The sequence below is a fragment of the Glutamicibacter sp. BW80 genome, assembly GCF_002332385.1.
GTDB lineage: Bacteria > Actinomycetota > Actinomycetes > Actinomycetales > Micrococcaceae > Glutamicibacter.
Genome location: NZ_NRGV01000050.1, coordinates 1 through 115,343, shown reverse-complemented (window position 1 = coordinate 115,343; position 115,343 = coordinate 1). Strand labels below are relative to the sequence as shown.

At 61.1% G+C, this 115,343-nt stretch carries 110 protein-coding genes, 3 tRNA genes and 1 pseudogene (1 of these 114 running past the window's edge); 67 read left to right on the top strand and 47 right to left on the bottom strand.

The window, feature by feature from the left end:
* The 3 genes in view from CIK76_RS13825 to CIK76_RS13815 are tightly spaced (at most 57 nt apart) and all read left to right on the top strand, a layout consistent with a single transcriptional unit that may run on beyond the window.
* On the top strand, positions 1-714 hold the 3' portion of the coding sequence (locus CIK76_RS13825; RefSeq protein ID WP_096287437.1) for a sensor histidine kinase. 813 nt of this gene lie to the left of the window's left edge; only the last 714 of its 1,527 coding nucleotides appear in the window; its start codon lies beyond the left edge, outside the window; it ends in the stop codon at positions 712-714.
* Positions 711-2,270: an SLC13 family permease gene (locus CIK76_RS13820; RefSeq protein ID WP_096287435.1), complete on the top strand. Its 1,560-nt coding sequence runs from the start codon at positions 711-713 to the stop codon at positions 2,268-2,270. The genes CIK76_RS13825 and CIK76_RS13820 overlap by 4 nt, the downstream gene beginning before the upstream one ends.
* Before the next feature lie 57 nt (positions 2,271-2,327).
* Entirely contained in the window at positions 2,328-3,554 is a 1,227-nt protein-coding gene (locus CIK76_RS13815; protein ID WP_096287433.1) for a glycerate kinase, read from the top strand.
* Positions 3,555-3,582: 28 nt separating this feature from the next.
* Here CIK76_RS13815 and CIK76_RS13810 read toward each other — a convergent pair whose 3' ends face one another.
* From CIK76_RS13810 to CIK76_RS13795, 4 genes are all read right to left on the bottom strand, one after another.
* Positions 3,583-4,137 carry a TetR/AcrR family transcriptional regulator gene (locus tag CIK76_RS13810; protein WP_096287431.1) on the bottom strand — a complete coding sequence of 185 codons (555 nt, stop codon included), beginning with the start codon at positions 4,135-4,137 and terminating at the stop codon, positions 3,583-3,585.
* Positions 4,134-6,047 (bottom strand): MFS transporter, encoded by a 1,914-nt coding sequence (locus CIK76_RS13805; RefSeq protein WP_255248479.1) that lies wholly within the window; start codon positions 6,045-6,047, stop codon positions 4,134-4,136. The genes CIK76_RS13810 and CIK76_RS13805 overlap by 4 nt, the downstream gene beginning before the upstream one ends.
* A 262-nt stretch (positions 6,048-6,309) precedes the next feature.
* Complete coding sequence (locus CIK76_RS13800; RefSeq protein WP_096287429.1) at positions 6,310-6,684, bottom strand: PH domain-containing protein; 375 nt, start codon at positions 6,682-6,684, stop codon at positions 6,310-6,312.
* 289 nt (positions 6,685-6,973) lie between these two features.
* Complete coding sequence (locus CIK76_RS13795; RefSeq protein ID WP_343252142.1) at positions 6,974-7,429, bottom strand: 6,7-dimethyl-8-ribityllumazine synthase; 456 nt, start codon at positions 7,427-7,429, stop codon at positions 6,974-6,976.
* A 366-nt stretch (positions 7,430-7,795) separates the two neighbouring features.
* Between CIK76_RS13795 and CIK76_RS13790 the strand changes: the two genes are divergently transcribed.
* On the top strand, positions 7,796-8,425 hold the full coding sequence (locus CIK76_RS13790) for a maleylpyruvate isomerase family mycothiol-dependent enzyme (RefSeq protein ID WP_096287425.1): 630 nt from the start codon (positions 7,796-7,798) through the stop codon (positions 8,423-8,425).
* Positions 8,426-8,474: 49 nt separating this feature from the next.
* On the opposite strand, the gene CIK76_RS13785 is transcribed toward CIK76_RS13790, so the two are convergent.
* A complete protein-coding gene (locus CIK76_RS13785; RefSeq protein WP_096287423.1) occupies positions 8,475-9,497 on the bottom strand; it encodes an LLM class flavin-dependent oxidoreductase in 1,023 nt (340 codons plus the stop codon).
* A 297-nt stretch (positions 9,498-9,794) separates the two neighbouring features.
* Here CIK76_RS13785 and phnD point away from each other — a divergent pair, with 297 nt between their 5' ends.
* The 5 genes from phnD to CIK76_RS13760 are packed head-to-tail and all read left to right on the top strand — an operon-like array spanning position 9,795 to position 13,763.
* Positions 9,795-10,703 (top strand): phosphate/phosphite/phosphonate ABC transporter substrate-binding protein, encoded by a 909-nt coding sequence (gene phnD, locus CIK76_RS13780; protein WP_096287421.1) that lies wholly within the window; start codon positions 9,795-9,797, stop codon positions 10,701-10,703.
* A complete protein-coding gene (locus tag CIK76_RS13775; RefSeq protein WP_096287419.1) occupies positions 10,703-11,545 on the top strand; it encodes a phosphonate ABC transporter ATP-binding protein in 843 nt (280 codons plus the stop codon). Before phnD ends, CIK76_RS13775 begins: the two co-directional genes overlap by 1 nt.
* Positions 11,535-12,386 (top strand): phosphonate ABC transporter, permease protein PhnE, encoded by an 852-nt coding sequence (gene phnE / locus CIK76_RS13770; RefSeq protein ID WP_096287417.1) that lies wholly within the window; start codon positions 11,535-11,537, stop codon positions 12,384-12,386. Before CIK76_RS13775 ends, phnE begins: the two co-directional genes overlap by 11 nt.
* Positions 12,383-13,141, top strand: coding sequence for a tyrosine-protein phosphatase (locus tag CIK76_RS13765; RefSeq protein ID WP_096287415.1), 759 nt, complete (start codon positions 12,383-12,385; stop codon positions 13,139-13,141). The genes phnE and CIK76_RS13765 overlap by 4 nt, the downstream gene beginning before the upstream one ends.
* Positions 13,110-13,763, top strand: coding sequence for a TetR/AcrR family transcriptional regulator (locus CIK76_RS13760; RefSeq protein WP_255248477.1), 654 nt, complete (start codon positions 13,110-13,112; stop codon positions 13,761-13,763). Before CIK76_RS13765 ends, CIK76_RS13760 begins: the two co-directional genes overlap by 32 nt.
* A 144-nt stretch (positions 13,764-13,907) precedes the next feature.
* Here CIK76_RS13760 and bioD read toward each other — a convergent pair whose 3' ends face one another.
* From bioD to CIK76_RS13720, 8 genes are all read right to left on the bottom strand, one after another.
* The gene (gene bioD, locus CIK76_RS13755) at positions 13,908-14,618 is read right to left on the bottom strand and encodes a dethiobiotin synthase (protein ID WP_096287412.1); all 711 of its coding nucleotides are present in this window, start codon (positions 14,616-14,618) and stop codon (positions 13,908-13,910) included.
* Complete coding sequence (locus CIK76_RS13750) at positions 14,615-15,793, bottom strand: cytochrome P450 (RefSeq protein WP_096287410.1); 1,179 nt, start codon at positions 15,791-15,793, stop codon at positions 14,615-14,617. Before CIK76_RS13750 ends, bioD begins: the two co-directional genes overlap by 4 nt.
* Positions 15,790-16,965, bottom strand: coding sequence for an aminotransferase class I/II-fold pyridoxal phosphate-dependent enzyme (locus tag CIK76_RS13745; protein ID WP_096287408.1), 1,176 nt, complete (start codon positions 16,963-16,965; stop codon positions 15,790-15,792). The genes CIK76_RS13750 and CIK76_RS13745 overlap by 4 nt, the downstream gene beginning before the upstream one ends.
* Positions 16,958-18,316, bottom strand: a complete 1,359-nt coding sequence (locus CIK76_RS13740) for an adenosylmethionine--8-amino-7-oxononanoate transaminase (protein WP_096287406.1) — start codon at positions 18,314-18,316, stop codon at positions 16,958-16,960. Before CIK76_RS13740 ends, CIK76_RS13745 begins: the two co-directional genes overlap by 8 nt.
* The gene (gene bioB / locus CIK76_RS13735; protein ID WP_096287404.1) at positions 18,316-19,551 is read right to left on the bottom strand and encodes a biotin synthase BioB; all 1,236 of its coding nucleotides are present in this window, start codon (positions 19,549-19,551) and stop codon (positions 18,316-18,318) included. Before bioB ends, CIK76_RS13740 begins: the two co-directional genes overlap by 1 nt.
* Before the next feature lie 160 nt (positions 19,552-19,711).
* Positions 19,712-22,063, bottom strand: coding sequence for a GNAT family N-acetyltransferase (locus tag CIK76_RS13730; protein ID WP_096287402.1), 2,352 nt, complete (start codon positions 22,061-22,063; stop codon positions 19,712-19,714).
* Between the two features lie 7 nt (positions 22,064-22,070).
* Positions 22,071-23,426, bottom strand: coding sequence for a SidA/IucD/PvdA family monooxygenase (locus CIK76_RS13725; RefSeq protein ID WP_096287400.1), 1,356 nt, complete (start codon positions 23,424-23,426; stop codon positions 22,071-22,073).
* A complete protein-coding gene (locus CIK76_RS13720) occupies positions 23,423-24,931 on the bottom strand; it encodes an aspartate aminotransferase family protein (protein WP_176484220.1) in 1,509 nt (502 codons plus the stop codon). Before CIK76_RS13720 ends, CIK76_RS13725 begins: the two co-directional genes overlap by 4 nt.
* Before the next feature lie 330 nt (positions 24,932-25,261).
* On the opposite strand from CIK76_RS13720, the gene CIK76_RS13715 reads away from it, so the two are divergent.
* The 3 genes from CIK76_RS13715 to CIK76_RS13705 all read left to right on the top strand — a co-directional run bounded on the left by CIK76_RS13715 (position 25,262) and on the right by CIK76_RS13705 (position 27,869).
* Complete coding sequence (locus CIK76_RS13715) at positions 25,262-26,530, top strand: MFS transporter (protein ID WP_096287396.1); 1,269 nt, start codon at positions 25,262-25,264, stop codon at positions 26,528-26,530.
* A gap of 53 nt (positions 26,531-26,583) precedes the next feature.
* Positions 26,584-27,669, top strand: coding sequence for a glycosyltransferase family 1 protein (locus CIK76_RS13710; protein WP_096287394.1), 1,086 nt, complete (start codon positions 26,584-26,586; stop codon positions 27,667-27,669).
* Positions 27,670-27,793: 124 nt separating this feature from the next.
* Positions 27,794-27,869, top strand: a tRNA-Asn gene (locus CIK76_RS13705).
* Here CIK76_RS13705 and CIK76_RS13700 read toward each other — a convergent pair.
* Together CIK76_RS13700 and CIK76_RS13695 are read right to left on the bottom strand one after the other, a co-directional pair.
* Positions 27,840-28,064, bottom strand: coding sequence for a hypothetical protein (locus tag CIK76_RS13700; protein ID WP_096287392.1), 225 nt, complete (start codon positions 28,062-28,064; stop codon positions 27,840-27,842). The two genes, CIK76_RS13705 and CIK76_RS13700, sit on opposite strands and share 30 nt — an antisense overlap.
* A 92-nt stretch (positions 28,065-28,156) precedes the next feature.
* On the bottom strand, positions 28,157-29,191 hold the full coding sequence (locus tag CIK76_RS13695; RefSeq protein WP_096287390.1) for a DMT family transporter: 1,035 nt from the start codon (positions 29,189-29,191) through the stop codon (positions 28,157-28,159).
* 589 nt (positions 29,192-29,780) lie between these two features.
* Here CIK76_RS13695 and CIK76_RS13685 point away from each other — a divergent pair.
* On the top strand, positions 29,781-31,169 hold the full coding sequence (locus tag CIK76_RS13685; RefSeq protein WP_096287386.1) for an MFS transporter: 1,389 nt from the start codon (positions 29,781-29,783) through the stop codon (positions 31,167-31,169).
* Positions 31,170-31,984: 815 nt separating this feature from the next.
* Here the strand turns inward: CIK76_RS13685 and CIK76_RS13680 are convergent.
* The gene (locus CIK76_RS13680; RefSeq protein ID WP_217990394.1) at positions 31,985-32,833 is read right to left on the bottom strand and encodes a MurR/RpiR family transcriptional regulator; all 849 of its coding nucleotides are present in this window, start codon (positions 32,831-32,833) and stop codon (positions 31,985-31,987) included.
* 148 nt (positions 32,834-32,981) lie between these two features.
* Here CIK76_RS13680 and CIK76_RS13675 point away from each other — a divergent pair, with 148 nt between their 5' ends.
* From CIK76_RS13675 to CIK76_RS13625, 11 genes are all read left to right on the top strand, one after another.
* Positions 32,982-34,157 carry a C45 family peptidase gene (locus CIK76_RS13675; RefSeq protein ID WP_096287382.1) on the top strand — a complete coding sequence of 392 codons (1,176 nt, stop codon included), beginning with the start codon at positions 32,982-32,984 and terminating at the stop codon, positions 34,155-34,157.
* Positions 34,154-35,806 carry an ABC transporter substrate-binding protein gene (locus tag CIK76_RS13670; RefSeq protein WP_096287380.1) on the top strand — a complete coding sequence of 551 codons (1,653 nt, stop codon included), beginning with the start codon at positions 34,154-34,156 and terminating at the stop codon, positions 35,804-35,806. The genes CIK76_RS13675 and CIK76_RS13670 overlap by 4 nt, the downstream gene beginning before the upstream one ends.
* 6 nt (positions 35,807-35,812) lie before the next feature.
* The gene (locus CIK76_RS13665) at positions 35,813-36,763 is read left to right on the top strand and encodes an ABC transporter permease (RefSeq protein ID WP_096287378.1); all 951 of its coding nucleotides are present in this window, start codon (positions 35,813-35,815) and stop codon (positions 36,761-36,763) included.
* A complete protein-coding gene (locus CIK76_RS13660; protein ID WP_096287376.1) occupies positions 36,760-37,614 on the top strand; it encodes an ABC transporter permease in 855 nt (284 codons plus the stop codon). The genes CIK76_RS13665 and CIK76_RS13660 overlap by 4 nt, the downstream gene beginning before the upstream one ends.
* Positions 37,615-37,622: 8 nt before the next feature.
* Positions 37,623-38,414 carry an ABC transporter ATP-binding protein gene (locus CIK76_RS13655; RefSeq protein ID WP_096287374.1) on the top strand — a complete coding sequence of 264 codons (792 nt, stop codon included), beginning with the start codon at positions 37,623-37,625 and terminating at the stop codon, positions 38,412-38,414.
* Positions 38,411-39,244, top strand: coding sequence for an ATP-binding cassette domain-containing protein (locus CIK76_RS13650; protein WP_255248476.1), 834 nt, complete (start codon positions 38,411-38,413; stop codon positions 39,242-39,244). Before CIK76_RS13655 ends, CIK76_RS13650 begins: the two co-directional genes overlap by 4 nt.
* Positions 39,245-39,426: 182 nt before the next feature.
* Positions 39,427-39,499: transfer RNA gene (locus tag CIK76_RS13645), tRNA-Asn, on the top strand.
* Between the two features lie 516 nt (positions 39,500-40,015).
* Positions 40,016-40,855: a phage holin family protein gene (locus tag CIK76_RS13640; RefSeq protein WP_096287370.1), complete on the top strand. Its 840-nt coding sequence runs from the start codon at positions 40,016-40,018 to the stop codon at positions 40,853-40,855.
* A 91-nt stretch (positions 40,856-40,946) separates the two neighbouring features.
* The gene (locus CIK76_RS13635; protein ID WP_096287368.1) at positions 40,947-41,861 is read left to right on the top strand and encodes a DMT family transporter; all 915 of its coding nucleotides are present in this window, start codon (positions 40,947-40,949) and stop codon (positions 41,859-41,861) included.
* A 29-nt stretch (positions 41,862-41,890) separates the two neighbouring features.
* The gene (locus tag CIK76_RS13630) at positions 41,891-43,096 is read left to right on the top strand and encodes a glycosyltransferase (protein ID WP_096287366.1); all 1,206 of its coding nucleotides are present in this window, start codon (positions 41,891-41,893) and stop codon (positions 43,094-43,096) included.
* A 99-nt stretch (positions 43,097-43,195) separates the two neighbouring features.
* Positions 43,196-43,269, top strand: a tRNA-Ile gene (locus tag CIK76_RS13625).
* A 92-nt stretch (positions 43,270-43,361) separates the two neighbouring features.
* Here CIK76_RS13625 and CIK76_RS13620 read toward each other — a convergent pair.
* On the bottom strand, positions 43,362-43,883 hold the full coding sequence (locus CIK76_RS13620) for a peptidoglycan DD-metalloendopeptidase family protein (protein ID WP_096287364.1): 522 nt from the start codon (positions 43,881-43,883) through the stop codon (positions 43,362-43,364).
* A 406-nt stretch (positions 43,884-44,289) separates the two neighbouring features.
* On the opposite strand from CIK76_RS13620, the gene rpsB reads away from it, so the two are divergent.
* From rpsB to CIK76_RS13590, 6 genes are all read left to right on the top strand, one after another.
* Entirely contained in the window at positions 44,290-45,174 is an 885-nt protein-coding gene (gene rpsB, locus CIK76_RS13615; RefSeq protein WP_096287362.1) for a 30S ribosomal protein S2, read from the top strand.
* Between the two features lie 143 nt (positions 45,175-45,317).
* A complete protein-coding gene (gene tsf, locus CIK76_RS13610; RefSeq protein WP_096287773.1) occupies positions 45,318-46,154 on the top strand; it encodes a translation elongation factor Ts in 837 nt (278 codons plus the stop codon).
* 167 nt (positions 46,155-46,321) lie between these two features.
* Positions 46,322-47,044: a UMP kinase gene (pyrH, locus tag CIK76_RS13605; protein WP_096287360.1), complete on the top strand. Its 723-nt coding sequence runs from the start codon at positions 46,322-46,324 to the stop codon at positions 47,042-47,044.
* A 107-nt stretch (positions 47,045-47,151) separates the two neighbouring features.
* Positions 47,152-47,709, top strand: coding sequence for a ribosome recycling factor (gene frr, locus CIK76_RS13600; RefSeq protein WP_096287358.1), 558 nt, complete (start codon positions 47,152-47,154; stop codon positions 47,707-47,709).
* Positions 47,709-49,280, top strand: coding sequence for a phosphatidate cytidylyltransferase (locus CIK76_RS19870; protein ID WP_255248475.1), 1,572 nt, complete (start codon positions 47,709-47,711; stop codon positions 49,278-49,280). The genes frr and CIK76_RS19870 overlap by 1 nt, the downstream gene beginning before the upstream one ends.
* Before the next feature lie 137 nt (positions 49,281-49,417).
* Entirely contained in the window at positions 49,418-49,996 is a 579-nt protein-coding gene (locus tag CIK76_RS13590) for a DivIVA domain-containing protein (protein ID WP_096287356.1), read from the top strand.
* 108 nt (positions 49,997-50,104) lie between these two features.
* Here CIK76_RS13590 and CIK76_RS13585 read toward each other — a convergent pair whose 3' ends face one another.
* The 4 genes from CIK76_RS13585 to CIK76_RS13570 are packed head-to-tail and all read right to left on the bottom strand — an operon-like array spanning position 50,105 to position 53,899.
* Positions 50,105-51,610, bottom strand: coding sequence for a cation acetate symporter (locus CIK76_RS13585; RefSeq protein WP_096287354.1), 1,506 nt, complete (start codon positions 51,608-51,610; stop codon positions 50,105-50,107).
* The gene (locus CIK76_RS13580; RefSeq protein WP_255248474.1) at positions 51,607-51,978 is read right to left on the bottom strand and encodes a hypothetical protein; all 372 of its coding nucleotides are present in this window, start codon (positions 51,976-51,978) and stop codon (positions 51,607-51,609) included. Before CIK76_RS13580 ends, CIK76_RS13585 begins: the two co-directional genes overlap by 4 nt.
* Positions 51,975-52,691 (bottom strand): LytTR family DNA-binding domain-containing protein, encoded by a 717-nt coding sequence (locus tag CIK76_RS13575; protein ID WP_096287350.1) that lies wholly within the window; start codon positions 52,689-52,691, stop codon positions 51,975-51,977. The genes CIK76_RS13580 and CIK76_RS13575 overlap by 4 nt, the downstream gene beginning before the upstream one ends.
* Before the next feature lie 20 nt (positions 52,692-52,711).
* The gene (locus CIK76_RS13570) at positions 52,712-53,899 is read right to left on the bottom strand and encodes a histidine kinase (RefSeq protein ID WP_096287348.1); all 1,188 of its coding nucleotides are present in this window, start codon (positions 53,897-53,899) and stop codon (positions 52,712-52,714) included.
* 200 nt (positions 53,900-54,099) lie between these two features.
* Here CIK76_RS13570 and CIK76_RS13565 point away from each other — a divergent pair, with 200 nt between their 5' ends.
* Positions 54,100-54,444, top strand: a complete 345-nt coding sequence (locus CIK76_RS13565; protein WP_096287346.1) for a DUF485 domain-containing protein — start codon at positions 54,100-54,102, stop codon at positions 54,442-54,444.
* Positions 54,444-56,066, top strand: coding sequence for a sodium/solute symporter (locus CIK76_RS13560; RefSeq protein ID WP_096287344.1), 1,623 nt, complete (start codon positions 54,444-54,446; stop codon positions 56,064-56,066). The genes CIK76_RS13565 and CIK76_RS13560 overlap by 1 nt, the downstream gene beginning before the upstream one ends.
* Positions 56,067-56,171: 105 nt before the next feature.
* On the opposite strand, the gene CIK76_RS13555 is transcribed toward CIK76_RS13560, so the two are convergent.
* Both CIK76_RS13555 and CIK76_RS13550 read right to left on the bottom strand, forming a co-directional pair.
* Positions 56,172-57,215, bottom strand: coding sequence for an LLM class flavin-dependent oxidoreductase (locus tag CIK76_RS13555; RefSeq protein ID WP_096287342.1), 1,044 nt, complete (start codon positions 57,213-57,215; stop codon positions 56,172-56,174).
* Positions 57,216-57,250: 35 nt separating this feature from the next.
* The gene (locus CIK76_RS13550; RefSeq protein ID WP_255248473.1) at positions 57,251-57,922 is read right to left on the bottom strand and encodes an NAD(P)-binding domain-containing protein; all 672 of its coding nucleotides are present in this window, start codon (positions 57,920-57,922) and stop codon (positions 57,251-57,253) included.
* Between the two features lie 93 nt (positions 57,923-58,015).
* Here CIK76_RS13550 and CIK76_RS13545 point away from each other — a divergent pair, with 93 nt between their 5' ends.
* On the top strand, positions 58,016-58,531 hold the full coding sequence (locus CIK76_RS13545; RefSeq protein ID WP_176484219.1) for a MarR family transcriptional regulator: 516 nt from the start codon (positions 58,016-58,018) through the stop codon (positions 58,529-58,531).
* A gap of 103 nt (positions 58,532-58,634) precedes the next feature.
* Here the strand turns inward: CIK76_RS13545 and CIK76_RS13540 are convergent, their stop codons facing one another.
* Complete coding sequence (locus tag CIK76_RS13540) at positions 58,635-59,123, bottom strand: Lrp/AsnC family transcriptional regulator (RefSeq protein WP_096287769.1); 489 nt, start codon at positions 59,121-59,123, stop codon at positions 58,635-58,637.
* A gap of 152 nt (positions 59,124-59,275) precedes the next feature.
* Between CIK76_RS13540 and pdhA the strand changes: the two genes are divergently transcribed.
* The 9 genes from pdhA to CIK76_RS13500 all read left to right on the top strand — a co-directional run bounded on the left by pdhA (position 59,276) and on the right by CIK76_RS13500 (position 70,152).
* Entirely contained in the window at positions 59,276-60,394 is a 1,119-nt protein-coding gene (gene pdhA, locus CIK76_RS13535) for a pyruvate dehydrogenase (acetyl-transferring) E1 component subunit alpha (protein ID WP_096287336.1), read from the top strand.
* On the top strand, positions 60,391-61,392 hold the full coding sequence (locus CIK76_RS13530) for an alpha-ketoacid dehydrogenase subunit beta (RefSeq protein WP_096287334.1): 1,002 nt from the start codon (positions 60,391-60,393) through the stop codon (positions 61,390-61,392). The genes pdhA and CIK76_RS13530 overlap by 4 nt, the downstream gene beginning before the upstream one ends.
* Positions 61,392-62,741 (top strand): dihydrolipoamide acetyltransferase family protein, encoded by a 1,350-nt coding sequence (locus tag CIK76_RS13525; RefSeq protein WP_096287332.1) that lies wholly within the window; start codon positions 61,392-61,394, stop codon positions 62,739-62,741. Before CIK76_RS13530 ends, CIK76_RS13525 begins: the two co-directional genes overlap by 1 nt.
* Before the next feature lie 336 nt (positions 62,742-63,077).
* Complete coding sequence (locus tag CIK76_RS19985; RefSeq protein ID WP_176484218.1) at positions 63,078-63,215, top strand: hypothetical protein; 138 nt, start codon at positions 63,078-63,080, stop codon at positions 63,213-63,215.
* Positions 63,216-63,654: 439 nt separating this feature from the next.
* Positions 63,655-65,460: an ABC transporter family substrate-binding protein gene (locus CIK76_RS13520; protein ID WP_096287330.1), complete on the top strand. Its 1,806-nt coding sequence runs from the start codon at positions 63,655-63,657 to the stop codon at positions 65,458-65,460.
* A 165-nt stretch (positions 65,461-65,625) separates the two neighbouring features.
* Positions 65,626-67,143: an ABC transporter permease gene (locus CIK76_RS13515; protein WP_096287328.1), complete on the top strand. Its 1,518-nt coding sequence runs from the start codon at positions 65,626-65,628 to the stop codon at positions 67,141-67,143.
* A gap of 50 nt (positions 67,144-67,193) precedes the next feature.
* Positions 67,194-68,249: an ABC transporter permease gene (locus CIK76_RS13510; protein WP_096287326.1), complete on the top strand. Its 1,056-nt coding sequence runs from the start codon at positions 67,194-67,196 to the stop codon at positions 68,247-68,249.
* Positions 68,246-69,922, top strand: coding sequence for an ABC transporter ATP-binding protein (locus CIK76_RS13505; protein WP_096287324.1), 1,677 nt, complete (start codon positions 68,246-68,248; stop codon positions 69,920-69,922). Before CIK76_RS13510 ends, CIK76_RS13505 begins: the two co-directional genes overlap by 4 nt.
* A 41-nt stretch (positions 69,923-69,963) precedes the next feature.
* On the top strand, positions 69,964-70,152 hold the full coding sequence (locus CIK76_RS13500; RefSeq protein ID WP_096287322.1) for a hypothetical protein: 189 nt from the start codon (positions 69,964-69,966) through the stop codon (positions 70,150-70,152).
* Between the two features lie 83 nt (positions 70,153-70,235).
* Here CIK76_RS13500 and CIK76_RS13495 read toward each other — a convergent pair whose 3' ends face one another.
* Together CIK76_RS13495 and CIK76_RS13490 are read right to left on the bottom strand one after the other, a co-directional pair.
* A complete protein-coding gene (locus tag CIK76_RS13495; RefSeq protein ID WP_096287320.1) occupies positions 70,236-70,700 on the bottom strand; it encodes a GNAT family N-acetyltransferase in 465 nt (154 codons plus the stop codon).
* A 71-nt stretch (positions 70,701-70,771) separates the two neighbouring features.
* Positions 70,772-71,386: a TetR/AcrR family transcriptional regulator gene (locus tag CIK76_RS13490; RefSeq protein WP_096287318.1), complete on the bottom strand. Its 615-nt coding sequence runs from the start codon at positions 71,384-71,386 to the stop codon at positions 70,772-70,774.
* 220 nt (positions 71,387-71,606) lie between these two features.
* Between CIK76_RS13490 and CIK76_RS13485 the strand changes: the two genes are divergently transcribed.
* The 13 genes from CIK76_RS13485 to CIK76_RS13425 all read left to right on the top strand — a co-directional run bounded on the left by CIK76_RS13485 (position 71,607) and on the right by CIK76_RS13425 (position 84,875).
* Entirely contained in the window at positions 71,607-72,761 is a 1,155-nt protein-coding gene (locus tag CIK76_RS13485; protein WP_096287316.1) for an acyl-CoA dehydrogenase family protein, read from the top strand.
* Between the two features lie 123 nt (positions 72,762-72,884).
* Positions 72,885-74,108: a 1-deoxy-D-xylulose-5-phosphate reductoisomerase gene (dxr, locus tag CIK76_RS13480; protein ID WP_096287314.1), complete on the top strand. Its 1,224-nt coding sequence runs from the start codon at positions 72,885-72,887 to the stop codon at positions 74,106-74,108.
* A complete protein-coding gene (locus CIK76_RS13475) occupies positions 74,105-75,454 on the top strand; it encodes a site-2 protease family protein (RefSeq protein ID WP_096287312.1) in 1,350 nt (449 codons plus the stop codon). The genes dxr and CIK76_RS13475 overlap by 4 nt, the downstream gene beginning before the upstream one ends.
* Positions 75,455-75,477: 23 nt before the next feature.
* Positions 75,478-75,777, top strand: coding sequence for a YciI family protein (locus tag CIK76_RS13470; RefSeq protein WP_096287310.1), 300 nt, complete (start codon positions 75,478-75,480; stop codon positions 75,775-75,777).
* Between the two features lie 533 nt (positions 75,778-76,310).
* Positions 76,311-76,865, top strand: coding sequence for an NADPH-dependent FMN reductase (locus CIK76_RS13465; protein ID WP_096287308.1), 555 nt, complete (start codon positions 76,311-76,313; stop codon positions 76,863-76,865).
* Between the two features lie 130 nt (positions 76,866-76,995).
* Positions 76,996-78,162 (top strand): flavodoxin-dependent (E)-4-hydroxy-3-methylbut-2-enyl-diphosphate synthase, encoded by a 1,167-nt coding sequence (ispG, locus tag CIK76_RS13460; protein WP_096287306.1) that lies wholly within the window; start codon positions 76,996-76,998, stop codon positions 78,160-78,162.
* 61 nt (positions 78,163-78,223) lie between these two features.
* A complete protein-coding gene (locus tag CIK76_RS13455) occupies positions 78,224-79,003 on the top strand; it encodes a DUF4081 domain-containing GNAT family N-acetyltransferase (protein WP_255248472.1) in 780 nt (259 codons plus the stop codon).
* A gap of 194 nt (positions 79,004-79,197) precedes the next feature.
* The gene (locus CIK76_RS13450) at positions 79,198-79,899 is read left to right on the top strand and encodes a hypothetical protein (RefSeq protein ID WP_141393562.1); all 702 of its coding nucleotides are present in this window, start codon (positions 79,198-79,200) and stop codon (positions 79,897-79,899) included.
* A gap of 71 nt (positions 79,900-79,970) precedes the next feature.
* Entirely contained in the window at positions 79,971-80,705 is a 735-nt protein-coding gene (locus CIK76_RS13445; RefSeq protein WP_096287302.1) for a hypothetical protein, read from the top strand.
* Between the two features lie 76 nt (positions 80,706-80,781).
* On the top strand, positions 80,782-81,516 hold the full coding sequence (locus CIK76_RS13440; RefSeq protein ID WP_096287300.1) for a hypothetical protein: 735 nt from the start codon (positions 80,782-80,784) through the stop codon (positions 81,514-81,516).
* Between the two features lie 123 nt (positions 81,517-81,639).
* Entirely contained in the window at positions 81,640-82,050 is a 411-nt protein-coding gene (locus tag CIK76_RS13435) for a hypothetical protein (protein ID WP_096287298.1), read from the top strand.
* A 182-nt stretch (positions 82,051-82,232) separates the two neighbouring features.
* Positions 82,233-84,020: a proline--tRNA ligase gene (locus tag CIK76_RS13430; RefSeq protein ID WP_096287296.1), complete on the top strand. Its 1,788-nt coding sequence runs from the start codon at positions 82,233-82,235 to the stop codon at positions 84,018-84,020.
* A gap of 48 nt (positions 84,021-84,068) precedes the next feature.
* Positions 84,069-84,875, top strand: coding sequence for a TSUP family transporter (locus CIK76_RS13425; protein WP_096287294.1), 807 nt, complete (start codon positions 84,069-84,071; stop codon positions 84,873-84,875).
* On the opposite strand, the gene CIK76_RS19625 is transcribed toward CIK76_RS13425, so the two are convergent.
* From CIK76_RS19625 to CIK76_RS13410, 4 genes are all read right to left on the bottom strand, one after another.
* Positions 84,872-85,021: a hypothetical protein gene (locus tag CIK76_RS19625; RefSeq protein ID WP_217990393.1), complete on the bottom strand. Its 150-nt coding sequence runs from the start codon at positions 85,019-85,021 to the stop codon at positions 84,872-84,874. The genes CIK76_RS13425 and CIK76_RS19625 overlap by 4 nt on opposite strands.
* A 343-nt stretch (positions 85,022-85,364) precedes the next feature.
* Entirely contained in the window at positions 85,365-86,093 is a 729-nt protein-coding gene (locus CIK76_RS13420) for a response regulator transcription factor (RefSeq protein WP_096287292.1), read from the bottom strand.
* A gap of 16 nt (positions 86,094-86,109) precedes the next feature.
* Positions 86,110-87,360 carry a histidine kinase gene (locus CIK76_RS13415; RefSeq protein WP_096287290.1) on the bottom strand — a complete coding sequence of 417 codons (1,251 nt, stop codon included), beginning with the start codon at positions 87,358-87,360 and terminating at the stop codon, positions 86,110-86,112.
* Between the two features lie 339 nt (positions 87,361-87,699).
* Positions 87,700-88,761, bottom strand: a complete 1,062-nt coding sequence (locus CIK76_RS13410) for a hypothetical protein (protein WP_141393561.1) — start codon at positions 88,759-88,761, stop codon at positions 87,700-87,702.
* Positions 88,762-88,925: 164 nt separating this feature from the next.
* Here CIK76_RS13410 and CIK76_RS13405 point away from each other — a divergent pair, with 164 nt between their 5' ends.
* The 4 genes from CIK76_RS13405 to rbfA all read left to right on the top strand — a co-directional run bounded on the left by CIK76_RS13405 (position 88,926) and on the right by rbfA (position 94,667).
* Positions 88,926-89,492, top strand: a complete 567-nt coding sequence (locus CIK76_RS13405) for a ribosome maturation factor RimP (RefSeq protein ID WP_096287286.1) — start codon at positions 88,926-88,928, stop codon at positions 89,490-89,492.
* Positions 89,493-89,494: 2 nt separating this feature from the next.
* Complete coding sequence (gene nusA / locus CIK76_RS13400; protein ID WP_096287284.1) at positions 89,495-90,478, top strand: transcription termination factor NusA; 984 nt, start codon at positions 89,495-89,497, stop codon at positions 90,476-90,478.
* Positions 90,479-91,138: 660 nt separating this feature from the next.
* Complete coding sequence (infB, locus tag CIK76_RS13390) at positions 91,139-94,138, top strand: translation initiation factor IF-2 (protein ID WP_096287280.1); 3,000 nt, start codon at positions 91,139-91,141, stop codon at positions 94,136-94,138.
* 94 nt (positions 94,139-94,232) lie between these two features.
* On the top strand, positions 94,233-94,667 hold the full coding sequence (gene rbfA, locus CIK76_RS13385) for a 30S ribosome-binding factor RbfA (protein ID WP_096287278.1): 435 nt from the start codon (positions 94,233-94,235) through the stop codon (positions 94,665-94,667).
* A gap of 111 nt (positions 94,668-94,778) precedes the next feature.
* Here rbfA and CIK76_RS13380 read toward each other — a convergent pair whose 3' ends face one another.
* Positions 94,779-95,219 carry a hypothetical protein gene (locus CIK76_RS13380; RefSeq protein WP_096287276.1) on the bottom strand — a complete coding sequence of 147 codons (441 nt, stop codon included), beginning with the start codon at positions 95,217-95,219 and terminating at the stop codon, positions 94,779-94,781.
* A gap of 257 nt (positions 95,220-95,476) precedes the next feature.
* On the opposite strand from CIK76_RS13380, the gene CIK76_RS13375 reads away from it, so the two are divergent.
* Positions 95,477-95,923 (top strand): YdeI/OmpD-associated family protein, encoded by a 447-nt coding sequence (locus CIK76_RS13375; RefSeq protein WP_096287274.1) that lies wholly within the window; start codon positions 95,477-95,479, stop codon positions 95,921-95,923.
* Between the two features lie 107 nt (positions 95,924-96,030).
* A complete protein-coding gene (locus tag CIK76_RS13370; protein ID WP_096287272.1) occupies positions 96,031-96,519 on the top strand; it encodes a GNAT family N-acetyltransferase in 489 nt (162 codons plus the stop codon).
* 61 nt (positions 96,520-96,580) lie between these two features.
* Here CIK76_RS13370 and CIK76_RS19860 read toward each other — a convergent pair whose 3' ends face one another.
* The 3 genes from CIK76_RS19860 to CIK76_RS13355 form a co-directional block, all read right to left on the bottom strand.
* A complete protein-coding gene (locus CIK76_RS19860; RefSeq protein WP_255248471.1) occupies positions 96,581-98,269 on the bottom strand; it encodes a cytochrome b/b6 domain-containing protein in 1,689 nt (562 codons plus the stop codon).
* Positions 98,270-98,347: 78 nt separating this feature from the next.
* Positions 98,348-99,340 (bottom strand): electron transfer flavoprotein subunit alpha/FixB family protein, encoded by a 993-nt coding sequence (locus tag CIK76_RS13360; RefSeq protein WP_096287270.1) that lies wholly within the window; start codon positions 99,338-99,340, stop codon positions 98,348-98,350.
* Positions 99,341-99,404: 64 nt separating this feature from the next.
* Entirely contained in the window at positions 99,405-100,184 is a 780-nt protein-coding gene (locus tag CIK76_RS13355) for an electron transfer flavoprotein subunit beta/FixA family protein (RefSeq protein ID WP_176484216.1), read from the bottom strand.
* A gap of 406 nt (positions 100,185-100,590) precedes the next feature.
* Between CIK76_RS13355 and CIK76_RS13350 the strand changes: the two genes are divergently transcribed.
* Entirely contained in the window at positions 100,591-101,187 is a 597-nt protein-coding gene (locus CIK76_RS13350) for a class I SAM-dependent methyltransferase (protein ID WP_096287268.1), read from the top strand.
* A gap of 142 nt (positions 101,188-101,329) precedes the next feature.
* Positions 101,330-102,223: an alpha/beta fold hydrolase gene (locus tag CIK76_RS13345; protein WP_255248470.1), complete on the top strand. Its 894-nt coding sequence runs from the start codon at positions 101,330-101,332 to the stop codon at positions 102,221-102,223.
* A 38-nt stretch (positions 102,224-102,261) separates the two neighbouring features.
* Here the strand turns inward: CIK76_RS13345 and CIK76_RS13340 are convergent, their stop codons facing one another.
* The 11 genes and pseudogenes from CIK76_RS13340 to CIK76_RS13300 form a co-directional block, all read right to left on the bottom strand.
* Positions 102,262-103,074: an AAA family ATPase gene (locus tag CIK76_RS13340; RefSeq protein ID WP_096287266.1), complete on the bottom strand. Its 813-nt coding sequence runs from the start codon at positions 103,072-103,074 to the stop codon at positions 102,262-102,264.
* On the bottom strand, positions 103,074-103,607 hold the full coding sequence (locus CIK76_RS19855; RefSeq protein ID WP_255248492.1) for a Mu transposase C-terminal domain-containing protein: 534 nt from the start codon (positions 103,605-103,607) through the stop codon (positions 103,074-103,076). Before CIK76_RS19855 ends, CIK76_RS13340 begins: the two co-directional genes overlap by 1 nt.
* Before the next feature lie 135 nt (positions 103,608-103,742).
* Positions 103,743-104,057: pseudogene (locus CIK76_RS19850) on the bottom strand (transposase family protein); the annotation flags it as partial.
* A gap of 24 nt (positions 104,058-104,081) precedes the next feature.
* Positions 104,082-104,582 (bottom strand): helix-turn-helix domain-containing protein, encoded by a 501-nt coding sequence (locus CIK76_RS19845; protein WP_255248469.1) that lies wholly within the window; start codon positions 104,580-104,582, stop codon positions 104,082-104,084.
* Positions 104,583-104,588: 6 nt separating this feature from the next.
* Positions 104,589-105,182: a recombinase family protein gene (locus CIK76_RS13330; protein ID WP_096287264.1), complete on the bottom strand. Its 594-nt coding sequence runs from the start codon at positions 105,180-105,182 to the stop codon at positions 104,589-104,591.
* Between the two features lie 397 nt (positions 105,183-105,579).
* Positions 105,580-105,999, bottom strand: coding sequence for a DUF302 domain-containing protein (locus tag CIK76_RS13325; protein WP_022876883.1), 420 nt, complete (start codon positions 105,997-105,999; stop codon positions 105,580-105,582).
* 88 nt (positions 106,000-106,087) lie between these two features.
* Positions 106,088-107,416 (bottom strand): MFS transporter, encoded by a 1,329-nt coding sequence (locus tag CIK76_RS13320; protein WP_096287262.1) that lies wholly within the window; start codon positions 107,414-107,416, stop codon positions 106,088-106,090.
* Positions 107,417-107,470: 54 nt separating this feature from the next.
* Positions 107,471-108,367 carry a sulfite exporter TauE/SafE family protein gene (locus CIK76_RS13315; RefSeq protein WP_096287260.1) on the bottom strand — a complete coding sequence of 299 codons (897 nt, stop codon included), beginning with the start codon at positions 108,365-108,367 and terminating at the stop codon, positions 107,471-107,473.
* A gap of 65 nt (positions 108,368-108,432) precedes the next feature.
* Positions 108,433-108,729, bottom strand: a complete 297-nt coding sequence (locus CIK76_RS13310; RefSeq protein WP_096287258.1) for a rhodanese-like domain-containing protein — start codon at positions 108,727-108,729, stop codon at positions 108,433-108,435.
* A gap of 120 nt (positions 108,730-108,849) precedes the next feature.
* Positions 108,850-109,434, bottom strand: a complete 585-nt coding sequence (locus CIK76_RS13305; RefSeq protein ID WP_022876879.1) for a rhodanese-like domain-containing protein — start codon at positions 109,432-109,434, stop codon at positions 108,850-108,852.
* Positions 109,435-109,548: 114 nt separating this feature from the next.
* Positions 109,549-110,946, bottom strand: a complete 1,398-nt coding sequence (locus CIK76_RS13300; protein WP_096287254.1) for an MBL fold metallo-hydrolase — start codon at positions 110,944-110,946, stop codon at positions 109,549-109,551.
* Between the two features lie 517 nt (positions 110,947-111,463).
* Between CIK76_RS13300 and CIK76_RS13295 the strand changes: the two genes are divergently transcribed.
* Positions 111,464-111,721: a metal-sensitive transcriptional regulator gene (locus CIK76_RS13295; protein WP_022876876.1), complete on the top strand. Its 258-nt coding sequence runs from the start codon at positions 111,464-111,466 to the stop codon at positions 111,719-111,721.
* Between the two features lie 213 nt (positions 111,722-111,934).
* Entirely contained in the window at positions 111,935-112,495 is a 561-nt protein-coding gene (locus CIK76_RS13290) for a TIGR02391 family protein (protein ID WP_096287252.1), read from the top strand.
* 272 nt (positions 112,496-112,767) lie between these two features.
* On the opposite strand, the gene CIK76_RS13285 is transcribed toward CIK76_RS13290, so the two are convergent.
* Together CIK76_RS13285 and CIK76_RS13280 are read right to left on the bottom strand one after the other, a co-directional pair.
* Complete coding sequence (locus tag CIK76_RS13285; protein ID WP_096287250.1) at positions 112,768-113,148, bottom strand: hypothetical protein; 381 nt, start codon at positions 113,146-113,148, stop codon at positions 112,768-112,770.
* A gap of 259 nt (positions 113,149-113,407) precedes the next feature.
* Positions 113,408-113,866, bottom strand: a complete 459-nt coding sequence (locus CIK76_RS13280; protein ID WP_141393560.1) for a hypothetical protein — start codon at positions 113,864-113,866, stop codon at positions 113,408-113,410.
* 509 nt (positions 113,867-114,375) lie between these two features.
* Here CIK76_RS13280 and CIK76_RS13275 point away from each other — a divergent pair.
* Entirely contained in the window at positions 114,376-114,777 is a 402-nt protein-coding gene (locus CIK76_RS13275) for a hypothetical protein (protein WP_105554767.1), read from the top strand.
* A gap of 219 nt (positions 114,778-114,996) precedes the next feature.
* A partial coding sequence (locus tag CIK76_RS13270; RefSeq protein WP_176484215.1) for a transposase occupies positions 114,997-115,343 on the top strand: 347 nt, incomplete at its 3' end.

The following is a 115,343-nucleotide window of genomic DNA, read 5'->3' as shown; positions in this document are numbered from 1 at the left end:
GCGCGCGAGCATCTCAACGAACCGCAACGTCGGCTCGCGGCGACGCTGCACGAACTGGTCCGTGAAGACCTGCCCGCGGTGCAACGCGCCGACATCGCTTGCGGGGCGCAGGAGCTCATCTCGCAGATGGGTCAAACCCTCGCCGACCTCGACGTACTTGCACACAGCGGCCACCCGGATTTCGTCAGGCCGCGGCTGGTGGCCGTGGGCGAGGTCACCGCGGATATTGCCGCCGAGGCAGCGCAATCGGACACCTACCTGCAACGGCATTTCCGCATCGAGCAGTCGGCTCGCGCCGAGGCGTGGCTTGACCCGGAGCGCATCACCGATGCCTTGCGCCAACTGATCCAGAACGCCGTCGCGCACACGGACCACGGGGACACCATTCGACTGGGCTCCGCCGCCGATGAACAGTCAGTCAGCTTCTGGGTGGCCAATGACGGCCCGGGCTTGGATTCCGAGGTGGCCCGCGCATTGCTTGATACCTATCGCAGCGGGGGCACCGGCACTGACCAGGAACCGGGCATGGGCCTTGGGTTGGCCGTGGTCAAGGCGGTAGCCCAAGCGCATCGGGGGACCGCGTGGGTCGAATCCGGCCCAGGCGCCGGAGCCCGCTTCGGCCTCTCACTTCCGCGACTGGCTTTGGCTTCGGAAGCAGGCTCCGAGGAGAACTTCGCCGAGCGCATGGCGAGCACTCTGGGAGCCGAGTCATGAGCACGAGACAACACACTACGGATACCGGATTCCGCTACAGCACCGACGCACCGCAGCCGGCGGCTGCCGTTGGACCGGCACAACGCGCCCCGCGGCGGCGCTGGAACCGCCGACGCGCCAGCGGATTGCTGGCCGCGATGCTGCTCGCCGCCTTTCTGGTCTGGTGCGCCTTCGGGGCTTTTGGCTCCGCGGCGGGAACGGCGACCGCGCTGCCGTCCCAGGGCGCACTGACCCTGGCGGTCTTCGCCGTCGCGATCTGGCTATGGGTCTTCTCCCCGGTCGGGGACACCTATGTCGCTCTCGGCGCGGCCTTGGTGCTGGTGCTCATGGGCGTGCTGCCCGAGGACGTGCTCTTCGCGTCGCTGGGTGAAGACACCATCTGGCTGCTGTTGGCCGCGTTCGTGATTGCCGCCGGAATCACGGCAACTGGTTTGGCCACCCGCGCCGCCGCCTGGATCGCCGTCGGAGCCCGCAACCCGAGACAGTTGATGCACCTGACCACCGGTGCACTGGTGGCCACCGCATTCGCGGTGCCTTCCACCTCGGGCCGGGCGGCGCTGGCAATTCCCGTCTTCATTGCCTTGGCCAAGGTGCTTGCCGCCCGCCCGAGGGTTGTCCTGGCCCTGTCGCTGCTCTTCCCCTCGGTCATCCTGCTTTCTGCGGTCGCCTCGTATTTGGGGGCCGGGGCGCATCTGATCACCAGCCAGATCCTCGCCACCTCCGGCTATGAGGGCTTCTCATTCGCAGGCTGGCTGCTCTACGGGCTGCCGCTGTCCTTCGTCTCCTCGCATCTGTGCGCGGAACTGGTGCTATGGCTCTTCACCCGCGGCTCGGATCGCCGCCAAGCGCTGGAGGTGAGCATTGGGCAGCTCCAAGAGCATTCTCCGGTTCCGCTGACCGGACCGCTGAGCGTCGGGCAATCCCGCGCCGCCTTGCTGGTATCCGCGGTGGTGGTGCTCTGGTGCACCGAACCATTGCACCACTTGCACCCGGCCGTTGTGGCTCTGCTCGGATCCTTGCTCGTGGCCAGTCCGGGCTTCGGCTCGGTGGGCCTGGCCAAGGCGCTGAAGGCGGTGCCGTGGTCAATGCTGATCTTCATGGCCGCCACGCTGACCCTGGGCACCGCGCTGGCCCGCACCGGCGCCGCCGACTGGCTGGCACGCCGTGTGCTTGGACCGGTCGAGGGGCTGGGAGCCGTCGCCCCGTGGGTGTTCACCGTCGTGGTGGTGGTCGTATCCGCCGCGGCCCACCTGGTGATCCAGTCCCGTTCGGCGCGCTCGGCGGTGCTGATTCCGCTGGTCGTTTCGCTTGCCCCGGGTGTGGGGGTGGACGCGGTGGCTATCGCTTTCGCATCCACTGCCGCCGCAGGTTTCTGCCACACGCTCACCAGCAGCGCGAAGCCCGTCAACTTGTTCTCCGATATCGAAGGTGTGGACAGCTATCAACCCGCGGACCTGCTTCGGCTCAGCGCGGTGCTGGGACCGGTCATGGTCGCCCTGATCCTAGTGTTCTCCTTCTGGATCTGGCCGGCCATGGGCCTGCCGCTGTTCACCTGAGATCGCTGACCCAACAACCATTGCCTACACCAACCACATTAAAAAGGACTCATCATCATGGTTCATGCATTGCCGCAACGCATCCTGGTCGCCCCCTCCGGATTCAAAGAATCCCTCGACGCCTCGGCCGTCGCCGCCGCGATCGGTGCCGGCGTGCGCCGCGCCTTGCCCGGAGCAGTGGTCAAGGCCGTCCCGATCGCCGATGGCGGGGAAGGGACCGCCGAAACCCTCGCCCGCGCCACCGGCGGCCATCTCGTCCCAGCGGTCGTCACCGGACCGGTAGGGCAAAAGGTCGGCTCCCACTATGCGATGCTCGGCGGAGAATCCGCCGGCACCGCCGTCGTGGAGATGGCCGCCGCGGCCGGTCTGCGGCTCGTTCCCCGGGACCAACGCGACCCGGGAACCACCACCAGCTACGGCGTCGGCGAACTGATCGCCGCGGCGATCGACGCGGGCGCGACCAAGGTGCTCGTCGGATGCGGGGACTCCGGAACCTCCGACGGCGGCATGGGGGCGCTGCAGGCGCTCGGGGCACGGATCCTGGACGGCAGGGGCCGGGAGCTCACCGCCGGAGGAAACCAGCTCGGACGCATCGACCGGCTTGAGTTAGCCGGGCTGCACCCGGCGCTCGCGGACGGAACCGTGCAGATCACGCTTGCGCTGAATCAGCACAACGTCCTGACCGGGCCGCGCGGCGTGGCCCGAGTCTTCGGCCCGCAAAAGGGCGCGACGCCTCAGCAGGTCGAGGCGATGTCCACTGGCTTTGAGCGCTGGGCCGCGGTGCTGCGCCGCGATGCGCTTGCCTCGGCGCGTGAGACCGACTTCGCGACCGCGCCGGGCACCGGGGCCTCGGGAGGGCTGGGCGCCGGACTCGCCGCGGTGGGAGCGGTGCTGCTGCCCCGCTTCGAAGCGATCCTCGACTCCGGGCTGGCCGGAATCGACCTCGATTCGATGCTGCGCGGAGCGGACCTGGTGATCACCGCCGAGGGCGCCATCGATTTTCAGACGCCCAAGGGCAAGGTTCCCGCGGAGGTCGCGCGCCGTGCCGCCCTGCAAGGAGTGCCGGTGGTGGCTCTCGCCGGAACGCTGGGGCGCGGCTGCCGCGACGTCCACGACATCGGCATCGATGCGATTGCCTCGATCGTGCCGATCCCGATGACCCTGCAAGAAGCGGTGGATGACGGGGAACGGCTGCTCATCGAGGCCGCCGAGCGCTTCATGCGCACCATCATCCTCGGCGTCTCGATGGCAGCCAGCAAACTGAGCCCGCACGAGGCCTGGTGAGCGGACGCCGGTGAGAGTCAAGGGTGCGCTAGCCGGAGGCGCCAGCCCGGTCGATGTGCAGTTGGACCGCCGCCGCATACTGCTCGACGACCTCGTCTGCATCAAAATCTTCGGCCGCGAAATAGCCCAGGACTCGAATGCCCTCGGCCAGGCCCAGCAGCTGGCAGGCCACGGCCGAGGCGTGGCGGCGGTCGGCGGTGGTATCTGCGATGGTCCTTGCCAACCCGGCCAGATAGGTCTCGCGCAGCTCGCGCTGGGTTACCTCCGGTGTGGGCGATTGCCTGATCCGCGGGACCAGGGTCTCCCAGGGATCAACCACCGCGGCATCACGCCGGTTGAGGATCTGCTGCACCAGCGCCCGGCCCAGGCGTTCGCGGGGCAGGTCCAGGTCTGCCAGCGGAACGGTGATGGTGCTGGCCACGGTGTACAGCTCGGCCTTGGAGCCGAAGAGCTTGATCACCAAGGCGGGGGAGACCTGGGCGGCCTCGGCGATCTCGCGCACCGTAACATCATGAAATCCGCGCTCGCCGAACAAGGCCGACGCCGCTTGCCGGATGCGTCCCCGGCCATCGATGGCGCTCATGCGGGCAACTCGATATCCACACGCTCGGTCCGCGCCCGCAGAATGAGCTTGACCGAAGTGGCGGTGTCACTGTGCGGTGACGCGGCGGTTAAAACGTAGGTTCCCACCGGAGGCAGATCCAAGGTGTAACTCCCGCGCCCGTCGGTGTGGGTCGCGGCGATGAAGTCGCCGGCTCCGGCACTCAGGCTGACCAGGGCCCCGGTCACGGCCATATTGCCGGTAGCCACCACGCCACTGAGCGAAAGCGTATCGTGCAGTTCCACATTGTGCTCCGTGGTTCCGCCGGAGAAGGTCACCAGCTGGGAATTTGGCACCCAGCCTGCGGCGTTGGCGACCACGAGATAGCGTCCTGGTCCGGGCAGCGCCGCGGTGAAAAGCCCCTCATGGTCGGTGCGCGCCCAGTCACCGGGGACGCCGTCCTGGCGCACAAAGGTCACAATGGCCGGACGCTGGGTACCGCCGGCAGCGGACATGATGACCCGGCCATGCACCATGGTCTCTTCGACGTTGTTGTCTGCCTTCGGCGTGCGCCCGCCGCTGGGGATGAACAAGGCAATGGCGATGCCGATGGCCGCGGCCAGCGCCGCGAGCCAGAACGCCAAATGCAGCGCATCGATCGAGGGCAGCACGGTGCCGTTGTGCTCGACGACCAGCGTGGCGAGGATCAGGCCGGTCAGTGCGCTGGCCACGCTGGTGCCCAGCGAACGGATCAGCGCATTGACCCCGTTGGCCGAGGCGGTTTCGGTAATCGGCACCGCGCTCATGATCAGCGTCGGCATCGCGGCGTAGGAGAAGGCGACTCCGACGTTGACCAGGGTTGCCCCGACGATCACCTGCCACACAGCGTCATCCAGGAAGACCCGGCCCACGTAGGTGAGGGCCATAATCGCCGCGCCGAAGATCATCGTCGGTTTGCCTCCCCAGCGATTGAGCATCGCGCCGGCAACCGGGGACAAGAAGACCATGGCCAGCCCCGAAGGCACCATGGCGAGCCCGGCGACCAGCACCGACAAGCCAAAACCATAGCCGGTCTGCGTGGGGATCTGCAGCTGTTGGGTGGTGATGAGCATGTTGACGAACATCGCCACGCAGAGGAAGAACGAGGCGACGTTGGTCAGAAGCACCGGCCGCTTCACCGCGGTGCGCAGGTCCACCATCGGCTGGTTGACGCGCAGCTGCAGCGGGATCCAACCGGCAAGCAGCGCGAGTGCCAGAGCAAATAGGCCGAGTGTGAGCGGACTGTTCCAGCCCCAACTGGCACCCTTGGTGACGGCCAATAGGGCGGCGGTGAGTATTACGGAGAGGACCAGCGCCCCGGAGATGTCGAAGCGGCCGGGGGTGGTGATCGTCGATTCCTTGACCAGCAGCAGCACGCCTACGAGGAATACCAGGCCCAGGCCTGCGGAAACCCAGAACAGTGATTCCCAGCCATAGGCGTTGTAGAGCAGTCCGGACATCGGCATGCCCAGCGCCGAGCCGATGCCCAAGGTTGCGCTCATCAGCGCGACGGCCGAGGCCACCTTTTCCTTGGGCAATTCGTCGCGAAGTACCGAGATTCCCACCGGGATCAGCGAGGAGGCGAAGCCCTGCATGGCCCGCCCGGCGATCAGTGCGCCAAAGGATCCGCCGAGGGCGGCAACAAGCGAGCCGAGGGTCATCACGGCCAAAGCGAGCAGCAGCATTTTGCGCTTGCCGTACATGTCGGCCATGCGGGAAATGACCGGGGTGAAAATCGCCGCGCTGAGCAGCGTGGCGGTGACCAGCCAGGAGGAATCTTCGGCCGAGACGTCGAGGATCACCGGAAAATCAGGCAATAGTGGGACAACGAGGGTCTGCTGGAGCGCGACCACCATCCCGCATAAGGCGAGGATGGCGGTGGTAGCCCACGCGGGAACGGAACGAATCGGCACGACGGTGGCCTTCGGATAAAAGATGACGCAAACGGGGTGAACGGCTGTTTACCCTTTCTAAGAACACACCGCCGTCCGGTGTACTGTCAAGTAGGTTCCGGTGCGGAAGGAGACGAATAGTCTGTCGGAATCGGACTATTGGATCCTCAGTGGGCATGGCAGTCGGGCGTTCCGTGCCCCTTCGGTTGCTTGAATTTCAACTAGCAATTGTGGATCCGAAATTGTTCATCCCGGACAATTTTCCCAAAGCGCCAACGTACTTCTACAGAACGTAGCCGGCGATGACTTGGGAAAGGGCTCGGATGTCCACCTTGCCCTTGAAATCCAGGCTCACCTTTCCAAGACCGCTAAACCACAGCTCCAATTCCGCGTCGAGATCAAAAGTTCCGGCCGTTTCGACGGAGAAGGCTTGGATACGTGCGTAGGGCAGCGAGGTATAGTCGCGTTTCTTGCCCGTCAGGCCTTGGACATTAACCGCGATGAGCCGCTTATTGGTGAAGACTACATAGTCACGTGCACCCTTGAACGCGGCGAGCAGCTCTTCCGCTGGGACGAGCATGGGGGTTATCTCCGGTGCTACCTCGGCCAGGTTCCATGGGCCGAGTTTGAACACTGAGGAGTTATTAAAATCGATCATGCCTTGATCCTAGGCATGACTAGGGACAATTTGGAGCGCATTTCTCGGTGGGCGAGTCCGTGCGGAGGTGGCGAGGCATGAGGCGCTGCTCATCTATTTCTCGGACGGCGCTGGAGACATCGTTCCCGATGCAACACTCGACGAGGCGTAGCGAGCTGAATGACGAGCATCCCGCTTAACTCCGCAAATTCCCGCCCACGGGCCAAGAATGTCGTACGAAAAAATGCGTGACGGTCGGTCCGGACGGTTCTCGGAGCGACCATCACGCATTGCGTATTAGAAGCGAAGGCTACTCGCCGAGCGTTGCGATCGTACGCACCGCGCGTGCGGCTTCGGCACCCTTCTTGACGAAGTGTTCGAAGTAGAACTTTTCGTGTTCTTCGCTCGAGTGGAAGTGGTGTGGGGTTAGGCTCACAGAGAAAGTCGGCACATTCGTGTCCAGCTGCACGCGCATCAGCCCATCGACAACCGCCTGAGCGACAAAATCATGGCGGTAGATTCCGCCGTCGACTACTAGCGCCGCAGCCACCACGGCATCATACTTTTCGGTCTGTGCTAGCCGTTTGGCCTGTAATGGCATCTCGTAGGCACCAGGCACGGTGACCACATCGATGCCGTATTCAACGCCGGAAGCATCCATATCTGCTTTGAATCCGGCCAAGGCCTGATCAACGATATCTGCATGCCAGCTGGCCTTGATGAATGCGATATTTAGTGGCTTGCTCATGTAATTCTCCTGTGTCAGTTTTCTTGTGTTAGGCAAAATCTAGTAGGAGCCATTCGAACTGCTCAATGGCTCGGGCTGTATGAAAACCAAGCTCTCCCGCTCCAGCCTAGTGTCCTACATCTCATTCGCTTCAATGGCGGCGAGAAATCTTGTAACGATTGTCCTCCGCCGAGCTCCTGCCCCGTAGCGGCGCCATCTGCGCGAACCTCGAATCGATGGCTGGCACGTTGTAATTGACTCCTGACTGGATCGGGGCAACCGGGCTATTTTCCTGCGGCGCGCTGCACTAGGCTGAACAAGCCTCGGGAGCTTGCCCACCCGATGCGCAGTGGAGTGCCATCAGGCGGGACCTGCCCCGACAAGATCAAACCGGACGGAAACGTGATGTACGAGAATGACTTCTGGGATGCAATCCATGCCGAACGGCACCGGCTTCTCGAAATGCTGTCGGGACTGGATGATGCGGCTTGGCAAGCTCCCACGTTGTGCAGCGATTGGTCGGTCTCCCAGGTTGTCGCCCATCTGACCGCCGCCGCAAACACCGGCACGATGTCGTGGCTGCGCAGCATCGTGTTGGCAGGCTTCAACTCCACTCTGCATAACGAGCGTAGGCTGCGCAGATATTTGGGGGACACTCCTGCCCAGACGCTCGCGAACCTTCGTGCATCCGCCGAGAACAAGGTCGCCCCGACCATGGACTATGCGGCGATGCTCGGGGAAGTGATTGTCCACGGCCAGGACATCGCCCGGCCGCTTGCCCTCGATCTGGTCCCTGATCCGGATGCGGTGCACGAAGTTGCCAAATTCTTTTCCGAGCGGGATTTCGCGGTGAACAGCAAGCGCCTCGTCACCGGTCTCACCCTGGAAGCCTTAGATTCTTCCTTCTCGGCGGGAGACGGGCCACCGGTCAAGGGCAAGCAACTCGATCTTGTCATGATCATGGCGGGGCGACCTGCCTACCTGGCGTCTCTTCGCGGCGCGGGCGTAGAAGCGCTCGCGCAGCGCCTCGCCTAGGTAAACCCGTGAGGTTGCCTAACCGGCAACCATTCGCTCGGCGTTCTCCCTAGCGCCAGCCCAGCAGCGGGGCCACATGTTTGAGCACCGATTCGATGACGTGTGCGTTGTACTCGACGCCCAGCTGGTTAGGGACGGTCAGCAGCAAGGTATCCGCCGCGGCAATGGCCTCATCTTCGGCCAAGGTCTTGGCCAGTTCATCGGGTTCCCCGGCGTAGGACTTGCCAAAGATCGCGCGGGTTTTGGCATCGATGTTGCCGACCTGGTCGGAGCTGTAGCGGTCGCGTCCGAAGTACTGCCAGTCCCGCTCATCGGTCAGGGCGAAGATGCTGCGGCTCACCGAGACCCGTGGCTCGCGATCATGGCCCGCGTCTTTCCACGCCTGGCGGTAAAGCTCAATTTGCTCGGCCTGCTGCACATGGAACGGCTTGCCGGATTCATCGTCTTTCAGCGTGGAGCTTTGCAGATTCATGCCAAGTTTCGCCGCCCACACGGCGGTGGCGTTCGAGCCCGAGCCCCACCAGATACGCTCGCGCAAACCCTCCGAGTGAGGTTCTATGCGCAAGAGCCCCGGGGGATTGGGAAACATCGGCTTGGGGCTGGGCTGGGCGAAGCCTTCTCCAGAAAGCACTTCGAGCAAACGCTCGGTATGCCGGCGTCCCATCTCGGCGTCGGTCTCGCCCTCATGCGGTTCGAAACCAAAATGGCGCCACCCGTCGATGACCTGTTCCGGTGATCCACGGCTGATGCCCAACTGCAGGCGACGGTTGGAGATGAGGTCGGCGGATCCGGCATCCTCGGCCATGTACAACGGGTTTTCGTAGCGCATGTCTATGACGCCCGTGCCGATTTCGATGCGGCTGGTGCGTGCACCGATGGCGGCGAGCAGCGGGAACGGGGAAGCATACTGCTGGGCGAAGTGGTGCACCCGGAAGTATGCGCCGTCGGCGCCGAGCTCCTCGGCCGCAACTGCCAGGTCGATTGCTTGCAATAGCGCATCCGAGGCGCTGCGGGTTCCGGATTGCGGGTGGTCGGTCCAGTGGCCGAAGGACAAAAATCCGATGTTCTTCATACTTGTGCCCAACGTACTTTGTCGTGTCGATATTCCTCGCCAGAGGCAACCCGAAACCCAAACCGGCGGGCCGGGGAGTGGGCATCCGGTTTTTGGTGGTGCCAGCACCGCGGCGGCCCAGCGGAGCAGCCGCCGGAGCTTCGCGCAGGAGGAGAGTTACCTGGCAATTCCAATTGTTCACCTGCTGTTTGTTACGAGTCTGAGAGTCTCGTAATTGCGTGTTGCCCCGGGCGAGTTAGCTAGTGGCATACGGTCCACGAACGACCTGAACCTACTACCGAAAGGCACTCGATCCCCATGAACACTCGCAGCATTCTGGGCGTTGGAGCCCTGTCCTTGGCTAGCCTTCTGGCGATCACCGGTTGTTCCGGCAGCGCATCCGCCGACAGCGCCGAAGCCGACGTGATCCGCATCGCCACACTGCCGGCGGGAGATGACCCCACCGCCGTTAACCCAATCGTGGCACTTGGCGAACTCATCACCGCGGAGACCGGCCTGAGAGTCGAAATCACCGATGCCCCCGATTATCTCGGTGTGGTGGAGGCGGTGCGCGCCGATCACGTCGACATCGCCCTGATGAGCGCCTTCCCAAGTGCACTGGCCGTGAACACCGGTGAGGTGGACGCGCTCATGACCTGGCCCGGTTCCCCCGACCCGGTCTCGAAGTGCTACGTGCTGGCCGATTCTCCCATTCAGTCGGTCGAAGAGCTCAAGGGCAAGACCGTCGCTTTTGCCGACCCCGGCTCGAGCTCGGGTTTCTTCATGCCAGTGCACCTGCTCGACAGTGTTGGCCTGGAACGCGATGTCGATTACGACGCCATGTTCACCGGCGGGCACGATCGAAGTGCCATCGCCGTCAAGGAAGGCCAGGTTGACGCGGCCTGCACCGCTACCATGCTCACGCAGATGACCGGCACCGACTACTTCCCCTTCGAAGAGGGCGATGTGCGCTTCATCGGAGAGAGCCTGCCGATGGATGTCAGCATGGCCGTCATAGCCAGCCAGGGCATGAACGATGCGAAACGCCAGGCGCTTCTTTCGGGACTTCCCACGGTCTTTGCCGAAGAAAACGCCGAGGCGCTGGGCGTCTACGCCGAAGCCGGGATCGTTGGCGTCGACCCGATCCTCGAGCCCGGCAGGGAAGCCTTCCAGCCCCTTGTTGATGTTGCCGCGGTGGCCGGCGTAGACATTTCGGATCTGAAGTGATGACCGAGTCCATCACCCGCGCGGCCGCGCATGAAGCGCCGCAAACGCCGGTGCCGGCGGATGGCAAGGAGCGCGTGCTCCTGCCTCGCGTGATGGTGCGTGACCTGGCCGTTGCGTACAACGCAGCCGATGGGCTCGTGCTCGACGGGGTGAACCTGGAGCTTTTCCCCGGTGAGATGGTCGCGTTGCTGGGGTCCTCAGGATCGGGCAAATCGACTCTCATGAAAAGCCTCACGGGATTCGCTCCGATTACCAGTGGAGCGGTGCGGGTTGCGGGCTACGACGTCGCGAATCTTCGGCGGGGGCAAATCCGCGATCTGCGCGCTAGCACCGGCCAGGTCTTCCAGCAGTTCAACCTGATCGGGCGCTTGAGCGTCCTCACCAACGTGCTCACCGGTGGGCTGCACCAAGCCGGCCCGCTCAATCTCGTCGGGGGCTTCGGCAACCAGCAGCGCAAGCGGGCCCTGGATCTCCTGGATCGGGTGGGCATCGCGCACAAGGCGAAGGATCCGGCGCGCTCGCTCAGCGGCGGCCAGCAGCAGCGCGTGGCGGTGGCCCGGGCGCTCATGCAGGATCCGCAGCTGATCCTTGCCGATGAACCAGTTGCGTCGCTGGACCCGAAGCTCTCGGATTCCGTGCTCGAGCTGCTGCGCAGCATCGCGCGTGAAGACGGCATCCCGGTGCTCGTGAGTTTGCATGTGCTCCCGCTCGCGCTGCGCCATAGCGACCGCGTAGTCGGGTTGAAGCACGGCAAGCTGCTGGTTTCGGCACCGACCGCTCAGCTCGACGCCGCGCGGCTCGAAGCGCTCTATGACGGAGAGGAACTATCCGATGACCAGTGACACCGAGCAGTGGAAGCCGACGAAAACCGCCGGCAAAGGCAAGCAGCTGGACCCGGTGGAGCGCGCCCGCCTCGAACGGGCCATGAACCTCCCCCGCACTCGATCTGTCGTCGGCGTGGCCGCAGGCCTGATCTTCCTGCTCTGGTCGTTCCGCGGAGTCGGCTTCGACTTCCAGAAGCTCGGGGAAGGCACGATCAACATGGGCGAGTTTCTCGCCCGGCTCTTCCCGCCGGACTTCTCGAAGCTCGGGCTCATCGTCGAGTTGCTCATCGAGACGGTGCAGATGGCCATCGTGGCCACGGTACTCGGCGCGGTGCTCTCGCTGTTCGTGGCCCTGGCCGCGGCATCGAATCTCGCGCCGAAGTGGGTGTACTTCCCGGCCCGCTGGATCATGAACGTGATTCGCGCGGTGCCCGACCTGGTCTTCGCGCTGATGTTCGTCTCGGCCGTGGGTCTTGGCCCGTTTGCCGGCATCCTCGCGATGACACTGGGATCCATCGGTTCGATCGGCAAGATCTACGCCGAGGCCATGGAATCCGTTGACCAGGGCCCGATGATCGCGATGAAGTCGGTGGGGGCCTCGCACCGCCAGGTGATCCAGTACGGAGTGCTGCCGCAGGCGGCCCCGCTGCTGGTCTCCTACACGCTGCTGCTGTTCGAAGGCAGCGTGCGCGGCGCGACGATCCTCGGCCTCGTGGGTGCCGGAGGCATCGGCCTCGAGCTCACCACCGCAATGCGCATGTACGACTACGGACACCTGGGCGCGATCGTCATCTGCATCATCATCGTAGTCACGGTGATTGATCAGGCGAGCGCCTTTATCAGAAGGAGAATCACATGACCGAAGTACTTGAAATCCAGCTCAGCAAACCAGTGAACCTGCGGGATCTGGGCGGGTTGCCCGTCGCAGGCGGCCTGATCAATCCCGGCTTCGCTATCCGTGCCGATGACCTGTCGACGATTCCGCCGGAGTCGGCCCAGGCGCTCGTGGACGGCGGCTTGCGGGCAGTCATCGACCTGCGCAGCCGCGGCGAGGTGCAGGCAACGGGGCGCGGCCCGCTGATGGAGCAAGCGGTGATGTACCACCACGTGCCGTTCGTAGCGGACCTCGGCGACGCCATGCCCACGAAGCTGGAGCCCGGGAAGATGCCGGAGATGGCATCGTTCTACCAGGCCTTGTTTGCCTCGGCAGCGCCGCAAATCGTGACGGCGCTGGCCATCATGGCGCACGCGCCGGGTGCTGTGGCATTTCACTGCGCGGCTGGTAGGGACCGCACCGGTGTCTTGGCCGCCTCGCTGCTGCTCGCGCTCGGCGCCGAGGATGAGGTCATCATCGCCGACTACGAGCTGACCCACCCCAATACGGCCGCCATCATGGAACGCACCCGGCCGAATCTGCAACGGGTGATGAAGGCTGCGGGATACGATCTCGATGCCTCGGCAAAGCTTGCGGTGAAGGATCCCGGCGCGGATGATGCCATGCGTCTCACCTTGCGCGCTTTGCGTGAGCGGCATGGTGATCCGCTGGCCCCGCTGAAGGCCGCGGGCCTCAACGGCGCGCTGATTGGCAGACTGCGTGAGCGGGCCGGGCTCTAGGATGGCCGGCGGACACCTGGCGCTAATGGCCCGCCGACCTGGTCGTCCGCGGGACACCGAACTGCAAGAACGTGTGCTCGTCGCGGTCAATGAGCTAATCGACGAGGCGGCGACGATCACCGTGAGCGCAGTTGTCGAGCGCAGCGGGGTGAGCCGTGCAGCGATCTACCGCCGTTGGGAAACCCTGGACAAGCTCACCGCCGCCGCGCTCGATGTCGGACGCATGGTGGTCCGCCCGCCCGAGGGATTGCCGGTGCGCGAGGCGCTCAAGTACGGGTTCCCGACGCCGGGCAAGGGACGCGTGGGCGCTTTTCCCGAAGACCGGCTGCGCCAGCGTCTGCTTCTCGCCCTTGCCGACATAGATCTCCAGCGTGAATACTGGCGCGGGCACGTTTCGCAGCGGCGCGTACCGCTTCTCGAGCTCCTCGAGCGCGGCCGCGAGCAAGGGGAGATCCGCGCTGATGCCGATCTGGAGGCGGCACTCGACCTGCTCTCCGGGGTGTTTTACTACCAGATAGTGGTGCGCGGCGAAAGTCTCGCAAACCCGGAGACCCTGGAACGGTGCAACGCCGCAATGGACATTATCTGGAGCGGCATATCGGTTGCGGCTGCTGATAGGTGAGATGCGAGGATCAACCCGGGAGCGGGGTGAAAACTTGGCGGCAGGGAGTTCCGCTACCCGCCTCGGCGCCGGGGATACAGGCTAACTCTGGTGCGGAGTTGGCTCACAGGCGGCTCGTGGCTACCGCGGAAGCGACCAGCGCGGCTAGGCCGGAGTCGGAGCCAGGGCATGGGCCGCTGCGGCCAGCGCCTCCGGGCGGCGTGCCGGATCGCGGACCAGGTTTGCGGGCAGTCTTCCGGCGAAGCTCCACCCGTAACGGGTCGCCAATGTCCGCAGACCCGCCAGATTGCATTCGGCAAGCTGCGTGGGACGGTCCGGGTAGCTGCCCAGCACCAGCGTGCCGCGGGAGAAGCCGCGCACCGCACAGGCCTCCAAGGTCAGCGCGGTGTGGTTCAGGGTTCCCAGTTCCGGCCGGGTGACCACCACAAGCTCCGCCGAGAGGGCCGCGGCCAGATCCGCGATGGTCTCTCCCGCGGAAGTCAGCTCGACCAAGAGCCCGCCGGCGCCCTCGACAAGTACCTCGTCATAGGCAGCTGCCAGCTCGCGGATCCGCCGCACGTGCTCGGCCAGGGGAGGCAGGACCTCGGCGGGGTCGGCGAATCCCGCGCACCGGGCCGCATCCAGCGGTGCCATCGGCTCACGCAGCCGCACCCCCTCGGCGGTGCCCAGCCGCTCCGGGTGGCCAAGCCAGCCGGCCGCGTCCTGCACGTCCCCGGGCTGTCCGGGAAGCACCCCGGTCTGCGCCGGCTTGTAGATCGCCACCCGGGTCCCGCGGGCCAGGGCCCGGGCGGCGAGCACGGCGGTGGTCACCGTCTTGCCCACCTCGGTGTCGGTTCCGGTGATGGCCTGGATCATCTGTCGGTCCTTTCGAAGGGGAACCTAGTCGGCACCGCAACCGGCGCCTGGAAGGAGAGCAGGTGGGCGAAGCGCGGGGCCGCGCCGGCGGCTTCGAGGTCCGGAAGGCAACGGGCCGTTTCGGCGAGCACCAGCTCGGCCTCCATCCGGGCCAGGCCCGCCCCCAAGCAGCGGTGGATCCCATGGCCGAAGGCCAGCGAATCGTCGCCGCTGGCGCCGAGAATTCCGCCGGACAGGCGCAGCACCAGTTCCTCACCGGCGGCGAATTCATGCTCGCCGACGCGGGCGTCCACGGCGGCAATGCGACGCCAGGTTGGCACCGAGGAGGCGACGGCCAGCACCTCGCGCACCACGGCTTGGGCCGCGGCCGGCCCGGTGTCCGGGTCGGCGCAGGCAGCCCAGTGGCCATCGCGCAGCGCCGCGTGCAGGGTGCTCTGGATGAGCATCGCGGTGGTCTCCTGTCCGGCGATCCCCAGGAAGTAGGCCAGCGAGCGGATCTGGCGTTCGGGAACTCCCGATCGATGCAGCGCGGCATAGAGGTTCGGCTCCTCGCTTCTGACCGCCCCGTGAACCGTCTGATCCAGCCAGGCATAGAATTCGGCGGCGCTGGCGGCGAGCACCAGCTGCCGGTCCTCCGCGGGCCACCCCCAGAACAATTCCAGCGAATCCTGGCTCCAGCGTTTGAGGTTTTCGGCCGGAGGCACGCGCACCCCGGTCAGCACCGCCATGATTTCGACGGGGATCACCGCGGCCAGCTCCGCGGCCAAATCGAGGACCTCCCCGTTGCGGTAGCGCGGTTCGAGCCGGGCGCAAATTTCCCGCACTCGTTCGGTGATCGGCCGCCGCTGCCACTGGATCTTGGCGGGGCTGAAGAATCCGGCGACGAGCCGGCGCACGGCGAGGTGTTCGCTGCCCGAGGCGCTGGAAAGCGCCGGTGGCAGCGCGAATTTCACCGCGGCCAGGATCCGCAACGCGGCCGGGGCGAGGTTGATGGCGGTGCGCAGCGCGTTGGCCGTGGTGAATTCCCCGGGGCGGCGCAAGATGCCGCGCACAGTGTCCGGATCTTCGATGCTGCGGTAGCGCCGGTTGATGGCTTCGGGAAAGGCCGCGGGCAGCGGGCCGGCCAGCGGGGCGTCGGCCAAGCTGCCGGTGGTGGGTGCGTAGGGGCAATTCATGATTCCTCCTCGATGGCCGTCCTGGCCACCTTCCGGATGGCCGCGGACAGTTCGGCCGGTTGCTGGTGGGCGTGGGCGGTCAGCCGGATGCGGGAGATTCCGTCGGGAACGCTGGGCGGGCGGAAGCAGGCCACCGCGATGCCCTGCGCGGCCAGTGCGGCGGCGGCCCGCACGGCGGCCGCGGCGCTGGGCATCTTCACCGAGTGGATCGGCCCGGCCCCGGCTTCCACCCGCCCGGCCAATTCCGGGTACTCCGCCAGGAGGCCGCGGATCAACCGCTGGTTCCGGGCCAGCGCGGCAAGCCGGGCCCGGTCCGCCAAGCGCAGGGCGGCCAGGGCACCGCCGGCGGCGGCGGGGGCCAGCGCGGTGTCGAAGATGAAGGTGCGGGCGGTATTGAGCAGATGTTCGCGCAGCGCTGCGGCCTCCGGGCCGCCGAAAAGCACCGCCCCGCCCTGGGCGCCCAGCGACTTGGACAGGGTTGCGGTGCTGATCACCTGGCCGCAACCTTCGAGGCCGGCGGCGCGGAGCGCCGACCCGGATTCGCTGGCGGCCAGCGAGTGGGCCTCATCCACCAGCAGCAGCGCGCCGAACTCCCGGCACAATGCGTCCAGCCCGGGCAGCGGCGCGGCGTCGCCGAAGACCGAGTAAACCGATTCGACGGCCAACAGCACCCGGGGCTTGGGTTGGGTGCTGCTGCGGTTGGCTTTCAACAGGCGCGTGAAATCCTTCAGGTCGTTGTGCCTGGCGGTGGCCACAGTCGCGCCGGAGAGCCTGGCCCCGTCGACCAGGCTGGCATGGGCATGTTCGTCCAGGATGAACAGGCTGCCCGGACCGCCCAGGGAGCCGAGCACCCCGAGGTTTGCGGTGTACCCGCTGGAGAAGACCAAGGCGGCATCCCGGTGCGTATACCGGCACAGCGCAGCCTCCAGCTCCCGGTGCACGGACAGAGTTCCGCCGGCCATTCGGCTTGCACAGGCCCCGGCGCCGGAGCTTCGCAGGGTTTCGGCGGCGGCCCGGAGCACCTCGGGATGATGCGATAGGCCCAGGTAGTCGTTGGAGGCCAAATCGATGGATCCGGCCCGCGGGGGATCGCTGCGGCGTAGGCCGCGGCGTTCGCGCACGGTGGCTCGGGCGGACAACCAGCGCTCCCAGCCGGGGGTGGTCTCAGCCATGGACCTGCTCCACCGCAGCCAGCAGTCCGCGGCCGAGCACGGCGAGCTCTTCGGGGGTGCTGATATAGGGAGGCATGACGTAGACCAGATCGCGGAACGGGCGCACCCAGACCCCGTGCGCTACCGCCGCCCGAGTCACCGCGGGTACGTCAACCGGGGCGCGAAGTTGGACGACTCCCACCCCGCCGAGCACCCGCACATCCTTGACTGATTCCAGCCCGGCCGCCGGTGCGAGCCCGGCGCGCAGTCCGGATTCCAGCGCGGCGACCTGGGCCCGCCACGGAGCGTCTTTTAGCGCGGTGCCCGGTGCCCCGGCGAGCAGGTCGAGCGAGGCGCAGGCCACCGCGCAGGCCAGCGGGTTGCCCATAAAGGTCGGCCCATGCAGCAGTGCGGACCCGGCGGAGCCGGCACCGGTGGCAAGCGCGGAGGCGATTTTGCTGCTGCAAAGCAACGCGGCCAGGGTGAGATAACCTCCGGTCAGCGCCTTGCCCAAGCACATGATGTCCGGGACGATGCCGGCATGGTCCACCGCGAACAGCTCGCCGGTGCGCCCGAATCCGGTGGCGATTTCATCGGCAATCAGCGGCAGGTCGTGTTCGTCGGCGAGCTCGCGCAGGATGCCGAGCACCGCCGGCGGGTAGATGTGCATGCCTCCGGCACCCTGGAGCACCGGTTCGCACACGATCCCGGCCAGCTGCGCGGAGTTCGTGGAGACCAACGCGCGCACCGTGCTTTCCCAGTCGGCCAGCTCGGACGCGAGGTATTCCCAGTGCCCCGGTGCGGTGCGGCGTGCGCTCGGGGGCTTGGGCAGGAAGAGTTCGGCGGAGGAGCGCCGGGTGAAAGCCGCATGCATTCCGTCCTGCGGGTCGCAGATGCCCATGGTGGCGAAGGTGTCCCCGTGGTAGCCGCCGCGCAGGGCCGCGAACCGGTGGCGCGTGGTGCGGCCCTTTGCCTCCTGGTATTGGAGGGCGAGCTTCAGCGCCACCTCGACGCTGATTGACCCGGAATCGGCCAGGAACACGTGGCGCAGGTCGCCCGGTGCCAGGGCCACCAGACGCTCGGCCAGCTCGATGGCCGGTTGGTGGGTCAGTCCGCCGAACATCACATGGCTGAACTTCTCCAGTTGTCCGCGCGCCGCGGCATCCAGCGCCGGGTTGCGGTAGCCGTGCACCGACGACCACCACGAGGACATCCCGTCGATGACCTCGCGGAGGGTGCCGGTTTCGTCTTCGAGGACCAGCCGGGCGCCGCGTGCTTCGGTGACCGCGTAGCCTGCCCCCGCATCAAGTGCGGCGTAGGGGTGCCAGAGCAACCCTGCGTCGCGGGAGAGCAAGCTCGCATCGGTGGCCATCACGCGTTCGGGTTCTCTGCGGTCCCGGCGCCGCGGCGGCGCAGCACCGGTTCCGTCTCGCCGGCGCCGCCACCGGAGGCCGCTTGGCCGCAGGCCGCTGAGGCCGCGGAGGAGCAGCAGGATCCGGCGCACCCGGCCGCGGCGGCATTGCCTGCATCCGCTGGCTGGCGGGCGGCGTGGGCGGCGGCTGCGTGCAGGGTCTCGGCGATCTGCGCGGTGTTTTTGCCCTCCTGGCCCAGCACCACGAATCCGGCGTCGGCGATCATCGCCAGATCGGCGCGCGCATCCTGGCCTTCACTGGTCAGGTAGTCGCCCAGGAAGAGCGAATTGGCCACTTCCAGCGCGGTGGACTGCAGGGAGCGCAGGTGCATTTCTCGGCCGGCGGCGATACGCAGTTCCTTGTCTGGACAGGCCAGACGAACCAGTGCGAGGATGCGCAGGCAAGCCAGCGGGGTGAGGTTCCAAGTTCCTTCCAGCGGAGTGCCGTCAAAGGGCATCAGGAAATTGACCGGAATTGAGTCGGTATCCAACGCACGCAGCGCGAAGACCGCTTCGATGAGCTGGTCGGTGCTTTCGCCCATGCCGACAATGAGTCCAGAACAGGGGGAGAGGCCTGCCCCCTTGGCCTGTTCGACGGTGGCTATGCGCTCCTGGTAGCTGTGTGTGCTGCAGATTTCCGGGTAGAGGGATTCTGCGGTGTTGAGATTGTGGTTGTAGGCATCGGCGCCGGCCGTCTTGAGCTGTTCGGCCTGTCCGCCTTTGAGGATGCCCAGGCAAGCGCAGACCTCTACCTGCGGATGTTCTTCTTTGAGCTGGTCAATCATGGTGCTTACGCGATTGACATCCCGGTCGGTGGGTCCTTTGCCCGAAGCCACCAAGCAGACTCGCGAGGCACCTGCGGCAATGCCAAGTCCGGCCTGGCGGACCGCTTCGTCTGGTTTGAGCCAGGTGTATTTCAGGATTTCTGCCTTGGATCCCAGGCGTTGCGAGCAGTAGGTGCAGTCTTCCGGGCACAATCCAGATTTGAGGTTCACCAAATAGTTCACCTTCACGGTGTTGGAGAAGTGCTTCCTGCGCAGCCGGCCGGCTGCCGTAACGAGCGTTAGTGTCTGCTCATCAGATGTGGCCAGGATAGCGCGGGCCTCGGCCACGGTCAGGCGATGCCCTTCGCTGATCCGTGCGGCGAGGGCAAAGGGGTCAAGCGCGATGCGCTTCGGGCCGGTTAGTGTTGTCATCAAAAATCTCCTGTTGAACAGTGTTCAATATTGTTTGAATTCACTGTACAGCGGATTTCCGAATCATTGAACACTGTTCAGGTTTTTGGCTCGAAGATTAAATGAAGCAGCTCGCGTCGTTCGATGCCAACCAAACGACGCGAGCTGCGAGAAGCTATCGCTAAACCGGAGAGACCACCCGAACCAAGGGGTTGTCCAAATCGCCGGCATAGAGCAGCCCGCCGGATTGATCCGAAAGATCCAGCATCTGCTGGTTATTTCGCAATTGCAGCCGGTTCAGGCAAGAGAGCGGGAAGCTGTCGGCAAACAGGCCCAATGCCTCGAAGCGGTCTGCAAAATCAGGATGCTGTTCCCGGTAGTTCAACAGGTTTTCGGTGACGACCTGCCAGAATTCGGTTTCCGGGAGCAAGGATTCGGCATCCAATAACGGGGCGAGGAAGCGGAAGAAGGAATCAAAAACATCGGTGAAAATCGAAAGCACCGGGTCGCCTCCGGTGCGCACCCGACGAATTGTTTCCGGAAGTTCCACGCGGTCCGAGAGCACCGCAATTTCTTCGCCCAGGTCCTTGAGCAGCACCCGCTGCACCGCCCCGTCGCGCAGGACCAGGATGATGTTCTCGCCGTGCGGCATGAACACCAGATCATAGGCCGCGAGGCAATGCACCAGCGGAGCCAGATAGGCCTCCAGGTACTGGTTGAGCCACACCTTCGGTTCAAGTCCGCTCCGGCGGATCAGCGCCGCGGCATAACTCTTGCCGTGGGCATCGACATGGAGCAAACTGGCCATCGTGGCAAGGGTTTCGCCCGGTCCCAGCATGTCGATGGGCGACTCGCGCCAGAGCGCGGCAAGCATCTTGCGCTGTGGTGCGCTGGGCGTCGTGGCCGCCTCGAACTGCTGGTTTCGATAACCAACGGCCGCGACCTCGCGCAGCAACGCCACCGGTTGCGAGGCGAGTACCGGATCCGAGGCGAAGAGCTCATAAAGCCACTGATTGATGGCCGGAGTGACCTTCATATAGTCCGCGCTGAGTCCGCGCATGAACCCCATGTTAAGAATCGACATCGCGGTCTTGACATAGTGCTTGCTCGGTGAGGTGACATTGAAGAATGTGCGAATCGACTGTTGCGCCTGGTACTCGTCCGCGGAATATCCCAGCCAAATCAACTGGCCACGAGCAATGTCGTTGGCAAAGGTGGTGGACAGCCGGTTCTCCCATTGCCAGGGGTGGACCGGAAGATAAATGTATTGCGCAGGATCAAGTCCGGTACCGGCCAGACGCCGGGAGAGGTGCCGATCCAATTGCGCTTTGGCCTCACCGTCCAGTTCTTGTTCAAGCAACGACTGGTAGTCCAGCCCGTCGATGGAGTCGAATGAAGCCTGCGAAATATGCGCGGCAACCCAACCGAGCCGGATAGCGGACCCGGTTTCCGGCGCATAACGCAGGTAGTCTAAGCTTCCCACCCCAATGCGCCCATTGTTGGCCACGAAGCACGGATGCCCCTCGGTCATGGAGGATTCGATGCGTTGGAAGGATTCTGCCGGGCTGCCGGCGGCTTCGGCAAGCTGCGTGCTGTCGTGCAGCGCGTGCGCCTGCTTGTAGCAATGGCTGCCTAGCGTGCTGTTTAGCTCCTCTAGATAAGTGGGGAGCTGTGCTTCGCTGAGCGTGAGTTCGGTGGCGAAAAGGGTGACAAAATCCAAGACGTCTACGTCGCTGCCGTCCCAGCCCTCCGCGCCCTGGACTAGATGTTCAACCGATGACTGCGAGATCTGCCAGTGATTCAGCGCGTAGCGTTGGGCGGTAAATACATAGCGGTGTCCCTGCTTTTCGACCCGGTAACGGTCCTTTCCCAGGGGGAGCGGCTCCAGCAGGCGCTCGTGGCTGAATTCGCCTAGGGCCTTGGCCAGAACATGCCGATTCGCCCGTTCCCAGCGAGCCGGGCTTAGATGGTTGGCGCCGGCTGATATCCCGGTGGTGCGCTCAAAATCCTCGCGGGTGCAAATTGAAAGCAACGCCGCCTTGGGGCCTTGTGGCTCATCAAGCGTGACTTCTTTCAGCGGCTGGAAGCCGACGCGCGAGTTGAGCGCTTGAATCGCCTTGTTCCGCACATCAGGTTCAACCACCACCCGTTCAATTCCCGGTTGCGCGAAAGCGTGCCGGATGGCTGCGCCGAGGGCATGCAAGGTAAATCCTGTCTCGCCTTTCCCGGCGGGGTCCGGAGCCAGGAAGTGCAGCCCGCGGTCTCCACGAACGTACGGGTATTTTCCCGCAAGACTGGATGTCGAGGGATCGTAGAGTTCTACCAGGAAGCGTGGTTCACCGCGGAGCTCTCCAAGGAGCACCTCATAGTCGGGGAGCTCCAGCAGTCCGCGATATTCGGTTTCAATTTCGTCAAGGCTTGCGGTGGGCATTCCCCAATAGCGGGCATGCTCGGTGGCGATCCAGGAATGCAAAAGCTTGGCGTCGGAGGGCAGTTGAATGCTGCGGAAGGTAAATGAGTCGTAGGTCGTCATGGGGCTCCTAGTCTTGGGCCGAGATTGGCTGCGGTTGGCAAGTTGGCAAGTTCTCCAGCGAGGCGGCACCGAACCGCTGGAAGGCGATGCGGTCCTCGACCCGGTAGACCTCGCGCCCGGCAATGCGGTTGATAAGTACCGAATTTCTGTAGGCGCCCATGCCTAGATCCGGGGCGGTGAATCCGTGCGTGTGCAGTTCAGCGTTTTGCACGAAGATGTCGTGGTTCGTGCCTATCGAGTAGTTGCGGTCCACGTCCAGGCGGCCGTCGGGCAGTCGGGTGATTCGGTCTTCGAGGCCTTCGAGGAAGTCTGGTGTGCCGTTGCGGTAGCCGGTGGCGAGCACCAGCGCGTCGGTGAGGAACGCGAGCTTCTCCTTTTCCCGTTCGTGGTGCAACTCGACCTGGATCGCCCCGTCCTGCGGGGCCACGGCTGTCGCGGCGCATCCTGTGCGCAGGTGAACGGGGGCCGGAGAAGCCACGCTGCGCTGGTAGAGCTCTTCATGTATTTCATCGATCAGGTCGGCATTGATGCCCTTGTACAGGCCTTTTTGCGCCTTGGACAGAGCGTCGCGTTCCGAGATCGGCAGGGCGTGGAAGTGGTCGATATATTCTGGGGAAGTCATTTCCAAGGTCAGCTTCGTATACTCCAGCGGGAAGAAACGCTCGGAGCGTGTCGCCCATACCAAATGGTCGTGTTCCGGCAGGCTGCGCAGCAGGTCAAGGAAGACCTCCGCGGCGCTCTGTCCACTGCCCAGCACCGTGACGACCTTGGGCCTCTGCTCGGCCTTGGGCTCAATGATGCTCTGCCGTGAATGCAGGTACTCGGAGGAATGGGTCACCGAGCTCGTGGACAGCAACTGCTCGTCGACAAACTCCGGGAGATAGGGCTGGGAACCGGTGCCGAGCACCAGCTTGTCCGCGCTGAAATGGGTCAGACCTCGATCGGTGAGCACCGAAAGCTGGTAGGCGCCGTCCGCATATTCGGCGGAAAGCACCCGATGGCCGAAGCGGACACTGGGCAGCAGCTGCGCAGCCCACGCGAGATAGTCGCTGTATTCCTTGCGCAGCGCGTAGAAGTTTTCGCGGATGTAGAACGGGTAGATTCGCTCCTTTTCCTTCAGATAGTTCAGGAAGGAAAACTTGTTGGTGGGATCTGCGAGCGTGACAAGATCTGCCATGAAGGGCACTTGCAGGTGCGCGCCGTCCAGCATCATGCCCGGGTGCCACACGAAGTTGTCGCTGGCCTCGAGCACCGCGACCGTCAACTCCGGTAGCGGGTCGGTGAGGGCGGCGAACCCTAGATTGAAGGGGCCAGCGCCAATGGCGATCACATCAAAGTGCTCCTGGGCTAATCCACGGTTCATGCGCGGGCTCCTTCTAAGCGTTCGAGCAGCAAGTCATTGCCGACGCGGCAAATTGCGTCGAGTATTTCGGTCAGGTCTTCCATGGTGGTATTCGGGTTCAGCAAGGTCAGCTTGAGCATCCGCCGGCCGTCCACGGTGGTGGCTGCGATCATCGCTTCGCCGGTGCGGTAGAGCCGCTGGCGAATCTGGTTGGTCAGTTCATTCATTTCGGAGCAATCCAGGTGGTTGCCGGGTGCTTTGAAGCTGAAGACCAAGGTGCTCAGCTGCACCGGGGCCGCCAGCTCCAGCTGTGGCCGGAGGGAGACCTCGGCCTCGAGGGATTCGGCGAGTTCGATCACCCGGTCGAACATGGTACCCAGACGCACCGCTCCGAGTGTGCGGAGGGTGACCCAAAGCTTCAGCGCATCAAAGCGCCGAGTGGTCTGCAACGACTTGTCGACCTGGTTGGGGGTCTGCTGGGCTTGGGACTTCGGATTCAGGTATTCGGCGTAGTGGGCAATGGATTCGAAGGAATCTGCCTCGTGCAGGATCAGCGCGCTGGAACCGATTGGCTGGAAGAAGGACTTGTGGAAGTCCACGGTCACCGAGTCTGCAAGCTCAATGCCCGACAGCCGTTCGCGGTGCGAGGACGAAAGCAGCAGTCCGCCGCCATATGCGGCGTCGACGTGGAACCAAGCACCGACTTCATTGGCCAGGGCGGCTATGGGACCCAAAGGATCGATGGCACCGAAGTCGGTGGTCCCGGCGGTCGCGGAGATCGCCATCGGAACCAGCCCACGGTTGAGATCGTGGGCAATCTGCTCGCGTAACTTGCCGGCATCCATTCGGTGGTGGCCGTCGGTTTCGATGCCGACCGCCGCTTCATGGCCCAGCCCCAGCATCATGGCTGCGTTTGAGATGCTGAAGTGAGCGTCTTGTGAGGTGTAGATGCGCAGGTTCTGCAGCCGCTGAGGCAACGGTCCGGAGGTTTTCGACACCGCGGCGTTGCGGGCTATCAACATGGCTTGCAGATTGGACTGGGTGCCACCGGAGGTGAAAATGCCATCCGCGGCGAGTTGCGGGAATCCGATGAGCTGCGCGGTCCACGCGGTGAGGCGACGTTCAATGAGCGTGGCCCCGGCGCTCTGGTCAAAAGTATCCATTGAGGTGTTCAGGCTGGTGACGAACGCTTCGGCGGCCACGGCAGGAATTGCCACCGGGCAATTGAGATGCGCGGCGTACTTCGGGTGATGGAAATAGACGGCGTCACGCAGGTAGATCTTTTTCAGCTCGTCAAAAGACTCGGCGTTGCTCCCAAGCGGTGAGTCGAGGTCGATGGCATCGACCAGCCCTCGCAGATCCTCTGGATAGGGGCCTGTGGTGGGTGACTCGACGGCGGCCAGCTGATCGGTGACCCGCAGCAGTGCCTCTCGGGCCTCGGACTCATAGCGATCTAAGGTGCCCGAGCACAGCAATGAGTCATCAAAAAGCTGCGAGTCAAACAGGGGGGATGTGCAGGGTCTCAAGAGAGGTTCCCACGGATACTCCTCACATGGTGAATTAAGTATTTGGTTAGTCTTCCCTAACCGCGAACTATTAACATCACAACTAAGTAACGTATTGCAAGCCCTTTGTGGATATGACGATCCGGTGGGAACCATCTGAAGGCGCCCAAGGGATCGAAATGGCAGTGAATTTTGAGCTCGAGGCGAAGATGGGATTCTCGCCAGATTTCGCCGCTTAAGCACGGAAGATTGCCGGTCGACAAGGAGAAATGCTGGTCGGCTCGGTTCGGAATGAGGTAGCGTTGACATGGGGTCCCGGTGTGACGTATCTGACAATTATCATGGAGCGTAATGGAAACGACTTTGCGTGGTGAGCGACGTTTCCTTTTATCAAATACCAGCGACGCAGCCGGCAGAAGCCTGGCAGACTTCACCGTGGACCTCATCTTTGTCACCACCCTTGGTGCTAGCGCCTGGCAAATGGGGCTGCTCAACACGTTGGGTTCCGTCGCGTTCCTCGTCGCCACGATTCCCATCGGGTATCTGGTTGACCGTTACCGGCCTCTGCGGTTGCTGCGCATTGGGCTTGCCGCCAAGCTCGCGCTGGCCGGTTGCCTCTTGCTGCTGACCTTCACCGGAACCCTGAGTATCGGGTACGGATTCCTGCTGGTCACGCTACTGGGCGTCTGCAATGTCGTAGCAGAGACTGCGCAGGTCTCGGCCGTCCCGCAATTGCATACGAACACCGGCGCGAGACGCGCAACCTCGATGAGTCGGCTGATCGCTAAACTCACCGCCGCGGATCAGTCGCTGGCGATTATCATCCCTGTTGCCGCGGGCACCGGCTTCGTCATCTTCGGAGCGTCAACACTTCTGGCGGTCGCCGTGGTCCTGGCCATGCTGGCCCTGGGCCTCGCCTATCTGGTCAGGCTCCCACGCAAGCCAGATTCGCATGGAAGTCAAGGTCCCGGAGGCAAGGAAGCAAAACACGATACTCACTGGCTATCCGGGCTGAAATACCTGCGTACAAACCGGACCCTGATTGCGGTCACCATTGCGGTCATGTGCTCAAACTTCGGGCTCGCGCTAGGCTCCGCGGTAGAAGCGCTGTTCATCGTGAATTACCTAGGATTCGGTGCCCAGGGATTTGGTATTTTTGCCGGACTGGGCGGTGCCGGTGGGCTGCTAGGTGCCGCGCTGGCCACGCGCATTGCCGTCCGGTTTTCAACGGCTCGGCTGACGACGGCGACGTTGCTCAGTCAATTTTTCTTGGCCACCATGGTTTTTATCGCCGCATTCACCGCACCAGTAGTTTCCATGATTCTGCTCGGCGTGCAGGCAGTGGCATGGGGGATCGTGGTGATCGTTTTCAACATCGCCGTCTCGGCGTGGGTTGCAGACATCACGCCCGAGCAGCTTTTGGGCAGGGTGAGCAGCGCTCGCCGATTGTTCACTTTTGGCGCGATACCGTTGGGAAGCCTCGCCGGCGGCGTCATCGGTTCGGCCTTCGGCATTCCGGCTGCGCTGGGGCTGTGGCCGCTGGCCGTTGCCGCCGGGCTCATCGGATACCTCGTGGTGCGCCCCCGAAAGGCACTTTTGAGCGCAGGCCAGACTCGGTGACCTTAAACGATAAGCTTGGAAAACCAGCTCCCCAAACGAAGGCTTCCACGCTCGTGAAACTCGTCATCGATGCCCGCTACACCCGGGTCACCCATCACGACGGAATCAGCCGCTATACCGCGGGACTCATCGAAGCAACGGCCAAGATCGCCGACGTGACGATGCTGATCAACGATCTGCGGCAGCTGGACCTGCTGCCAGATGTTCCGTACCTCAAGATTTCTGCCCCCACGAGCGTCCTTGAACCGTTGGTGGCCCTGCAGATCAATAAGCTGCAGCCAGATGCGGTGTTCTCCCCGATGCAGACCATGGGCACGCTGGGGCGAAAATTCCCGGTCATTCTCACCCTGCACGACCTGATTTACTATGCGCACCCGCATGCCCCGAAATTCTTGCCCGCGCCCATCCGCTGGGGCTGGTTCCTGTTCCACCAGGTCTACTTCCCGCAACGAATTCTGCTGAACCGTGCCGACGCGGTAGCTACCGTTTCACAAACCACCGCGGATCTGATGCGCAAGCACAGGCTCACTAAGCGACATATCGGCTTGGTATCCAATGCTCCGTCGCGCGAGAGCGCAAGCCGCGATCTGCGAGCGACCGCGAAGAACACGCTGCTCTACATGGGATCATTTATGGAATATAAAAACGTCGAGACGTTGATCCGGGCCATGCGGCTGCTGCCCGATTACGAGTTGCACCTGCTCAGCGGCATCAGCCAGCAGCGTCGCGCCGAGTTGGAAGCTGAAATTCCGCACAACGCCAAGGTGGTATTCCATGGGGGAGTGAGCGACGAAGAGTATGCCCGCTTGCTGGCTTCGTGCACCGCCTTGGTGACCCTGTCGCGTGAAGAAGGATATGGGCTTCCGCTGGTGGAAGCGATGAGTGCGGGCACTCCGGTGGTAGTCACCGACATGCCGATCTTCCGAGAAGTGGCCCAAGATGCGGCCCTTTTTGCGGACCCCGATAGCGCGGAAGCCTTCGCGCAACAGGTGCAGAAGCTCTCGGACCGGGATGTCTGGAGAGAATATGCGGACCGTTCGCTTGTTCGTGCCGGCCAATATTCGTGGGATGCCTCGGCCCGGCAATTAGTTGAACTGGCGCAGTACGCGATTGAGAACTCGCGCCGTTCGCCAAAATAGGTTTCGACTTGGATTTGAAAGGAATCGCCGACTCTCGGGTCGGGTAGCTGCATGCCTTGCGCGCGAGTTGAATCCCTGATTTCAAAACAGTACTTGGCTAGTGCTAAAGTAGTTCTCGTAGCTTTCCTCCATAGCTCAATTGGCAGAGCATTCGACTGTTAATCGAAGGGTTACTGGTTCAAGTCCAGTTGGAGGAGCCAGGTGAACACCCCGTATTCATCTTCAGATGAATACGGGGTGTTTTTTAGTATCGATCCGTTGTTCGGCACCCGGGCACGCGAATGGTCCTTCTGGTGGGTCAATGCCTGTGCGTTTACAGAACTATTACGCGCCACGACGGTCTCAAAAATTGCGTTGGGTTGCTGGGCGCAGCCGTCGGCGTCAATCAGGAACAAGCTTCCTCACTGGCCTAGTTGGAGAAGGAGTTATTTTCCGCGAAAACGAGTAGGGTCGGCGGTCACGAAACCAATTGATGCAAGAGGGTCCTTCACTTCCGACGCTCACGTGTTTCATGGTGGTTCTTGCCACGTCTGTTTTCGTTCGTATCATTGATATTTGCAACTGTATCCACGCGAGGGCGCGCAGACGGACGCTCCAGGAGCAGGCCAACTCCGGCAAGAATGATGAAAAGTCCGCCAATGAGTCCGAAGGTCACGGGCTCGTCCAGCCACAGCACGCCTATGGTGGAGGCCGAAATGGGAACCAGAAGCGCAACGGTCGATGCAGTCACCGGCCCAGCTTGGCGAATAACCCAGAAATAGACCAAATAGCCCGCGGCGGTAGCTCCGAGGCCCAGCGCAAGGACGGCAATTAGCGGACCGCCAGTGATTGGGCCAATCGGGGGTGCGATGGCGGTAAGTGGGACCAGAAGTGTTGCAGCGGCAAGTTGCTGGCCGAGGGCGAGTGTCATGGGAGGAGTGCCGAGAAATGACTTTCGGGCGTAGACGCCGCCCACAGCGTATAGCAGAGCCGCTGTCAAGGAGGCTCCAACCGCCACCAGTGCGCGGCTATCGACCTGCAACGGAGCTCCTCCCACGAGCATCGATACACCGACAATGCCAGTTATGACACCTACCATCTGGCGTCGAGTGACCCTTTGCCTAAGCCAGAAAGCGGCAACGAATACCGTGAACATTGGTGTTGTGGCGTTCAAGATCGACGCCATCGACGCGTTGAGTCCAACGATTGCCGTTGCGACAAGCGTGAGTGGAGCCGCGACATTAAGGGCCGCTAACAGTAGGAATGCAGGGAACCGCCGGCCGACTGCGTGCCAAGTTGCTTTGCTGGCAGCAGTCATAAGCGTAAGCGCCAACGCTGCGACGATGAAGCGACCATGGGTCGTTCCGACGGCTCCGAATGCCGGAGCGGCAATGGCAATCAAGGGGAACGAACTTCCCCAGAGCAGGCCAACTAGCAGTAGGGCGCCGGTTACTCGTACTCGGCCGGACAGGGCAACTCGCGCGCGTCGCCTTGGCCTTTGGTTGTAAGTTTTCGAAATGTCCGGTCGATGTGCGTCAGTCATGCTAAATCGCGACCTTTCGCTTCAGATCTTGGAACAACTGGAAATGCGCGGAGGATCCGTACCACGCGCTCCCTGACTGGAGTAAGTTGCTGATTCGCCGTCGTTCTCCTTGGCGCCACCGCACGGCCGTGTCACGCGGCATGTCCCGATCAATATTGGCGTTCGTGCCACTGATTCCAGCTGCGTCCAGCCGATTCGCAACGGAGTGTTCGGCTTGGTGCCAATCGAAGCCAACGGTCTCAATGCGTTTCGTCAGCAAATTAGATGCGCCGAAGAGTTCTGTGGACTCTCTCATTAGGTCTCCTTGGGTGAGGTTTCCGGAAATTCGATGTTGTTTGCCCTATGAAGAGCGTTAGCTGTCATTTGAGGTCAGCCATCGGGCCTTTCTCCTGCCGTATGACCGGTCGTGATGACGTCTCGGTGTGCTTAATTGACAGATATACCCCCCTATGGGTATACCTTATACCCATACCCCCTATGGGTATAGATTGTATCCATACCGGATATATCCTGGAATCTTTCAGGAGGAGCTCACATGTCTGTCCACCCACCACCATCGCCAGCAAAGCGATGGTTCGGCTGAGCTGTCATGATGGCACTGATCGCCACGGCCCAGTTCGTAGTCATCATGGACACTTCGATCATTGGCGTCGCCCTGCCCGACATGCAACGAGATCTCGGTTTCACCCCGGAGTCCCTATCATGGGTATTCAACGCCTACGTAGTGGCATTCGGCGGCTTGCTCTTACTTGGGGGTCGTCTTGCGGATGCCTTCGGAGCGCGGAAGATCTTTGTGTTGGGCTGGCTCGTATTGATCGCAGGATCGCTGATGGCTGGAGCAGCCACCAGCATTGGGCTTGAGATCGCAGGCCGCGCCGTTCAGGGTGCCGGATCTGCCCTGATCGCGCCGGCGGCGCTGACTCTGCTCATGATGCTCTTTGGCGGCACTGCCGATCTTCCTAAGGCATTCGCGGTCTACGGAGCTGCGGCACCAATCGGGGGCACAGCCGGCGTCTTCCTCGGCGGAGTGCTGACCGAATACGCGAGCTGGCCCTGGGTTTTCTATGTCACCATTCCGATCGCGGTCTTCGTGCTGGCATTCACCGCAACGGTGCTTCCTCGAACCGCGCGGAAGGCGTCGGGATCAATTGACATCGCCGGGGCATCCACCGTGACCGGCGGGCTTGCTGCGACCGTCTACGCTATTGTGAATGCCCCAGAAGTGGGGTGGCTTACCGCGCCTACTCTCGGCGTCCTGGCCGGAGGCCTCGTCCTTTTGGCTATTTTCTTCGTGATTCAGGCAAAAAGCCGCACCCCCCTGCTGCGCCTCGGACTGCTTCGCACGCCGCTCCTCGGGGCGGCCAATGGCGCACAGCTCCTGCTGGGTGCGGCATGGGTATCCATGTGGTTCTTCCTGAATCTGTATCTACAGCAGGTGCTCGGTGCTACCGCTTTCGCTGCTGGTGCCGCGCTCCTGCCGATGACCGGCCTGGTCGTGCTCGTCATGGTCGCGTTGGCGCCACGGCTTCAAGCCCGGTTCGGTGCCAAGGCGCTGATTGTCACCGGGCTGCTCGTGCTGGCGGCCGGACTCATGTGGCTCTCCTTGATGCAACCGGACGGAAACTATGCCACAGACGTTCTACCGGCATCGCTGCTGGCGGCCCTCGGGATGTCATTGGCGTTCGTCCCCTCACTTGGTACCGCGATCAATGCCGCACCGCCCGTCGAAACGGGTGTTGCCTCCGGGTTGGTGAGTACCAGCTACCAGATCGGATCGGCCCTCGGCCTCGCAGCCCTCACGGCAATCGTTTACGGTATCTCCGGTGCCGAACCGTCCGCGGTGGATCTGACGCGGGGGTATTCGGCGGCCTTCATTGGTGCCGCCATCCTCGCCTTTGCAGGAGCGGTGATAACTGCCACCACTATGAGCAAATCCGCGGCTTCCACTCCCTCGTCAGGCGAATCAATCTCCGCATGACAGCGGGGACGAGGTATTAGGGCGCATCGCTTCAGCTTCTTTTATTTCAGTCTGGATGCATCAACAGGTAATCAATAATCGACAGGCGGATACAAAAAGCCCAACACCAACTGCTGATCGCTCGCGAAGGGTCACTCAACTCATTGGGAGCCAAGCGATCCGCGGCAACCCTAAATCCAGAGGTAATGGGGGTGTGGCTCATAACCTGTGAGGAATTGAGGGCCGTGCGGCGGATTTAGCAGCGTCTTGACATCGCAGCCAATTCGCTAGTTTAGAAACTGGGGCCGGAGGCGGGCAACTAGCTCGTCTTCGGTTTCGTTAACTGTCCGTTGAGTTCTTCAATTATTGATACGGCTTCCGGAGCCTATATGGACACCGTCAAAGAACCGACCGTGAACTTCATGATTCGAGAGTACTGCGGACTAAGTGGGAGCTGTCACGGACCGTTGGACCGTAAAAACGTAGGCGGCCTCATTCTCTGGTGTAACGAGTGAGCATGGAGATTTTGGCATGCGGATTTGCACGCTGAAAGAAAGAAGCCAACGTGCACGGGAGTCAGCTGGAGAACCTACCCTATTGAGCCGTCCGTGGTAGGGGCAGCGCACCTGCGCGAACGCTGGTGAACCGGTACCTCGCGGCGCAATCCACCATGTCACGATGGACCCCCGAAGTGAACTACAGCCAGTAGCCGGGCGATGGAACCAGTACCCTGGTCGGCGGCTCATAGGTTCTTGGCGTTACCGAAAACACGACGATCCGCCGATCTGTGTAATGCCGTGGAGCCAGCGTTCATCCGAAACCCCATGAAAAGCTCGTTAATGGGCCAAGGCGTGACGCAGGACAGTAAGTTCGTGTTTGGTCTGTACCGTTCGGGTTTGCTCCATAGCGGAAATTGTCTGGACTAGAACGTCGGCCACCAACAGGGAGGTCAGCGCTTCTGCGGTGAGTCCCGTCGGGGTATGTGGGGCGTGCAGGCAGACCTCGACCTCGCCGCTGAGTTCCTCTTGTAGTTCGTCGCTAATCAGTACGACTTTTGCTCCTACGTCGCGAGCGCGTTGGAGCAATACGCGAAGGTCTGCAAGCATTCGCCCAGGGGCGAAAACCATCACTGCGTCCTCGGCGCTGATCATCAGCAGTTGGTCGGCCAGTTGAAAGCCACTGGCGGATATGAAATGGGAGGGAAGCCCGATGCGATTGAGCTTGAGAGCAAGATGCTCCGCTGCCAATCCCGAGGCTCCGACGCCATAGGTGATTACCCGCGGGGCCGCCAGCGCCAAGTGCACGGCGCGCGTCATTGGTTCGATGGAGGATTCGGCGAAAGCCAGTTCCAAGCGTTCCGAGGCCTCCGTGTTCACGCTGCGCCAGACCTCCTCAATGTTCCCTCCGATACTCTTGATCCGTTGGCGTGCCCGAATCTCGGGGGAGACCGCGGCGGAGAACGGCGCCGCGACCTGCTGCTTGAGTTCGGAGAGACCGCTGTATCCGAGTGACTGGATGGTGCGCACCACCGTGGCGTTGCTGGTTCGGCTCTCTGCGCCAAGGTCTTGCGCCCCGGCGTAGAGCAGCCGCTCGGCAGTGGTGCGCACTAGTAGTTGGGCCACCGAACGTTCGGCCTTTGATAGTTCTTCCCAGTGGTCGCGGACCCGCTGCTGTAAAACTAACAAGCCTGGATTCTCCGTAATGTCTGTTACATCACCAGATTTTGTTGTATCGTTCATTTCAAGCACTTCCCTTCTTGTAACAGACAATACATCTGTTTATGGGAGCGGCACCAACGGCAACGGGCATTCGCGCCAATAAGGAACACCTTCAATGGAACAGTTGAAACTTCGCACCCTAGAGATTTCGGGAACCCCGCGAGAACGGGGTAGGCAATACGGACAAGGAGCTGCCGACCTAATCACGAAGGCCATTTCCTTCTACACGGAGGCCTTTGACCAACAACTCGGACGCAGTTGGGAGGGGATGCGTGAACGGGCGGCGGCTTGGGTGCCACTGTGCGCCGAGAAGGCTCCGGAGATCATGGAGGAGGTCGCCGGGATTGCCGAGGGCGCCGGGGTCCAGATGCTTGACATCCTGTTGTTGAACCTGCGAGGGGAGGTCATCTACGACGCGGCGGCTCTGCCCGCCCCGGACGAAGATGAAGTTGAGGGTTGCACGAGCTTTGCGCTGCTGGATTCTGCCAGCGGAGACGGGCACGTCTACGCTGGACAAAACTGGGATTGGCGCCATGGCACTCGGGACACGGTGCTGATCCTGCGCGTTGTTCAGGACCCGCTGCCAACGCTGATCATGCAGGTGGAGGCCGGGCAGATCGGCCGGCACGGGGCCAATAGCGCGGGCATTGCGCTGAACGCCAATGGGTTGGGTGGCCGATTCGGCACTGCCTTGGGGCTACCGCAGACCTTCATCCGCCGTATGGTGCTGAATCAGAGCGAATTCGCCGACGCCCTGAACACGCTGGTGCGCACCAAGACTCACATCGCCTCCAACGCGTTACTCACTTTCGCGGACGGATTTGCCATTGACGTGGAAACCACCCCGGGGCGCAGTGGCTGGATGTATCCCACGAACGGGCTGCTCGTGCACGGAAACCACTACCAGGCATTCATCCCCGCCCAGCTGGCTGAGAGCTACCAGCCGGTCTCGGTGGACTCCCTCTTCCGGGTACCGCGCACAGAAGCGGGCTTGAGCCAGGTACGCATGGCCACGGACAGCCAGCAGGCACGCCAGCTGATTCATCAAGCCATGTCTGATCATCTGGGCTACCCGGAGTCGGTGTGCACCCACCCGGATGTGCGCCGTCCCGAAGTCCGCCAGTGGTCGACGCTGCTCTCCAGCTGCATCGACTTGACCACAGGCGAGTACTTCATTGCCCCGGGCAACCCCTGCACCAATGACTACCAAATTCTTCCCTGGAACGTCCTTGATGGCCCGGGCAGCCGCAACTCAATCGCAATGGGAACCACGAAGGAGAACGCATCATGAACAGTCCACTTCGCCGTAGCGCCGGACGCCGCACCATTCCGGCGCTGCTCGCCGCCCTTGCTCTCGGCCTCAGCGCCTGCTCCGGAGCCGGAGGCCCCACGGCGGTGCCCGAGGTCGAAGTGAGCTTCGGGCCCACCACCACACCTGCAACCGGGGACCTGGCCAAGGCAGTGTGGATGCTCTCGAAGGAACCGAGCACGCTGGATCCCGACGCCGACAGTGCCACCAGCGCCAGTACCGTGCTGGCCAATATCTGTGAGCGTCTCATGCAGCTCCAGCCGGACCTGAGTATTTCCGGCCATCTGGCGCAAAAGGCCGAATGGGTGGACAAAGCCACGGTCGTGTTCACGCTCCGCAAGGACGTGACGTTCCACGATGGAACCCCGATGACCGCCGATGACGTGCTTTATAGCATGAAACGCCACATGGCCGAGGGCGCCGAGGAATCGGACGAATACGCCAACGTGAAATCGCTGGAGAAGACCGGATCGCACGAGGTCACTGCCCACATGCTGGACGAAGACGCCATCTTCATCCAGGCGATGGCAGGCAACGGTGGCATCATCTACAACCGCAAGGCCCTCGAAGCTCAGGGCGAGGCTTTTGGCGGCCCGAGCGGCTCCGATGCCTGCAGCGGCCCCTATGAGCTTGGCAGCTGGAAGTCCGGCAGCGAGGTCGTTCTGAACCAGGCCGTCGAATACTGGAACCCGGCCAAGGCCGCGAAGACCGAAACCCTAACTTTCCGGTGGGCAGACGAAAATGCTGTGGTGAACGCGTTGATCAGCGGGGAAGCCCAAGGCGCCTACCTGGACTCGCCGGCCGCAGCCGTTCCGCTGCAGGGCAAGGACAATGTCGCCGTGTCCCAGGGGCCGGCCACCAACGTCTGGTCGCTGATTGCCACCGAACGCGGGATCCTGAAGGATGCGAACATCCGCAAGGCGCTGTCCCTGGTGCTCGACCGGCAAGGCATCGCCACCGCCGCATTCGGATCACTGGCCGAACCCTGGAAGACCCCCGTGGGCCCGGGCTCCTGGGGTTATGAACGCGAGACGTTCGAAACCGCCTACGACGCGCTTGAGGGCGCGCCCGCCAAACCGAGCGAGGCAGACATTGCCGCGGCCAAGCAGCTCGTTGCATCCTCCGCATTCCCCAACGGCGAGTTGGTCATTGCCAGCGACGGCAGCTCGGTTCGCAACGTGGTGTCCAACGCCCTGGTCGCGGCCGCCCAAAGCATCGGCCTGAGCGCAAAGATCATCACCGTCCCGCCACAGCAATACGGCGACTTCTATTCGGACGAGACCCTGCGCACCAGTGCCGACTTCTTCTCCGATGAGTACTACATCTCCAAGAACGACCCGGTGGGCTTCTACAAGAACGGCGAGAGCACCGCCCGGGTGAACTATGTCGGATTCTCCGATCCGGCCTACGACGCACTGGTGGCCAAGGCCAAGGCAACCACCGACGACGCGGCGCGCGCCAAGCTCTCCATCGAGCTGGAAGCGCGCTGGACCGAAGCCATGGTCTGGGTTCCGGTGGTTCAGACCCCCGCGACGGTGGCGCTGAATGCCGAAGTCACCGGCGCCCCCTCGTCGGCCGCCTTCATCTACTACCCGTGGGCCGCCGACCTTGGCGCGGCGGCGGGAAAGTAGCCTCACATGAAACGCATTATTGGCCGGCTGGCAGGTATGCTGGTGACCCTGCTGGCCGGGTCGTTCATCATCTTCATGGCCATGCACGCGGCCCCGGGGGATCCGGTCACCTTCCTGATCGGCAACCCCGAGGGCATCACCCCGGAACGAATCGCGGCCGTGCGCGCCCAGTACAACCTCGACCAGCCGGTGCTTGTCCAGTACTGGCTGTGGCTCACCCACGCGTTCACCGGCGACTTCGGGACCTCGTTCCACTACCTGCAGCCGGTGTCGGACTTGATGGCCACCCGGTTGCCCAACACGCTGTGGCTGGTTGGCTATGCCTCGGTGCTGTTCATCATCCTGGGCATCGGGCTTGGCATCGTTTCGGCGATCCGCCGTGGCTCGCGGGTCGACTCGGCGATCACCGGCTCGACGACGCTTGCAGCATCGATCCCCTCCTTCGTGACCGGCTTGCTGCTGGTCTACTTGTTCTCCGTCACCTTGGGCTGGTTCCCGGTCACCGGGGCCGGGGACGGAATCGCCGGACGGCTGCACCACTTGTTCCTTCCCGCGGTCTCCCTGTCCATCGGGGCGCTGGCCATCGTCAGCCGGGTGACCCGGCAGTCGATGATCGAACAGTTGGACGCAGACCACGTCGAGGCGGCCCGCAGCTTCGGGCTGGCGGAACGCAAGCTGGTGGTGCGGCATGTACTGCGCAACGCCTGGGGTCCGGTGATCACCATGGTCGCCCTGGTGGTGGCGAGCATGCTCGCCGGCACCGTGGTGATCGAGGGGGTCTTCGGGATCAGCGGCGTCGGCGCGCTGCTGGTCGACGCCATAAACACCCATGACTTTGCCGTCGTGCAGGCGGTGCTGCTCTACATGATCGTCGCCTACATGCTGGTGACCACGCTGGTGGACATCGTCCACCCACTATTGGATCCACGGATCCGTGCCAGAACGGGGAAACCATGAGCACCTCAACGACCCTGATCAATGCGCCGCGGAAACGCACCAAGGGGTATGGTGCGGCCTTCAACACCTGCCTGGGATTTCTGGTCCTGGTGATCCTGGGAGCGGTCCTCGCGCCCTGGATCGCACCGTATGCCCCGGACGAGATCGACTTCTCGGCCATTTGGACCTCGCCCGGGGCCGGGCACCTGTTCGGCACCGACCAATTGGGCCGGGACATCTTCTCCCGAGTGCTCTTCGGGGCGCGCGAAAGCCTGATCGGACCGCTGCTGCTGCTCGCCCTGGCCACGGTGCTCGGGGTGTTGATCGGCACGCTCGCGGCCTGGCACGGCGGATGGGTCGATACGCTGCTGGCCCGCATCACCGACGTGATGTTTGCCTTCCCCGGGCTGCTCTTCGTGGTGCTGGTCATCGCCGTCTTTGGCAAGGGGCCGGCCACCGCGATCCTGGCCCTGGCGCTTGCCTACGCGCCGGTGATCGCGAAGTTCACTCGCAGTATTGCGCTGGCCGAACTTTCCCGCCCCTACATCGACGCCTACAGGATCCAAGGCGTGAGCGCGCCGATGATCTGCCTGCGCTACCTGATCCCCAACATGTCCCCGGCCTTACTGGGCTACCTGGTGGTGCTCTTCGGAGAGGGCCTAATGAGCCTCGCCACGCTGAGCTTCCTCGGCTTCGGTGCCCAACCGCCAAGCTCCGAATGGGGGCTCATGGTCCAGGAGGGCCAGGCCGGGATTATCCAGGGCCATCTCTGGCCAACGCTCGCCCCGGGCTTGGTCATTGCCGCCGTCGTCGTCGCGGTGAACATCGTCGGCGTCCGACTCTCGGACCAGCTCAACGTCAAGAAGCCATAAGGAAGACAATGCTCCTGGAGATCAAGAACCTGCAACTGGATTTCGCCACGCCCGGAGGCAGCACTCGCGTGCTGCACGGGGTGGATCTGCACGTGGAACGCGGCGAGGTGGTTGGCCTGGTAGGGGAGTCCGGCTCCGGCAAGTCGACCACCGTCAGGGCGGCCCTTCGGCTGTACCCCCAGTCGGCCTCATGTACCGGCACCGTCAACGTCAATGGCGAGAACGTGCTTACCTGCGGGGAGGATGCACTCCACTCGGTGCGTTCCCGGGAGGTGGCCATGATTCACCAGGATCCGCGGGGCAGCTTGAACCCGGTGCGGCGCATCGGTGACTCGCTGACCGAACGCCTGGTCCACGTGCTGGGCGTGGACAAGTTCGCCGCACGCGCCAAGGGCACGGAGCTGCTGCGCGCCGTGGGGCTGACCCAGCCGGAGAAACGCATGCGCCAATACCCGCATGAGTTCTCCGGCGGCATGCTCCAGCGTGTGGTGATAGCTGCGGCGCTCAGCAGCGAACCTCAGTTGATCCTGGCCGACGAGGCTACCAGTGCCTTGGACGTCACCACTCAGGCTGAGGTGCTATCGGTGCTGCGCGAGGCCCAACGCTCACGAGGTTTGGGCATGCTCTTCATTACCCACGACCTGCACCTGGCCGCCGCCTATTGTGACCGGGTCTATGCCATGTTCAAGGGTCGCATCGTCGAGGAGCTGGAAGGCAATAACCTATTTGCCGCCGCGCGTGAGGAATACACCAGGGAATTGTTGTCGGCAGTTCCGAGCTTGAAGGGACAAAGACTGTGAGTATCGTCGTTCGGGAGCTTTGTAAGAGCTTCGACATGGGCAAGGGGCGCCCCGCCGTGGTGGCTGCGAACAAGGTCTCTTTCGACTTGGCGCCGGGGGAATCCCTGGGACTGGTGGGTGAATCCGGGTCCGGCAAGACCACGGTGGCACGTATGCTCGTGGGCTTGGAGACTCCGGATTCCGGTAGCGTTGAAATTGCTGGCCGCGACCGCGCACTCAATCGGCGGGGTGCCGCGGGGCGAAAGGAACGGGCCGCAGAAATTCAGATGGTGTTCCAAGATCCGTATGGATCCCTGGACCGCAGGCTGTCGGTGAGCCAGTGTTTGGGCCAGGCGCTGAAGTTGCAATCGCCCCTGCGCGGCGACGAGCTGCAGCGGGCAATCACAGAGCTCATGAACTCTGTGCGTCTTGAACCGCGACTTCTGTCTTCCTTCCCGCATCAACTCAGTGGCGGCCAACGCCAACGTCTGGCCATTGCCCGCGCGTTGGCCAGCAGCCCGAAGCTGTTGGTCCTCGACGAGGCCGTGTCGGCACTGGACGTGTCGGTGCAGGCACAGATTCTTCAGGTGCTCAACGAGATCCGCGCGGAGCGCGGCATCGCGTTGCTCTTTGTTAGCCATGATCTAGCAGTCATCCAGGAGGTCAGTGACAAGGTGATGGTCATGTATCGAGGGGATCCCATCGAGCAGGGGATAGTGTCAGACGTGTTGCAGAATCCGCAGCACGACTACACCAAGCTGCTGATTTCTTCGGTCCCCGGTCTCGGGTGGGACCCAGACGAGGTCATGGCACGTCGTCGGGAATTCGATCTGCTCCAGTCAGTACGCTGACATAGCAGATTCGAATTATTGGTTCGACAGTGTCAAGGCTCCATGTTGAGATTGGTCGGCCGGCAGTCACTACGATCCTCTTTTTTGGGCTATTAAAATTAACTGGGCACGTTGTTCTGGACGCAGCGTGTAGTCGATTTGAAAACGTCATTTGGCCGATGCTAAGGTATTACTCGTTGTATTCCTCCATAGCTCAATTGGCAGAGCATTCGACTGTTAATCGAAGGGTTACTGGTTCAAGTCCAGTTGGAGGAGCTTTCTTAAGGCCCCAACCGCATGACGCGGTTGGGGCCTTATTCATTAAAGCTTCACCCATTGGACTTCGGGATATCTGCGCGATCTTCAGGGGAAACCCTGATAGCGTCGCGAGTTGGGCTCTGGCTAGGATATTTATTAGGTAATCGCGTGTTCGCTCCGGTGCGTTTTGAGACGCGGCGGACGGCTAGAGGTTCGGGTAGTCAGCATGGACTATATAAAACTGATCCTTGAGAGCGAATCGGATTTCTGGTCGGTGAGGTATTGACGGGCCTCGGACACGATTAGTCGGCAGGTAACTGATGAACAGGATGTGAACTACGGGGCATGCATATTGATGCGGTCGCTTCCTATAAGCTCAAGTGGATAGACGATAGACTTTCAAATCGTTAACAGTTACACCCGTGGCATGAGATTTAGCTGTGGGGTTTACGCCTGAAGACTGATACGTAGGCGGTAACCGGAGTGCTAGCGTGGAAACACCGGTTGCCGAGCGATCGAGAATATGGAGAAACCATGTCTGAAGCTGATTCGATGCAAGCAGATGAAAGCCTGAAGTCGAGCGTCAAGAGTGCCAAGGCGCAAGTCGATGGACTCAAGGAGCTTGTCCCGCAGCAGCTCTCGGACGAGATCAAGCTAGGAACCACCTTGCTCAAGAGCAAGGGCATCAGTTTGGGTGTGGCCGCCGGACTTGCGGCGGGCGCACTTGTAGTAGTTTCGCTGTTTGTAGTTGCAGTGGTTGTCACCTTGGTGAACGTGTTGGCTATCTGGTTCCAGGGCTGGGCAGCTGCACTGATCGTCGCAGGTTTCTTCCTGCTGGTGGCAGCAATTCTTGCCCTTGTTATTTATCTCAAGGTTAAGAAAGCCTTGCCGCTGACTCCAGAAGCAGCGATTCGCGGCCTGCGCCACGATATCGGTGTGATCAAGGACGGCAGCAACTTCGACGTCAGCACCTTGGATGAGCCAATGCGCAAGAAGGACGAATCCGAAGAGTCCGCAAAGGACAAGAAGAAGGAACCTAAACCTCCGGCTCCTAGCGCGGATGAATTGGTACTTCGCACAAAGCGTCGCCGCCGCCAGATACAGGCGTTGCGCGACAACTTGGGTCAGAGCGTTCTAGGACCCAAAGCCAAAATCGACAAAGCACGCCAGTTTGCCGAAAACGCCGGAGACTCGGTGACTAACGCTGCCGCCAAGGCACGTAGTTTCGTCACCCCGTCGGTGAACAATGGTGAGAACAGCGAAGCTGATCGTGCAGGACAAGAACGGGTGGAGAAGGCTAAGCCTTTTGCGATCATTGCAGCGTCGGCCGGGGCTCTCGTTGCGATCATTCGTAAGCTGGTCAAGCGCTCCTAGGTTCTTGAACCGATGAGGTGGCGCGGCGATATCACGCAACCGCGCAGCATGGCCTCTCGGAAAACAAGGAACTAGTGGGAAAGGCACTGACATGGTTTGGATCGCTATTGCAGCGGCACTATGCGGTGCCTTTTGCCTTGCCTTCGGCGCGCACTTCCAATCGAGCGCCGTAAAGTCTGCCGCCGGTGGTTTGGATGTCACCCTCGGCAATATTGGCAAGCTGATGGGCAATGGCCGGTGGATGAGTGGTTTGCTGCTGCTCGGGCTTGGCATGGTGCTCAATGTCTTCGCATTGGCCAGCGCCCCGCTGACCGTCGTACAGCCAATTGGCGCCATCGCGCTGGTGGTGACCACGGTGGTCAATGCGCGCGAACACAAGCTCACGATGAATCTTCCGACGGTACTCGCGATTGCCGCCTGTATGGTTGGCTCGGCCACGTTCGTCCTGATGGCAATCAACGTTACCGGTGACCAGCATCAGGTCAGCAACTCCGAGGAGTTGCTGATCGAGGTGATTCTGGCGTGTGTTATCGCAATGATCGGAATCACTGCACTGTTCTTCCACCGGAAGCTCGGGGCTATTTTCTACATCGTAGGGGCCGGTGTGCTCTTTGGCTTCGTGGCGGTGCTGGTGCGTTCCGTCGCAATCGATGTGCTGCACTTGGGCAGCCAATTCTGGTCATCGGTGCCATGGCTTGCTCTAGCAGCTGTGGTGGTGGCGGGGCTGCTTGGTTCATATTTTGTGCAAAACGCCTATTCAAAGGGACCGCCGGACTTGGTTATCGCAGGACTGACGGTAATTGACCCGATTGTCGGCATCGCCATAGGCATTACGATCCTGGGTGAGCTTCGTCCGGATGTGCCTGCCATGCTGGCTGTGGCCATGGCGCTGGCCGGGGTGCTTGCGATCGTTGGCGTGGTGGCGCTGTCTCGTCATCATCCGGTGGTTCTGGATCGCAAAGCCAAGGCGCGGCATTTAAAAACCCTGTCTAGCCATGACACATAGAAATAGCTAAGTACTTCTCACAAGACAATATGTTGATCGAACAAGGACAATACGTGGCCGAGGAAAAACCGCTGACGATCGTCATCGCCGCCGATACCTACCTGCCGGATATCAATGGCGCGGCCATGTTCTGTTATCGCTTGGCCACCGCCATGAAAGAGCGTGGGCATCGCGTGCATGTCTTGGCGGTACGCGGGGAGAACGGCAAGACCTTCACCGAAGTTCGTCCGGAGGCGATTGTGCATCGCCTGCAATCCCACGCCGTACCAACCCACGAGTACTTCCGGATCGTTTTTCCTTGGGAAGTTAACTCACAGATCAATAAGCTCCTGGCCGATATCAACCCGGATGTGGTGCACGCGCAGAGCCACTATATGATCGGCCAGCAGACGATTGCCTACGCACGGAAGCACGGTGTGCGCTCGGTCGCAACAAATCACTTCATGCCCGAGAACCTCGACCCGTTCTTGCCGTTCCCGAAGTGGTTCAAGAAAATTGTCGCGCGTAACTCCTGGCGCGATATGGGAAAGATCTTCGGCAAGGCCGACGCGGTTACCACGCCCACCCCGCTGGCGGCCAAAGCCATGAAAGACTATGCACGACTGACCAAGGTTTTGCCGCTGTCCAATGGCATTGAAGCCGGAAATTATGAGTTGGCTGAGGGCGAAGAGATAGTTCGCAACGAAGCGCCGACGATTCTTTTTGTTGGCCGATTGGCTGTTGAGAAGAACGTCAATGAACTGATCGAGGCGTTGGCCATCATGAAGCAGGTTCCCGACGCAGTCCTCGAAGTAGTCGGAGGCGGTGAACAGCGCGCACCCCTGGAGCGTATTGCCCACGAGCAGGGATTGAGCGATCGAGTTCGGTTCCTAGGCCACGTCACTACCGAGGAGCTTCGCCTTGCGTACCTGCGCTGCGACGTATTCTGTCAGCCGGGCACCGCAGAGTTGCAGTCTCTCGTGACGCTAGAGGCGCTCTCCGCATCGAAACCTGTGGTGCTCGCCAATGCGATGGCACTGCCGCATCTTGTCGATGTAGGGGTGAACGGCTACATGTTTGAACCCGGGAACCGCGAAGACCTGGCGCAGAAGCTTGATACGGTGCTGAGCATGGACAAGCAGGCCCGCGAACGACTGGGCGAAGCTGGCCATCGCAAGGTCATGAATCATGCGCAGGAGAAGACCATGAATTCCTTCGAAGCGCTATACCGCGGTCAAAGCGTCACCCAGCATTAGAGCCTGCGGACACCGCCGCGACCTCGAATCGAGATTTTGGCTGGTCATGCCCTAGAATATTTCGAGTGTGGTTACCGCTCTGGCGGTAATTCTCATAGTGGGGCGTTAGCTCAGTTGGTTAGAGCAGGGAACTCATAATTCCTTGGTCGCCGGTTCAAGTCCGGCACGCCCTACGGTATAAGCCACCGAGTGACTTGTGGAAACAAGTCACTCGGTGGCTTTCCTTTTTTGCCATGTCGGGCATGAGGCGACTGAATCCGCAGGTTCAGTCGTTCAGCGGCAAGAGGATTGACGGGCGCAAGTCCTCGATCAAGAGCGCTGGATCAATATATTCTCCGTCCAGTCGTACACCCCAATGAATGCATCGGCCCGTGCAATGGGCCCCTGCTGACACGATCCCGAGTTTGGCGCCGGACTCAACCCAGCTTCCCGCAGGCAGCTCACTGGTTACCGGTTCCAAGCTCGTCTTAAACCCGTAGCCGTGGTCAATCACCACCACCGGACGGTCCACGACCACCCCAGTGAAGGTGATGCGTCCACGATTCGGGGCAATTACTTGGGCGCCTTCTGCTGCTGAAAGGTCCACGCCACGATGACCCGCCGACCATTTTTCGGCCGGCTTATCAAAGGCATTCAGGACCTTCGGCTCACCGGCCAACGGCCAACGCCACACAGCGGCAGCGGCTGGCTGTGCGAGGGAATCCACCGGTTGTGCATGGGCTCCCGGAGGAACCAAAGACAGCATGAGCAGTGCTTGGGCCAGCAGCAGGAGGTGTTTCGATTTCATCTATCCAGCGTGCGCGGCAGAGACCGGATGGACCTTGGATTGATTGCCGGCTGTGGGTAAGTTCCGGGTTGAGTTTATAGGCGCTAGATCACCAAGGATCGCTGTTAGCCGGACGGAGCCGGTGTAGTACACTTGGAACTGCAGTTTCTTGTCATAGGTGTGTCCAAAATTGGTGCACCAGTCAAGAGATTGACTTCGCGTGCGGGGTTCCACGACCTTTACAGGAAGTGGGCGCAAGTTCCAGTGGTCCGAGAGAATCGGTGGACTTGCGCGGACTGTCAAGCAGTCCGGGCCGCGCACTAGGGCAGATAACCAAAACGGGGATCTGCGTACAACCCAAACAACTAAGAGCAGTTACCGCGGACGCGCACGCGTCCGGTCCGCCACTGCTGAGAGGAGTTGCGACATGCCAGTCGTAACCATGCGAGAGCTGCTTAACAGCGGCGTCCACTTCGGCCACCAGACCCGTCGCTGGAACCCAAAGATGAAGCGCTTCATTCTGACCGAGCGCAACGGCATCTACATCATTGACCTGCAGCAGTCGCTGTCGTTCATTGACCGTGCCTACGAGTTCGTCAAGCAGACCGTTGCCCACGGTGGCACCGTCCTGTTCGTCGGTACCAAGAAGCAGGCTCAGGAATCCATCGCCGAGCAGGCTAACCGCGTTGGCCAGCCATACGTGAACCAGCGCTGGCTCGGCGGTATGCTGACCAACTTCCAGACCGTCTCCAAGCGCGTACAGCGCATGAAGGAACTGGAAGAGATCGACTTCGAGGACGTTGCAGGTTCGGGCCACACCAAGAAGGAACTTCTGCTGCTCAAGCGCGAGCTGACCAAGCTGCAGAACAACCTCGGTGGTATCCGCAACCTGACCCGTACCCCTTCCGCTATCTGGATCGTTGACACCAAGAAGGAACACTTGGCTATCGACGAAGCTCAGAAGCTGGGCATCCCAGTTGTAGCCATCTTGGACACCAACTGCGATCCGGACGAAGTTACGTTCCCAATCCCAGGTAACGACGACGCTATCCGCTCCGTCAACCTGCTCACCCGCGTTGTCGCAGACGCTGTTGCTGATGGCCTCATCGCCAAGAACAACAAGGCTGCCGGCAAGACCGAGGGCGCTGCAGAGCCAATGGCCGAGTGGGAGCGCGAGCTGCTCGAAGGCGAGAAGGCAAAGGCTGAGGCTCCTGCCGAAGCTGCAACCGAAGCACCAGCTGAGGCAGCACCTGAAGCAGCAACCGAGGCACCAGCTGAAGCTGCTGCTGAAGAGGCTCCAGAAGCCAAGTAGTCATCTGACTATCTCTTAGAGTTTGCTTTCACGCGCTACGGTGCGTTGAAGGACACTCAATAAAGTCTCGTGGGACGGGTTGGTTATCCGACCCGTCCCACGAGCGACATAAACTTGAAACCTCCTAGTGAACGGGGATGCACGTGGCAAACTACACCGCTGCTGATATCAAGGCTCTGCGCGAACGCACTGGCGCTGGCATGATGGACGTGAAGAAGGCTCTCGACGAGGCTAACGGCGACGCCGAGAAGGCCATCGAGATCATCCGCGTCAAGGGTCTGAAGGGCGCTACCAAGCGCGAAGGCCGCTCGACCGCAGAAGGCCTCGTAGCCGCCAAGGTCGATGGCACCGTTGGTGTCATGATCGAGATCAACTGCGAGACCGACTTCGTCGCCAAGAACGAGAAGTTCATCGAGCTGGCAAACAAGGTTCTGGATGCCGCTGTGGCCTCCGGTGCCGCAGACGCCGAAGCACTGCAGGCTTACGAGCTGGACGGCAAGGCGATCTCCGAGATCGTCATCGAAGAGGGCGCAATCCTCGGCGAGAAGATCGTTGTCCGCCGTGTTGCCCGCGTTGAGGGTGCAAGCGTTGCAGCGTACCTGCACAAGACCAGCAAGGACCTGCCTGCACAGGTTGGCGTCCTGATGGCCGTTGATGCGGATTCCGAAGCTGCCGCAACCGTCGCTCACGACGTTGCAGTGCACACCGCCGCATTGGCTCCTACCTACCTGTCCCGCGATGAAGTTCCTGCGGACAAGGTTGCAGACGAGCGTCGCATCGCCGACGAAACCGCACGCGCCGAGGGCAAGCCAGAGGCCGCCCTCACCAAGATCGTTGAAGGCCGCTTGACCGGTTTCTTCAAGGAAATCGTGCTGGTTGACCAGGCTTTCGCCAAGGACGCAAAGAAGTCCGTAGCCAAGGTCTTCGAAGAGGCTGGCACCAAGCCAGTTGCCTTCGCCCGTTTCCGTGTTGGTGCCTAAGGGTTCAGCCAAACAGTAAGCGAATGCCGCCTCTAGCGAGCGGCTAAACAAGTCAAGGGAGGTGAGCCACCGAGCAACTCGGTGACTCGCCTCCCTTTTCTTGAGCCCGGATGACAAGATAGTTTGAGATCCGGATACAGATTTCTCAACCCCAGGAGACAGACCCCATGCCTACCAGCCCAGAAACCAAACGCCGCCGCGTCTTATTGAAGCTTTCCGGAGAGGTCTTCGGCGGAGGCAACGTTGGCGTCGACCCAATCACCGTGCGTGGTGTCGCCGAGCAGATCGCTGCGACCGTCGGCGAGGTCGAGGTGGCAATCGTCGTCGGCGGCGGCAACTTCTTCCGTGGCGCCGAACTATCGGCCGCGGGCATGGACCGCTCCCGCGCGGACTACATGGGCATGCTCGGCACCGTGATGAACTGCTTGGCGCTGCAGGATTTCCTGGAACAGTGCGGCGTGGAAACCCGTGTGCAGTCGGCCATCGCCATGGCGCAGGTTGCGGAGAACTACATCCCGCGCCGTGCCATCCGCCACATGGAAAAAGATCGCGTGGTCATCTTCGGCGCCGGCGCCGGCCTGCCTTACTTCTCCACCGACACGGTGGCCGCCCAGCGTGCCCTGGAGGTGGACGCGGACGAAGTCTTGATGGCCAAGAGCGGCGTTGACGGCGTATACACCGCGGACCCGAAAAAGGACCCAAGCGCGAAGAAGCTCGAGACCCTGACCTACTCGGAGGCGCTGCAGCGCGATATCCGGGTTATGGACCAGACCGCGATGACCATGTGCCAGGACAACAACGTCAACATGCTGGTCTTCGGCATGGAAGGCGAAGGAAATGTGGCAAGCGCCATTCGCGGCGAGCGGATCGGCACCACCGTCACCCCATAAGGGTGTTCGTGGCATAGGATTGAATTAGATCTATTTGTTCGGCTGCTTCACCTGCGTGCTATCGCGGTTGAGGCAGCAGAGCGCAGGCAAAGTACTGAGGAGTACCGGTGATTGACGAAACGTTGGCGGATGCCGCCGAAAAGATGGACCGCACCATTGAAGCCGCCAAGGAGGACTTCGCGACGATCCGTACCGGTCGCGCCCACCCTGGCATGTATTCCAAGGTCATGGTGGACTACTACGGTTCCCCAACCCCACTGATGCAGCTGGCCTCCTTCGCTGTCCCAGAAGCACGCACCATCACCATCAGCCCCTTCGATGTTTCGGCCATGCGCGCCATCGAAAAGGCTTTGGGCGACCCAGAGGTCGGTGCCAACCCATCGAGCGACGGCAAGATGATCCGCGTGGTGCTTCCGGTGCTGACCGAGGAACGCCGCAAGGAATACGTCAAGCTTGCCCGCACCAAGGGTGAAGACGCGAAGGTTGCCCTGCGTAACCACCGTCGCAAGGCCAAGGACAGCATCGACAAGTTCGTCAAGGATGGCGAAATTGGCGAGGACGAAGGCAGCCGTGCCGAAAAAGAACTCGACTCGCTGACCAAGGCGCACGTTGATTCGGTCGATGAGATCCTGAAGAAAAAAGAAACTGAGCTGCTGGACGTCTAATGCCAGGCTCGACAGACAACACTGAGGGCAACGCTTCGGCGGTGCCCTCAGTGGCATCCGGCGAAGACCAGCCCATGACTCGGCGTGAGGCCCGCGCGCGCCGCGAAGCCGCCGAGCGCGGTCACTCACGCGCCTCGAAACTCAAGCGAGCGCTCTCCGGGGCTCAAGCCGAGCCCACGAAGCCAGCCGAGGCGAAGATCGCCGACAAGGCGAAACCGGCTACGGCCCAGCCGGCAGCCGAGACCGCTTCGCCGTCCCCAAAAACTTCTGCACCGACCGCGCAGTCGGCCGCCGCTCAGACCGGGCCCAAACGTGCACCCGTTGCCGCCAAGCCAGTCGCTCAACCTGCAGCAGGCAAAACCGCAAAGCCCGGAGCGGGCAAACCGGCCCCCGCAGCTCCCGAAACGCCCGAACCTGTTTCGGCGGCTCGCCCGGATAGCGTCAAGGCCCCTGAGGCTGCCCCCGCTGCCTCCCAGCAGCCGGCCAAGGCCGAAGACGCCTCGAAACCAGCCGAAGCTGCCGGCGCGGCCCAAGCTCCGCAAGCTCCCAAACCGGTAGGCGATGCGGCCAAGGCGAAGGCCAAAGCGCAGGCAAAGGCGCAACTAGTTGCCCCTGTGACAGTGCCGAAGACCTCGGACGGGCAGCCAAAACCTCCGCAAGCGGATAGCGATGACCTGGCTGAAACCGGTAGACCCGAACCCGAAGAAGCGGAGATCCCCGCCGAACTGCTGATCGGGGGACCGCCGAAGAAATCCCGGGCGGGGCGAAACCTTCCGGCGGCCATCGGTGTGGGCCTATTGATGCTCGGCTTGGCGATGCTGGGACTGTTCTGGATACCAACCCTGCTGGTAGTTCTGATCGTGGTGCTCGCCGGGGTAGGTTCCTGGGAGGTGGCCCGCGCGACAACCCATGCGAAAACCGAGGTGCAGCAATTCCCGCTGTATCTGGCGGCCATCCTGCTTCCGGTCAGCGCTACCCTCGGCGGCCTCGACGCGTTGGGTTTCGCCTATCTGGGTAGCTTGATCTTGGCATTGCTCTTCCGGATCCTCGAAGGGCTCAAGGGCGCGGCAGCATCGGTGATGAGCAGCGTCTTCATCATCAGCTGGGTTCCATTGCTGCTCAGCTTCGCCCTCTTGGTGATGCGTGGGGAGAACGGCAATCTGCTGATCACGACGATTCTGCTCTTGGTGGTCAGCAACGACACCTTTGGCTACGCCGTGGGTGTGCTATTCGGAAAGCATCCGATGGCCCCGAAGATCTCGCCCAAGAAATCATGGGAAGGCTTCGCCGGGTCCATGGTCGGGTCCATGGCTATCGGGGCGCTGGCAGCCAACTACTGGCTGGATATGCCTTGGTGGTCCGGAGTGATCCTCGCCTGCTTCACCACGGTCGCAGCAACCACCGGTGACTTCGCTGAATCCATGGTCAAGCGTGAATTGGGCATCAAGGACATGAGCAACCTGCTTCCGGGACACGGCGGCATTATGGATAGACTGGATTCGCTGTTGTTCGCCATCCCGTTGGCCTATCTCATCTCGCACCTCTTGGCCTGGAGCGTCGCGGTTTTCTAAACGCGTGAGCTGCAGAGCCGGTGACGGATCTGCGCCGGACGGTGTGCCCATGGCAGCAAAAGAATTCACAACACATAAGATTGAAGGGTGCCGCATCATGGCGGTACGCCTAATGACTTTTCGTCTAGAACTAAGGAATAGTCGTGTCGCAGCAACAAGATGCTCCGTTCTCCCGGGTCCCGGACAAGGAATTCGGCTACAACGTAAAGCAGGTTGATGCTTTTCTCAGCCGGGCGCGTGCCACCTTTAACGGCGGCGGAAACGATGATGCCGTGGTGACCAGCCACCTGATCCGCCGCACTACCTTCGCACCGCAAAAGGGCGGCTACCAGGCCCGCGAAGTGGACGGTGCATTGGATAGGCTGGAAGACGTATTCGCCAAGCGCGAGCGTGATGACCTCATTGCCCATCAGGGCGAAGAGGTCTGGTTGCAGCAGGTCGGACGCCTGGCAGCGATCCTCCGCGGGCGTTTGCACCGTGCCAAGGGTGAGCGTTTCCGCCGACCTTCACGCTCCAACGCCTCAAGCTACAACATAGAAGACGTCGACCGGCTCTGCGATCAACTGATCGACTACTTCGAACGCGATGTGCCGATGGCCGTCGACTCGGTACGCCGCGTGGAGTTCCGCTCAGCGGTAGGCACCGAAGGCTATGAAGAGTCCCAGGTGGACGCCTTCCTCGACCGCGTGGTCGAGCTGATGGCTTCGATCGACTAGGAATTTTGAGACGCGCCAACCGCGGCTCTGGCAGACCAGCAGGCCTGTCAGAGCCGCGGTTAGTGCTTTAAAGCGTCCTGGGCTGCATCTCTTCGATTCGTGGTCGAATCAGCGGAGCCGGTCAGCGCCCGTGTCACCAGCTGGCTTGTAGCTGCGCTCGGGCACATGCAGCAGCTCCATCACGCGGTCTGCATTGGCTGGGACCCTGCGCCTGGTGGACTTGGAGACCAGGATCATCACCACGAAGGCCAGCGGAACGCTCCACGCCGCCGGCTGGCGAAGCATCAGCACCCACAGCGAATCGCTGCTTTCTGGCAGCATATTCGATCCGAGCAACGCCAAGCCGCAGCAGGCCGCGCCGACGGACATGCCAGCAATGGCCCCGCGGGCGGTGAGCGAACGCCACCAGATGCCCAGCAGGAGCAGGGGGCAAATGGTCGAGGCGGTAAATGCGAAGACATTGCCGATGGCGCCAGCCAACGCCAAGGAATTCGTGAGCAAGGCGATCAGCACCGGCAGCGCGGTGGCGAGCACCGTAGAGATCCGGAATCCGCGCACGGTGCCCTGGAAGAACTCTTGCGACAGCGCTCCGGCCAAGGAGACGGCCAGCCCGGAGGTGGTGGACAGGAAAGCCGCGAAGGCTCCTCCCACCACGATCGCGGTGAGCAGATCGGCGAGGAACCCATCGAAGATGCGTTGCGGCAGCAGCAGGATCGTCGCGTCGGCGTTATTGGCACCCAGATCCTGGGTATAGAGAATCCCCAGCACCCCCAGGGTGGTGGGGAGCAGGTAGAACACCGAGAGCAGGCAGAGCACAATGGCCGTCGTGGTGCGTGCGGCTTGCCCCGAGGGGTTCGTGTAAAAACGCACCAGCACGTGGGGCAGGCCCAAGGTGCCAAAGAGCAAGGCCAGGATGATCGAAATCGTCTCATAGAGGCTCATCCCGCCGATGGACTGCAACTGCCCGGCGACCGCTGCCGCCCGCTCGGGCACCGAGTATTCCGGCATGACCTGGAAGAGCACGAATAAGGTCGGGATCACCAGGGCCGCAAGCTTGAACCAGTATTGGAAGGCCTGCACGAAGGTGACCGAACGCATCCCGCCGGAGACCACTGTCAGGCACACCACCGCGGCGACGATGACCGGTCCGACCCAGCCGGGCAGCCCGGTGGCGATGGATAGGGTCAGCGACGCGCCATGCATCTGCGGGACGATATACAGCCAGCAGATGATCACCACCAGATAGGTGGTGATCTTGCGCAGGAGCACGGAGTCTTCGAAGCGGATCTGGGCGAAGTCCGGGATGGTGTAGGCCTGGGAACGGCGCAGCGGAGCGGCCACAAAGAGCAGCAGCATCAGGTACCCGGCGGTGTAGCCGATGGGGAACCAGAGCCCGGACTGGCCGCTGAGCACAATCAACCCGGCCACACCGAGGAAGGAGGCCGCCGAAAGGTATTCTCCGCCGATGGCCGAGGCATTCCACCAGGGCTTTACGGTGCGCGAGGCCACGTAGAAATCGCTGGTCGTGCGGGAGAGCCGCAGCCCGTAGAAAGCGATGAGCATGGTGGCCACGCAGACCATCAGCAGCGCCAGGATGGAAAGCACGCCGGTCATCGAGAGATGCTCCGGTAGCGTCGCTCGTTGCGCGCCGCGGCCCGATTGAACAACAGCCCGGCAACGATGATCATCGGGTAGATTCCCACGCCCAAGATCCACCAGGGCAGGGGAATGTGGAAGAGCGTCACCTGGGCGACCACCGGCCAGAACGCCAAGATCGCCGAGATGCCCACCAGCATGATGAGCAGCCCCGCGGCGACCGCCACCGCCAAGCGAAGCTGGGAACGGATCAGCTGGCGCACGTAGAAGGTTTCGGCGCTCTGCTCGGGGCGGGCGGCGGCGATATTCAGGCTTGCGTTCTGCGGTGCCTGCACGCGCACGCGTTGCGGGCGCTGTTCGGCAAATCGGTCTTGCTCCGGGCTCACGATGGGCGGATCCGGTTCGCGGCCAATCGTTCACGCAGGTCGGGCAGGGCGCGCCGGGAGATCGGCAGCTCGGCGCCGTGGACCACTACCGCCGCCTTGCCTGTTTGCAGCCGCACCGTCTCGATCTTGTCCATGCAGACCAGATAGGAGCGGTGGATCCGCACATAGCCGGATCCGGCCCACTGCTGTTCGAGGTCATTGAGCGGCACGCGAATCAGGTAGCTGGCATCGCGGGTGTGCAGCCGAGCGTAGTCGCCTTGGGCTTGGACATAGCCGATATCTTCGCGGGCAATGAGCTTGGTGATGCCGCCTTGATCAACGGTGATCATTTCGGGTTTGGCCGGTTCGTCATCGACCAGTTCGCAGATGCGGCGCACCGATTCGGCCAGGCGCTGCGGGCGGATGGGTTTGAGCACGTAGTCGATTGCCGCCAGCTCGAAAGCCTGGAGTGCCTGGTCCTCGTCGGCGGTGACAAACACGATCAGCGGCGGGTGGGTGAAGCGGGAGATGACTCGGGCGATATCCAATCCGGACAGCGCCGGCATGTGGATGTCCAGGAACAGGGCATCGACGTCGTTTTCTTCCAGTGCCTTCAGCGCCGCGGCGCCGGAGGTGGCACGGTGGATTTTTCCGATACGCGAATCCTGTCCGAGCAGGAAGGAGATTTCTTCAACCGCTGGAAGTTCATCATCGGCAACGACCACATTAATCATGGCTAAAACTCTACCGTCAGTTAGGCCAATACGTCTGTCTCTAGCCCTTGTGGGGGACGGAACTTGGGGATTCTCAGGGTAATCAGCGTCCCGGCACCCGGAGCGGTGTCGATGAGCAGCCCATTGGCGTTGCCGTAGAGCTGGCGCAGCCGCACATCGACGTTGCGCAATCCGACGTGCATATTCACGGTGGTTCCGGCCAATACCGAGGCCAGCTGTTCCGGGTCCATGCCGGCCCCGTCGTCTTCCACGGCGATCACCGCGTGCAAACCGTCCTCGGTGGCGGTAATCGAAATCCTTCCGCCGTCCGGGCGGGCTTCCAGCCCGTGGTGCACGGCGTTCTCCACCAGTGGCTGGAGGCACAGAAACGGGATCTGGGTGGGCAATACTTCGGGGGCGATCTGCAGCGACACCTTAATGCGATCCCCGAAGCGGGCCTTTTCCAGGAGGAGATAGCGGTCAATGGCTTCGAGCTCTTCGGCCAAGGTGGTGAACTCACCACGACGGCGGAAGGAGTACCGGGTGAAGTCCGCGAACTCGATGACCAGTTCGCGGGCACGCGCCGGATCGGTGTTGATGAAGGAGGCGATCGCGTTCAGCGAGTTGTAGATGAAATGCGGGGAGATCTGCGCGCGCAGCGCACGCATCTGCGCCTCGAGCAGCTGCGCCTTGGACTCGTCGAGTTCGGCGGTGGTGACCTGCGCCGAGACGAAGACCGCGACCTCGCTGACGGCTCGCACGAAGCTCGCCCCGGCGCGTTCGGCCAGGGCGGTGACGGTGCCCACCGCCTGCCCGCCCACCATGATCGGGGCCGCCACCAGATCCAGCCCGGAGGTGCGGTGGACCTGTGTTTTCTGGCTGCCGATCACCGAGGAGCTGACGGACTGGGCGTGTGCTTCGAGATCGGCGGTGAACTCGATGGCCGCGTCGGTGGCGAGGATCGCCCTGGTGTCGCTGATCAGGAAGGCGGAGCAGCCCAGCAGCTTGCGCAGCGCCTTGGCGCTTTTGGCCGCACCCTCTTCGGTGAGCCCGCGTCCGAGGTGGGGGACCGCAATGGACATATGGTGCAGGGCCTGGAAGGTGGCTTCCTCCGCGTAGGTCCCCAGTTCGTTGGTGGAACGGGAGATCTTGAATCCCAGGTAGCCAACGATGGCGATGCCGACGACCACGATGGCCACGATGAGGGTGATCTGCAGCGCTGGTGACATATTTCAATCCTAAAGCCCGCCGCCGTCGTTGACCGTTCGTCGTCACGCAGCGTGCCGTTGAGCGCAGGAATTTATCCGCTAATCCATTGGCGTGGCCGAACCCCTAGTGGGGGACGGGCAAATGACCAATAGTGAACTTAGTCACAATGCACATGTGTGCGTCATCACTACCCTGTTTAACTCGTTCAAGGAGGGCACCAATGAGTGCTGAATCGCAACCCGATGTCACCGATGACATTGATTTTGTGGCGGAAAGGGATTCGGAAGAATTCCAGGAACTGCGCAAGACCCACCGCAGCTTCGTTTTCCCCATGGCAATCTTTTTCCTCGTTTGGTACTTCGCCTACGTCTTGTTGGCGGACTACTTCCATGACTTTATGTCCATCAAGGTTTTCGGCAACATCAATATGGGTATCCTGCTTGGCCTGTTGCAGTTTGTCTCGACCTTCGTCATCACCGCACTGTACGTGCAGTTCTCCAACAATAAACTTGATCCCAAGGCTTCGAAGATTCGTGAGCGTCTGGAAAAAGAGGGCGTGAACTAATGAATTCTTCGCTGATCCTGGCCCAGGGGGCCGAATCGACTCAGGTCGGCAACCCGCTGGTGAATATCGCAATCTTCGCCGCATTTGTGGGCATCACCTTGGTGATCGTGCTCAAGGCAAGCAAGAACAATAAAACCGCCGCGGACTACTACGCCGGTGGCCGTTCCTTCACCGGAACGCAAAACGGTACGGCCATTGCCGGCGACTACCTTTCCGCAGCGTCGTTCCTGGGCATTGTCGGTGCCATCGCGATCAACGGCTACGACGGATTCCTGTATTCCATCGGTTTCCTCGTCGCCTGGTTGGTGGCCCTGCTGCTGGTGGCCGAACTGCTGCGCAACACCGGCAAGTTCACCATGGCAGATGTGCTCTCCTTCCGCCTCAAGCAGCGCCCGGTGCGTATCGCCGCGGCGGTCTCCACCCTCGCGGTGTGCGTCTTCTACTTGCTGGCGCAGATGGCCGGAGCCGGTGCGCTGGTCTCCCTGCTGCTGGGCATTGATGGCAAGTTGGGGCAATCGCTGGTCATCATCGTCGTCGGCGCGCTGATGATCATGTACGTACTGATCGGCGGCATGAAGGGCACCACCTGGGTGCAGATCATCAAGGCTTGCCTGCTGATCGCCGGCGCACTGATCATGACCGTGTGGACGCTGGCGTTGTTCGGGTTCAACTTCTCCGAGCTGCTGGGCAAGGCCGCCGAGGTCGCCGGCAATCCGGAGCTGCTCAACCCGGGCCTGAAGTACGGCATGAGCGGAACCTCGAAGCTTGACTTCATCTCGCTGGCCTTGGCCCTGGTCCTTGGCACCGCGGGCCTGCCGCACGTGCTGATGCGTTTCTACACCGTGCCAACTGCCAAGGAAGCGCGCAGGTCGGTTGTCTGGGCGATCTGGCTGATCGGCGCCTTCTACTTGTTCACCCTGGTTCTTGGCTTCGGCGCGGGCGCACTGATCGGTCCGGATCGAATCAAGGCCGCTCCGGGTGGCGTGAACTCTGCCGCTCCGCTGCTCGCCTACGAATTAGGTGGCACGCTGCTGCTGGGTCTGATCTCGGCGGTCGCCTTCGCAACCATCCTCGCGGTGGTCGCCGGCCTGACGATTACCGCTGCCGCCTCCTTCGCCCACGACGTCTATGCCTCGGTGATCGCCAAGGACAAGACGACTCCGGAAAAGGAGATGAAGGTTGCCCGCCGCACGGTAGTGATCATCGGTATCTTCGCCATCGCCGGCGGTATCGGCGCCCAGGGGCAGAACGTTGCCTTCCTGGTGGCGCTGGCCTTCGCGGTCGCCGCTTCGGCTAACCTGCCAACCATCCTGTACTCGCTGTTCTGGAAGGGTTTCAAGACCCGCGGTGCGGTATGGTCCATGTACGGTGGCCTGTCCTCGGCACTGCTGCTGATCATCTTCTCCCCGGTCTTCTCCGGTTCGGAGACCTCGATGATCCCAAGCATCGATATGGCCATCTTCCCACTGGCCAACCCCGGCATTGTCTCGATCCCGTTGGCCTTCCTCTTGGGCTGGCTGGGTTCGATCACCGATCCAGGCGTTGAAGATATTACCAAGCAGGCAGAGATGGAAGTTCGCTCGCTGACCGGTGTCGGTGCCGAAAAGGCGGTCGATCACTAGTTCGGTGCTCAGTTGCGGATAACGATTCAGAGCGGGGGGCCGGGATCAGCCAGCAATGGCTGATTCCGGCCCCCGCCCGTTTAATTGCCGGCCTTGGCTCGGCGGCTACTTCTGCGCGAGCAGCCGCTCGACGCGCGGCTTGACCTCGGTGGCCAGCAACGTGATTGATTCCAGGAAGTGTTCCTGGGGCAGCCCGCCGATGTCGCTTTGCAGGAAGTGGCGCATGTGGCCCAGGTATCCGTGCAGGTGGACGATGCGTTCGGCGATCTCGTCGGGGGAGCCGACGTAGTAGGCGCCGGGGGCGGCCACCTGGGCGTCGAAGGCTCGTTTGTCCGGTTTCGGCCAGCCGCGCAGGCGTCCCATTTCGATGTTCAGGTTGTACCAGCCCGGGTAGAAGCGTTCCACCGCTTCCTTCGTGGAGGGCGCGACAAGCCCCAGCGCCGCTACCGAAACCTTCAGGGTCTGAAGTGCGTGTCCGGCGGCCGCCCCGGATTTGCGGTAGAGCTCTGCCAGCGGCGCAAAACGGTGCGGGGCACCGCCGATGATCCCATAGGAGACCGGCAATCCGAGCCGGCCGGCACGCGCCGACGAGGCTGCGTTTCCTCCGGTGGCGAGCCAAATCGGCAGTTTGTTCTGCGCCGGGCGGGGCACTACCGCCAGTTTCGCCAGGGCCGGGCGCGTGGTTCCGGACCAGGTGATGTTTTCGGAGGCGGAGTCGTTGATGCTCATGAGCAGATCCAGTTTCTGTTCATACAGCTCGTCATAGTCCTGAAGGTCAAAGCCGAAAAGGGGGAAGGTTTCGACCGAAGATCCACGGCCGGCGGTGATCTCCACCCGACCGCCGCCGGAGATGATGTCTGCCGTGGCAAATTGCTGATAAATCCGCACCGGATCATCGGTGCTGATTATGCTTGCCGCGCTGCCCAGCGTGATGTGCTTCGTGGCGGCGGCGGCCGCGCTGATCAACGCGCCGGGGGAGGAGGCCGGCATGGTGGTGGTGTGGTGTTCGCCGATTCCGAAGTAGTCAAGACCGCTGGCATCTGCATGCTTGATGGCTTCGAAGAGGTTGCTGATCGCTTGGGCGGTGGAACCTAGCGAACCGTCGGGGTTTCGCTGGGTGTCGCCGAAGCTATAGGCGCCGATATCCATGGTGGCAAGTTCCTTTGGGTGAGTCGGTTGTCGGGCTAGTTGGGGATGCGAACCGCATGCAGCAGCTCGTTGAGCTCGGAGGCGTTAAACCTTCCGTTGAAGATCTCGCTTCCCGGTTCGAAGTGCCGCCCGGCGGCCAAGTCACCGGCATCCACTGCGTCGAATCCGATATGTTCGATAAATCCGCGCAGCACCGTCTTGGCTGCGGAATTATCGCCGGCGATCGCCAGCGCCCTGCGTTCGCCGGTTGCGGCGGGAAGCGCGTCGGGTTCCATCTCGTGATAGCCGATGTGGTTGAAGGATTTCAGCACATGAGAGGCCGAGAGGAAGGCCGCCACGACTTCGCTAGAAGTCAGTGCGGTATTCACGAAGTCGGGGATCTCCCCGTCGGTGGCGGACCAGTAATTCATCGCGTCCACGACGATCTTGCCCGACAGCGCATGGGAGTCGAGGTCCTTGAACTTGTGCAATGGGATGGCCACGATGACCAGGTCGGCGGCGGCCGCTTCGGAGGCGTCGACTGCTTCGGCTCCCGGGGTGACGATCTCGATGATCAGCGAGTTTTCTTCGGCGGGTTTTGAGGTTGCGAGCTTAACTCGATACCCGGCCGCGAGGGCCAAACGGGCAATGGCGGTACCTACGCGACCGGCTCCAAGAATGCCGATAGTTGCCTGTGGGGCTAAACGGGCCCCTTCGAGTGTGTTCACCAAAGCCATCCTTCAAAGATTTATGCTGTTTTACAGACTATATTTGCGGCAGAACATCTTGGCAACCCCATTGCTTCGGATATGATGGTGATCATGAGCACCTCACGCAGCACACCCCTCGGCGCCCACCAGCCACTTCCCGGTTTCCTTCCAGGGGACCTCGGGTGGCACCTGGGGATGATTCTGCGCGGACATCAGCTCGCGATGGCGCAGAGCGTCGCGCCAGTGCCGGGGCAGGTGCGCGGATATCAGTTGCTTTCGACCGTGGTGCATCGCGATCCTGCGAACCAGCAGGCGCTCGGCTCCCACCTGGGGATCGACCGCACGGTGCTGACTTACCTGATCGACGAGCTGGTTGAAGCGAATCTGGTGAAGCGCGTTGCCGCGCCCAGCGACCGTCGCGCGCGCAAGATCATTGCGACCGCGCAGGGTGTCAAACTGCTCGAAGAACTCGAGGTGAAGGTGGCTGCGGCCGAGCAGGAATTGCTCACCGGCTTGAATGACGCGCAAAGCGCGCAGCTGGCCGGGCTTATCTCAACCCTGTCGGCAACGATTCACAACGCACAGCCCGGTGCGAACCCCTGTGAAGCCATGGATCAGCTGGGCTAGCTGGAACCGCGCGCTGGGCAGTGCGCGACCGATTCCTTGGGCGCCCTGCGCAGTGTCGGCATCCTTTGGCCAAGGGGTGGCCCTCGGCAAGTTTGCTCGCGAGCTACGCCCGCCTATTTCCGTTGTCATTGGCTAGCGACAGTTCAATGAGTTTTGCGGTGCGGTAGGGGATGAGCTCCGCCATGGACAGTGCAGAATCCGCCCGATTGACCCCTTCGATACTCAGCAGCAACCCATGGACGCGGAAGAGCTCCTCGGCATTCGCCGCGGCGGCGCGCACCAGGATATCTGCCGAGCCGGTCAGTCCGTGCGCTTCGAGTACCTCCGGAATCTCTTCCAGCTTTTTGGCAATGTCCTCTAAATGGCGCTGGTCCACATGCAGTTCGATAAAGGAAAGCAGCCCGAATCCCAAGGCGGTTGGCGGGATGCGTCGATCCACGGTGGAGAGAACCTCGGTCTCCAGTCGGTTGAGCCGGGACTGCACGGTATTTCGGCCCAGGCCCAGCGCATTTGCCAGCGCCGAAGCGGTCCGGCGAGCGCTGCTGGACAGCGATAGGAGGATACGTCGATCGGTGGCATCTAAAGGCTGCATAATGCGCACATTAGCACTCGGGCGAGGGTCAAGATAGTGCGTTTTGCTTTAAATCTTTTCTTGCCATTGTGCAACATGCGCTATGTGAGTAGCATCACAGGTAGGTGGTAATGCTGAACTAGCCGTCCACCACTGACTACGCGAGAGTAAGGATGCCGATCGTGTCCACCAAGCACATCGACGTAGCCGCAGGTTGCCTACCTACGCACCAGCTGCTCAACGTCTCCGGAGAAAGAACTCCGGACGAAGAACTAGACCATCACCTCACCGGGCTTACCGAACAAGACCTGGCCGACTTCCTGCGCGACATGGTTGTTCTGCGTCGCCTGGACAACGAGGCCACCGCCTTGCAGCGCCAAGGCCAATTGGGCCTGTGGGCGCCATTGCTCGGCCAGGAAGCCGCGCAAATCGGCTCGGTGCGTGCCACCCGGGACGACGACTTCATTTTCCCCTCCTACCGCGAGCACGGAGTTGCCTGGGCCAGGGGAGTCAAGGCCGAAGACCTGCTCAGCGTCTGGCGCGGCGCCACCGCCAGCGGCTGGGATCCGCACGAGGTAAATATTGCTTGCCAGCAAATTGTGATTGGCTCCCAGGCACTGCATGCCGCCGGCTATGGCATGGGCATCAAGTTCGATGGCGGAGAACAGGTGGCCGTGGCCTACTTTGGGGACGGAGCCACCAGCCAGGGAGATGTGAACGAAGCGCTGGTCTTCGCCGCAAGCTACCAGGCCCCGGTGTTGTTCTTCTGCCAGAACAACCAATGGGCCATCTCGGAGCCGGTAGCGCTGCAAAGCCGCACCCAGATCGCCGACCGCGCCAGCGGATTCGGCGTGAAGACCTGGCGGGTAGACGGCAATGACGTGCTCGCGGTCTATGCGGCGACCAAGGCTGCCTTGGCGCACGCTCGCCACGGGCTGGGCCCGACCTTTATCGAAGCGGTCACCTACCGCATGGGATCCCACACCACCGCAGATGATCCCACGCGCTATCGCAAGAACGCGCAGCTCGAAGAGTGGGAGGCCAAGGATCCGATCGATCGCTTGGTCAACCACCTGACGGTGCTCGGCGCGGACGTGCAGTCCTATCAGCAGCGTGCGCAGAACGCCGCGGACAAACTCGCTTCCGAACTGCGCGAAGCCATAACCAATATGCCGGATCCCGAACCCAGCGAGCTCTTCGAGAACGTGTACTCCGAGGACCATGGACCCAATCGCAGGGAAAAGGAAAACTACCTGCGGTACCTCGCAGATTTCCAGGACGGTGAAGCATGAGCACCTCAATGATGAAGGCGCTGAACCAGTCCTTGCGCGATGCGCTGACCGAAGATGAAAAGGTGGTGCTGCTCGGTGAGGACATCGGCACCCTGGGCGGCGTCTTCCGCATCACCGACGGGCTGAAGGCGGAATTCGGCGAGCATCGAGTGGTTGACACCCCGCTGGCCGAATCCGGAATTGTCGGCAGCGCCATTGGCTTGGCCTACCGCGGGTACCGCCCGGTGGTGGAGATCCAGTTCGACGGCTTCACCTACCCGGCCTTCGACCAGCTGGTCTCCCAGCTGGCGAAACTCCACTTCCGCTCGCGCGGGCGGGTGAAGATGCCGGTCACCGTGCGCATACCCTACGGCGGCGGCATCGGTTCACCCGAACACCACTCGGAATCACCGGAGGCGTACTTCTCGCATACCGCGGGGCTGCGGGTCTTCGCCCCTTCCAGCGTGGAAGATGCCTACGTGATGCTGCGCCAGGCGATTGACTGCGATGACCCGGTGATCTTCTTTGAACCCAAGCGCCGCTATCACGAAAAGGCGGAAGTCGAGCTGCGCACCCCGGAAAAGACCGGCTCGCCCAAGGCCAAGGTGCTCAATGTTGGCGATGACGTCACGGTGGTCGGCTACGGCCCTACGGTCTACACCCTGAAGGATGCGGTGCTGGCGGCCGAGGATGAGGGCATCGGCTTGGAGGTCATCGACCTGCGCTGCCTGGATCCGCTGGATCTGGACACCGTCGCGGATTCGGTGAAGCACACGGGCAAGCTTGTGGTGGTCCATGAGGCTAGCCGCACCTCGGGAATCGGCGCGGAGATTTGCGCGCAGATCACCGAAACCTGTTTCGACTATCTGGAGCACGCGCCGATCAGGGTGACCGGTTTTGATATTCCCTATCCGCCTTCGAGGCTTGAATCCCATCACCTGCCGGATCTGGACAAGGTGATGCATGCCGTGGATACGGTCATGCGCCGCAACGAGACGCACACTGGAGGTGCCAAGTGATGGCTCCGAATACTTTCAAGCTTCCCGACCTCGGCGAAGGGCTTACCGAGTCAGAGGTCTTGAACTGGAAAATCCAGGTCGGCGAACATGTCACGCTGAACCAGATCATCGCTGAGGTGGAAACCGCGAAGGCGGTCGTTGAGCTGCCCTCGCCATATGCCGGAATCGTGCAGAAACTGCATGCCTCCGCCGGTGAAGTGGTACCGGTCGGCGGGCCGCTGGTGACCTTTGGCGACGAAGCCGCGGCGCCGGATGCCGATACCCCGTCCGGTGATGACGGCGCCTCCGCGGAGGCCGGACGCACCCCGACCCTGGTTGGCTACGGTGCTCCGGCGGCGAGTGCAAACCGTCCGGCCCGGCGCGCTCGCACAGGCGCAGCGTCCACTTCGCCTGCCGTCGTTCCTGCAGCTGGTTCTTCCGCCAGCCCGATACCGGCGCAAAGCTCAGAGGCGTCCGCCGCCGGCGCTCGCCGGACGGCCACCCGCAGCACCCCACCGGTGCGCAAGCTCGCGCGGGACTACGGGATCGAGCTTTCAACGGTGCGCGGAAGCGGTGCGGACGGCGCGGTATTGCGGGCAGACGTCGAAGCGCTGATCGAAGTACCGGACAAAACAGCAAAGCCAGCGGCGGCCTCGGTTGGCGCGGCCTCAGCCGATCGCCACGTGAAGATCAGTGCGGTGCGTCGTGCAACCGCGAAGGCGATGGTCGATTCCGCTTTCACCGCGCCGCATGCCACCGAATTCTTGACGGTGGATCTGACCGAATCCATGAAGCTTGTCGAGAAGTTGCGCAAGCATCCTTTGCTCAAAGACGTGAAGCTCAACGTCACGACGCTCACCTCTCTGATCGCCACACGGCTGCTGGGCACCTACCGCGCGCTCAATTCCCGGTGGGATGCTGCAAATGGCGAAATCATCGAGTTCGGCTCGGTTAATTTGGGTATGGCAGTTGCCAGCGAGCGTGGACTGCTGGTTCCGGTGGTCAAGGACGCCCAGGCCAAGTCCTTGCGCGAATTGGCCGAGCAGCTGACGCAGCTCATCGACCTGGGCAGAGCCGGAAAGCTAGCCCCAGCCCAGCTGAGCGGGGGCACCTTCTCGATTACCAATGTGGGTGTCTTTGGTGTCGACGCCGGCACTCCGATCCTGCCTCCGGGGCAGTCCGGAATTCTTGCTCTCGGACAGGTCAAGCGCCGTCCGTGGGAGTTTGAGGATCAGGTGGCCCTGCGCCACACCTCAACCTTGGCGTTGTCCTTCGATCACCGCGTGGTCGATGGAAAGGAAGCCAGCGAGTTCCTCGCAGGTGTGGGCGCGGTCCTGGAAGAGCCTGGAATGATGAACATTTTTATTTGATTTCCCAGGCCTTTCATGAGTAAAAAAATGAGCTGATCGATGGATCAACGCAATTTCAAGCACTACTTTCATAGTTATCCATTGGTTGTTTTGCAATATTTGATGTAAGTCAGATCGCTACGTGCAATGACTCGCGATATGGGGCGCGTGATGCCTACGAACTGCAGAAGTAGCAACGATCTGTTGAGGGGGAGGAAGGTGCGATACTCGCACGCATCGAAGGCTTTGGTACTGTCCGCTGATGGGCAGGCTCAGGCTTAGGTTCTGGAGCTGCTGGACGAGCTGCAGCGCGAGCTGGGACTCACCTACCTGTTCATCACCCATGACCTGGCGGTAGTGCGCGAGATCGCAGATAACGTGTGTGTGATGCAGCTCGGACAGATGGTTGAGCAGGTGACGGTGGATGAAATCTTCGAGAATGCGAAGAGTGATTACACTCGCAACCTGCTGGCAGCGATCCCGGGTGCAGACTGATCTAGGCGCTTTCAACGGCTTATTTCCCGTCCACTTCAGGGCAGTGACTTCATCCAGAAGTCACTGCCCTGAGTTCGTTAAAAATGACTTATTCAAGAAATGTTTCAGTTTTTGAGGATGTGAAATAAATGTTGCAAAAACGTTATAAATGAGTTTGCCCACCGTCGCGCGGAAGTGTGCCTTCTGATTGAAAAAACCCAATGTGAAAGAAATCCTTGAAATCTCGCGGGTGTGAGCCGGATCTCTAAACTGATCGGTAACAAGGCGATTGTAACCAGATTGTTTCCCGGGGCCACTTGGCAGATGTGAAACGCATCTTTCTATATCCAAGATGGCAAAATCCGGTTAGTCTATTGCTCAATGGTTCCATCAGGTGATGTGTTCCACACTGAGCTTCACGGTTCAGAACTCGTAACGTTCAAATTCTCAAGGAGGCGGAATGCGATTCCAACGTGTTTCGAAGGCAGTAGCAGTAGGCGCAGCGATGGCTCTGGCGTTGTCCGCATGTGCACCGGGCGGCGGTGGCGACCCAGCGGCATCCGAGTCGGGTGCAGCTGGCGGCAACGGGTCGGCAGAAGTTACCAACAGCGGCCTCGCGGATCTGGGGGATATCACCACCAAGGACGGCGCCATCAACGTGTCGATCGGTGCGCCGGAGTTCCTCAGCTACAACGGCTTCACTCCGAACACCTACTCGACCTATAACTCCGGGATCGTGGACCGCATGTTCGCAGGCTTCTCGTACTTCGGTACCGATGGAACCCTGTACCCGAATGAAGATCTCGGCTCCTACGAGAAGGTCAGCGATGATCCGCTGACGATCAAGTACACCATCAATGAGAACGCCGTTTGGTCCGACGGAACGCCAATCACCGTCGCCGACTCGGTGCTCGCCTGGGGCGTGCAGAACCTGAACCTGAACGAAGGCGGCGACAAAGAGAAGCCATTGTTCAACTCGGTCTCCGTCGACTTGGGCGACACCGTGCCAAAGGGCCCGCAGGGCGATGTTGCAGGCAAGGAATTCACCGTCGAATTCGCCGCTCCAGATCCGGACTGGGCCTTGCAGTCCTGGATGCTCCACCCAGCACACGTGGTGGCCAAGGAAGCCGGCATGAGCACCGAAGAGCTGGCCAACGCCATTCTCGCCGGCGAATCCGACAAGCTGAAGGAGGCCGCCGAGTTCTGGAACGAAGGTTGGGTGACTAATCCGGGCACCCTGCCGGACGAAGCGATCAGTCCCGTTTCCGGACCGTACAAGCTCGGTTCCTGGAAGGCCGGCGAATCGGTCACCCTGGTCGCCAACGAGGAGTACTACGGAACTCCAGCGGCAACCAAGGAACTGACCTTCCGCTTCGTAGAAGATGCTGCCATGGTGCAGGCCCTGCAGAACAAGGACCTCGACGTCATCAACCCGCAGCCAACGGTTGATACTCTTTCCCAGCTTGAGGCCTTGGGTGATCAGATCAACATCCAGAAGGGTGACACGCTGACCTGGGAGCACCTGGACTTCAACTTCACCGAGGGCAACGCGTTCACCAACTTGGAATTGCGCAAGGCCTTCGCCATGTGCGTCCCTCGCCAGAACATCGTTGACAACCTGATCAAGCCGCTGAACCCAGAGGCTATTGTCATGAACGCCCGCGAGGTCTTCCCGTTCCAGGACAACTATGAAGACGTCGTCTCGGCTTCCTATGACGGACGCTACGATGAGGTCGATATCGAAGGCGCGAAGAAGATCCTGGAAGAGCAGGACGCAGTGGGCACCAAGGTGCGCATCGGCTACTCCGCTCCGAACGAGCGCCGTACCAACCAGGTCGCAGCCATCAAATCCTCCTGTGATGAGGCTGGATTCGAGATCGAGGATGACGGCGATGCGAAGTTCTTCGCACCGGGCGGCGCCCAGGACCGCGGCGACTACGAGGTAGCACTGTTCGCTTGGGCGGGTTCCGGCCAGATTTCTTCAGGCCAGAACATCTACGCAACCGGCAAGCCGCAGAACTTCGGCAAGTACTCCAACGAACAGGTAGACGCCGAGTGGGAGACCCTGGCAACTTCGCTGGATCCGGCCGTGCACCAGGAGCAGGTCAAGAAGATCGAGAAGCTCTTGTGGGATGACCTCTACGGCATTCCAGTCTTTGCCCACCCAGGCCTGAGTGCCTCGGGCTCAGATATCCAAAATGTCCGCCACACCGCGACCCAGGACCAGATCGTCTGGAACGCAAATCAGTGGGTACGTGCAGAGTAACTGCCGGTAGGCACAGAACTCAGACACCGTGAGTGAACGACTGCGGGGCCCGATAGATCGTCGGGCCCCGCAGTGTGTCCACCACATCCCCACAACGGTTCAGAATCGCCACCACCCTAGGCGCCGCGAACCGTTCGGTGACAACGAAAGTAGGACATAGACGCCGTGTTGAAATTCATCGCCAAGCGACTTGGATCGGCCCTCGCAGTGCTGTTTGCAGCCTCGCTGCTGCTGTATATCCTCGTCATTAATTCCGGTGATCCGCTCAAGGATCTGCGCGAAAGCAACGCCGATAATCGCGAGTATCTGATGGCCCAACGCATCGAGTATATGGAACTGGACCAGCCCTGGTACCTGCGCTACTGGGACTGGCTGACCGGCGTTTCGAAGTGCTTTGTCGGCCAGTGCGACCTAGGACGGAATATCAACGGCGTGGAGGTCTCCGGATTGCTGGCAAATGCCGCGTCCTCGACCCTGCGACTGGTGCTGATCGCCACCCTGATCGCAGCAATCTTGGGTATCGCCATCGGTGTGCTCACCGCGGTGCGCCAATACTCGGGTCTGGACTACACCGTCACCTTCCTGACCTTCCTCTTCTTCTCCCTTCCGGTGTTCTGGGCAGCGGTGCTGCTCAAGGAATACCTCGCTATCGGATTCAACGACTGGATCGCGGCACCGGATATCTCCTTGGGAACCTCAATACTTGTCGGTATGATCCTAGGGCTGATCCTGCAGACGTTCCTCGCCGGATCGCTCAAGCGCCGCATGCTGACCTTCGCGGTGGTCACCGTCTTCGTGCCGCTGGCCATGCAGTATTCGCTGTGGCTGAACTTCTACCGCTACCCGCAAATGGGACCGGCATTCATCGTGGTGCTCACCGCGCTCGTCGCCCTCTCGGCCACCGCGATGAGCACGGGACTGAAGGAAAAGCGAGTGCTGTATCCGGCGCTGATCACCGTGGCGCTCGTGCTGATCGCCTACTACGCGACCTTCTACCTGATGGCCGAACCGAACACCTGGATCCTGCTGGGCGGCTTAATCCTCGCGGTGCTGTTGCCCGCCCTGGTCGGACGCTTCATGGGCGGGCGGCTGCGCAAGGTCGCCGCCAGCGTCGCGATGGCCACTGGCTTTGTCGGAGCCGCACTGACCGTGGTCGATCACCTGTTCCGTGCTTGGCCAGGCTTCCTGGAAAACAAAGGACGCCCGATCTCCACCATCGGCTCCTCCACGGCGAACTTCGAGGGCGGCTACTGGGACCACTTCCTGGACAATGGCACCCAGCTGCTGCTGCCCACCATTTTGCTGGCAATTATCTCGCTGGCAAGCTACTCGCGCTACACCCGATCGTCGATGCTCGAAGTTCAGCAGCAAGACTACATTCGCACCGCCCGCTCCAAGGGCCTGAGCGAACGCACGGTGATATTCCGCCACGCATTCCGCAACGCCATGATCCCCATCGCTACCATCGCAGCCTTCGACTTCGCCGGGCTGATCGGCGGCGCGGTGATTACCGAGCGGGTGTTCGGTTGGAAAGGCATGGGCGAAATGTTCGCCACCGGCCTGGACCGGGTGGATGCCAACCCGGTGATGGCCTTCTTCCTGGTCACCGGCACCGCAGCAATTCTCTTCAACCTGATGGCAGACATTGTTTACGCCCTGCTCGACCCGCGCATTCGCGTCTAGGCGGCCATGACAATTCACACCAATCGTGTCTGGGACATTAAGGACAAGCGATGAGTAACACCAACGACAAACTGCCAGAGAACGTCACCTCCCTTGCAGAACTGGAGGATGCGAAGCTTGCCCGCCAGGCCGAAGATTCAAAAAGCCAGGGGCGCATCGTTATTGGGCGCTTCCTCAAGCACAAGCTCGCCATGACCTCCAGCATCATTCTGGTCTTCATTACCGTGATGGCCTTCAGCTCGGTGGGATGGGGAGTATTTCCGGGCTGGTGGGATAAGTCCTACCTCAACGCCGGAAGCGTGATCGATGGCGGCAAGCCAACCTTGAGCTTGGTCCCCACGTGGCTCGGTGGCGAAGGAATCCGCTGGGGGGAGAACCCCTTCGGGCAGGACTCCATCGGTAAGGACTACTTCGCGCTGGTGATGACCGGAACCCAAAAATCGATCATCATCGGGGTGGTCGTCGGCGTGGTATCCACCTTCCTCGGAGCGGTCATCGGCGCGATCGCCGGATACTTCCGCGGCTGGGTCGATGAGGTTTTGATGCGCATTACCGACCTGTTCATCGTGATCCCACTCCTGGTGCTGGCCGCAGTGCTTGGCCAGCTTGCCGGCGCGACCTCCGGCTCGATCATCACCTTGGCCCTCGTCTTGGGCTTGGTGACCTGGACCGGACTAGCCCGACTGGTCCGCGGTGAGATCCTCAGCTTGCGCGAACGCGAATACGTGGCGGCGGCCCAAGCCATGGGCTCAAAAACCTCACGGGTCATTTTCAAGCACCTGCTGCCTAACACCATCGGGGTGATCGTGGTCAACGCGACCTTCGCCATTGCCGGCGCGATCCTGCTCGAATCCGCCCTGTCGTATCTGGGCTTCGGCGTGCAACCGCCGGAATCCTCGCTGGGCCTGCTGATCAGCCAGTACCAGAATGCGTTTACCTCGCGTCCGTGGTTGTTCTGGTGGCCGGGCATGATCATCGTCGCCATCGCGCTGAGCGTCAACTTCCTCGGCGATGGTCTGCGAGATGCCTTCGATCCACGCCACACCGGCAAGCGCCGCCGCCGGGCAGGGCTCTTTGCCCTGCCAACCCGTAAGGAGAAGCCATGAGCACCGAAGCAACAGAAGACTATGCACTGAGCTTCAATGACCTGAAGGTCACCTTCGAAACCGCCGGACCCGACGTCCACGCCGTCAAGGGGCTATCCCTGGCGGTGCGCCCGGGCGAAGTCGTGGCGCTGGTCGGTGAATCGGGGTCCGGGAAGTCGGTGACCTCCACCGCGGCCATGGGCCTGCTGCCGGAGAACGCCCAGGTCACCGGCGTCGCCAAGATAGGCAATGTCAACGTGGTAGGACTGGAGGCAGGCAAGATGCGTAAAATGCGTGCCACCGACATTGCCATGGTCTTCCAAGAACCCATGACGGCGCTGAACCCGGTGCTGACCATCGAACGCCAGCTGACCGAAGCGCTCGAACTGCACGACGTGGCCTATGGCAAGGAAGCCACCGACCGCGCCATCGAGCTGCTGACCATGGTGGGCATCCCAGATCCCGCCAAACGCATTAGGCAGTATCCACACCAATTTTCCGGTGGCCAACGCCAGCGCATCGTGATCGCCATGGCGATCTCCTGCGAACCGAAGGTGATCATTGCCGATGAGCCGACCACCGCACTGGACGTGACCGTGCAGGCCGAAATCCTGGACCTGCTCCGGGAGCTCAAAGACCGGCTGAATACGGGAATTCTGCTCATCACCCACAATATGGGTGTCGTGGCAGATATGGCCGATCATGTGGCGGTGATGTTCCAAGGAAACCTGGTGGAGACCGGGGATGTAAAGCAGGTGCTGCTGCACCCGCAGCACGAATACACCCAACGCCTCTTGTCTTCCGTGCCGCGCCTTTCGCGGGCGAACGTAGAGGAGCCTGCACCGCGCAGCGAACCGGTCGCGCAGGCCGACCGCGAGCTGGTCTTGGAAGCCAAGGACCTGATCTTGGAATACGACATGCGCGGCACCGTCTTCCGGGCGGTGGAAAACGTCAGCTTCGACGTCGCAAAGGGCGAGGTGCTCGGCATCGTGGGCGAATCGGGTTCGGGCAAGTCGACCATCGCCAAGGCGGTGCTCGGCCTGCTGCCGGTGGCCTCCGGAACGCTGTCGGTCAAGGGCCATAATCTGCCCAAGCTCTCACCACGCCAGGCGCGCCAGGTGCGCAAGCAGATCGGGGTGATCTTCCAGGACCCGGCCGCTTCGCTGAATCCGCGATTCCCCATTGGCGATTGCATTACCGAGCCCATGGTGGTGCATAAGGTCGGCAGCAAGACCGAGCGGATCAAGCGTGCGCAGGAACTGCTGGATGCGGTGAAGCTGCCGCGAAATGTCATCAACCGCTACCCGCACGAGCTTTCCGGCGGCCAGCGCCAGCGTATCTGCATTGCCCGCGCCCTTACCTTGAATCCGGAGTTGTTGATCGCCGACGAGCCGACCAGCGCGCTGGACGTCTCGGTGCAGGCGCTGGTGTTGGAGATGCTCCAGGAGTTGCAGCGCGATTTCAACTTCGCCTGCCTATTCGTCAGCCATGATTTGGCGGTTGTCGATATGCTCGCCGATTCGGTTGTGGTGATGCAAAACGGCAAGTCGGTGGAGCAGGGGCGCGTAGATACCGTGCTGCACGCACCGTCCCACGACTACACGCGCAGGTTGCTGGCCGCCGCTCCGGTGCCGGATCCGATCGAGCAGGCGGTGCGTCGTGAGGCGTGGCGGACCTTGAATTCCACGAAGTAGTCCGCGGGAACCGGGCCGGCCAAGGAAGCGGGGCGCAAGCCATGGATCTGGTATCGATCCTGATTATGTCCGCCGTCATCGCCCTCTGCGCGCTGCCGTTCATCGTTGGCGCCTATCGCAGCCTGGATCGCAAGGCTACTGACTTTGACCATAGCGATGAGCAGACGGCCAAGGCGTTGCGGGATGCAAGAAAAGATATTGATCGAGGCAAGGGCTATTACGGGCCTTGAAACCCCGATAGATCAGCATTAAACAGCTAACCGCAGTTCACACGTCGTCGGGTGAACTGCGGTTAGCTGTATTTAAGCGACTGTTAGTCGTCGAGCTGGAGAACGATCTCGGTGACAACCGCGGCACGGGCGTTCGAGAAGATCTGCTCGGTGCCTACCTGCTTGAAGCCGCGACGTTCTAGGACCTTGAGCGAACCTAGATTGTCCTGCACCACGTGTGCGGTCAGCGGACGCTTGGTGAACTCGGCCAGGAACGCGTCCACAGCGCTGGTGGTGATTCCCTTGCCCCAGAACTTGGTGGAGGTCCAGAAATTGATCTCGGGCTTCGAACCGTCAAAGACCAAAATGGAGCCGGCAACGTCGCCTTCGTGCTCGATAGTGCGAACCAGTACCGACTCATCGTTGAGGATTGAGCTCCAGTGATGATCGAATACGGCCCGGTCCGAAGGGTTGCGGGCCTGATAGGCCGCCATCAGGTTCGCCTCGGGTTCCTGCTGGTGAGCAAAGAAGGCGTCCAAGTCGGAAGGGCGGACTTCACGTAGTTGCACGGTAAAGGCCTTTCTTTCGTGAGGTGGTACGCGCCCGATTGAACGCGCCCAGAATAAGTGGGACTTAGTTTCTAGACTACCGGGGATGTGAGAGCCGCGAGTGCCATATTGGAGAGCAACGGCTTTAACCCGGATTTCTTGGTGCGTGGTGAGTGCGCCGAGTGTGCGGTGGAGTTCAACAGGCCAAAGACCGCGTGTGCCCTAAAGCGGTGCGACTGCGGGCTTCCGGTGGGATGCATTTGGGCCAGCTGCTCGGTCCACAACGCAATGTAATTATTCTGAAGTTTTCGGACTAAGGCGAGTTCGGCCTTCGGGAGCGACTTCAAGTCGCGGTCCTGAACCTGAAGGATGTCTGGTCGAGAGAGGGAGAAATCGGTATGGAAATCAACCAGTCGGGACAACACCTCCAACGGCTTGCCGCCACTCTCTGCGGCCTTCAGACCGCCGGCGTAGATGTCCTTAGACATATCTACCAGCAAAGCGATGAGGAGCGCCTGTTTGCCGGCAAAATGCCGGTACACGGCAGGCCCCGAGATGCCGCAGGCGGCTCCCAGATCTTCTAAGGAAACACCGGCGTAACCGTGCAACGCAAAGAGCCGTGTCGCTTCGCGCAATAGCGCATCACGGCGTTCGGCCTTGGCACGCTCGCGTTCGGTTGGCTCAGTGAGCGATTGATATCTGCTCAATGCATTTACTCCTTCGAAAACCCCGTCCAACTATGGACAACTATGAAGTACGCCACTAGTGTCAAAATGTAGCTGGACATACACAGTTAATAGAAATTAACCATACGCGCCGGACGGTCAGCTTCCAAGATATGGCCTCCGCGTCCAACATGGCCCGCCATCGATCATTGCGTCAAAAACGCAAGGACGGTGTGGACAACCTCGAAAGAAGAGAGTGCCCGTGATTGATCTCGAACTCGACGAACTGTACCAAGACCTGGTCGACGTCGTCCGTGAATTTGCCCAGCAAGTCGTCGCGCCGGTCAGCGCTAAACACGATGCGGAGCACAGCTTCCCCTATGAAGTTGTTGCGCAAATGGGGGAGTTGGGCCTGTTTGGATTGCCGATCTCCGAGGAATACGGCGGATCTGGCGGCGATTACTTCGCTCTGGCCCTCGCGCTGGAAGAACTTGGTCGAGTCGACCAGTCGGTAGCCATTACCTTGGAGGCAGGTGTCTCACTCGGGGCGATGCCGATCTTCCGTTTCGGAAATGAGGAACAAAAACAGCGTTGGCTGCCAGATCTCGCCGCCGGCAAGAACCTCGCAGGATTCGGACTGACCGAGCCCGGTGCCGGATCTGACGCATCGGCCACGAGAACCAAAGCAAAGCTCGAACATGGCCAGTGGGTTGTCGACGGTTCCAAAGAATTCATCACGAACTCGGGAACAGACATCACTTCGCTTGTCACGGTCACCGCGGTGACCGGAGTCAACGAGGCCACCGGCAAAAAAGAAATCTCCACGATTATCGTTCCATCGGGTACCGAAGGATTCACCGCGGAACCGGCTTACAACAAGGTCGGCTGGCATGCCAGCGATACCCACCCACTGAGCTTCAACGGTGCCCGAGTCCCCGAAGAGAATCTCCTCGGCGAACGCGGACGCGGATATGCCTATTTCTTGGAGATCCTTGACGAGGGTCGTATCGCCATCGCGGCTCTTGCGACCGGCGCCGCCCAAGGCTGTCTGGATGAGGCGGTAACCTATGCGAAGAACCGACAGAGCTTTGGCTCTTCAATCGGCAAGAACCAGGGAATCTCATTCATGATTGCGCGCATGGCTTCGCGCGTCCACACCGCGCGCCTTGCCTATTACGCGGCCGCGGCCAAAATGCTTGCCGGGAAAGACTTCAAGATCGAAGCAGCCCACGCCAAGCTCGTCGCTAGTGAGGCGGCCATGGACAACGCCCGGGACGCCACTCAGATTTTTGGTGGCTACGGATTTATCAACGAATCATTGGTGGCTCGCCACTATCGGGATTCAAAGATCCTGGAAATCGGTGAAGGCACTACGCAGGTTCAGCTGATGCTGATCGCCCGCAGCCTCGGGCTGTAAAGGCTCAATCCCTAATGAGCCGGGCCGGCGCGCTGCTGAGCTTCAGACTTGCTCGCCGGCACGGCTTGGCTTGAGCGCGCCGGTTGATCTGCACTTTGGGAGCTCACAGATATAACGGCCATAATGGGGTGGGTGAGCATCCAATCTTCTTTTAAAACTGCGGACCATCCGCGCCGTGTCACGCTGATCGGTTCTACCGGATCCATTGGCACCCAAGGCCTGGATGTCATCAAGAATGCCCCGGAGCAATTTAGCGTCGCGGCACTGAGCGGTGGCTACAATCTCAAGCTCCTCGCCGAACAGGCAGTCGCCTTCCGCCCGGACCTCGTGGGCGCGGCGGTAGAGAGCAAAGATGAACTCGCATCCGCGATTGCGCAGGTGGCGCAGGACAAAGGCGTAGGCGACTACTCCCCGGAACTCCTCGCAGGGCCGCAGGCCGCCGCGCAGATCGCTGGCTATATGGAATCTGATGTGGTGCTCAACGGCATTACCGGCGCCATCGGATTGGAACCGACCATCGCGGCGTTGAAGGCCGGACACCTGCTCGCGCTGGCGAATAAGGAATCGCTGATTATCGGCGGCCAGGTCGTGAAGCAGATTGCCGCACCCGGGCAGATCTCTCCGGTGGACTCCGAGCACTCAGCTCTTGCCCAAGCCCTGCGCTCGGGCACCCCGGAGGAAGTCTCCAAGCTGATTGTCACCGCCTCCGGTGGACCATTCTTCGGATATAGCTATGAGCAGCTACGCGAAGTGACCCCGGCGCAGGCGCTAGCCCACCCAACCTGGGATATGGGGCGGATGGTCACCACCAACTCTGCGACCATGGTCAACAAGGCGCTAGAAGTCATCGAAGCCCACCTGCTCTTTGATGTGCCGCTGGAGCGTATCGAACCGCTGGTGCACCGCCAGTCGATAGTGCATTCGATGGTTGAGTTCATCGACGGTTCGGTGATCGCCCAGGCCTCGCCACCGGATATGCGGTTAGCGATTGCCTTGGGCATCAACTGGCCGCATCGCGTGGCCGGAGCCGCGAAACCCTGTGATTTTTCCACCGCCGCATCGTGGACCTTCGAACCCTTGGACGAATCGGTCTTTACCGCGGTGAAATTGGCGAAGCAGGCCGCTGCCGCCTCCGGCACCCATATGACCGTGTACAACGCGGTGAACGAAATTGCGGTTGACGCCTTCCATGAAGGCAAGATCCGCTTTACCGACATTGTTGAAACCATCGACCGGGTGTTGGAAGACTATACCCCGGTGAACGCCGAGCTTTCGGCGGAGCTAGTGCTAGAGACCGATCGGTGGGCGCGCGCCCACGCAATCTCGTTGCTGAAGGAAAAAGCATGAGCGTATTAATGTTCCTTGGCGGTGTCCTGTTCATGGTCGTCGCCATCGGGCTGTCCATTGCCTTGCACGAGGTCGGGCACCTGCTTCCGGCCAAGAAATTCGGACTGCGCGTTCCGCAATACATGATCGGTTTTGGCAAGACGATCTTTTCGGTCAAGCGTGGCGAGACCGAATACGGGCTGAAGACACTTCCGCTGGGCGGATACATCTCAATGGTGGGCATGTACCCGCCGCGCGCGGCCAGCAAAGCCGGCGCGGCGCAGAAGAAGCCGAGTTTCTTCGACAAAGTCTTCGGGCAAATGGTTGACGACGCCCGTTCGCAGGCCAATGAGAACGTGGAAGCCAGCGACGAAGGCCGGCTGTTCTATCAGCTGCCCATCTATAAGCGCATCATCATCATGCTCGGCGGACCCTTCGTCAACCTGCTGCTCGGGTTCCTGCTGATCGGCGTGGTGATCACCGGTTTTGGCGTGCCCACGGCGACCACCACCGTCTCCGAGGTGTACCAGTGCATCGCGAGCGCCGAAAATTCTGAGGCGACCGAATGCACCGCCAACGACAAGGAAGCTCCGGCCTACGCCGCCGGGTTGCTCCCGGGAGACACCATCACCGCCGTCAACGGCGCCCCGGTGGCGCACGATGCCTGGTATGAACTCACCGGTGTGATCCGTGACCACCCGGGGGAAAGCATCGCCCTGGAATATGAACGCGGTGGCATCATGCATGACACCACGCTGACGCCCTATCTGACCGAACGGCCGGTGCTGGATGCAGATGGCTATCCGGTGACCGACGAGAACGGCGCCATGAAAACCGCGCAGGTTGGGTTCGTCGGGATGGGCTCGCAGGAGAAAAACATTTCCCAGCCGGTCACCGAAATGCCCGGCGTGGTGGGGGACCAGCTGCTGAACATCGGCAACGTCATACTGCACCTGCCCCAGCGCATGGTCGACGTAGCACAGGCCGCCTTCGGTACCGAGGAGCGCGACCCGAACGGTCCGGTCTCCATCGTTGGTGTGGGACGTATCGCCGGTGAAATCAATGCTCATGAGGGCATCGAAATCAATGACAAGATCGCCTCGTTGCTCTCGCTGGCCGGTGGACTGAATCTGGCGCTATTTGCCTTCAACTTGATTCCCTTGCTGCCGCTGGACGGCGGGCATGTGATCGGTGCCCTCTACGAGGGACTGAAGCGTACCGTAGCCCGGATCTTCGGAAAAAAGAACATCGCTCCGGTGGATACCATCAAGCTGTTGCCCCTCACCTACGTAGTCGTTGCTGCGATGCTGGTCATGGGCGGGCTCTTAATATACGCAGACATCTTCAAACCAATCACGATCTTCTAGGCCTGGCGAAATAAGCTGTAGCCATGACTGTTTTTGCTGTTGAATACACCTATGCTCAGGACTCGACCGAACTGCGCAACGAACACCGTCCGGCGCACCGCGCATACCTCGGTGAGTTCCTTGGAGAAGGCTCGGTTCGTCTTCTCGCCTCGGGTCCCACCCCGGCTGCCGACGGTGCTCTGCTCATTTTTGTAGCTGAGGATAAGTCCGCCCTGAATGAGGTGCTGGCCAATGATCCATTCAGCAAGGTCGGCGCGCTAGAGCAGACCGACATCACCGAATGGAACCCGGTCATGGGCCTGCTTTCGCAGTTCGCCTCCTAAAAAGTCAATGCTTATCGACCCCGACCGCAGGCCTTGGCTTTGTGGCCGGGGGTTTCATTGATTCGTTGAGCGACAAGAGCGCAATGAATTTTGGCCTCTCGCGTCCGCCGCTAATCGAATTGCAGCTGCAATTTATGCGTAAGTATCCATCGTTTATTAGCGCTGCCTCTTTGCCGCACAATCTTTGGCCAGGTGAGAAAGCGAGGGGTGAGCGTCCCTTGAGGTGCCGAAGAGCGAATGGGCATTGGTATGCAGGCCATCTTCAGAGGGCGGCGGGAGCATGACCTATCGGCGCGAAAAGAAGAGCAAGAAGCGATATTGCCGCTTTTGACTGAATTGGACTAATCGGGACTGAGCAGCCGCGGCTTTACCGCTGACTGGTTGGTGCACGCGCAGTTATGACCCAGGAGTTCTCACGAGTGTGCCCTAAGTCATATCTAGTGGCGGAATTGAATCTTCTGATCACTCGTTGGAGTAGATGAAGCGTCAGCTTTGTCTACTTATTGATTCACTAAATATAGGAGAAGCACAATATGGCAACAAAGGTCATTACTCTGGTCGGTTCCCTGCGCGCTGGTTCAACCAACCAGCAGTTGGCAGAAGCTACCGCGCTGAACTCCCCAGAAGGCGTTGATGTGAGCGTGTACTCGGGCCTTGACAGCCTGCCGTTCTACAACGAAGACCACGATGTTGAAGGCGGTGTGCCTGCGGCGGCACAGGCATTGCGCGATGCTGTTGGCGCGGCGGATGCGCTGCTGCTGATCTCCCCTGAGTACAACGGCACCATGCCAGCCGTTCTCAAAAACGCCATCGACTGGCTCTCGCGCCCGTTCGGTGCTGGCGCCGTGAAAGACATGCCATCGGTTGTCATCGGCACCGCTTTCGGCCAGTACGGTGGCGTATGGGCTCAAGACGAAGCCCGCAAGGCGCTGAACATTGCAGGGGCAAACGTCCTTGAGAACGTCAAGCTCTCCATCCCCAACTCGGTGGTTCGCTTCGCCGAAACTCACCCGAAGGATGACGCTGAAGTTGCCGAACAGGTTGCCGAAGTGCTGGGCAACATCCGCACCGTTGCAGAAGCCAACTAAGTAACTTTTCTTGAATCTGTGATGAAAAGCCACGGCGCTCGTCGTGGCTTTTCTCGCATCCTTACCAATAGCACGCCAGACGGTGCGATACTTGATATAGAAATACCTACAATCACTTCGGAGGCATCCATTGACTTCGGTCAAACTCGGCATGCCGGCGGCACCACCGCCGGTAATCACTCCACGTCGTAAGACCCGTCAGTTTAATGTTGGCAATGTGGGCATCGGTTCGAACTCGCTTATCAGCGTGCAAACGATGACCACCACCAAGACGCATGACATTAACGCAACCTTGCAGCAGATCGCCGAGGTGACGGCCGCCGGTTGCGATATTGTGCGCGTCGCTTGCCCGACCGATAAAGATGCCGAAGCCTTGCCGATCATCGCGATGAAATCGCAGATCCCGGTCATCGCCGACATCCACTTCCAGCCGAAGTACGTATTCGCTGCGATTGAGGCCGGCTGCGGTGCCGTCCGGGTGAATCCAGGCAACATCCGCAAATTTGATGATCAGGTTAAGCAAATCGCTCAGGCTGCCAAGGATCATGGCACCTCGATTCGTATCGGCGTCAACGGTGGTTCGCTGCACCCGAAGCTACTGAAGAAGTACGGCAAGGCAACCCCGGAGGCACTCGTAGAGTCGGCCATCTGGGAAGCTTCGCTATTCGAAGAACATGGCTTTCACGACTTTAAGATTTCGGTCAAGCACAGCGACCCAGTCATCATGGTCCGCGCCTACCAACTCTTGGCTGAGTCCGGCGACTGGCCATTGCACCTCGGTGTTACCGAAGCCGGCCCGACCTTCCAGGGCACCATCAAGTCCTCCGTTGCCTTCGGCTCATTGCTCTCACAGGGCATTGGCGACACCATCCGCGTCTCCCTTTCGGCTCCACCGGTCGAAGAGGTCAAGGTTGGTAACCAGATCCTCGAATCCTTGAACTTGCGTCCCCGAAAGCTGGACATCGTTTCCTGCCCATCCTGTGGTCGCGCTCAGGTGGACGTCTACACGCTGGCCGAAAAGGTCACCGCCGGACTAGAGGGCATGGAAGCCCCGCTGCGCGTTGCGGTGATGGGCTGTGTTGTTAACGGCCCGGGCGAAGCACGAGACGCCGACCTCGGCGTAGCCTCCGGTAATGGCAAGGGGCAGATCTTCGTCAAGGGTGAAGTTATCAAGACCGTCCCCGAGGACCAGATTGTCGAAACCCTTATTGAAGAAGCTAATCGTTTAGCTGAAGAAATGGATCTTGGCGATGACGAGAATCCTGCCTCGGGTTCTCCCGTGGTCTCCGTCAGCTAGACAGAGCCCGCCCGGGGAAGTGCGGGTCTTGGGACGTAGAGATACTGCGGCCCTACTCGCATTGCTTGATCAAGACCCCGTAGCTAATATCTTTACCCGGTCGCAGCTTGCTCTGCACCGTTCCGCCGTTCCGGATGGTTTTGCCCACCTGCTCGGCATTAACGGTGAAGAGGGGCTGGAATCGGCATGCTGGGTGGGCGCAAATATTGCGCCCACCGCCATGAGCGCTGAACATGCGCGCGCCTATGCTCAGCAAGCGCTGGAGACGCGCCAACGTTTCGCTTCGGTTTTTGGCCCAGCCGAGACCGTGCTGGCGATGCAAGATGTCCTTGCCTCGGGACCCCAGACATTCTTCGACGTCCGTGAAAATCAGCCATTGATGACTATTGCGCACCAGGCGAATATCACGCCGATTGAGTCTCTGCGCGTGGCGACCTTGCAGGACTTCAACCTTGTCTTGCCTGCTAGTGCTGCAATGTTTGAAGAAGAACTTGGATACTCGCCGTTGGACAGTGGCGGTGGATATTACCGAACCCGGGTGCGTCAGTTGATTCGCGAAGGGCACACCGTGATCGACGTTGACGAGTACGGCGAGATTATTTTCAAGGCGGATCTTGGAACCGTCACCACTTCGGTAGTTCAGATCCAAGGTGTTTGGATTAGCCCCCGCTATCGCGGACAGGGACTTGCCGCCGGATATATGGCAGCCACGGTTGACTATGCGCTGCGATTTGCGCCGGTTGTGAGCTTGTATGTGAACAATTACAACGAGCCTGCCATTCGGTCCTATGAACGGGTGGGATTCGAGCAGGCTGGAACGTTCGCGACGATCCTTTTCTAGTACGTCCAGAGATCTGACGCGCGCAGTTGTCGACTGCAGGTTGCTCATGGCCGCAAATCCTCGTGTCGGACCAGAATCGTCTCATCAAGAACTGGTAGAAAACGCGGCGTTTTTGCACGGCATGCCTCGGGCTCAGAGGCCATAATCCGCCGAGAACGGTGCGCAATCTTCTAGACTCGAGCACAGTAACTATCGTGACAGGAAAATCTGTGGCTCTTGCCAATTGCTCTAAAACGTACCTCGCCTCGGCGCTTTGCCTCGCGGCGCTCCTGCTTAGCGGTTGCAGTACCCCGTCTGTTCCCAATGAGGCAACGGCGGGAAGCGCACTGCAGATCAACGCCGATGAACTTGAAAAGCAGCTCAAGGAATTCGTCAAGGACGATTCCAAGGCGAAGGTCATATCGGATTCGCAATTGCGCAAAAGTATCCCCGAAGCACAGGCCTGGATTGAGGGATTGAAAGTTTCGCCAAGTAAATGCGGTGTTACCTTCGCCGCTCCGGTCACCGAACAACTGGCCAAGGCCAAGATGTCGGCGGTGGAGTTTGAAGATCGATATCTGACGGTTGCGGTCTATCAAGACGAAGAAGCATTGCAGGCCCAATGGGAAAGCGAAGCGAAGGCGAGCGCCGACTGCGCACGATATTCGGTGACCATCAACGGGAAAACTCTCGCCTACCATTTGGCGAAACAACCAACTAAAACAATGGCGCCGTTCAATGACGCCTATGTGGTGACCAGTAGCGATGGCTCACAAACGCAACAGCAACTCATGGTGCGAGCGGCACAGGGCAACGTGATGGTCGGTTTCCAGCAGCAGACGACTGCAGAGCAAACGCAAGAGCGCCTCCAAGACGCTTCGGAACGAATCGACGCGTTGTTCGCCGAACTTGAGTAGCACCTCGGGGCTTCGCATTTCCAGCATTTCTAGCCAGGCTTGGAGCCGTGGCGCATTCTAAGGATTGATCTATGACCAAGCGTTCCCTCTGGCTGCTTCCTCTGGCCGCAACCCTGATTCTCACTGGCTGCTCGGGAAGCGATAATGCTGATCCGGTAACGACCGAGTCGAGTCCCGCACCGTCCCAGAAGCAGGATCAAACAAGCGGCAAGTCGCTCTCCGCAGACCAGGTCAAGGACGTGGTCACGAAGCTTGTAGGCGAGGATTCCTCTGCGCAGATCTTGGACAACGAGGTGATGAAACCTCAGTTGGAGAATGCCAAGACCATGGAAGGCAGCAACGGTATCAAGCCGGAGGAATGCGCTAAACAGCAAGAGAAGTACACCGTCACGGACCTGACCGGCACAGTGGCGGCATCTGCAACGGTCCAGGGGGACTCCACGGGCAAAGTGATCCAGATATTCTCGATCACCGATGCACAGACCCGGAAAAATATCTCTGAGGCTCTGAAGCTCTCCGACATCGAAGGATGCGAATCGATTAGCGTGAGCGTCTCCGGTCAGGAAGTAAACACGGACCGACAGATATTGGACCTTGACTCAACCGCAGACCAGGCGCTGACGATGGCCACGCAAATGAAGGTCGGGGCAGACGAGTACCTGAATTCGGTCGCGGTGCAGGCTCTTGAAGGCAATAGTTTCGTTCTGGTGACATTTTCCAGTGGAACCGTGGAAGCACCCCTGCTCGCGGGAGAAGCTATGAAGCTGGCCGACCAAGCGTTTGCCGAAATCAAATCGTTGCAATAATTAGGCCTAGGGCTTTTATTTCTAACCATTATTCAAATACAGTGGAAGTAACACCATTCAACGTGAGGACTGAATCATGAAAAAGCGTTCACTTTGGTTGCTTCCGCTGGCTGGGGCACTGGCGTTGACCGGTTGCTCGGACTCGGGCAATGAAGCACCGGCAGCATCGGATGAGGCGCAATCCTCCGAACAGGCCCCGGCAGCGGAGCCTTTGAGTTCCGAAAAGGTCAAGGAAGTCGTAGAAAAGCTAGTAGCCGATGAATCCGGCGCGCAGATCATCGACGGTGCTGCGATCGCAGAGTCTCTGCCACAGGCGAAGGAACTTGTCGAGGGCATGAACATCGAGCCTGCCAAGTGCGCTGAATTGGTCGCGCAGCAGAGCTCATGGGACATCGAAGGCATCAATATGGCCGTTGCCACCGTCGCTGGTGCGGAGGTCGGCGAGTCAACCAGCTACAGCGTTGCATCCTACGAGGATGACGCAAAGCTATCCGAGATCAAGAAGACCGTCGAGGCCAAGGACCTGCAGGGCTGCGACAGCTTCTCCATGGAAATGCAGGGAATGAAGCTTAACGCTTCGGCTGAAATGCTTGACGCTACCTCGGACGCCAAAGTGACCACGGCAACGAAGACGAGCATCACCATGGAAGGCACCGAGGTGCCGATGGGCAGCTATACCGTGCAGGGTCTTGTCGGCGCTAATGCGGTGTCCATATCCTTCTCCGGTGCCGTTGAGGACGAACAGGCTAAAATCGACGAGCTGGTCAAGGAGCTCAACGTCGCAGTTGCCGAGTTGGAAAAGACTCAGTAACGCGAGATTTTTCACCATTCGCCGCCTGCTTCCATTTCGGAGGCAGGCGGCGTTGCTGTATGCCAGCTCGACATATACCTTGTGCACTTGCGAATCCTCGTGTGCGCGCGAGAGCATGGGAGGATGGCCACGATTGCAGACATCCGAGTAATAGCAGCAGCGCTGCCTCAGCTCGAGGAAGGCATTAGTGGATATGGTACCGGAGCGAAGTGGGCGGTGCCCCGCGGCATGGTCATTTGGCGGCGGCCGCTAGGGAAAGCCGACACGAAAAGACTCGTTGATCAGGGGCTACCTGTGCCGCAAGGCCAAATCTACGCGGTGCGCACCGCATCAGTGATTGCCAAGAAAGAACTGATTGATGCTTTCGGAGAACTGTTCTTTGATATTCAGCATTTGACCGGGACCGACATTGTGTTATTCCATTTAGAACACATCAAGGTAGATCAGCTTCGTGAAGTGATCATCGAAGGGTGGTTGGCGAGAGTTTCGAGCACGACGGCCAACGCCTGGAGAGAAACCCTCCCAGGGCAGTAGTTTTTCTACTGCGGTAAGAATCACGGTAGTCTCCACAGCCTTAGGAATACTAGGGTTTTGCCTATAGAGGTTAGGATTGTGGAAGGCTATTTTTAAGCCAATTACACATCAGATTTTGCATAGCTGAGTCGACCTCCAGTGGCACACCATGGACCGGCGACTTACGGAAAAGGACGCCCCGCGTGGTTTTGAAGCTTTCCACCCTGTTCCTGCGCACCTTGCGCGAAGATCCGGTTGAAGCAGAAGTAGACAGCCATAAGCTGTTGGTTCGAGCCGGATACATTCGCCGCGCAGCACCGGGCATTTATACCTGGCTGCCACTGGGCTTGAAGGTGCTTGCTCGCGTAGAAGCTATTGTCCGCGAAGAAATGGACGCCATTGGTGCTCAGGAAGTTCATTTCCCGGCACTGCTGCCACGCGAGCCTTACGAACAGACCGGACGTTGGACTGAATACGGCGAAGGGCTCTTCCGCCTGCAGGACCGCAAGGGTGCGGACTACCTGCTTGCTCCAACGCACGAGGAAATGTTCACCTTGCTGGTCAAGGACCTGTACTCCTCGTACAAGGACCTTCCTGCCTACCTGTACCAGATCCAGAATAAGTACCGCGACGAAGCGCGTCCGCGCGCAGGCCTGCTCCGCGGCCGCGAATTCATCATGAAGGATTCGTACTCCTTCAACATCGATGACGAGGGTCTCGACGAAGCCTACGACGCACACCGCGGCGCGTACCTTCGTATTTTCGAGCGCCTGGGCCTAGAAGTCGTGCCAGTGTTCGCGCAGGCAGGTGCCATGGGCGGCTCGAAGTCCGAGGAATTCTTGCACCCAACTGCCATCGGCGAAGACACCTTTGTGCGTTCGCCAGGCGGCTACGCGGCCAACGTTGAAGCGGTTACAACCGTCGTTCCCGAGGCAATCGATTTCAGCGACGCTCCGGCATTCGAAGTCCTCGATACCCCGGAGACCCCAACCATCGAGACGCTGGTTGCCGCCGCCAACGAGCTGCGCCCGCGCGCAGAAGGCGAATGGGCTGCGGCCGACACGCTCAAGAACGTCGTCGTCGCGGTCATCGACCCCGAAGGCAACCGCCACGTCGTGGCCATTGGAGTGCCGGGGGACCGCCAGGTCGACCTGAGGCGCGCGCAAGCAACCATCGGCATGGCCCTGGACATCAGCGGCGAAGTGCTGGTCGAGGCGGCCAGTGCCGAAGACCTCGCCAAGCACCCAGAGCTGATCGCCGGCTACATTGGCCCAGGCAACGGACTGGACCAGCAGGTGCTGGGCTCCGAAGCCTCCAGCGGGATCACCTACCTGGTTGATCCGCGCGTGGTCTCCGGCTCCAGCTGGATCACCGGCGCCAACGAAAAGGGCAAGCATGTCTTCGGCCTGGTGGCCGAGCGCGACTTCTCCTTCGACGGCACCATCGAATCGGTTAATGTGCGCGCAGGTGACCCGGCTCCGGACGGCTCCGGCCCGCTGCGTGCCGAACGCGGTATCGAAATGGGACACATCTTCCAGCTCGGCCGTAAATACGCGGCAGCCTTGGATCTCAAGGTGCTGGACAAGAACGGCAAGCTCTCTGTGGTCACCATGGGTTCCTACGGTATTGGCGTTACCCGTGCGGTAGCAGCCCTCGCCGAGGCCTACCACGATGAAAAGGGCCTTGCCTGGCCTAAGCAGGTCGCCCCGGTCGACATTCACATTGTCGTGACCGGCAAGGGCGAAGAGCTGCTGGCAGCGGGCGAAAAACTAGCCAAGGAATTCGAAGCCAAGGGCATGGAGGTTATCTTCGATGACCGTGCAAAGGTTTCGGCCGGCGTGAAGTTCTCCGACGCAGAGTTGATCGGTGTGCCAACCATTGTTGTGGTGGGCCGCGGGCTAAGCGACGGAGTGGTTGAGGTCAAGGATCGTGCCACCGGCGAGCGTCGTGACGTTGCCGTTGCCGACGTGGTGGAAGAGCTGACCGCGTAAACTGCCGGTAGCTTTTCACAAGCAATAAATGAATAGAGGTGCAGCGCGGTGCCGGAGATTCTCTCCTTCTTGTCACTTGATGGTGTTGAGTTCAGCTGGACGTCGCTGATCCTGCTTTTGTTAGCAGGGTTTGCGGCTGGTTGGATCGATGCAGTTGTCGGTGGCGGTGGACTGATCCAGTTGCCCGCGCTGCTTCTCTTTCCCGGAATGAGCCCAGTACAGGCCCTGGCCACGAATAAGCTGGGTTCCATTTTTGGCACCGCCACCAGCGCGATTACCTACTACAGGCGGACCAGCCCGGACCTGAAAACGGCAATCCCCATGGCCCTGATGGCCATGGTTGGTGCCTTTGGTGGTGCAGCCATTGCCACGATTCTGCCCGAAGAAGCCATCCAGCCAATCATTATCGCCGCGTTGGTGGCGGTGCTGGCCTTTACAATTTTCAAGCCCAAAGCCGGAGAGCTGAGCAAGCTACGCTACCGGGGTAGTGGGCACTACCTGCGGGCGGTAGTGATCGGACTGATCATCGGCGGCTATGACGGCATGATTGGTCCGGGTACCGGATCATTTTTGATCATCGCTATGGTCACGGTGCTGGGGTACAACTTCTTGCAGTCCTCGGCCAAAGCGAAGATCGTCAACCTAGCCACCAACTTTGGCGCCCTGGTGTTGTTCATTCCGGCTGGGCACGTGGTTTTCGGGTTGGGGTTGGCCATGGGACTGATGAATATGGCCGGCGGCTACCTCGGTGCCCGCATGGCGATTTCCAAAGGCAGCAAATTCATCAGGATCATCTTCGTGATCGTGGTGTGCGCGCTGATCATCAAACTCGGTTCAGACATGATCTTTGCCTAGGGGCACAACGATTCGCGGGAAACGGTCCAGCCAAAGGCATCCAGCCCGGCTAGAATCATCACCTTTCCGAAACCGAACACCGGCTTGCCGCGGTGGTTGGCGGCGGCCAATTGCCCAACGTGGGCGGGGCGGAGAGATGCATGCACTTTAACCACGAATTGCCGGTTCGCTTGGACTGCGAGCCGGCAATTCCTGGAGGCAATGTCCCCATACTGCCTTACCTAGAATCAACATCAATCAGCCTTGACCCATCCCCATAGGCCGGGCGCATTAAAGAAGCTGAGCCTTTGGATTTGCCCCAAAAGCTTTCCCCCTAACGCAGGTTCCCAAAAAGGCTGACCGTCATCTAGGACGTCATACGGTGGCAACAACCGCTCCCACCAGGCCACACCCTCGAGGCGCTGAGGGATTGCTGTGGCGTTGGTTCTAGGATCTCAAATTGAGGTTCTGCCGTCGTCATACCTGCACGGTATCTTTCTCTGGAAACTTTCAGTTTCGTCCCGGGATCTTGTCATCCGCACGGCTGAAGCCCGAGCGGTACGCCAAGGCCACAGCCGAGGCGCGGTCCCGCGAGCCGGTCTTGAAGAGGATTCGGGCCACGTGAGTTTTGACGGTCGCCTCGCTGAGCACCAGCAGGTCTCGGATCTCCTGATTGGACAGGCCCGCGGCCACTAGTCGCAGGACTTCCTGTTCGCGAGGAGTCAGCAGCTCGGTGATGTCCGGCAAGGCGGAGGAGCTCATGTGCAGGCGCTGTACGAGCCGGGTGGCAGCCGTCGCATCCAGCCAAGTCTCACCGGCCGCTACCCGCCGTATCGCGGCCGCGATCTCGTTGGGCAAGGCGTGTTTCAGCAGATATCCACTTGCACCGTTTTGGAGCGCCTTGACCACGACCTCCTCATCATCAAAAGTTGTCATAATCAGCACCCGGACCAACCGGTCCTGGTTCTCCCGAGTTTCACGAACCAGTTGCTTGGTGGCCTCGACCCCGTCGATCCCAGGCATGCGCACATCCATGAGCACCACGTCGGGGAGGTGCTTGCCAGCAAATTCCAATGCTTGGGGCCCTGAGCTCGCCTCGCCGATCACCGCGAGGTCAGGCTCGGCGGAAAGCAACATGGAAATGCCAGCGCGGACCATCGGCTGATCATCCACTATGAGGATGCGAATTCTGGAACCCGAATTCGGGCCTTGGTCGGTGGGTTCTTGGTCTGCGATCATCGTGTTGACGCTCCACTCACAAATCATCCGACGAGCTGTTATGGCCCGAGCCTAGTTCAGTTCGCACGGGCAGAGCCGCTTTGACGAGAAAACCGCTATCGGTAGGACCGCTGACTAGTGTTCCTCCGCAGATAGTGACGCGTTCGCGCAAGCCCAGCAGCCCGAACCCGCCCGAGAGGCCCGACTTTTCGGTGATTCCGGATAGCGAACGGATGGATACTGTCAGCTCTTCGGACTCCCAATGGGTTTCGACGTAGGCTTTGGCGCCTTGACCGGCGTGGCGCATCACATTTGACAGGCCCTCTTGGACTACACGATAGGCAGCGTGTCCGACGCTTGGATCGAGCGGACGCTCGGGGCCGGAAATAGACTCGTGGATTTCGACCCCCGAAGTTCGCGCCGCCTGGATGAGCTCGGCAAAGTCGGAGATTCCGCGCGGCGGAGAATCTGGGGCGTCTCCCTCGCCGCGCAAGAGTCCCAGCAGACGGTGTAGTTCGCGGATGCTCTGCTCCGCGGTCTGCTGCATATCCGCGAGTGCCGCATCCAGGTCAATTTCGCGCGACTTGGTGCGTTGCACCGCCCTCAGGCCAGCGGTCTGCAATACGATCGCCGTGAGCGAGTGCGCCACAGAATCATGCAGGTCGCGGCTGATACGCAGCCGCTCCGTCGTGGTGGCTTCTTCGCGGGCACGAATTGCCCAAGCACGTTCCGTGCGCAACGTGCGCTCATAGCTGGCCAATGCCACGCCCGAGCCCCACACCGCGAGAACCAGCAGCGTGAAGACGGCCGCGCTGGGGAGAACCGTCGTGAGGTTACCGATGACTTGCAACTTCGTGGAAACCAACGAGGCGGTCAGTATCGGGATGGCTGCGCCGATCAGGGCCAGATATGCCCTGCGTCGCGGCAAGCGCCGGGCCAGGTAGAAAACGGCAATGAGGAACCCGACCATCATGGTCGGTGCCATGGGGTCGATGAGGCAGCCGGTGCTCAGCAAGATCATCGTGTAGTAGCCAAGGATCGGCGAGCGGGTCATCACGAAGGTGGTGTAACCCAGAGCAGCAACCGTGATGATGATCCAGGATGGAATTGTCCCTGCATAGCCCCCGGGGTTCCTTGCGGACCAGACGATCATCTCGAAGATAAACCCGGCGATAGCAACGAACAGGCGTTGGACCAGATCTTTGCCTGGCACCAGCGTGGCTACCCGGACGCCGCTTGCGGTGCCGCGCGGGGAATGCGCCTGTCCTGAGGGCGTGGAGAAACTCACCGTGGAATCCTTTGGCGGGATGCAGCGTAGTCTGAGCCGGTAAAACCGAGGCCGCAAGGGACGTCCATTAGCCGACTACCTGAGGCTTCGCAGTAATTGCGAGGGTTCCTCGCGACCGAGTGCCGGTCCACCAGAGGATGATGCCAGGCGTCAAAAGGACTGCGAGCGCCTGGCTGCCGAAAATTCCACCGGGGGAATCAAACACTGGGAACTCCTCAGAATCTGTGCGGTTGAATGTATCTTGTCACACACGGCGATGCGGGCACATCATTCTGAGCAGGTACGTTTTCGGCCGCTGAATCGTTCAGACCCAGGCGTGCAGGTAATACTTGGCGAGTATTACTCGCTGGCGTTCAGCAGTTCTGGATCTAGTCCACGTTGGCGCTGCTCAATCAGAACCTGCCAGGTCGTTTCGGCCAACGTGCCTTGCGCGCTGTCCTTCGCGGCACCCGATGCAAGAGCTAGCGCTTGAACAAAATCGTCCTCGGCTTCTGTGGCCAGCGAACCGAGCTCATTGAATCCGTCCTCGGGCAGAACATAGGCCGACTGGCGTAGGTCCGCACAGTCGCCTGGCAGCACCGAGCGCACCTTGCGCAGTTCGGCATTCAACATCGTGCGGCGCTCTTCGATCTGCGCCGCATCCGCGTTGGCTCCGCGCGCAGCCTGCAATTGCAGGATGTAGTCCAATGCATAGCCGCGGTCCAGCGCCCGGGCCACCCGTACGTCATCATGCAACGCCGGATCGGAAATCGGGGTTTCCGCGTCTAGGAGCTTCAGATCCCTGAGGCAACCCACAGGTTCCCCCTCGGCTTCGCCCTGCCCGGAGAGCAGCGGGGCGGGCAGCTGATCCACCGACTCCTGCTTGGCTACGGTGCGTAGCGCGCTGCGCGCTTCGAGATTTGTTTGGAAGGCCAGCTGCGTCAGCGCGGGTGCCAGCGGTGCCTGCTCTTCGGGGATGGCCGGCATATGGGTGCTCAGCTCGGCAACCTGTTCGGCCAGTTTGGAAACCGCCTCGGGGCTGAAGCTTTGCGCCAACGGCTCCGCTGGCTGATCCTCGAAACTCAACTGGCCAACCAGCCGCGAGCCATGAGCCAAGGTGGCGCTCAATTCGCTCAGGGCGCCGGCGCTGTCCGAGCCTGCCAGCGCGGCCAACGCGTCGGCCTGGGAGGCGAGTTGCGCCAGGGTTGAGCCGTACTGCCACAGCTGGAGCTGCGCTTCGGAACTTCCGCGGATTTCCTCCGGCAGGCCACGATCTTCCAACGACCCTCGAAAGATGCTCATGCCCACACCCCAGGTGAGGCCAGCGCATAGAACTCCGGCTAGCAGCGGTGCGATCCAGCCCGGTGCGCGCCTGGCTTTTGGGGTGCGTCGGGTGGGTTGCGGTGTCGAGTTCTCAGTCATGGCGATTCGATCATGCCATGAAGTTGCGGGCTAAGCCCGGTTCAAACGCGCTGAATGCGCGAATTGCGCGTGAGTTCTTTCACCTGTGCCCATTAAGCAGTTCTCATCTTGCGTGCGTGCATATACCCTTAAAGGACAACATCGAATAACGTGGGAGGATATCCATGACCGCTAAGCCGGCTGATACCGAACAAGAGGCACAACGGTTGACGACCGTGCTGGAGAAGGAAGTGGAATCCCACGGGCTGGTGCTGGAAGAAGTCTCTGTCCGCCCTTCGGGAAAGCAGATGACCGTGCAGGTCATCGTCGACAAGGCTGACGGCACCCAATCGGTGATTTTGGACGAACTTGGTGAAGTAACTACCACCATTTCTAATGCCTTGGATCAGGACGCCAAATACGCGTCAGTAGATCCATATGAACTCGAAGTAAGCTCCCCAGGTCTTTCGCGCCCACTGACGCTGAATCGTCACTGGATCCGTGCGAAGAACCGGATGGTGAAGTTTAATCTCTCCGACGGCAGCAAGCTGCGTGGCCGGCTGACCGAGGTCACCGACACCGAGGTAGTCATTTCCGTGCACCACGAGCCTGCCAAAAAGGGCATGAAGGTCAAGGTCGACGAACCGAAGACCTTCGCCCTGGAAGATATCCGCAAGGCAGTCGTTGACCCGGAAATCAATTTCGACGACGCGCTATTTGAAAACATTGATAACGAAGATTTGGAGGGCTAGGCATGGATATTGATCTCGATGCGCTACGCATCCTGGAAAAAGAGCGGGACATCCCGATGGATGTGCTGATCCCTACCATCGAGTCGGCACTGCTGCTGGCCTACAACAAGACCGACGGCGCAATGCCCGGTGCTCGCGCTCATATCGAGCAAAGCAATGGACATGTGGCAATCCTCGTCGAGGACCGCGATTCCACCGGCGTGCTGCTGGGCGAATTTGATGACACCCCGCACGGTTTCGGCCGCATTGCCGCGTCCACCGCACGTCAGGTGATCATGCAGCGTCTGCGCGAAGCCGAAGACGCAGTGGTCGTGGGGGAGTACTCCTCCCGCGTGGGCACGCTGATCTCCGGGGTCATCCAGCAGGGCCACTCCTCGCATATGGTCCAGGTGAATATCGGTGAGGTCGAGGCACTGCTTCCACCGCCCGAGCAGGTTCCAGGCGAGCGTTACACCCATGGCAGCCGCTTGCGTTCCTATGTGGTCTCCGCCGAACGCGGTACCAAGGGCCCGGCAATCACCTTGTCGCGTTCGCACCCGAATCTGGTTCGCCTGCTGTTCGAAATGGAAGTTCCGGAGATCGCAGACGGCACCGTCGTGGTTGAGGCCTTGGCCCGCGAAGCAGGGCACCGCACCAAGCTTGCGGTGCACGCCACCCAAGCCGGAGTGAACGCCAAGGGCGCTTGCATCGGTGAAATGGGTACCCGCGTGCGTGCGGTGATGAACGAGTTGAACGACGAGAAGATCGACATCGTTGACTACAACGAGGATCCGGCCAAGTTCATCGCTGCCGCTTTGTCCCCATCGAAGGTCGTCTCGGTCGAAATCCTCGACGAGGACGAGCGTCGCGCTCGTGTAGTCGTGCCGGACAGCCAGCTGTCTCTGGCCATCGGCAAGGAAGGCCAGAACGCGCGTCTGGCCGCCAAGCTGACCGGCTGGCGCATCGACATCATTGCCGCATCCGGTGGCAAGGAACCACAGTTCTAATTTTGAGCAATTCCTGATCCCGGTCAACGGGAGACGGAAAATAGATTTGCCTAGCACGTTTTTTGGCCTCGGCGTACCTGTGATCTGGACCTCACGCGTGCGCCGAGGTCTAAACGCGCTAGACTAGTAGTTGGCTCGTTGACAAGTTGTGGAAGGTGAGGATGGCGCTCGCATGAAACTGCATCAGCAACGTACGTGCATTGGCTGTCGAACCATCACATCTCAAGATGAGCTACTCCGTTGGGTTTTGAATCAGGACTCACCGCTGCGCGGTGTGCATCTGGATCTTTCGGGCTCCGCCGCAGGGCGGGGTGCCTGGACCCATGGAACCGAAAAGTGTGTGCGGCATGCTGTGCGACGCAAGGCATTTTCCCGAGCTTTTAGAAGTTCGGTTGATGACTCCTGCGTGGCACAGCAGTTCGCCGCATACGAAGATCAGTCGGCAACGGGCCGGCTATCTGGCAATCATGATGAAAGCGGGTCAGAAATCTGATGGCAACCCGATGAGTCCGCTAAGTTGAGCGCACAACGATGAACAATCGGTTTTGCGTGATCCACCGTGCGGCGGAAGAATTTCACGAATTACAACGCTGATCAGCCAGAACACCCAAGTCTTATTGAACCCGGGGTTCTAGCCGATCGCATCGACACAGGAGAGATGTGGCTAAACCCCGCGTTCACGAGCTCGCTAAAGAGCTCGGAATTACTTCAAAAGAAGCCCTAACTAAGTTGCAGGATATGGGCGAATTCGTTCGCTCTGCTTCCTCAACCGTTGAACCTCCGGTAGCGCGCAAACTGCGCGATGCCTTCCCAGGTTCGGCAGCCCCAGCCAAGCCAGCAGGCTCGACCCCAGCACCACGTGCTGGCGGTCCAAAGCCAGGCGCTAAGCCTGCGGCCAAGCCAGCTGCCACCCCGGCTACCCCAGCAGCTAAGGCTCCGGAAGCTCCGGCGGCCCCAGCTGCTAAGTCGCCAGCTGCTCCGGCGGCTCCAGCCGCTCCGGCGGCAGCAGCACCAGCGGCCAAGGCTCCCGAGGCGGACGCCCCGGCAGCCAAGGCTCCGGCAGCCCCGGCCCCGGGCGGTCCACGCCCAGGTCCAAAGCCGGCACCCAAGCCAGCTGGCGCCCCACGCCCCGGCAACAGCCCGTTCTCCTCGCAGCAGGGAATGCGCGGCGGGGATGAACGTCGTGGTTCCCGCGACGGCGGCCAGAACCGTGCACCACGCCCACAGGGCGCCGGCGCAGGAGCTCCACGTCCAGGCGGTCCACGTCCGGGCAACTCGCCATTCTCCGCACAGCAGGGAATGCGCGGCGAAGGCGGCCAGGGCGGTCCACGTCCAGCAGGCCGAGGCCCACGCCCCCAGGGTGCTGGCGGTCAAGGTACCGGCGGTCCGCGTCCACCACGTGATGGTGCACCAGCTCGCGGTCCACGCCCACAGGGTGCCGGCGGACAGCGTCCGGCCGGCCAGGGCCAGGGCGGTCCACGCCCAGCAGGTGCCGGAACCGGCGCACCACGTCCGGCAGGTGCCGGCGCTGGTGGCGCAGGCGCCGCAGGTGGCGCAACTCCACGTATGATGCCTAACCGCACCGATCGTCCGGCTCCAGCAGCCGGCGGTCGTCCGGGTGCCGGCGGTCGCGGTCGTCCAGGTGGCGGCGGCGGTCCAGGTGGCGCTCCGGGTGCCGGTGCAGGCGGCGGCGGATTCCGTCCGGGCGCTCCACGCGGCCGTGGCGGCGTTGGCGGTGCCTTCGGTAAGGGCGGCGCCGGACGCGGCAAGCAGCGCAAGTCCAAGCGCGCCAAGCGCCAGGAATTGGAGCAGATGAGTGCTCCGAGCCTGGGCGGCGTCAACGTTCCACGCGGCAACGGATCCTCCGAGATCCGCCTGCGCCGTGGTGCGTCGATCACCGACTTCGCCGATAAGATCGGCGCAAACCCGGCAGCACTGGTCACCGTGCTCTTCCACCTGGGAGAAATGGCTACCGCCACCCAGTCGCTGGACGAGGCGACCTTCGAGGTCCTCGGTGCAGAGCTGGGCTACAAGGTCCTGGTCGTCTCCCCGGAGGACGAGGACAAGGAACTGCTCGAAGGCTTCGGCCTGGACCTGGATGCCGAACTTGAGGCTGAAGGCGAAGCCGAGCTCGAAGAGCGTGCCCCGGTCATCACGATCATGGGCCACGTCGACCACGGTAAGACCCGACTGCTGGATGCAATCCGCAAGTCGAACGTCACCGAGGGCGAGCACGGCGGCATCACCCAGCACATCGGTGCCTACCAGATCAACCACGAGCACGAAGGCCGCGACCGTGCGATGACCTTCATCGATACCCCGGGCCACGAGGCGTTCACCGCCATGCGTGCCCGTGGTGCCGAGGTCACCGACGTTGCAGTGCTGGTTGTCGCAGCGGATGACGGCGTCATGCCGCAGACCGTTGAGGCGCTGAACCACGCACAGGCTGCCGGCGTGCCGATCATCGTCGCGGTCAACAAGATCGACAAGGAAGGCGCCAACCCTGACAAGGTCAAGGGCCAGCTGACCGAATACGGTCTGGTTCCCGAAGAATACGGTGGCGACACCATGTTCATCCATGTCTCGGCGCTGCAGCGCGATGGTATCGACGAATTGCTCGATGCCGTGCTGCTGACCAGCGACGTGCTGGAACTGCAGGCGAACCCTGACAAGTCCGCCCGCGGTGTAGCCATCGAAGCGAACCTGGACAAGGGCCGCGGTTCGGTTGTCACCGTGCTGGTGCAGTCCGGTACCTTGGCAGTGGGCGACACCATGGTTGTGGGCACCGCCCACGGCCGTGTGCGTGCCATGTTCAACGAAAACGGCGAGAACCTCGACGTGGCCCTGCCGTCGCGTCCGGTTCAGGTCTTGGGCATGTCCTCGGTGCCACGCGCCGGCGACGGCTTCCTGATCACCGACGACGAGCGCACCGCACGCCAGATCGCCGACAAGCGCGAAACCGCAGAGCGCAACGCCATGCTGGCCAAGCGCCGCAAGCGCATCACCCTGGAAGACTTCGACCAGGCTGTGGCAGATGGCAAGATCGATACGCTGAACCTGATCCTCAAGGGCGATGCCTCCGGTGCTGTCGAAGCACTGGAAGACTCGCTGATGAAGATCGACGTGGGCGACGACGTGCAGCTGCGCGTGATCCACCGCGGCGTCGGCGCGATCACCCAGAACGACGTCAACCTGGCAACCGTTGACAATGCCATCATCATTGGCTTCAACGTGCGTCCGGCAGAACGCGTGGCAGACCTGGCCGATAAGGAAGGCGTTGACATGCGCTTCTACTCGGTCATCTACTCCGCAATCGATGACATCGAAGCTGCCCTGACCGGCATGCTGAAGCCAGAGTACGAGGAAGTTGCCCTGGGCAGCGCCGAGATCCGCATGGTCTTCCGCTCTTCGAAGTTCGGCAACATCGCAGGTTCGATCATCCGCTCCGGCACCATCAAGCGAAACACCAAGGCACGCCTGGTTCGCGATGGCAAGGTAGTGGGAGACAACCTGAACATCGATTCGCTGCGCCGCGAAAAGGACGACGTCACCGAGGTCCGCGAGGGCTTCGAGTGTGGTATCGGCCTTGGCTCGTTCAACGACGTCAAGGAAGGCGACATCATCGAGACCTTCGAGATGCGCGAAAAGCCACGAGCTTAATCCTTAGATGAGCAACGGCGTGGGCGCGCACCGGTAAACTGACCGGTGAGCGCCCACGCTCCTCACTTTCACGACAATTTTTTAGGAGAGATCCATGGCTGATTCAGCCCGTGCGGCCCGTTTGGCCAAGCGCGTACAGGTCCTCATGGCCCAGTCGCTGCGCACCGTCATCAAAGACGAGCGCATCGACAACGTGACCGTGACCGACGCGCGGGTCACCAACGACCTGCAGCACGCCACCGTGTACTACACGGTGTTCGGTGAGGGTGAGATCAAGGCGGAAATCGCCGAGATGCTCGCCAAGCGCACCGGTGCGCTGCGCAAGGAATTGGGACGCAACCTGACCATTCGCTTGACCCCTACCCTGGCCTTCGTGGCAGACGAGATTCCAGAGAGCGCCTCGCTTCTGAATGAACTGCTGGCCAAGGCCAAGGAAAAGGACGCTGAGGTCGCTTCGCTGCGCGAGGGCAAGACCCACGCCGGGGATGCCGATCCGTACAAGAAGGACGACGAGGACGAAGAGGCCTAGGCCTCCTCATGCTCTGCGCTTCCGCGAATCGGGAGCGAGCAAAAACCCCAGTGGTGCCGAACAGCAGTTCGTGCGCCACTGGGGTTTTTGCGTGCAGAAAAAAGCAAGAGCTTAGGGGGCGCCGGGTGTATCGCGGGGTGCGCTGGATGTGAGCCGATTGATCAGCGGGGTGCAGAGCAAATAGACCGCCACGCTGACCGCGGCGCTCGCCAGGGCCAGCGGGTAGGTGCTCATGACCAGATAGTAGCAGCCCACGATCACCACGAAGCTCAGCAACGATTCCAAGGTATTGCCGGCAATCTTGTCGGCCTCGGGAAATAGCATTCGCACCAGGCGGTCGGTGATTTCACCCGTAGCGAGCAGTACCAGGGTAAAGACGATGACGAGGACCGGAACCCATGGCCAAAGGCCCTGTTTCAGCTCGCCGAGCTGCGGGAGCCAGAGCGGGGTGAGGAATCCGAGGAGAAACGGAAGTCCAGCCATCAGCGCGCAGGCGGCCAGATAGAGGATGAAGATCAGCAGTTCGTGGGGTTTCGGTTTTTGTTCCGGCAAGTTTTCCTTTGCATGGATTGCAACGCGTGATTAGCGATGGCTCCGCGCGGTATTCGTGGAGTGGGGGGGGTGCTGTCCATGATGCCACAGAAAGAATTGAGGACCATGAAGAGCAGGGGCCAGTGCGCGTTGGCCAATCTGGCTCCCCGGCGGGCCGCTGGCAGCGTTTCGCAACTCATGAGAATTGATGGTGGTCAGCGCGGAGATACTGGACTACCGTGGAGATCAAAGACTTGCCTGAAACAAAGGAGCAGCTCATGCCGGAATTCACCACCACATTGATGGCCTCGACCGGAAATAACGTGGGCATTGTTGTTCCCGACGAAATCGTCCGGGGATTCAATCACGGCAAACGGGTACCGGTGACGGTGACGATCGACGGGGACTACACCTATCGAAATACCATCTCATCCATGGGCGGGCAATTTTTGATCTCTTTCAATTCCGAAACGCGCGGTGCCACCGGTCGGGGTGCCGGGGATGAGGTCACCGTGAAACTGGAACTCGACGAGGCACCGCGAATCATCGAAGTCCCCGAGGACCTTGCGGTGAAACTGTCTCTGGAACCGGCCCTTGCCGACGCCTGGAACAATCTCTCCTACAGCAAGCAACGCGGTCATGTTGAACCGATCATCTCGGCAAAGGGCGCGGATACCCGTGCTCGACGAGTGGAAAAAGTCATCAAGGCACTACGCGTCGACTAGTGTCGACTAACTTTGGTGCGTCGGTACCGGCGCTCCAGGCGACCGCGGAGGATAGGCCGGGCGGATTACCCGCCCGGTGGCGAGCATGGCGCAAGGGAGCCGACCACATGGGACAGCCAAGGGCCGTGGGGATTCAGGATCTACGGCTGTGCGCAGCACGCGCGGAAGACGCTGCAGCCATAGCCCAGCTGTGTGTGGACAGCGGCCGGGACCCGTGGACGGCGCAGGCAATCCAGAGCACCTCCCACCGGACCGTCGTAGTGGCGGTGGCCGGCACCCAGATTGCCGGCATCGCGAAGACCCATTGGCACGAAGACGCCCACGGAATTGCACCGGCAGGCCACTACCTCGGCGGGGTCATCGTAGATCCAGACTGGCGCAGGCATGGAATTGGCCAGGCCCTCACTGCGGCGCGTCTGGAATGGATCGCTGTGCGGAGCCAGCGGGCGTACTACTTCACCAACGAACGAAACGTCTCCTCGCTACGCTTGCACGCGAAATTCGGGTTTGTGCAGATCGCGGCCGGCGAAGAGATTCGCATGGTGCGCGCCGATGACGGTGACTCGAAGCTTCTGCTCTTCGAAGCGGTGCTCTGAGATGCCAAACGGCGCCCGCCGGCTCCGCTGAGAAGCCTGCAGGCGCCGTGGCAAGCGAACCCTAGTTCTTGGAAATTTTGCCGGTCATCGTTGCCACCGGCAGGAGGAACATGGGCCTGGTGAACACCCAAGCCGCCGCGACCACCGCCACCGAGACCAAGAAGATCACCAGCCCCCAGGCGTCGGCCGCGTCCCGCGAGGCATACATGTGGTTCAGGTTTTTCAACGCGCCGGTGGTGAATACCAGGAATATGTGGACCAGCACGAAGGCGACGAAGAAGATCATCACCGGGAAATGCACCTTGCGGGCCAGCTCGATCGGATAGACCCGGTTCAAGGCCTGAGGCTGTGTCGGCCACCAGCTGGACATCCGGACACCGGTCACAATGGCCAGCGGTGCAGCCACGTAGATCACGAGGAAGTACGAGGTCATCTGCAAGGCATTGTAATGAATCCAGCCATTTTCGACAGGCCAGTTGAGCGAGGCATATTGAATGGCGCCGGAGAGCATATTCGGGAAGACATCCCAGCTGGTCGGAACCACACGCATCCACTGGCCGGTAATAGCCAGCAGGATCACGAAGATCACTCCGTTCAGCACCCACAACGCATCCAAGGCCTGATGGGTCCAGATGCTGAGCGAATATTTCTTGGGACTATTTCCCTTCGGGGAGAACCAGGAGTTCGCCTTGGGCGTCCACATCGCCGCGGGCCGTTTCTCATACCGTACCTGCAACCCGGTGCGGATGATCAGCACGATAAAGAACATATTCAAGAAATGCTGCCAACCAAGCCAAGCCGGAATTCCGAGCGGGGCAGAGTCGGGCATGGTTGAATGCCCATCATAGGTGGCGATGAAGTCCTGGATTGGTTCCAGCGTGCGCAAGCCGCGCGCGGCAAGAACCACCAATAGGGCCACAATGACCGCTCCGATCACCAGGATGGCCGGCTTGACCCAGGGCTTCATCTTGATCTTTGAAGTTCCTTGGGCATCGGAGGCCGGGCGCTTTTCCGCGACGGGAGGCTGGGCCACGCTCGCGGCCTGCGCGGCAGGTTCCGCATCGGCAGGTTGCTCTTGGGCCGCGGGCTCGGCGACTTCTTCAGCGACCGGTGGTTGCCCGAGTGCGGCTGCGTCGTCGGCGACTGGTTCAGAAACCGGGACAGCCACTGGGGCTTGGGCAACGGGAGTCGCAGACTCGGTGGACTTTCCGGCAACCGCATCCTCGCGTTGGCGCAGGGGAGTGTAGCCCTGCATGCGATTGGACGGAACTGCCGCCCGTTCGGATGAATCCGCCGAAGCTGCCTCGGTGCCCGAAGCGGCCATTGCTGGAGCAGCCGGTTCCGAGTCCGGAGCTACCGGAGCTGCCGGAGTTTCGCTCGGCGTTGCTGCGGCCACCCCAGCGGGTTCCGCAGCACCGGCAGCCGGTTCCGCGACCTGTGCGCTGGTGCCGGCGGTGCCCGCGGCCGGAGCCCGGAGCGGGGTATAGCCCTGCATGCGTTGGCGGGAGGAGGCAGCGGCGGCGTTCGGGACGGGGACCGCCGCTGGCTCAGGCTGAACGGCCGTCGTCGCGGCCGGTGCAGGAGCCTGTTCTGGGGCCGGCTCGCTGGACACCGGTTCGGTGACCGGTGCTGCGGGCACGCTCGCCGTCGGTGGCGCCTCAATTTTCTGTGCAGGCTCGGCGGCTGCGTCGGGTTTTACCCCGCCTTTGGCGCGCAGGGGCGTGTAGCCTGCCATCCGTTGCTTGGTCATAATCGTTGAACCTCATCGCGTCGTCGTATCCGGCAGGTGATGCTTCGCCGGAACCTACCTGAGTGGAGAATGCCCTGATTACCCTTGGCGGGTGCGGATTTCCTCGAGCAGTTTCGGGACTACGGTAAACAGGTCGCCAACGATGCCGAAGTCTGCGTGGTCGAAGATCGGCGCATTCTCATCCTTGTCGATGGCTACGATCGTCTTGGCGGTCTGCATACCCGCACGGTGCTGAATCGCCCCGGAGATGCCCAAGGCAATGTACAGGTCCGGGGAGACGATGACACCGGTCTGGCCCACCTGCAGCTTCGGCGAGACAAAGCCTGAATCCACCGCGGCACGCGAGGCGCCAATCGCCGCGCCGAAGTGATCGGCCAGCTGCTCGACGATCTCGAATTTTTCGGCCGAGCCCACTCCGCGTCCGCCGGAGACAACGATCTTGGCGCTGCGCAGGTCCGGACGGGAGGCATCGCTTTGCATCGCTTCGACCGAGCGGATTTGGGCGCCCTTGGATACCTTGGGCAGAGCCGAAGGTTCGATGATGGTCAGCTGCGGTGCCGCGACGGACTCGGCGCGGGCATCTACGGCACCGGGGCGAATCGTGAAGATGCGCGGTCCGCCTTCGACAGTGGATTCCGAGGTGACGTCTCCGCCGAAAATCGAGTGCATGGCGATCGGCTCGTCCTCGGCCCAGCGCATGCCCACCGCATCAACGCAGACGGCACCCTCAACCCGAATGGCCAAACGGCCGGCAATGGTGCGGCCGGAGGCCGTATTGGAGAGCAGCACCGCGGACGGAGCGACAGTGCTGGTGGCCGAGGCGAGCGCCGCCACATCGGCCGAGCCGAGAGCCAAGGCGTCGAGGTCGGTAGGCAGCAGGTGAACTTCGGCGGCGCCGAGTTCACCGAGCTTGGCCGCAAGCTGCTGTTCTTGGCCCGCGGCACAGACGGCAACGGCGACGGGCGTGCCGAACTGAGCGGCGGTTCCGAGCAAGCCTGCGGTGGTGTTCTGCGGGGAGCCGTCCGGTGATACCTGGACATGGACTAGCACGCTGTGGGTGGTTTGAACCATGGGAAAATCCTCCTGAGCAAGGACAAATCGTGGGGATGAAGATTATGGAAAGGCCCGAGCTGATTTAGATAAAGTGCTTCTCGGCCAGGAAGTCGGCCAACTGGGTGGCCGCCGTTCCGTCATCGGTAATCTTTGGTCCGGCGACTCGCTCGGGGCGGTCCTCCGCAGAGACCATCACCGAACGGAAGTGGGCCGCCTCGGGACCTGCCTCGATGCCGAGGTCGGCCAGGGTCCACGTTTCCAGTGGCTTGGTCTTCGCCGCACGGATTCCCTTGAAGTTCGGGAAGCGTGGCTCGGCGGACTTCTCCGTCACCGAGACGACGGCGGGTAGCTGCACGCTCAAATTCATGGTGGTGTCGCCCAGCTGGCTGGTTCCGGTCACTTCGCTTGCGCTGATTTCCAATTCGTCGGCGTAGGGCAGCAACGGACGGTCGAGGAGTTCGGCGATCATTGCTGGCACCATGCCACCCTTGCCGTCGGTCGATTCGTTGCCTGCAAGGATCAGGTCAACGTCGAGTTTCGCCAGAGCCGCCGCGAGCACCCGGGCGGTGGAGATCATATCCGACCCAGCCAGCGCCGGGTCGGAGATATGCACCGCAGAATGCGCACCCATGGAGAGCAGCCGGCGCAGTGCAAGCACGGCCTTCTCATCTCCCATGGAGACAGCAATGACCTCAACCTCGCCCAATGACTTTTCCGCTTGGAGTGCGACCTCGCAGGCGCGTTCGCAGATCTCATCGGCGACCAGGTCTGCCGCTGCGCGGTCGAGCATTCCGGTTTGCAGGTCCAAGCGACGGCTCGACCATGTATCAGGTACCTGTTTGGTCAGGACGGCGATTTTCACGCTGGTCTCCTTCTGAGGGTTCTGTTATTTGCCAGACGTTCAGGAGATTATCCGACGCCCTGGCACAACGCTTCAAATGAAAATTTCTCGGATCGCGAGTGCTTCGCAGCAACGTCACCGACTAGGAAAAACTCTACATGTCTATTGTGCGCTCATGGGGGTGGGGCGCACATAGAAGCCGGATTTCAGAGACAATCATGACGAAATCTTCCATTTCGGTGAAGGCAATATTCGGTGGATCGGTGATCAGTGTTAACGGATATGTCCTAAGATGCCGAATATCTTGCCATCATCTCGAAAGCCCACGCCCGTATTTCGGAAACGATCACGGAGCGGAACTATTCGGGGAAAGTTCTGGGGCGACGACGTTGGACGCCTTCTGATCCAAAACATCTAGAGTGGCGTTATGACTTTTGAATCCGTCAGGTCCGCATATGGAGCCAAAGCAAGCCAGTATGTGGATGCCGTCGGCAGCATTGAACATGCTGCCGCTGCCGAAGTGGCTTTTGTCGAAACGTGGGCGCGCAGCATCAAGGGCACAGTGCTTGACGTCGGTTGCGGTCCGGGCCAATGGACACATCATTTGAGTACCTTGGGGATTGACGTCGAGGGTGTAGATCCCGTTCCCGAGTTCATTAAAATCGCTCAAAGGAACTACCCCCAAGAACGGTACCGACGTGGCCGGGCAGAAAGCTTGCACGTTGGCTCCGAAGCATTGGGCGGCGTGCTTGCCTGGTATTCACTGATTCACACCATCCCCGAACTAATCGGTGAGGCGCTCGCAGAGTTCGCTCGCTGCATTCGCCCCGGCGGCGGCCTTGCCTTGGGGTTCTTCACCGGCCCCAAACTCGAACCCTTCGACCATGCGGTTGCCACCGCCTACTATTGGCCTTTGGATCTTTTGGCTTCACATGTCGAGGCCGCGGGATTCACCGTGGCCCAATCCGAATCCCGGAACGAAGGCCAAGTACGAACTCACGGCTCGCTCTTGGCTGTCCGCTAATCGGCGCGGACCGGCCAGAGCTGGAAAGCCGCCGAATGAATTGGCCTTCGCTGTAGGGCCGCTTCTGGCGCATTCGGCCCTTTGCTCCTAGGGGAATCAGCATAAGGGCCGTTTTCCCAAGAAATCGAAAGAGGTTTAGCAGGTGGCAAAAAAGCTTGCACCCGAAAAGGGAATGCTTGAGGTTGGAGACGGCCAAAGCATCTATTGGGAAGAATGGGGCGCAGCCGACGGCGTGCCGGCGCTATATCTCCACGGTGGACCGGGCGGGACCCTAGGCGCGAGTGGCTATCGGCACAGATTCGACCTGAAACACACCCGTGTTATCGGGTTTGAGCAGCGAGGCTGCGGACGTTCGACACCGCATGCCTCGAACCCGGACACGTCGCTTCTGCATAATACGAGTGCCCACCTCATTGAAGATATTGAGGCGCTGCGCGAGGCACGAGGCATTAACGCGTGGATACTCAATGGGGTGTCTTGGGGATCAACGCTCGCGCTCGCGTACGCCCAGGCCCGCCCCGCACGCGTCCTTGGAATGGTTCTGTTCGCGGTGACCACCACTAGCAGAAGAGAAATCGATTGGATCACCGAAGGAGTCGGCTCGATTTTTCCCGAGGCATGGGACAGATTCGCCTCGTACGCCGAGCACGGCGGAGTCGGATATAGACGCGGAGAAGGGAGAATAGTCGAGGCCTATGCCCGGCTGCTGAATAGCGCAGATTCGAAGACCCGGGCGGATGCTTCGCAGGAATGGGCGCATTGGGAAGACACCCACATCTCGCTTGGCGCCGGCGGATTTGCACGCGATCCTCGCTGGGAGGACGAAGCATTTCGAATCGCCTTTGCCCGACTCACCACGCACTATTGGACGCATTTGGGCCGAACAGATTCACAGTTGCTAGAACGCATGGGGCGCATTGAGCACCTACCCGGAACCCTGATACACGGTCGACGCGATATTTCCGGGCCCGCAATCACCGCGTGGAACCTGCACCGTAGCTGGCCGAGGTCAAAGCTCATCATTTGTGATTGTTAACTTCGTTTGGCGGTTTCTGCGCACCTAATATTGGCGGTTCAACTGATTCCGATCACTAGCGTGGATCGCGCAGCTTCAACAACATCATCGGTAATCGTGTCCAGCTCATTGATTTTCATGACTCGCTGCATTTGTGTGAAGAGTCGATCGATCAGCCGGAAATTACCGCGCGTGATACGGGCGATCGCCGCGACAGCTTGCGTATCGGTGAAGTCCTCCAAGTCCAGAGTTTTTCCGAGGGCACGCCACTTTCGTTGCAGAACGAAATGCAGTTCATCCTGAGCAAGCGGACGGTACTCGTGAGCAAAACCAACACGGCTATAGAGCTGAGGGTATCGACTGAACTGCTTTTCGATGCCAGGCATCCCAATCAGCATCAGCGCGATATTGTTCCTGTCATACCTATCTCGTAGCACTTCTAAGGCAGTGGCGTTGAGTCGCTTCGACTCGTCGACGATGATCAGCTCAACATGCTTGTCTTGATTCATCGGGCCCGTCGTGGCACCTAAAGTATCGAGATGTTGATGGATACAGATCGAGGTCCGGGTGGTGACCAGAGAGAGTTCATCCTTGATTTGCTTAGGCGTCGTCAGAACCCCTGGGGTGAAGAAGACGGTCCGCGTTTTGGCCAGATCCTTGTAGATCTGGAGGTCACTGTCCTCCCGTCGGCCCCATTCCTCTATTAACGCCTCGGCTTTCGGGCTCCAGTTGGCATAACGTTTAGCCGATAGGGTTTTGCCAATTCCAGCTTGTCCATAGCAGACCCCGATAGTCCGCTGCCGACGCACCGCATTGGCGAACTCAGTGAAGCGGCGGTGCTCCTTCGTTGCGATAAAAGTTGTTGGTCCCATTACTCGTCCTCCGCGTAAGTGCGCAGCTTCGTTTTCTTGGTTCGGTGGACCGCCGGATCAGGCTGGGGTGCCTCCGTGGTTGGTTGCCCGGCCGGTAGAAATTCCGCGACGGTGGCGATTCGTTCATTGATTTGTCCGCGCAATTGACGCTTGCGTGCGGAGCGTGCCTTCTGGATGTCCTTGAACGTCACTGTGGCTCGTTCATGCGCGGGATCCACGGCTTTGCAGATGTGCTGGCCACGGTGAAAGACCTGGATCTCGGCAACGTCCCGCGGGTCATAGCGGAGAATGACGGATTCTCCGACGTAGGCAGCCAGCAACGGGGAAATGTAGCGTAGCCCTTGGAAATGCACGCCATCGCGGTGGACGATCCGTGGCTTGGCGACCGTGAGCAGCAGCAGGTTCAGTTCATCGATGGTTTCAGGCAGACGCGGTAACCAACCGTTGCCCTGCCACGCTGTTTGAGGCGTTTCCTTGATCTCTTGGTGCTCGCGCTGGTGGTAGTTCTGCCCAATGAACTCACCCAGCGCCATGTCCAGTTCACCGATGGACAGCCCCGGCTTGGGGTTGCGCACATTGTGCAAGTAGCCGGGCAGCCGGGCTAAGAGTTCGGTGTTGAGGGTGCCGAAGAATCGTTCAATCTTTCCCCTGCCCTGCGGCCGGGCCACAGCGGAGAAAATGATCTCGAAGTGCAGGTCTCTGGCGGCCTGCGCCAAGTGGTGGCTCGTGAAATCGGTTCCGTGGTCTACATAGAGCACATCAGGGATTCCGCACATCGCCCAATCTGCTGTCTTTTTGGGCCAGATCGCCTCACGCAACGCCAATGCCGTATTCAAGGATGAGGGAGCACCGGTGAAGATCATGTACCCGCACAGGGCTCGCGAGTAATCATCCATGATCGTGGTGAGCCACGGTCGGACCGGCTGGTGGCCAGCGTCAAAAACCAGGATGTCGAGCTCGGTATGATCGGCCTGCCACACCGCGTTCGGACGTTCGGCGCGGCGGCGCTAGACCAATTCATATTTATCGCGGTACACCGCCGTACCTTGCTGCGCCAGCGTCATCATCCCCGGATCTATCGCGCCGACGATCGAGCGGACGGTGGAGTAGGAAACCGGTGCCCATCCTTGGTGGAGCGCTACCTTGTTGACTTGTTCGTGGATGGCTGCCGTAGTCCTGGGCGGTTTAGCTAAGGCGAGGCCTTCGACCAGGTTCACGAATTCGCTGGGCATCCGGCGTCCGCGTTTGCCCGGTGCCACCGGTTCCAGACCAGGCTTCCCGTGGAGCTTGAAGCTCTGGTGCCATCGCTGCAGTGTCCTCAGGCCGATATGGTGTTCCCCTGCCAGAACCGTCAACGGCACTCCGTCTTCGACGTGTTGACGCAGTATTTCCCAACGTGCTGTTGCCTTAGCCAGGTAGTCACGAGGAGTTCCTGCTTTCTCGGTACTGCTGCCAATCTGGTCTTGCCCCAGCGGTACGTCCCTGCGCGTTTCGCTTCGCAGGGACACGGCCGATCACAGACTCTTGGAAGATGCGGGCTCTTGGCCCAAGTGGCGGTAGAACGTTGCGCGGCTCCAGCCAACCAGGCGTGCTGCGTCTTCGGCGGTGCGTCCCCTGGTGCGGGCATCTTTGGCGATCGCGAGCTTGTCGGCAATCACCGCCGGGTCCGAGACCGGCCGGCCGAAACGGGTTCCGGATTGCCGGGCGGCGGCAATGCCGGCGTTGACTCGTTCAACGATCAATTCGCGCTCGTATTCGGCCAACGAAGCAAGCATGTTCAGCATCATCCGACCGGTCGATGTGGCCGGGTCGATGCCATCGGAAATGGAGCGGACATTAATCCCGCGCTCCCGCAAAAGGTTCACGGTATTCAAGACATCGATCAGGGAGCGACCCAGCCGGTCAACCCGCCACACCACGACGGTGTCGCCGGCTTCGGCATAGTCCAGCAGCTTCTTCATCCCGGGCCGATCGATCGCGCTGCGGCTGCCGGAAGTCACGTCGGCGAACACGTCGCGCTTCTGCACCCCTAAAGCAACCAGGGCATCGAGCTGCAAGGCCGCGTCTTGGCTCGAAGTGCTCACGCGCGTGTATCCCAAATGTCTCACCTGCCCCAGTGTGGCTCAAAAACCCCTGCACGGCAAGCAGGTAAGACGTTTTACGTTGGGACGACTTTATAAGACGGTTGGACTCCTTGCCGTTACGGAATATTGAGACGGCATGGCCGGGCTGAGGAGAGTGTCTCAATAATCTTTAGGTTTTCAAGACGGTGGTTTCCCGGCTTATCCGCTCAATAACTGTTGTCCGTGGCTGCAACGCCCATCACTCTTTGCTGACTTGGCGGGTGGTGGTCGGCGCGTTTGGTGCCCTTAACACTGTCCGGAACCGGACGGTTCATGGGCCGATTCCTGAGGTACCTGGCTCCGCATGGAGCTCCGCGCAGGAATCGGTGCCCGTTAGCGATGTGGGAATCGTGCGAGCGACCTGTGCCAATGAGGTGAGAACCTAGGTACCTACTGTTCCGGAGATTTCCTTCAATGCCGCCTGAAGCCTGGCGTCGGCTTCGTTGGCGACCTCGCGTGTCGCGTCGCTCTGGCTGAGCTTGACCATGGTTTGCGGGTCGATGGCCTCGATGGTGGTTTCCGTGGCGGCGGGAGCGCGACGTACGACGACGTTGCACGGGAGCAGTGCGCCCAGCTGCGGTTCGGCGGTGATGCCGCGTTGGGCCAGTTGCGGGTTGCAGGCCCCGAGGATGATGTAGTCCCCCACGGAGACCCCGGCCTCCTGGCCCAGCTTTTGGGTGAAGGTCGCCTTCACATCGATTTCCGTCAGGACACCGAAACCCTGTTCTGCCAGGGCGCCGCGTGTCCGTTCGACGGCGTCTTGCCATGACAGCGGGACGGTGATGGCGTGGGTGTAGGTCATGGCGGTTCTCCTCGGGTCGTGGTGTGGAGGCGTGCCGAGCGCGACTGCGTGCTCCGCCACGGCATGGGACCTCGGTTCTGTGGCCATGCTACGGGTTGGTGTGGTCGCGCGGAAGTGTTGCCAGGGCATTGCCCCCAGGGGTCGGCCGGGGATGCGGTGGGTGCGTTTCATACATGCGGATCGCGACGATCAGCCCTGCGGCTGCACTGAGTGCCGCGGCCATCCAGACGCCGGCGTTGAGCCCGAACAGGTCGGCGACGATCCCGCCAATGATGGCACCGACGGCATATCCGAGGTCGCGCCAGACCCGGTAGACGCCCACCGCGCGTCCCCTCCAAGCGGGATGGGCGACGTCGCCCACGGAGGCCAGCAGCGTGGGGTAGACCATGGCGGTTCCCGCGCCGAGCAATACGGTTCCCGAGGCCCAGGCACCAAAGCCGTCCCCGAGCGCGATGATCGCAAGGGCTCCGGCCTGGACCAACATGCCGGTGGTGATGAGGTGTTTGCGTCCGATCCGGTCCGAGAGAGCACCGGTCGCCATTTGGCCTATGCCCCAGACCCCGGGATACAGGGCGAAAAGCAGGCCGATCTGGCCCATGCTGAGATCCGCGGTGGCGAACAGGAGGGGGAACAGGCCCCAGGAGAGTCCGAAGTTCAGGTTGTTCACCAGGCCGGCCAGGCTCGCCGAGGACAAGGCCGGTTCCCGGAAGCTGGTCAGGGAAAAGATTTGGCCGTTGGCTAGGTTGGCGTCCAGGCCATGCCGGGCGGAGGCGCCCCGGGCAGCCATGTTTCCGGCATCCAGGAGGGCATGTGGGTGGGTCTCCCGGACGAAAAGGCCCGACAGCAGCAGTGCCAAGGCGGTGTAGGCGATTCCCAAGAGGAAGGGCGCCGGACGCAGCCCGTACTGTTCGGCGAGGTATCCGGCCAGCAGGGACGTGGCGGCCACGGCACCGTAGCCCGCGGCCTCGTTCAGTCCCATGGCCAGGCCGCGCTGGGCCGGGCCTACCAGATCGATCTTCATGATGACGGTGGTCGACCAGGTCAGGCCTTGGTTGATGCCCAGCAGAACGTTCGCGGCGACGACCCAGCTCCAGTCCGGGGCGAAAATGAGCATGAGCGGCACCGGGATGGCGAAGAGCCACCCGGCCAGCAGCACGGGGGTGCGTCCGTAGCGGTCCGAGAGGGTCCCGGCGAACCAGTTGGAGGTCGCCTTGGCGATCCCGAAGGCCGCCACGTAGGCGAAGAGGAACGTGTATCCGCTCAGGCCGAACTCCGCGTGGGCCAGCAGCGGAAGGACGGTTTGCTGTTGCCCGACCATCCCGCCGACGAGTGCGTTGACCGCGACAAGCAACGCGAACTGGGCCGCGTTGGCGCGCAAACCCAGGACAGGGAGGATCTTGGTGGTGGACGGTTTCATGCGCGGACTCCTGGAGTGCCGAGGCTGGAGGGGCAACACGGAGGGGAGCCGGGGCTAGCGGGCTTCGGTTGCCGTGGTGGTGGCGGGTGAACCCAGGGACTTGCGTCGCAGGGGGCATGCGGGGATGGCAAACCAGCACAGGGCCGCGGCCGCGGCGATTGCGGTGGCCGCGAGGCCCAGGATGAGGTTGGCGGGGGAGGGTAGTTCCTGGACGAGGACGAAGACGCCCATGGCCAGGACGAAGAAGCCAAAGCCCTTGCGCAGGGCCGCTTCGGGGATGCGTCCGGCCAGGCGTGCGCCGAGGAAGGAGCCGAGGATCGCGGCGGCTGTGACTCCGCCGACAAGTGTCCAGTCCAGGGTGACGGTGGTGAGGTAGCCGCCGAGTCCGGCGAAGGACTTCATGGCGATAACCACCAGCGAGGTGCCGACGGCGACGGGCATGGACAGGCCGCCAAGCAGGGCGAGTGCCGGAACGACGAGGAAGCCGCCGCCGGCACCGACGAGCCCGGTGACCAAGCCGACGACCAGGCCCTCGATGATGACCTTGGGCACCGGCAGATCCCCCTGGTGGGGTGCGCCTGCGGGGTTCTTACGGCCGCGGATCATGGCCAGGGAGGTGGCGACCATCATGAGGGCGAAGGCGATCATGAGGATCGTTCCGGGAATATGGCCCCCCAGGAGGCCGCCGCCGAAGGCCCCTGCCATGCCGGCGGCGCCGAAGACGAGTCCGGTGCGCCATTGCACACGTTTCTTGCGGGCGTGGGTCACGGCGCTGACGGCGGAGGTCGCGCCGACGACGAAGAGCGAGGCGGCGATGGCTTCCTTGGGGTTCATGCCGGCGACGTAGGTGAGGATCGGGACGGTGAGGATGGACCCGCCCCCGCCGAGCAGGCCGAGGGAGATCCCGATCAGCACCGAGAGCAGGAGGGTGAGTGCGAGGGTGAGGGTCATGGAGGGGGCCTTGTCTGGGAAGGAAGGGCAGGGGACGCGGGTGGGGTTGGCGCCGGGGTATGGCTTTAGGTGACGGGCAGGCCGGCACGTTGCCAGGCGGTCATGCCGCCGGCCATGGTGTCGGCGGTGAATCCGGCGCCGGTGAGGGCGTCGGCGACGCGGGCGCTGCGGTTGCCGCTGCGGCAGATGACGATGACGGGGCGGGTCCGGTCGATCTCCCCCAGGCGGGTGTTGAGCTCTCCCATGTGGATGTGGATGGCGCCGGGGATCATTCCCTCGGCGACTTCGAAGTCTTCGCGGACGTCAAGGACCTGGTCCGTGGCACGTCGCTGGTCGGTGTCGGTGATGGTGATTTCGGGCATGGTCTGCTCCTTCGGGGGCGTGTTCAAGCGGTATGTGGGTGCTTTCCGGGCCCGGATCAACGCGACCCGGGCCCGGAAACCGGGAGGAATCCGGTTGGCGGCGGGCCAACCGGGTGTGCGCTAGGACTTCTTGGGCGGAAGCTGGGCGAGGACCGATGCACGGGTCGGTTCGTTGCCGGTCTTGTTCCACGGCATCTTGGCCAGGGCCTTGCCCATGGCGCAGGTGTTGGTGGCCGCGGAGAAGGTCAGGCCCGCGCCGATGGCACCGGCGACGGTGCGCAGCTGCGGGGAGAGGAACTTCCCACCCACCAGCCCGGCCACCACGAGGGAACCGGCGGCCATGCGCACCTGGCGTTCCAGGTCCCAGCGCTTGGAACCCTCGACGGTCCCGCCACCGGCCTGCTTGTAAGCGGGGACGCCGCCGGACAGGACATGGGCGTTGCCGAATCCGACTGCCGCGAGGTGTGTCTTGGCTTCGGTGGCGCGCACGCCGGATTGGCAGACCAGCACCACCTTGGTGTCGAGTTTCGAGGCGAGTTCCTCGGTGTGTTCTGCCAGCAACGGGAGGGGGACGTTGTAGGAGCCCTTGATATGCAGGGATTCGAATTCGGCGGCGGAACGCACGTCCAGCACCACGACGTCGGTGCCGGTATCGATCCAGTCCTTGAGCTCTTCGGGGCTGGTGGCCTGGGGGATGGTGTTCATGGGGGTGTGGGCCTTTCTGCCGGGCATGGCGCCCGGCCGGTCCCGCATCCGGAAAGGGGGATGCGGGACCGGGAATACGTAGAATTTATTGTTGAGGGATGGGCAGTGGAGAACCTAGGCGTTCTGCATTTGCTTCCAGTCGGCCCATCCGGCGTAGCTGCCCTCGAGTTCAACGACGTCGAACCCGGCCCGGCGCAGGGCGGAGGCGGCCACGGAGTTGCGCACCCCGGACTGGCAGAAGCTCACGATCACGCCGTCGGACGGAAGCTTGTCGGTGTTCCAGAGCACCCGTCCGGCGTTGAGCTGTTCGGAGCCGGGCACGTGTCCGGCAGTGTGCTCGGTCTTGTTGCGCACATCCAAGACCATGGCCGCATCGAACCCTGCCAGGTCGGCCGGGGAGATCGTGCGGGGCACGTAGACCGGCAGGCCGTCCAGGGAAGTGATGTATCCGGCGACGCGGTCGATGCCCACGCGGATGAGGTGGTCCCACATCTCGGTGGCCGTTTCGCTGTTGGGAGCCAAGAGCACCAGCGGTCGCTGGTCCGTTTCCGGGTCCACGGCCCAGGCACCGTAGCTTGCCGCCTTGGTGCCGGCGGGAATGTTCAGTGCCCCTGCGACGGTTCCCTCGTGGACCTCGGTGTGGTGGCGGGTGTCGACAATGCCGATTTCGTTCGCGGCCAGGGCGGTGGCAACGTCCTCGATGGCCAGCTGGGCCAGCGGTGCGCGTTCGCCCAGGACGGCCAGACCCTGGCGGTTTTCGCGCTTCATGCGTCCGAAGTAGGCGTGGGCGTCGGGCTGCCCGTCAAGCAGGGCCTCGACGAATCCAGCCTCGTCGTTTGCCTCTAGGTAGGGACCCCACCACGCGAAGTTGCGCTCATACCCGACGGTGGAGGACGGGATGGCGCCCAAGGCCTTGCCGCAAGCGCTGCCGGCGCCGTGGCCCGGGTAGACCTGGACGTAGTCAGGCAGGGTCAGGAACTTGTTCTTCAGCGAGACGAAGAGGTCGTGGGCCCCGGCGAAACGGGTGTCGGTACCGCCGGCGGCCTCGTCGAGCAGGTCCGGGCGGCCCAGGTCCCCGGAGAAGACGAAGTCGCCCGAGAGCAGGAAGCCCGGCTTGTCACTGAAGGCGCCGTCGGTGACCAGGAAGGAGAGGTGTTCGGGGGTGTGCCCCGGGGTGTGCAGGGCGGTGACGGTGATGTTTCCCAGCGTGATGGTGGACTGGTCAAAGAGGCGTTCGGCTTCGAATTCGTATTGCCAGTCCGGCCCGCCCTCGCCCGAAACGTAAATCTCCGCGTCGGTGGCGGCGGCCAGCTCCCGGGTGCCGGAGAGGTAGTCGGCGTGGATGTGGGTCTCGGTGACGGCGGTGATCTTCATGCCGTTTTTTGCGGCAAGGTCCCGGTACACCTGGATGTCGCGCCGGGCGTCCACCACGAGGGCCTCGCCCTTGGCCTGGCAGCCGATGAAGTAGCTGGCCTGTGCCAGGTCCTCGTCATAGATTCGTTCGAGAAGCATTGGTTCTCCTTGTGGTTGGTCAGTTTACCCTTCATACCCCTGGGGGTATCCGGTTCACAGGCAACAATAATACCCCCTGGGGTATACGTCAAGTCGTTCACGGATGCACAAAAAAGCGGCGATCGACACCATCGGGAATGGTGCCGATCGCCGCAGGCGCATGCGAGGCTGGGCCTAGCGGCCCAAGAGGCGCGCGAAGAAGCCGCCTTTCTTGCTGGACTCCTTCGGGGCATTTGGATCGCAGGAGCAGCGCTCGCTCCGCGGCACGTGGGCCATGACCTGCTTGACATGCTGGCCACATCCGGCCCAGGTGGTTTTCTGACACTTACGGCATTTGGTCGCACGGCACATATGGTGACTCCTTGCGTCTGGGGTTGTTGATGGAGGCTTGGCCGCCCCCTCTGTATTCGAGTATGGCATATACCCATGGGGGTATCGAGAATCACTGCCATTGATACGCTAAGGAAACCCCCGGGGGTATACCATTGAAGAAATCAACACCTTGAAGGGACCCACCATGGAACTTGAAGCGGACACCATGAAACCGGCCATCAACAGGCTCAAGCGCGCCCAGGGCCAGCTTAACGCCGTGATCCGCATGCTGGAGGAAGGCGGCGACTGCCGCGCGGTGGTCACCCAGCTTTCCGCCGCCTCCAAGGCCATAGACCGTGCCGGGTTCTCCATTATCGCCACCGGGCTCGAGCAGTGCCTGAAAAGCGAGGACCCCACAGCCGACCGTGCCGACATGGAAAAACTCTTCCTCTCCCTGGCCTAGCCCCAGCCATCCAGCGATAGCTCTCCCCGAGACCACCCATGGAGTCCGGCAGGACCACTGCGCGAACTTCGGCAGTGCGGCGGTTCCGCAACCGCCGAGGAATCACTCCCTGCCGCCAAGCGGGCCGTAGCGATCAGCACCCCTGTTCACTAATCAGACGCCGCGCACCGAGCGACAGCAGTCAATGTGGGTGCTTGATCCATCGGCCCGAAGATGCAACAGCCAAGGCCAGAAAACACCGCCACTAAGCACTGTGAAAAACAGGCCACTTATCGTTGTGGCTCACAAGTACTTATTCAGCGAGGCGAAGAACTCAGTAAACACCTGGGAACTGATGCACCAGACATGGATGCCTCAAATTTGCATCCTTGGGCCTGGGAACGAAGCAAATCTTTGTGGAATAGCGGGCACTACCACGAGGCTGTGATGGAGGCAGCTAAAACTATCAATCACGAAGCACAGCAGAAGCTTGGACGCATGGATCTTTCGGAGCGAAAGCTCTTCAACGACGCATTCAGCACCAACCCGGCCAAGCCAGGCGCGCCAAGACTTCGACTCGCCAAAAATGACGGTGGGGACACATATGCGAACCTGCACCAGGGCGCGCGTGCATTCGCCGAAGGGCTCTATGCGGGCATCCGCAACCCAGGCATGCACAAACCGCAGGAAAACCATGGCGGGCAACAGCAGCTAGCCCTCGAACAGCTCGCAGCATTCAGCCTGCTAGCCCGCTGGATAGACCAAGCAGAAGTGGAAACAGCTCCCGCCAATTAGCCGGCACTCAATGAGTGTTCCCATAAACGATAAAAAAACTTTCTGGGAAGAATCTATTTCGGGAAGCAGTTTCGGGAAAACAAGAACATTGAAAAACCGCCGATCCTGTCAGTTTCCGAAGTCCTCAGCATTTCTGTCCATAGTCCACAGCACTGCCGCCCGCAAGGGGAACGTTCTACGGGACACCGAAGTAAGTCGCGATCTCAAAACCTATTAACTCGTCAGTTCGTGACAACGCCAGGGTGCAAACCGGAAAGCACATCTCTATGCGATTACCTGATTTCACAGACGATTTCGTAAGGCTCAAAATTAAAGCCCTGACGCATGGCTTCTCTACAAGCTTCCTGGATCTGTTCATGCACCGGCCGCCCAGGTGAGAATGCACCGACCCTCACCTCGATCCGTGCCCCATTAAAATTAGACTCCAGTACAACCGCGGATTCCACTGCGGCAATTTTCTCTATCTCAGAAGCAATATAGTCGGCCTTCTCTTTCCCCGGTTCCGCAGTACGACTAACGTCTCTGGCTTCCGCCCACGAAACGATGAAGTGATTCAGCCCAAGATGGATTGAGAAGCCCACACCGAGCGCAAGGAACGCAGACGTTGCAACTATCACCAAGATAGTTTTTATCGTTCTGCCATAATATTTCATTTTTACAGCATAGGTTGTTTCACTGGAGTTTCTTCCCGGCTCCGGCATGCAGGGGACGTGTTGCGGACTTGCAATTCCGCAGTTCTGGCTGCGTCATCGCAGCTCTCAGGCCCGAATCTCAACGCATCCGACGAGAATCACGCCAAGATGGACTATTGATTTTACAGCTCATCTTCGTGACAGAGGGGCAACACTGCAGTAGACCGCTAACGTGCACAAAAGGCTAGCAATCCGCAAGTTGTTCCCACGGTTCAAAGTATCAAGCTTCTGGATGGAAATCGGACTGTTCAGCGAACTTTCTGGCAAGTGACTGGTACTTGTCTCTGAACTCCTCTTCGGGAATGTTCTGCCGAGCAACGACGGAGATATTTGTGTTTTCTACGATGTATCGACAACTCATGAGCTCTTCGTAGGCTTCGAGCGTTTCGCATGATTCACCGAAGAGACCAGCCATCCTTTCACCACTGCTATCTTCGACGGCGTCATAGGAGATGAAGAAAAGCTGCACGACACCATCAGCAAGCGTAAGCGCCAAATCTCTATTGTTGCATTCGCCTCCAGTCGCAGAAAGCTGGTGCCCCGATTCCAGATAGAGAAAGGTCCCGATGTGTTCGGTCTCTGTGGACATCTGCTCGTCTGAAGGGTTGCCTGTGCAGAACCCGGTCTCTGCCGCTCGTTCCGCAGTGATGAGTTCGTACCCGTCGATCGATTTTGACACCTTTGAATTCATATCTGTGCCAGATTCAATCAGCGGGCTAGTACAACTGGCAAGCAGTAGAACTGACGCAAGAAGTAAGGCTACTATCGGTTTGCGCATCATGTTCTGCCTCATCGTTCTCTTCCGTTTCTCAATCGCTGCAGCTTTCCAACAAGGCGTACTACGTTACTTATGCCCAGAGTTGGGCCTACAAAATGTAATTCACTGCGTCGTATGCAAACTGCTACGCGCATAGAGCTGACGAATATCCAGAATATCGCCTTGAACAGGAAATACTTTTTCTAGCATTCCTCCCGTTATTCGAGCTGATTCAAAACGGCTCTGGCGAATTCAGCCTACTTTTCATTATCGGGAAGAGCCAGTCCCTGTTGGAGCGAATCTAGCATCCTTGTTCCACAGGTGAACGTGAACTGGCAACTCGCTACTATTGCCTGAGGAGGCGCTGCAATCGCTGAATTCATCCTCAACTCATCAATTAGCTATTCGACATCGTCGTATTAGAGGGACCCATGAAGAAAAATGTCACGAGTTCCACCCTGATTATGGCTCTCGCGCTCTCTGGATGTACTGCTTACGAAGTCGCGCCCGGCCCATCAGTTGTCCCAGCAGAGGAACTTGCACATGGCACTGACGGCGGCCAAGAATGGGCGGATACAAAAATCAATGAGTGGCTCGGAGCGAATGGAGCCAGGAATATCAGTGCGCTCAGTGGTCCGACATTCTACGTCGATTCATGGGAGTCCCCGGCTGAAGGCGAGCTAGTCGTGCGAACTAAAGGTGGAGCCTACGACAAAGTTGCATTAGGCATGATTGCTTCAAGCATTCTTCACGGCACGGGTGAGGACATGCAGAAAATCACTGCGATCAATGAGTACAACAAAATTCAAGCCACCTACGAACGGCTTAAGTAGCGCGGGCTCGTCTCGAGAAAACATTGAGTCACACGATAAAAACGCGTAAATTCATCCATCCATCCGCTGGACTGAGGCATACCAATATAGATCGACTAGCCCGGGTATTTCATGACGACGGCAGTCATTAACTGACTTAAAAGATGAAAAGGTGACCTGAACAGGGAAAATAGGAGTGTCGAAGCTTCCAAAATACCCGTACAAAGGATCACCTTTTCTGTGAACCATTCTACCCACGTTTTCCCTGCCATCCCGACCCAACTCACCGGTCAATCTCTGGTCTCCCATGCAGGGTTGTCGGTGCTGACCAGTTTCCTGAACGCGGTGGACTTCCGCAGGCTCTGCGAGGACCGGTTCAGCCAGTTCGTGCCCGCTACCGCAACGCACCGTCCGGGCAAGATCCTCGGCGCACTGGCCCTGTCCTTGGCGGCCGGCGGCGAGCAAGCCACAGATATTGACCAGCTGCGTGCCGCACCAGGACTCTTTGGCTCAGTAGCGTCGGATGCCACGATCAGCAGGTTCATGGGCCGGATCAAAGAACAGCCTGAAGCTTTCTCCTACGGGTT

Coding starts and splice junctions, on each gene's coding strand:
- CIK76_RS13810 (WP_096287431.1), bottom strand. CDS start 4,137: ATGAGCGCCATCGATGGCCGGGGACGCATCCGGCAAGCGGCGTCGGCC.
- CIK76_RS13325 (WP_022876883.1), bottom strand. CDS start 105,999: ATGACCTACACCCACGCCATCACCGTCCCGCTGTCATGGCAAGACGCC.
- CIK76_RS13545 (WP_176484219.1), top strand. CDS start 58,016: ATGAGCACCTCACGCAGCACACCCCTCGGCGCCCACCAGCCACTTCCC.
- CIK76_RS13530 (WP_096287334.1), top strand. CDS start 60,391: ATGAGCACCTCAATGATGAAGGCGCTGAACCAGTCCTTGCGCGATGCG.
- CIK76_RS13740 (WP_096287406.1), bottom strand. CDS start 18,316: ATGGCCACCGATGCGAGCTTGCTCTCCCGCGACGCAGGGTTGCTCTGG.
- CIK76_RS13575 (WP_096287350.1), bottom strand. CDS start 52,691: ATGATTAATGTGGTCGTTGCCGATGATGAACTTCCAGCGGTTGAAGAA.
- CIK76_RS13405 (WP_096287286.1), top strand. CDS start 88,926: ATGACCGCTAAGCCGGCTGATACCGAACAAGAGGCACAACGGTTGACG.
- CIK76_RS13510 (WP_096287326.1), top strand. CDS start 67,194: ATGAGTAACACCAACGACAAACTGCCAGAGAACGTCACCTCCCTTGCA.
- CIK76_RS13435 (WP_096287298.1), top strand. CDS start 81,640: ATGGCCACGATTGCAGACATCCGAGTAATAGCAGCAGCGCTGCCTCAG.
- CIK76_RS13555 (WP_096287342.1), bottom strand. CDS start 57,215: ATGGATATCGGCGCCTATAGCTTCGGCGACACCCAGCGAAACCCCGAC.
- CIK76_RS13440 (WP_096287300.1), top strand. CDS start 80,782: ATGAAAAAGCGTTCACTTTGGTTGCTTCCGCTGGCTGGGGCACTGGCG.
- CIK76_RS13290 (WP_096287252.1), top strand. CDS start 111,935: ATGCAACAGCCAAGGCCAGAAAACACCGCCACTAAGCACTGTGAAAAA.
- CIK76_RS19870 (WP_255248475.1), top strand. CDS start 47,709: ATGCCAGGCTCGACAGACAACACTGAGGGCAACGCTTCGGCGGTGCCC.
- CIK76_RS13790 (WP_096287425.1), top strand. CDS start 7,796: ATGTACGAGAATGACTTCTGGGATGCAATCCATGCCGAACGGCACCGG.
- dxr (WP_096287314.1), top strand. CDS start 72,885: ATGGGGTGGGTGAGCATCCAATCTTCTTTTAAAACTGCGGACCATCCG.
- CIK76_RS13675 (WP_096287382.1), top strand. CDS start 32,982: ATGGAACAGTTGAAACTTCGCACCCTAGAGATTTCGGGAACCCCGCGA.
- CIK76_RS13750 (WP_096287410.1), bottom strand. CDS start 15,793: ATGAATTGCCCCTACGCACCCACCACCGGCAGCTTGGCCGACGCCCCG.
- CIK76_RS13635 (WP_096287368.1), top strand. CDS start 40,947: ATGGTTTGGATCGCTATTGCAGCGGCACTATGCGGTGCCTTTTGCCTT.
- rpsB (WP_096287362.1), top strand. CDS start 44,290: ATGCCAGTCGTAACCATGCGAGAGCTGCTTAACAGCGGCGTCCACTTC.
- CIK76_RS13315 (WP_096287260.1), bottom strand. CDS start 108,367: ATGACCCTCACCCTCGCACTCACCCTCCTGCTCTCGGTGCTGATCGGG.
- pdhA (WP_096287336.1), top strand. CDS start 59,276: ATGCCGATCGTGTCCACCAAGCACATCGACGTAGCCGCAGGTTGCCTA.
- CIK76_RS13565 (WP_096287346.1), top strand. CDS start 54,100: ATGAGTGCTGAATCGCAACCCGATGTCACCGATGACATTGATTTTGTG.
- bioB (WP_096287404.1), bottom strand. CDS start 19,551: ATGACAACACTAACCGGCCCGAAGCGCATCGCGCTTGACCCCTTTGCC.
- CIK76_RS13540 (WP_096287769.1), bottom strand. CDS start 59,123: ATGCAGCCTTTAGATGCCACCGATCGACGTATCCTCCTATCGCTGTCC.
- CIK76_RS13445 (WP_096287302.1), top strand. CDS start 79,971: ATGACCAAGCGTTCCCTCTGGCTGCTTCCTCTGGCCGCAACCCTGATT.
- phnE (WP_096287417.1), top strand. CDS start 11,535: ATGACCAGTGACACCGAGCAGTGGAAGCCGACGAAAACCGCCGGCAAA.
- CIK76_RS13640 (WP_096287370.1), top strand. CDS start 40,016: ATGTCTGAAGCTGATTCGATGCAAGCAGATGAAAGCCTGAAGTCGAGC.
- CIK76_RS13585 (WP_096287354.1), bottom strand. CDS start 51,610: ATGACCGGCGTGCTTTCCATCCTGGCGCTGCTGATGGTCTGCGTGGCC.
- CIK76_RS13715 (WP_096287396.1), top strand. CDS start 25,262: ATGGAAACGACTTTGCGTGGTGAGCGACGTTTCCTTTTATCAAATACC.
- CIK76_RS13560 (WP_096287344.1), top strand. CDS start 54,444: ATGAATTCTTCGCTGATCCTGGCCCAGGGGGCCGAATCGACTCAGGTC.
- CIK76_RS19860 (WP_255248471.1), bottom strand. CDS start 98,269: ATGACCAAGCAACGGATGGCAGGCTACACGCCCCTGCGCGCCAAAGGC.
- CIK76_RS13745 (WP_096287408.1), bottom strand. CDS start 16,965: ATGGCTGAGACCACCCCCGGCTGGGAGCGCTGGTTGTCCGCCCGAGCC.
- CIK76_RS13375 (WP_096287274.1), top strand. CDS start 95,477: ATGCCGGAATTCACCACCACATTGATGGCCTCGACCGGAAATAACGTG.
- CIK76_RS13500 (WP_096287322.1), top strand. CDS start 69,964: ATGGATCTGGTATCGATCCTGATTATGTCCGCCGTCATCGCCCTCTGC.
- CIK76_RS13630 (WP_096287366.1), top strand. CDS start 41,891: ATGTTGATCGAACAAGGACAATACGTGGCCGAGGAAAAACCGCTGACG.
- CIK76_RS13660 (WP_096287376.1), top strand. CDS start 36,760: ATGAGCACCTCAACGACCCTGATCAATGCGCCGCGGAAACGCACCAAG.
- CIK76_RS13525 (WP_096287332.1), top strand. CDS start 61,392: ATGGCTCCGAATACTTTCAAGCTTCCCGACCTCGGCGAAGGGCTTACC.
- CIK76_RS13665 (WP_096287378.1), top strand. CDS start 35,813: ATGAAACGCATTATTGGCCGGCTGGCAGGTATGCTGGTGACCCTGCTG.
- CIK76_RS13410 (WP_141393561.1), bottom strand. CDS start 88,761: ATGACTGAGAACTCGACACCGCAACCCACCCGACGCACCCCAAAAGCC.
- nusA (WP_096287284.1), top strand. CDS start 89,495: ATGGATATTGATCTCGATGCGCTACGCATCCTGGAAAAAGAGCGGGAC.
- CIK76_RS13420 (WP_096287292.1), bottom strand. CDS start 86,093: ATGATCGCAGACCAAGAACCCACCGACCAAGGCCCGAATTCGGGTTCC.
- CIK76_RS13370 (WP_096287272.1), top strand. CDS start 96,031: ATGGGACAGCCAAGGGCCGTGGGGATTCAGGATCTACGGCTGTGCGCA.
- rbfA (WP_096287278.1), top strand. CDS start 94,233: ATGGCTGATTCAGCCCGTGCGGCCCGTTTGGCCAAGCGCGTACAGGTC.
- CIK76_RS13670 (WP_096287380.1), top strand. CDS start 34,154: ATGAACAGTCCACTTCGCCGTAGCGCCGGACGCCGCACCATTCCGGCG.
- phnD (WP_096287421.1), top strand. CDS start 9,795: ATGAACACTCGCAGCATTCTGGGCGTTGGAGCCCTGTCCTTGGCTAGC.
- CIK76_RS13295 (WP_022876876.1), top strand. CDS start 111,464: ATGGAACTTGAAGCGGACACCATGAAACCGGCCATCAACAGGCTCAAG.
- CIK76_RS13695 (WP_096287390.1), bottom strand. CDS start 29,191: ATGACTGACGCACATCGACCGGACATTTCGAAAACTTACAACCAAAGG.
- CIK76_RS13655 (WP_096287374.1), top strand. CDS start 37,623: ATGCTCCTGGAGATCAAGAACCTGCAACTGGATTTCGCCACGCCCGGA.
- CIK76_RS13520 (WP_096287330.1), top strand. CDS start 63,655: ATGCGATTCCAACGTGTTTCGAAGGCAGTAGCAGTAGGCGCAGCGATG.
- CIK76_RS13820 (WP_096287435.1), top strand. CDS start 711: ATGAGCACGAGACAACACACTACGGATACCGGATTCCGCTACAGCACC.
- CIK76_RS13305 (WP_022876879.1), bottom strand. CDS start 109,434: ATGAACACCATCCCCCAGGCCACCAGCCCCGAAGAGCTCAAGGACTGG.
- CIK76_RS13360 (WP_096287270.1), bottom strand. CDS start 99,340: ATGGTTCAAACCACCCACAGCGTGCTAGTCCATGTCCAGGTATCACCG.
- CIK76_RS13275 (WP_105554767.1), top strand. CDS start 114,376: ATGAAGAAAAATGTCACGAGTTCCACCCTGATTATGGCTCTCGCGCTC.
- CIK76_RS13465 (WP_096287308.1), top strand. CDS start 76,311: ATGGCAACAAAGGTCATTACTCTGGTCGGTTCCCTGCGCGCTGGTTCA.
- CIK76_RS13470 (WP_096287310.1), top strand. CDS start 75,478: ATGACTGTTTTTGCTGTTGAATACACCTATGCTCAGGACTCGACCGAA.
- CIK76_RS13685 (WP_096287386.1), top strand. CDS start 29,781: ATGATGGCACTGATCGCCACGGCCCAGTTCGTAGTCATCATGGACACT.
- CIK76_RS13800 (WP_096287429.1), bottom strand. CDS start 6,684: ATGATCGATTTTAATAACTCCTCAGTGTTCAAACTCGGCCCATGGAAC.
- CIK76_RS13285 (WP_096287250.1), bottom strand. CDS start 113,148: ATGAAATATTATGGCAGAACGATAAAAACTATCTTGGTGATAGTTGCA.
- CIK76_RS13620 (WP_096287364.1), bottom strand. CDS start 43,883: ATGAAATCGAAACACCTCCTGCTGCTGGCCCAAGCACTGCTCATGCTG.
- CIK76_RS13475 (WP_096287312.1), top strand. CDS start 74,105: ATGAGCGTATTAATGTTCCTTGGCGGTGTCCTGTTCATGGTCGTCGCC.
- CIK76_RS13570 (WP_096287348.1), bottom strand. CDS start 53,899: ATGTCACCAGCGCTGCAGATCACCCTCATCGTGGCCATCGTGGTCGTC.
- CIK76_RS19855 (WP_255248492.1), bottom strand. CDS start 103,607: ATGGCGCTGGGTGAGTTCATTGGGCAGAACTACCACCAGCGCGAGCAC.
- CIK76_RS13815 (WP_096287433.1), top strand. CDS start 2,328: ATGGTTCATGCATTGCCGCAACGCATCCTGGTCGCCCCCTCCGGATTC.
- CIK76_RS13340 (WP_096287266.1), bottom strand. CDS start 103,074: ATGGGACCAACAACTTTTATCGCAACGAAGGAGCACCGCCGCTTCACT.
- pyrH (WP_096287360.1), top strand. CDS start 46,322: ATGCCTACCAGCCCAGAAACCAAACGCCGCCGCGTCTTATTGAAGCTT.
- CIK76_RS13300 (WP_096287254.1), bottom strand. CDS start 110,946: ATGCTTCTCGAACGAATCTATGACGAGGACCTGGCACAGGCCAGCTAC.
- CIK76_RS13730 (WP_096287402.1), bottom strand. CDS start 22,063: ATGACGACCTACGACTCATTTACCTTCCGCAGCATTCAACTGCCCTCC.
- CIK76_RS13775 (WP_096287419.1), top strand. CDS start 10,703: ATGACCGAGTCCATCACCCGCGCGGCCGCGCATGAAGCGCCGCAAACG.
- CIK76_RS13320 (WP_096287262.1), bottom strand. CDS start 107,416: ATGAAACCGTCCACCACCAAGATCCTCCCTGTCCTGGGTTTGCGCGCC.
- bioD (WP_096287412.1), bottom strand. CDS start 14,618: ATGATCCAGGCCATCACCGGAACCGACACCGAGGTGGGCAAGACGGTG.
- CIK76_RS13725 (WP_096287400.1), bottom strand. CDS start 23,426: ATGAACCGTGGATTAGCCCAGGAGCACTTTGATGTGATCGCCATTGGC.
- CIK76_RS13310 (WP_096287258.1), bottom strand. CDS start 108,729: ATGCCCGAAATCACCATCACCGACACCGACCAGCGACGTGCCACGGAC.
- CIK76_RS13785 (WP_096287423.1), bottom strand. CDS start 9,497: ATGAAGAACATCGGATTTTTGTCCTTCGGCCACTGGACCGACCACCCG.
- CIK76_RS13765 (WP_096287415.1), top strand. CDS start 12,383: ATGACCGAAGTACTTGAAATCCAGCTCAGCAAACCAGTGAACCTGCGG.
- CIK76_RS13505 (WP_096287324.1), top strand. CDS start 68,246: ATGAGCACCGAAGCAACAGAAGACTATGCACTGAGCTTCAATGACCTG.
- CIK76_RS13350 (WP_096287268.1), top strand. CDS start 100,591: ATGACTTTTGAATCCGTCAGGTCCGCATATGGAGCCAAAGCAAGCCAG.